The sequence below is a fragment of the Actinomyces sp. S4-C9 genome, assembly GCF_000758775.1.
Classification (GTDB): domain Bacteria; phylum Actinomycetota; class Actinomycetes; order Actinomycetales; family Actinomycetaceae; genus Gleimia; species Gleimia europaea.
Map to the genome: position 1 here is coordinate 57,672 of NZ_JRMU01000006.1, position 115,343 is coordinate 173,014.

Genomic DNA, 115,343 nt, shown 5'->3' on the forward strand with positions numbered 1-115,343 from the left:
CGGGTGAAGCTCGCAGGGCGAAGAATGAATGGTTTCGTCCTTGAAGTCGGCGAAGATTCTGACTTTAAGGGCAAACTTGCGCCTGTAGAGCGCGTGGTTTCCGCAATACCGCTAGTGGATCAGCAGATGATTACACTTGCTCAAGACCTCGCAAAACGCAATGCTACTGCTGTCTCTAAGGTTCTGACAGCCATGGTGCCAAGCAGGCACGCGGGGGCGGAGAAGGCGTTTATTTCCGGCTGGAGCAATGAAGTAGCTGATGTCAGTGAGCCCACGGGAGGCGAGTTTTCCTCGTCGTGGAGCTACTATGCGGGAGGCCATGCGTTTCTTGAGCATATTGGCAAGGGCGAATCTCCACGCGCTGTGTGGCTTACGTTGCCGAGGGTGTTCCCTGCGCGAATGGAGCATCACCCGCTGTTAGATCTTGTGGAGGCAACCGCGAGGTCTGGGCGGCGCACGCTGATTGTGGTGCCTACGGCTCGGGACGTGGATGCGATGGAAGCCGTTTTTGCGCAGACGCACTGGAGGGTTGTCTACCAGCGGGCATCTGATTCACAGTATAAGAAGTACCGTTCCTATCTGGAGATTAGAGCGGGCGAGGCCGACGTGGTGATCGGCACGAGGTCCACCGTTTATGCGCCCGTGCCTAATCTGGGTTTGATTAGTGTATGGGACGCGGGCGATGACAGGCTGACTGACCAACAGGCGCCGTACTTGTCGGCTCTCGAGATCGCGATGCGCAGAGCGCACTTGCAAGGATGCGCCCTGGTGAGTGCAGGTCCGTCGATTTCTGTACCAGAAGCACAACTGGTGCGCTCCGGTTGGGCAGCTCCGCTAGTTGCAGACCGAGAAGTTACCCGCTCTAAAACGGCAATCATTGAGGTACCAGACGAGTTTGATATGGAACGAGAAGGTCCTGCCGGCCACTCGCGGATTCCTCCCTCGGTACAAAGTTTCATTCGCACCTCATTGGACGTAGGTCCCGTGCTGGTGCACGTTCCAACCGGCGGATACGTGTCGGTCATCGCCTGTAGCCGTTGCGATCAAAGCGCACGGTGTAATGCTTGCCATGGGCCGCTACGGGCGTTCGCAAACGGGGGACTGTCCTGCATGTGGTGTAACCGTCCGCAGGTGGGTTGGAGATGCGTCAAGTGCGGTAGCTCAAGTTGGCGATCGGCCCGGGTGGGATCAGTGCGAACTGCCGAGGAATTCGGGCGTGCTTTCCCTCGGACCATTATCGAAATGTCCAGTGCAGATACGCCCGTTACCGAGTTTGCGAAGCCGAGCGGAATAGTAATCGCCACACCGGGCATGGAGCCCGTTACGCCCGGAGGGTATGCGGCCGTGGTTGCGCTAGACGCTTGGGCAATCCTGGGACGCCCGGAACTTTGGGCCCCCGCTGAAGCGATGCGCAGGTGGATGAACATTCATTCACTGGCTAGGCCAGGTGGCAAAATGATCGTGGTGGGCGTTCGTGATCCGATGATTCGTGGCTCGCTCGTGCGCCGCGATCCTCTTGGATTCGCAATGCAGTTGCTGGATGAACGTGAACTGCTCGGTTTTTTCCCCGCTGTATGCATGGTTGCAATCGATGGAGACAGGAAGAACGTTGCTTCTTTTATTGAGGAAGTAAACGTGCCCGGTAGGTGCCAGCTCGTTGGAGTGGCGGCCAGGGAGGGACGTGACCTGCAAAAAACATACGGCCGCGATCAAAGCCGCGCCATTTACAGGTGCCCGTGGGATGCAACGCCAACCTTCATTGAGTCGGTGAAAGCTACTCAAGTTGCAAGAAGCATGGGCCGTAAAGGCGCGGTAAGCGTTCATGTGAACCCCGCGAGCCTTCTTTAATATGCGCCAGACAGATTCAAAGACCAATCAAGATAGACTATTAGAGTGAAGATCCTTTTTGCTGGCACTCCAGAAGTTGCAATCCCAACGCTTGCGGCCTTGACCAAGTCCAATCATGAGGTTGTGGGTGTACTAACTCGTTCGCCCGCTCGGCGAGGTCGTGGCCGAACTCTCTACCCGTCAGAAGTGGGAGAGTGGGCCAGTGAGAATGGCCTCCACGTCATTGAGGCGGATTCGTTCAAAGACCCGCAGGTTTTGGAGCAAGTGCAAAAAACCGGAGCTCAGCTCGGCGTTGTTGTGGCCTACGGAGCGATTATTCCCAAAACCGCTTTGGAAGGCCTCGACCACGGTTGGATTAACCTGCACTTTTCGGCTTTGCCACGCTGGCGTGGGGCCGCGCCGGTTCAACGCGCTATCGAGGCGGGCGATACGGTTACTGCCGTTGACGTCTTCCAGCTGGAAGAAGGGCTGGATACCGGACCGGTGTACTCAACTCGACCGGTAGAAATTGACCCCGATATTAGTGGCGGCGAGCTACTTGCCGAACTAGCCCAGATTGGGGCTAAAGACGTTGTGGACGTGGTTGATTCCATCGAAATGGGCGTTGCGAACCCGCGGCTGCAAAACGAGAGCGGAGAAACCTACGCCCACCGTATTACCCGTGACGATTTGCCAATCGACTTCACTAAGCCTGCACTGCAGGTACACAATCAGGTGCGCGCATTCGCGCCCGCTCCCGGTGCCTACGCGATGCTTCCTGACGGGAAGCGACTAAAAATTCTAGCAACGAAAGTGACGGATCAGCCAGGTGGAAAACCAGGCGAGCTACGTATAGAAAAGAACGCTGTATTTGTCGCCGCGGCAGATGTATGGCTGGAACTGATTGCCGTGGCGCCGGCTGGTAAATCGCACATGGCAGCAGCTGATTGGGCCAGGGGAGCCAGGTTAGAGCCAGCCGCGATCTTGAAGGGCAAGGAGAACTGATGGAATATCGCCGAGACAACAGACCTCCTCGGGCGCGTCGCCCCCGCGGCGTAGAAGATTCGCGCCGAGTTGCCTACGAGGCGCTGCTCAAAATTGAAACTGAAGGTGCTTACGCAAACCTGGTGTTGCCGCCCATGCTCACCAAAGCTCGGCTATCGCCGCGTGACGCGGGTATGACAACCGAGCTGGTTTACGGCACGCTTCGATACCGTGATCGCATTGACTGGGTGCTAAGCCAATGTATGAACCGCAAGATCGCGGATGTTGATCCAGAGGTCCGCGCTATTTTGCGGATGACAGCCCACCAGATCCTACATATGCGCGTACCTGACCACGCTTCGGTTGCCCAGGCGGTAGAACTTGCAAAACAGGTAAGCGAGAGGGGCAGCGAGAAGTTTGTAAACGGTGTGGCGCGCTCCGTGGCGGAACATTCACCAGCCGAGTGGGAGAAGCGGATGCAGCGCATCGAGAACGACGCCGAGCGCCTCTCTATCATCTACTCGCACCCCCAGTGGATTATTCGCGCCCTGGCCAGTGCTTTGCAAGCGCACGGACGCGACCCGCGTGAACTCGAAGACCTACTGGCGGTAGATAACGTGAATCCTTCCGTCACGCTGTGTGCCCGCCCGGGCTTGATTCTGCCGATCGATCTGGCCGAGGACGTGGAATATTTCTTAAAGACCAGCGCGCGCCCGGGTGACTACTCCGAATGGGCGGTGGTCATTGGGGGAGGGGACCCGGGGCGTCTGCCAGAGATTCGCGATGGGCGCGCAGCGGTGCAGGACGAGGGCTCACAGCTTGTGGCTACGGCTTTCGCCGAAACCGAGGTGCAAAACGACGACGTGCGATGGCTCGACATGTGTGCTGGCCCCGGAGGGAAGGCAGGCCTAGTTGGCGCAATCGCGGATGCCAGGGGAGCACACCTTGTAGCCAACGAGGTGTCAGAACATCGCGCGAAGCTTGTTGAAGCTACAACGCGTCAGCTCACTGGGATTACTGTACAGGTGGGCGACGGGCGAGACCTGGGCGGTGAGAAGTTTGATCGCATTATCTTGGACGCTCCGTGCACGGGCCTGGGCGCTCTTCGCCGGCGTGCAGAATCGCGTTGGCGCAAGCAGATTACCGACGTTGCAGACCTCGTTAAACTTCAGGCCGAGCTAATCGATTCTGGTCTTGACGCGTTGAATGTTGGCGGCGTGCTCGCATATATCACCTGCTCGCCTCACAAACAAGAAACTATTGACCAGATGGAACGCATTAAAGGCCGAGACGAGTTTGAATTCCTTTCCGCTGCCTCGGCAATTGACCAAATCTCAATGACTGAAATTGAACTAACCCCCGTGAAAATGGGTGAGGGAGACGTCGTGCAGCTATGGCCGCACGTGCATGGCACGGACGCCATGTTCCTTGCCCTTATCAAGAGAATTAGGTGAGAAGAATGAAACCAACTATCAGCCCCTCGATCCTTAACTGCGATATTGCAGACCTTGCCGGAGAGTTGCACAAGATTCGCAACGCAGACTTCGCGCACGTGGACATCATGGACAACCACTTCGTGCCAAACCTTACGTGGGGTCTGCCCGTTGTGGAGGCCGTGATTGCTAAGGACATCATGCCGGTGGACTGCCACCTGATGATTGAAGACCCGGACCGTTGGGCGCCCGCATATGCCGAGGCAGGTGCGGCCTCAGTGACCTTCCACGCCGAAGCCGCCAAAGCACCGCTGCGCCTGGCAAATGAGATCCACAAGCAGGGTGCCAAAGTCGGATTGGGTTTAAAACCAACCACGGACATCCACGACTACGTGGATCTCTTGCCTTCATTCGACATGATTCTAGTTATGACGGTAGAGCCTGGTTTCGGCGGGCAACCGTTCTTGCATTCGCAGATGAAGAAGATCGGCCGTGTACGCGAAGCTGCGAAGCAGGCTGGCGTAGAAATCGCGATCCAGGTGGACGGCGGCGTGAACCGCGAGACCATTCAGATTGCCGCCGAGGCTGGAGCTGACGTTTTCGTTGCAGGCTCGGCAGTATTCCGCGCGGAAGATGCGTACCAGGAGGTCGAGCAGCTTCGCCGGATTGCGTCCGAGGCTATGCACGCTCACTGAGAAAATGTGCTGGGCAAGTATTTTTTGTGCTTGCCGTGTAGTATTGGGGTGTGCTCCGGGGTCGGTGTAATTCCGAGCCGGCGGTTAAAGTCCGCGAGCCGCTTCGGCGGTTGAGCTGGTGAAACTCCAGCACCGACGGTTAAAGTCCGGATGGGAGGAGCTCGCTTATTTTAAGCTGGCTTGTGCCTTGTCTGCCCGGACGAGTTAATCAAGGAACGGACAAGATAGCGTGTCAACCCGGCCAGCCCGCAGACGCCCAGCGGTGCTCACTTTTGGAGCTCCCCTGGTGTTTGGGCTCTTCTTGCTCCTTTGCTGGTGGCTGATCACCATTCAAGAGGGCACCCCGAGCTGGATGCTTCCCAGCCCGGCCGAGTTCGCTACGCGTCTTATCTCATCACTGTCTAGCACCGCCTTGTGGCAGGCGCTTTGGGTCACGTTGAAAGAAGCCGCACTCGGCTCATTTTTCGGCGCCCTCATTGCGCTTCCCATGGCTTACCTGATTTACAGGTCCCAGGTGTTTTCAGCTGCGGTGGAACCATTCCTCGGCGCTACGCAGGCGATCCCCGCGATCGCGCTAGCTCCGCTACTCGTCCTCTGGGTCGGTTACGGCACGAGCGCCATCGTTGCACTGTGCACGCTGATGGTTTTCTTCCCCATTTTGGTCTCGACCACGGTCGGACTGCGCCACCTTGACGTGGAAGTCATGGAGGCCGCCAGACTTGACGGAGCATCCGGGCTTACTCTACTGCTCTACATGGAAATCCCCCTCGCCCTACCTTCAATCCTGGCTGGTCTGCGCAATGGTTTCACCCTGTCGGTGACCGGCGCTGTCGTTGGAGAGATGGTTATGGGAGGGGCCGGACTTGGAACGGTCCTCACCGTGCAACGTAACAGTTTAGATACCAGCGGAATGTTTGTGACTATCTCACTTCTGTGCGTAATGGCGATGACGGTTTATTCCTTGATTTACACGGTGGAGCGCAAATCGAAGCTCGTTAATACATCTCGTCGATAGTCTTGGAGAGGAAAATAATGTTTTTGAAGCGGCTTGCACTACCAGCGTTGGCACTTAGTGCGCTCGTTCTTGCCGGGTGTTCGTCGCCCGCTGAAGGTCCGGCGCAGGCTCCAATTGAGGGCAGTGAGAATACCGCCAGCCCCGTCACGTTGGGCCTTACCTACATCCCAAACGTCCAATTCGCTCCCGCATACGTAGGCGTTGAAGAAGGATATTTTGCCGGCGAGGGCGCCGATGTGACGATCCGCCACCACGGATCTGACGAGGGCTTGTTCACCGCCCTCTTTGCAGGTGAAGAGGACATGGTAGTGGCCACTGGTGATGAGATGGCTATTGCGAGGTCACAGGGTATGGACCTGGTATCTGTGGGCCAGTATTACGCGAAGTACCCGGTTGTAGTGATCGTCAAGGAAGACTCGGATATTAAGACCTTCGAGGACCTGCGCGGGCGTAAGGTTGGCCTGCCGGGAGAGTTCGGTTCCAACTGGTACGGCCTGCTGTCTGCCCTGGCCGCGCACAACATGAGTGTGAACGATATTGAGCTGACCTCGATTGGTTTCACCCAGCTCGCTGCTCTCCAGGCAGGAGAGGTAGAGGCTGTTGTGGGCTTCACTAATAACGATACGGTCCAGTTTGGGCTTGCGAATGTGGGTGTGCGTGAGCTTGAGATGTCGCCAGAAGGCGGGCTACCGCTTATCGGTGCGAACGTTGTCACGACCTCGAAGTTTGCTAGTGAGAATCCCGACTTAGTGAAGGCGGTTCTGGAAGGCCTTCGCCACGCTAAGCAGCTGTGTGTTGATGATCCGGATAAAGCTGTTGAAGTGACCAAGGGGTACGATCCGAATCTGTCTGCTCCCGGTGCAACGGACGCAGCGAAGGCAACCCTCGTCGCTACCAATAAGTTGTTCGAAAAGGACGGCGAAGTGACGATGCGTCAGGATCTGGACACGTGGGCGGCCATGCTGGACTTCTTGGCAACGCAGGATGGCTTGCTAGCATCTGACGTTAAACTCGATGAAACGGTGACTAACGACTTCGTTAAGTAATTGGCTCAGTGTTCTACTGGTGGGCGCGGACTCGTTCCGCGCCCACTTTTCGTTATCATCAATTTCATGAAGACATTTGAGGAACTTTTCAACGAACTATCAACCAAAGCGGTAACGAGGCCGGAAGGCTCGGGAACGGTTGCGGAGCTTGATGCGGGTGTCCATGCGATCGGGAAGAAGATAGTTGAGGAGGCAGCCGAGGTGTGGATGGCCTGCGAGTACGAGTCGGATGACGACGCCGCGCTTGAGATTTCGCAACTGCTCTACCACACGCAGGTGATGATGGTTAAAAAAGGTATTTCCCTAGAAGATATTTATAGGAAGCTCTAATGCTAAGAATTGCTGTTCCCAATAAGGGCTCACTTCACGAAGCGGCAGTAGAGATGCTGCGCGAATCTGGCTACAAGGTAAATCGCAGAGGCAAGGAACTGGTGCTCGTTGATAATCTCAACGACGTCGAACTGTTCCTGCTACGTCCGCGTGATATTGCTGTTTACGTGGGTAAAGGCACGATTCAGGTTGGTATTACCGGACGTGACCTCCTGCTTGACTCCGGTGCGCCTGCAGTCGAGTTCCAACAGCTTGGTTTTGCCAAGTCAAAGTTCCGTTTTGCGGCTCCTGCGGGCAAAATGAGCGAGCTGCGTGACATCGAGGGTAAACGCGTGGCGTCCTCGTATGACCATCTTGTGAAGCGGTTCTTGGAAAAAGAGGGCGTTGACGCCGAGGTCGTGCACTTAGATGGAGCAGTAGAATCCTCCATTCAGCTGGGCGTTGCGGACGTGATTGCCGATGTTGTAGAAACGGGCTCAACGCTGAGAGCCGCGGGATTGGAAGTGTTTGGTCCAATCCTGCTGCAGTCCGAGGCCATCTTGATCGGGCGTGAGGAATACCGCGACGATGCGCAGGTAAAGGTCCTTCAGCGCCGCCTGGATGGCGTGATGCGTGCCCACGCAAACGTGCTGGTCGATTACAACGTGCATGAGCGGGACATGGCTGCGGCAGTTGCGGTGGCGCCAGGTTTTGAATCGCCTACGATCTCGCCACTTGCTAACTCGAGCTGGTTGGCGGTTCGCGTGGTGGTTCCACGCGGCGACATTAACCGCGTGATGGATGAGCTCTATGATGCGGGTGCCCGCGGCATCCTGGTTACAGAGCTTTCGGCCTCGCGGCTGTAAGGGTAGCGAACCTAGTTGTCCCGGTTGCCGCGCAGAGTAGCCGCGTAGATTCCGGCGGCGCTGGCTGCCGCGAATGCGAGCGCGTCCTCGCTCAGTCCTCGACCCATCGTTCGAAGTGGAACAGTTGCGTGTTTGAGACAGGCGAGGGCGCTCTTGCTGCTCACGCGGTGCACGGTGTGACGCTGCGCGAGCGCTAGGGCCCCATTCTCGAGTGCGGTTTTCGCGGCCTCGGCTAGACTTAGAGAGTTGCTATCCACGATGGGCACGTCAAGTTGAATGAGCACGAGCTGGTTCAGTACTGAGAGCGTGTGGTGGGAGATACCCAGGTGTTTTGGGCGCGGATCTGCCTGCGAGGCGCGCACAACGGGAATGGGTTTGCCGCCAAGAGCGTGAGCCACGTGGAGGGCTTGGGCGGTGGCCGTGCCAGAAAAGCCCCAGCGGGTCGCAGTGCCGAGATTGCCGGGGCCTTGCGCCACCACTATGTAGTCGGCCTTCGCGACGTGGCGGGCGGCTAGGAGTGCCGATGGCATGGAGGCAGCCTCTAGGTCGCCTCCAAAGCTTTGGCCGCTGGTGATAGTGCAGTCTAGGTCTGCGCATTCCCTCATTTTTGCGATGCTCATGGAGAAAGCGAGGGGGAGAGCGGCTGTGTCATCCCAGACGTATGCGATGCGCGCGGTAGGATCTTGGCTGCGAATTCCAGCCACTACGGCAGGAACAGCCGAATGCAGGTCCGCTACAAGTACCGCAGCTCCTTCAAGGCAGGTGGCCTCAGCCATGATCTGGTGGTGCGGGGAGTCCGGTTCTTCAACACTTTGCACGACGTGTTGGTGGGGCATGTAGCGGGCCTTCACGATGTGACCGGCCGCCGGCAAGGAGTCAGCGGGCAGCCGAGAGCCAGATAAGACAGTGGCATAGCCTCCCGTGCCAAGGTTCTTTGCCAGTGCGGAGCAGTCGATCCGAATGTTATCGCCTACACCGATTTGTCCAACCAGCTCAGTAAGGGCGATGGCGCGGACGGTTTTGCCAGGCATAAAGCATGTAGCGCCTTCGGGCGCAGCCGTGATTCGTGCGTCGAGTTCGGTTGCGCGGCCCCAGGATCGCGCGAGTTTCAAGACCTTGGCATTTCGTTGCAACACACGCCTAGCATAGCGGTTAGGGTGAGAGCATGATTGTTGATACGTCGCGAGGACAGCGCCTTTTGGGCTTAGTTTTGGCTTTGGCTAAGCGTGAGCTCGGGCTGACCGCAACCCAGATTTTCGATCTCGTTCCGGGCTATGAGGTGCAGGGCCCGGCTCGTGAACGCCGGTTTACTCGTGACAAGGCTGATTTGAAGGATATGGGTTTCAACCTCAAAACCGTTGTGAATCACGAGGGTGATGAGATCTATATTCTTGAAAAGGGCACGGGTATAGAAGCTGATTTGACGCCTGCAGAAGAGCTTCTGGTCCACGCAGCCGGGGGACTTTGGTCAAAAGATAGAGAGCCAGACTTCTACGCTCGGCTGCACGCGATCTTGAATAATCCGGGAACCATGCCGCAAACCAGTTTAAGTGGACTGCGGGCTGTGGCTGCCTTCGCGCGGGCAGTGACCGAGGGAAAACCGGTGGTTTTCACCTACAACAAGGCATATAGCGAGTCGCTAAGACGAACGGTTGAGCCGTGGTACTTGTTCCTCCAGGACGGCAACCTGTACATGTGCGGATTTGATCGCGAGCGGCAGGAAAAGCGCACTTTTAGGCTCTCTCGTGTCGACGAGGAAAACATTGAGATTCTGGATGAACCCATCACTACTGCCCCTTCACCAGATGACGACCGCGGCCTGTTCCTTATTACGCCACAACTTGCGATTAAAGAGGGGGAGGCTTTACTGACTAGGCAGCACACTAGTCTTACCGATGTGCAGGCTCCGCAGGGCTGGGAGATTCATGAGGGCAGAGCCGGTTCCCTCGGGGTCTGGTTAGAGCGTCTATTGGGCGAGATCGACAATATCGTGGTGCTTGGGCCGCCAGCATTGGTGAGCGCCGTGGACTGCAGGATCGACGCATTGGGGGAGTAATGGCTAATCCAAACAAAGACACGCTCATATTTACGATCCTTGCCTGGTTACAAGAGGTCGGTGGCGCAGAGGTAAGTGAAATTGCGGCTCGCTTTGGAGTGAGCGAAAGTTCAGTCCGCGCTGCGGTAGTGACCCTGGGAGAGGCCTGGTTTGGCGATGGAGCGCCGGATCAAGACCTCGGCTTGGATTGGTTTATGTTTGAAGAGAACAACTACGTCACTTTCCAAGACATGAACCGGGTGAGTGAAAAAATTGGGCTGTCCGATGATGAAACAATTGGTTTGGTAACCGGCCTCATTTTCTTGTCTTATTTGCTTCCCGTGGACATGCGAGAGACTGCGTTTAGTGCAGCGCTTAAGCTTTTGGCCCCGCGCGGCCTTAAACTGGACTTTTCTAAGCTTGTTTCGTTTGAGGACGAGCAGGTTGCGCAGCATCGTCAGGTGGTCCAGTTCGCGATTGGGCAAAACACTTCAGTGCAGTTTAAGTATGTGAGCAACGCTAATCATGTTAGTGAGCGCAGTGTTTACCCGCTGGGTTTGCGCCAGGCTGGGCCTCACTGGATTGTGGAAGCTATCGATTTAGATAAGGGAGAAAAGCGGGCGTTTCGCTTAGACCGGATGGAAAACATTCGGACGGGCACGAAGGTAGCTCCTGCAGATGCGGGCGGGCAGGATCGGGGTAAGAAGGTTTGGATGTTCATCGAGCCGCGGGGCAAGTCTGCTGTAGAGGCGAATGCGACGATTAAGCGTTACAACCGGTTGATGCGCGCAGTGTTCGAAGTGTTTGACGAGCAGTGGATGGCAACTCAGATGCTGATGGCGGGCCCGTGGATACAAGATACGAACCGTCCTGACATTTTGGAGGCGGCGAAAGAGCGGGCTCGAAAGGCGCGGGCGAACCGGGACTTCTTTCGCGGTGAATGGAATCAGTAAAGTAGAATGAAATTGGTATTTCGCATTTTGGAGGAAACATGGGCGCATTTAAACCCTCGCACATCATTGTGCTCCTGATTATTTTGATCATCGTTTTTGGTGCGTCAAAGCTACCGGAGATTGCAAAGAACCTCGGTAAGTCCGCGAAGGTTTTGAAGAAGGAAATGAAAGAGCTCACGGACGAAGAGCAACCTTCAACAAAGCCTTCCGACTCGGATGAAGAAGGCAAATAGCACTACAGGTTATGGCCAAGCTGATGAAACGTGATCCCGAGGGGCGAATGCCCCTCGTTGATCATTTAAGGGAAGCTCGGCGCCGCCTTATATACATCCTTCTGGGTATTTCGGTGGGGGCGGTGGCCGGCTGGTTCCTCTACCCCTACATTTTTGACTATATGTCGCAGCCCTTGCGTGATCTGCGTGCCCGTGGTGTGAGCGCGGATCTCAACTTCGAGACGGTCTCGGCCGCTTTTGATTTGAAGCTGAAAATATCGCTGTTTGCGGGCTTCGTACTCACAACGCCGTGGTGGGTTTACCAGATCTGGGCCTACATCGCACCCGCATTGAAGAGACGGGAAAAGATTTACGCGGTGATATTCACGATCGCGGGCGCCATCCTGTTCGCTGCGGGCGCAGGTTTTGGCATCTGGATCATGCCGCATGCGGTTAATATCCTCACATCGTTTGCGCCAAACTCTGCGGTTATGCTTATGCGCTCCTCGATGTATTTCAGCTTCTACATGCGGCTCGTGATTGTGTTCGGCATATCGTTCCTGGTGCCCCTTGCGATGGTTGGTTTGAACCAGATGAACGTGCTACGTGCCTCTTCAATGTTGAAGGCATGGCGCTGGGCGGTAGTGTCTGCATTCGTGTTTACCGCGCTTGCTAACCCGCTACCGGACCCGTGGAACATGACGTTCCAGGCGCTGGCCATGCTGGCTCTGTACTTTGTAGCTGTGGGTATCTCCTATATTCATGATCGGCGCCATGATAGGAAGATGGCGAAGGAAGAGGCTGAACTTGATGCCGCTCTGGCGCGGCTAGGCGCGAAGGATGATAGCGCGGAATGAATCAGGAACCCTCCGCTGCCGAACGCTATCGGGCGGCGAAAAAACGAAACGAGTATGCGCGAACTGCGCGCGCCCAGTTTGCCAGTCAGTTTGATTTTGAGTTGGACGATTTTCAACGCGCCGCTCTAGAAGTTGTAGAGGAGGGGCGTAGCGTTCTTGTTGCGGCTCCAACGGGTTCAGGCAAGACCGTGGTGGGGGAGTTCGCCCTGCACATGGCACTGCGGCGGCAACAGCGCGCGTTCTACACAACGCCTATTAAGGCTCTGTCTAACCAGAAGTATCTCGAGTTGGTGGCCGAGCTTGGCAGTGAAAATGTTGGATTACTAACTGGCGACACTTCGCTTAATGCAGATGCTCCCGTGGTGGTTATGACCACCGAGGTTGCGCGCAACATGATCTATTCGGGCACAGACCTGACCGATCTTGGTGCGGTAGTGCTCGATGAGGTCCACTATCTGGCTGATCGTTTCCGCGGACCGGTGTGGGAAGAAGTAATCATTCATATGCCGAGCCATGTCCAAATCGTCGCTCTTTCGGCAACCGTGTCGAATGCGGAGGAGTTTGGCGCGTGGATAGATCAGGTGCGCGGTGGTTGTAGTGTGATCGTGTCTGAGGTGCGCCCCGTCCCGCTATACCAGCACATGATGGTAGAGCGTAAGCTTTACGACTTGTATCAGCCCACCCGTGAAGGTGGGCATGCGTTGCGCGGCAAGATCAACCCGCAATTACGTCACGCCATCGCAAGGTCGCAGGGCATTCAGTCGCGTTCACCACATGAGGCTGCCCGTGGCCTCGCTGGCGGGCGGCGAATGCGTAGAGCCGGTCGCAGAGCCAGCCGCGTTTCCAAGCCACAGATCGTGATTTCTCTTGAGCAGGCCCATCTGCTTCCCGCGATTTTCTTTATTTTTTCGCGCGCGGGATGCGAAGACGCTCTGGACGCGGTTTACAGCGCTGGGGTTAGTTTGACCAGCCGGCAGGAGGCGCAGGAAATCGCGGCAGTGGTGGATGAGGCTGTTTCCTCACTGTCGGCTGAGGACCTCGGCGTTTTGGGTATTGCGCGATGGTCTGCCGCGCTGGAGGCGGGTATTGCTGCCCATCATGCTGGAATGCTTCCCGTGATGAAGGAAACGGTTGAAAAACTATTTGCCGCTGGTCTGATAAAGGTTGTTTTTGCAACGGAAACGTTGGCGTTGGGCATAAACATGCCGGCGCGAACCGTGGTTCTTGATTCGCTCCGTAAGTTCAACGGCATTGCACACGTAGATCTTTCGCCGGGGGAGTACACGCAACTGACTGGCCGTGCGGGTAGGCGAGGTATCGATGTTGAGGGCCACGCGGTGGTGGTGTACGGCTCCGATATTGTGCCCGAGGAGGTCGCATCCCTTTCATCTAAGCGCTCGTTCCCTCTGATTTCTGCCTTCCGTCCCACTTACAACATGGTGGTTAACCTGGCGGCTGCGGGGACTTTGGTGCAGGCTCGCGAAGTTATGGACGAATCCTTCGCGCAATTCCAAGCGGACCGCAAACTGGTTGGGGTAGCACGTGACACGCGCCTAGCAAAAGAACGCATGAAAGAGCTTGACCATGGATTTGAGTGCGAGCTGGGCGATGCGCACTCCTACTTTATTGCGCGCGATGATCTGACCCGGTTGCAGAAGGACTCGGCGAAACTGCGGGTGGCAAACCAGTCGGCCGACACGGCTCGCGCAATCGCAAAACTGCGCGTGGGTGAAGTGGTAGCGCTACCGGGGCGCAAGCGAAATATTGACGCAATCGTTGTGCATGACCCGCGGCCCGGACGAAACGGGCCGTCCGTACAGGTCATCGGCGCGGATGGGCGCGTTCAGATCGTGACTGCGGATTCTTTTCCGCATGGCGTGTCGGTCCTTGGCCACATGCGGATTAAGAAGAATCATATTCGCCGGCCTTCACGTTTCAAGGCGGCAATTTCTTCCGAGCTTAGGGCCATGCGTAAAGCGGGCCGTCTCGCCGAGCCCAAACGTAAGAAGATGCCTATCCCGCGAGCGGTGCAAGCTGAGATTGACCGCCTGGAGAGTAAAGTGCGCAACCATCCGGTGCACTCTTGCCCGGATCGTGATGAACATGCCCGCGTAGCGAGGGCTTGGCTGAGCGCGCGCCGAGATTACCTGCGTCTGGCAGACAAGATCGAGGCAGATACCTCCTCACTGTCGGATAGGTTTGATCGGATCGTGGATGTTCTGGATCGAGTAGGCGCATTGCACGGGGAAGAGATTACTGAAGCTGGGCAGATTCTGCGTGGTATTTATGGCGAACACGATCTGGTTACGGCTTTGGCGATTCGCGCCGGGATATGGGATGAGCTAACTCCGGCGGAGTTGGCCGCAGCTGTCTCAACGTGCGTTTTTGAGCCGCGGAAAGACCACGATCCGGAGTCGGATATTCCCGGTGGCCCGTCCAGCGCTTTGGCCCGGGCGCTACGCGACTTGGAGCGGATTTTGAAAGATGTGAACAGGGCGGAAAACGACGCGCACGCGCCCACCACGGGACCGCTGGAGTACGGCATCATGCCGGCAATCTACTGGTGGGTGATGGGGGATGACCTCGCATCTGCTGTGCGCAGCGCGGATTTGCCGCCCGGGGACTGGGTGCGCTGGTGCCGCCAGGTGATCGATGCGCTTGGGCAGATTGCTTCGAGTGCTAGCGAACCATTGCGAACTAATGCGCATACGGCCGCCGACTCCATCCGGCGTTCGGTAGTTGCGTTGGCTGAGGGCTCTGCATGAGCGGATATCTTCCCAAACGTCGCCGCTTCCTCGACTACACACAAATCGTGGCCGCGGCTGGACTAATGTGGGCGGCATTTCCAGATCTTTCGTATTGGTTCTTGGTATTCCCGTCCATAATTCTCCTAGTTTCGGCGCTGGATAGGTCGAGGGCAGGCCGAGCCGCCTGGTACGGCTTTGTGTTTGGGCTGGGATTTTTCTTACCCCATATTTGGTGGGCTACGGTCTCGGTAGGAAGCTATTTGCCTTGGTTTGCTCTGGCAACAGTGCAGGCTCTGTTTCTGGCCGTATTCGGTCTCGCGGTGGCGTGTATACGTCAGATTAGCGTGTTGCAACGATCTGCCCTGCTGTATGCACTAGGCGTAGGCGTGCTCTGGGTGGCAGTCGAACAGTTACGTGGCCGTGTGCCATTTGGCGGTTTCCCCTGGGGCTACCTCGCGTATTCGCAGGTTGATGGGCCTATGCAAACGCTTGCCCCTTGGGGCTCGGAGGTCACAATCGGTCTCGTTATAGTGACCTCGTCAGTGTTGATTCGTCGCTCCATCTCTTTGGTGCCGGCACTAGACGCCAGGCCGCTTCAACGCGTGGGCGCGATAATTGTTGCTGCGTTGCTACTGGCATCACCCTTTGCGCTCTCCCTTGATGGAAGTGCGGAGGCGGGTACTCTGCGTGCAGGCGTGATCCAAGGCAATATTGAGTTGCCCGTGGATGCTACATTCAAGCAGTATTTGAAGGTCACGAAGAATCACGTGCAGACCACCGAGGAGGCTCTGTCTTCCGGTATGAATACGGACGTGATCTTGTGGGGCGAGAACTCGATGGACCGCGACCCGCGCAGCGATGCTAAAGCGAAGGCGATGCTGGACCGGCTGGCAAAGCGTGCCGGCGTACCCCTCGTTGTTGGTGTGGTGCGCTATGAAGACGAGGCTCGCTGGAACGAAGCCATGGTTTGGTATCCCGATGGTTCTGTAGGCGACATTTATACAAAGCAGCTGCCCGTACCTTTTGGGGAATACATTCCGATGCGCGAATACCTGTCGATCTTGTCAAAGGAGACCGCGAAGGTATCTACCGACATGCTCCCGGGCACGGACCCAGGCATCATGAACGTTGATTTGGCGGACCGCCAGCTCACGATGGGCGTTGGAATATGTTTCGAGGCCGCTTATGAACGCATTTTCAGTGAGGCCACGCAGCTCGGCGCGCAGCTGCTGTTTGTTCCTACAAACAACTCATCTTTTGGTTATACCCCAGAGTCCACGCAACAACTCCAGATGGTTAGATTGCGTGCTATGTCCATGTCCCGCACCGCCATGCAGGTTTCCACTAACGGAGTATCGGCTATCGTGCGACCCAACGGAACCGTGCTCAAAGTTACTGACCTTTACCACGCCGATTGGATTGCCCAGGACGTGCCCCTACGTACCAGCCTCACATTCAGTGCAAGGTGGGGCGAGTACCTGAATTATGCGGTTATGACACTGGGTGGACTCTTGATAATTGCGGGGTTTGTGCGAACTGTTTCCAGACGTGGGGAAATAAGGTACGCTCGTTAAGTTCAACAAATCGTAACCCGCTTGCAGTTGCGGTGTAACTCTGGCGCCATGTTTACTTAGGCCAACGGAGCAATCATGATGATCTAGTACGCCTGAAACTAAGGGGGAGTCGCAATATGGCTGAGCAACATCCATTCTTCGCGGACTCCACGGTGCTTGCACGGATCGAACAAATCGAAAGTTCACCAGAGAAACAAGCCGTGTTGAATGAGATCAAGGCGGGCATGGTTTCCAGCGTGTCAGAGCAGTACAAGATGCTGTGGATCGGGATTCCTACGCTGGTTATTCTGGTGTTCTGGCTCCGAAATGAAACCGTCATAATGGTGGCACTTGCAGCCCTCATCTATTTTTGGAATAAGCAGCGCACGGCAACCCGAAATAAAACTACGGCGTCGTATGTGGAAAACTTTTTACTCCCAGTGCTTCACGAGGTTATTCCAAACGCGGAAGTTGATTACAACGGCGGCATTGAGAAGCGTATTTTGAAAGTAGTTACTCCAAGAGCGGAGAGCTACTCGCCAAACTGCCACATTATGTTCAATGATGAAAAGCGCACGGAGTTTTGTAATCTGTGGGCCTATCACACGTACGAGGACTCCGACGGTAACACGCGTACCGTGGAGGACTTTAATGGGCAGGTGCTGACCGCCGAGTATCCCACGGGACTGCGCGGCCACATCCGCATCGTACCCACAACTCGCGGACTGTTTGGCAGAGAAAAACAAAAAGGCTATGCCAAAGCCCAGGACGGCGAACTGAAGATCGAGACGGAAGACATTCGGTTCAATGAGACCTTCAATGTCTATTGCACTGACGAGGTCTCCAGCCGCATGCTCTTGAATCCATACCTGCTTAGAACTCTTGTGGAGTATAGGGAAGGCTGCCCAGTTACCGTGACTATGGATGGGCAACGGGTTGCAGTCTCGTTCTACACGAATTCCCATATTCTGAAGCGTCCCTCTAACCGAAAAGAGATTGAAAGCCTTTCTCTTAGCGGTGAATACAAGAAGGTCCAAAATCAACTTGGCCAGTTTTACACGTTGTTAGACAAAGTTAATTCGCAGTTGTGAATGGAGAATCAATGAATTCTGACTTGTATATTTGGATCGCTGTTGCGGTCCTCTTAATGCTGATCGTCTTTTGGTTTATTGCAAAAAGTAACCAGATGTCGCGCTACATAGTCATTATCGAAGAATCGAAGAAGAACGTCGATATTGCTCTCGCTAAGCGGTATGACACGATCTTGGAGATGCTGAAGGTAGCGAAGTCTTACGCGCAGCATGAAGAGAAACTCTTTGTGAACCTTGTGAAACTGCGCCGCGGTGCGTCGGTTGCAGAGATGAACGATGCAATGGCTTCTCAAGACAATGCGCTAAGAAATATTTTTGCAGTGGGGGAGAGCTACCCGCAGATGCTCTCTTCGCAGCAGTTCCTGAATCTCCAAAGTGAGATTGCAAAGGAAAACGACCAGCTCGCTGCTTCGAAACGGATCGTGAACTCGAACATCAGTTTGCTGAACCAGATGGTGGTTACCTTCCCAATCTCGATCGTGGCAGCAATTCGAGGAATCAAGCAGATGGACTTCCTTCGCGAGGACGACGTGGCCTCGAAGAAAGATATCAGCGGCTTCGACTACTCCGTGTAAACAAACCCGAAGTGCAAGCAAAACCCCGCGATCCTATATGATCGCGGGGGAGGAGTGGGCAAGATCAAATCTGCGCGTTTTGGGGTCAAGAGGGGCTCTGTGAGGCGCCCCGTTGCTTGGCCACAAAGCCTGATATGCGCTTTACTTAATCTTTACCTTCGCTTAGCGCCTGTAGGCCACGCCGTTGCGTAACTCGCCGCGGCGAAGCACCTCAAGTTGTTCCTGCAGCAACACTTCGAGTTCTTCTTCAGTGCGACGCTCAAGAAGCATGTCCCAGTGCGTGCGCTGTGGCTTTGCTGGCTTTTCTTCTTCAGGTTCCGCATCGCCAAGGTATTCGGCGGGAGAACCGCAGCGGCATTCCCAGTTTGCTGGCGGCTCAGAATCGATCGACATCGTCACCGCAAAAACGTGCCCATTTTCGCACTGGTAGCGACGCTGCTGGCGATCAGCAAAAACGATGCCATCTTCGGTCTCTAGCGACTTAGCGCCAATCTGCATTCCGCGTAGTGCGCGATCTGCCATCTGTCTTCCTTTCTTCAAACTTGCTCGTAGTCTAAACGCATAAACGCCACCGCTTTGGTAAATATTTCAACTGCGTGCGCGAATCGAGCGGCGTTAGGGCAAAAGACCCTCGACCGTAAAGGTCTCAATCTAATACACTAATCCGATAATGTACATTATGTCATTATTAAATATCGTTTTACGAACCTGAATAAGGTACCTCTACCCCTTTGGTTCTCGCGTAGTGCGAGCGCGTGGAGCTTGCCTTGACCCGTGCCCACTACGAAACCACTTCGCGGTGGCGCTCGGAGCATTCTAGGTCTTCAAGCGTGGCGAATAAATAATAGAATCGAAGAAACAACGTATCGCGTGTTTAGGAACCATAGTGTCATCGATTCTGTTTCGGCTAGCCACCTCCACGGTTAAGCATGCAAAAACGGTGCTTCTTGCCTGGATATTGATCCTGGCCGCGGTTATAGCTGCGATGTTCGGTTTGGGCGGTAAGCTAACGAACGACTTCACTATCCCCGGCACCGAGGGGCAAGATGGCCTGAATGTAATGGCTGAGCGTTTCCCAGAACTGTCTGGAACCGCAGGCCAGGTCATTTTCGGGGCTCCGGAGGGCGGTAACATCTGGGATTATCGGGATGAGATTACCGCTGTGCTCAACCAGGCAAAGAGCATTAAGTACGCGACCGCTGTAGCGGACCCGTTCGATGACTCAATAATGGCTCCCTTGGTGTCAGATGATAATCGTTATGCGATGTCGCAGGTACAGTTCTCATTTGGCCTCGACTCGATTGATGATAACTCCGTATCCGAGCTGGTGAGCATCGCGAAACAGGCAGAGCAAGCCGGGTTGAGTGTGCACGTTGGCGGCCAGATTATGTCGCTCACTGAGATCCCCCTCTCCCCTCTTGAAGCAGTGGGTGTAGCCCTGGCCCTTATGGTTTTATCGGTGGCATTCCGTTCGTTTAAGACGGGTATGGTGCCGATCATTACAGCTCTTTTCGGCGTTGGTATTTCCATGGGAATCACGATGATAGTGGCCGCCTTTGTGCCAATCTCTACCACTACCCCAACGCTTGCTATCATGCTGGGTTTGGCTGTGGGAATCGATTACGCCCTATTTATTGTCTCGCGACATTTAGATCAGCTGGCTGAGGGCTACACCGTCGAAGAGTCGATTCCGCGTGCCATCGCCACCTCGGGTGCCGCCGTGCTTTTTGCGGGGATGACAGTGGTTATTGCGCTGACGGCGCTGTTTGTAGCGGGCATTCCCTTCCTCACAATTATGGGTCTAGCAGCGGCCCTGGCTGTTGCTATCGCGGCGGTGATGGCAGTAACTGGCCTGCCCGCGCTCCTTGCCGTACTTGGAGATCGCCTACGACCTAAGCGGCGAAAGCTAAAGAATGGCGAGGACGAGGCCGATTCGGGGCGTAAACGACACCTGTCTGCATGGTGGGTGAAAACCGTAACCTCGCACCCCTGGCTCACCATTTTGAGCGTTACTGCCTTGGTTGCAGTCATGACTATTCCCGCGCTAAATCTGCGCCTAGCTCTGCCAGATAATGGCGTTGAAGATGAATCCACGATGGCCAGGCAAACTTTTGACCTCGTAGCCGAGGAGTTTGGGCCGGGAGCTAACGGGCCGCTGGTTGTGATTGGTGACATCGTTACTTCGAGGGATCCGCTGGGCCTAATGGCGAGCATGAAGTCCGAAATCGAGCAGATGCCCGGCGTTGATCAGGTACAGCTTTCTACACCTAACCGCAGCGCTGATTTGGGTGTTGTTGTGGTGATCCCCAAGACCGGAGCAGATAGCGTAGAAACCGAACAGCTAGTGCATGCTCTTAGGGATGCAGCGCCTGATTGGGAAGCTAAATACGACATCTCTAACGTGATGGTCACCGGTTCTGCGGCCGTAGCGATCGATGTATCAGAGAAGCTGTACTCTGCGCTACTGCCATTTGGAGCAGTCGTTGTGGGGCTCTCCCTCATCATTTTGCTGATTGTGTTCCGCTCGATTTGGGTGCCGATCAAAGCCACGCTTGGATACGTGTTCTCTGTGGCCGCGGCATTTGGCATGACCACGTGGGTATTCATCGATGGAGTTGGTAACGACCTGCTGCGAATAGGCCAGGTAGGCCCTGTCATTTCCTTCATGCCAATCATGCTCATGGGTGTCCTTTTTGGCTTGGCAATGGACTACGAGCTGTTCTTGGTCTCGCGAATGGCGGAAGACTACGCGCACAGTGGTAACGCGCGAGAGTCCATTCGCACGGGATTCGTGGGCTCGTCCCCGGTGGTTGTGGCCGCAGCCCTCATCATGATGTCTGTGTTCTCCGGCTTTATCCCCGACGGGTCATTCTACGTGCAACCAATCGCATTCGGCCTGTTGGTTGGCGTTGGCGTGGATGCATTCCTGGTACGAATGACGCTGGTGCCCGCCGTCCTTCAACTTCTGGGTGACAAGGCGTGGTACTTGCCGAAGTGGCTGGATCGGATGCTCCCCCATCTCGATGTTGAAGGAACCGGCATGGACCTGCACTTCAAACACGTGGACTGGCAACGCCAATACGGCGAGGTTGTCGCCAGAGCTGAGAATGTGAGCATTGGAGACCGGCGTGGTGACCTTGTAAGCGGCGTAGAACTAGCCGTGCGCCCGGGCGACATTATCCGCTTCACCGGCGATCCGGCGGCTTGTACTGCGATGCTTGCCGCATTTGGAGCCAGGCTCCTCCCCCACACCGGATCGATCTACGTGTTCGATATTTCAAGCCGCGACGAGGCCAGCCGAGTTATTGCACGCAGCGTTTTCCTTGATGACCTGGCTACCCAGATCCCGCAGGTTTCTAAACCCATGTTGTTCCTTGTCAACAGGCCTCTTCGCGAGGTGGAGAAGGCCAGGGTCCAAGAGATCCTCGAGGCGGGCGGCGCTTTGCTGCTCGGGCCGGAAAACACGGATGAATTCGCAAATGAAGACTCATATGAAGTACGCGTTAAGTTGGAGGTGAATGGGTAATGAAACTTACCGGACGAGATATACGGGCCCTCGTGGCCGTAGTGCTACTGCCCATCCTGGCAACGGCGCTTACTCTTTGGTCGCTTCCAGACCGCCCGAACAACTTCAACAAGATTCCCGCCGCGATCGTCAACTTGGACGAGGGCGCCAAAATGGTGGTTGATGGCGAATGGATTACGGTGCCCATCGGGCGCGAGCTGGCCGGGGGCCTCATGTATCCCGATGAGCCGGTCGATCTTAACCTTGATTGGCAACTTGTCACGGAAGAAACTGCGAGAAGCGGGCTTGAATCTGGGCAGTACCAAGCGGTCATCACCATCCCAAAAAACTTTTCAAAGAACGTTACGTCCATTGGGACTACCGCAGCTACTCCCGCACTTATTACCGTGACGTCTAATGACGCGTCATCTGAGCTCATGGGACGCATCTCTGCCCAGATTGCGGCAGTCGCTGCCACCACAATGGGGCACACCCTAACCGAGACGATGCTGGATGAGATCTTCCTTGGCTTTGGCGACATGAAGGATCAATTAGGCCAGGCCGCAGACGGTGCCAAACAGCTAGATGATGGTGTAAACAAGCTTGGCGAGGGAGCCGGCCAGCTCTCCTCGGGCGCGCGCGAACTTGCCGATGGAACCGCACAGCTGGCGGCCGGATTGAACCAGCTGTACGGCGGCGCGAACGAGCTTGCAGGCGGGGTAAGCGAACTGCGCGGCGGTGTGGGTCAGCTTGCCGATGGCGCTGATCAACTGGCTTCGGGCACGAAACAGCTGCGGGATGGGTTCGTGGGGACGAACGCAACTCCCGGGCTGAAATCCGGTATCGACCAGTTGGAGCGAAGCGTCAACGAGCCAGGCGGGCTTGCCGAAGGAACCAGGCAACTCGCCGACGGATCCAAAGAGCTAAGCGAAGGCATAGATCAGCTGGTAGATGGTCTAAACCAGGTGCTCGAACCCCTCGCGCGGATCGAGAACGCGATTCCGGATGGAACCTTGGATAACCTGCCTTCATCCGCAGAGATTACCGCTGAGGTGGAAAAGATCCGTGACGTCATCAAAGACTCACAGAACCTGCTCGATTACGTACGCGGCCTCATCTACGGTACGGACCAGAATATAGGCGCTCTCCCCCGCCTTAGGCAGCTGGCTGCCCAATGCGATGCCACGCAAACTGCGGAGTATTGCGCAGCGCTTAACCAGACTGTGAGTGACCTCGAGCAGGCCCTTGCAAATCTTCCTCAGAACGATCCCAACTTGGATCAGGCGCTTGCCCAGCTGAATGAGCTACTCACCCGGTCCGGAATTAATGAGCTCGTCGATCAGATCGTACAGATCAGTACTCGCATAGAAGAGTTAGTGAAACAACTCCAAGATGCCGGAGGTTTTGCTGGCATTAGCGCAGATCTGGAGAGGCTACGCGAAGGTTCGAGCCAGCTTGCTGCAGGTATTGCCCAGCTGCGCGACGGGGTGAACGGTACGCCCGGTAGCCTCGGAATGTCGCAGGCGCTTAGTCAGCTCTCCGATGGCGCGGCAAAACTTCAAAGTGGCCTCGATGGAACGCCAGGCCAGCTCGGCCTCGTGGATGGTGCCAGCCAGCTTGCCGCCGGCCTGAGGCTCTTAAATCCCGGCCTTATTCAGCTCGAAGACGGAACGTGGCAACTGGCGCGGGGCGCGGGGCAAAGCTCAAGCGGAGCGGGCCAGCTGGCAGGAGGAACCGATCAACTTGCCGGGGGCACTAGCGAGCTTTACGCAGGTATCGGGCAGCTGATAGAGGGTACCTCGCGCTTCGCCACCGAGCTTGAGGGCGGCGTCAATCAGGTACCTAGCTACACAGATGCTGAGCGCACGCGCATTGTGAATGTGGGGGCGATTCCGATCCGGTCTGAAAATGCTGCCCTTTACAAGACGAGTGAAGCCAACACGCTATTCCCATGGGACGCAGCGATAGTGTTGTGGTTGGGAGCGTTTGCTACGTATTTAGCAATGCCCGGTTTGCGCCGTCGGGAACTAGCTTCTTCAGTCGCGCCCGTGCGGGTGGCCTGGAATTCGCTTCGCCCGGCGTTAGTGTTCGCATTGGTACAAGCCATTGGTGTTGCGATTATTGCTGGTTTGTTCGGTGTTTCTCCAAAGAGCTTCGCTTTAACCTCAATCATTATGGCCATTGGAGTAGTTTCTTTCACCGCAATCAATCAGGCACTCCTCGCTGTTTTTGGAGCGCGCGTGGGGCGCATAGTGGCGTTACTGTTCCTAGTGGTACAGGTGGTCTCGCTTGGAGGACTCATTCCGATCCAGACCGCACCTAGTGCGTTCCAAATGATTTCTGGATTGCTGCCGCTATCCGCCCTCATGAACGGTCTAACCCACACCGTAGTTGGCGGTAACCTAACCAGTATCGTGGCAACGGCCATCCCCCTCCTGCTCTGGGGCCTGGTGTCATTCCTGTTTAGCGCGATTGCTGCTAGGAAGGCGCGCAGGCTAGACGTAGCCCAACTGCGCCGGCAGTATGCAGAAGCTTAGCCGGCACAGAATAAAGTTTTGGGGTGGAACAGTTTGATCTGTTCCACCCCAAAACTTCGAAGATATTTTAAGAAGCGTTACGGCGAGCGCGCCTTGCCTTGGCAAGCTCATCTTCAACCGGAAGAACCGGCTCGGCCTCCTCACTAGGAAGCTCAGCTAGCGAGCCCTCGATCTCGCGCCAAACGTGACCAACTGCGATACCAAACACGCCCTGACCGCCCTCGATTAGGTCAATCATCTCGTCACGTGAGCGGCACTCGTAAACCGAAGCCCCATCGCTCATAAGAGTGATTGAAGCGAGGTCGTCCACCCCTCTGTCTTTCAAGTGCGTTACAGCAGTACGAATCTGCTGCAGCGAGACGCCGGTGTCCAAAAGGCGCTTCACCACTTTCAGCACGAGGATGTCGCGGAACGAATAAAGCCTTTGTGAACCCGAGCCCTGTGCCGTGCGAATAGACGGTTCCACAAGGCCAGTGCGCGCCCAGTAATCCAACTGGCGGTAAGTTATGCCAGCCGCCTGACAGGCGATGCGACCGCGGTATCCGGTTTCGGGCGTGAGGTGCGCGAGGACGTCGCCAAACAGCATGCCCTGCCGGGCCGTAGCGGCTCCATTATCTGGTACCAACTGAATATCTCCTCGCGACTATTAGGTTGATGGTCAAACTGAGATCAACGCTAGAACGGAATAAGCGCGGCGTCAATAAAACGCGCGGCGCGCCTTACCTTCAAGTTTAACTTGAGACTATTTTGTTATCGAATTCGTCTAACTATCTGAAAGTTTATCGATTGCCATGCGCAAAAACTCGCGATGCAGATCGGCTGTCAGTTCTGCAATCTCAGCACTCCTGGCTCGTGCCCGTTCAATATCTGAGGCGCGACCTCGTGCTCGAAGTGGCTGCACCGTAGTGTCGATGATATCCGCATGTCTCTCGGCAGCTTGGCGCACCGTGCGAAGGTTGCGCGGGCTGATCCCCTCGTTGCGGATCTGCAGCAGAAGTTCAACTACCTTTACAGATTTTGCGCGGAAGTACCCACTCAGGTCCGGAGAGAGCAAGCCAAGCGTGGTGAATTCCTCGATCTCTGCCTTTGAGGCGCCCGTAAGGTCACAAAGTTCACGAACCGAAACATGCTCGCGCGAGGGTACCTTAGTTACGCCCTTGTCGGACACAACCCTTGCGGTAGGCATCCGGTCGATCTCGTGACCCGCGTCGAGCGCGGCAAGTTGCTCGCGTATAACGCGAAGCGGGCGGTAAGAGTCACGTTGCTCCGTCAGAATGAAACGCAGCCGTTTTATGTCTGCGCTGGAGTATTTCCGGTACCCGGAATCAGTACGTTCAGGCTCAAGCAGGCCTTCCGATTCTAGATACCGGATTTTAGACACCGTGAGTGCAGGAAACTCGGGCTTAACCTGTTCGGTTACCTGACCAATAGAAAACCTTGCCTCATGAGAAACATCACGAGGCCAAGATATTGGTGTCTCATTTTCTAAACGGAGTCGTTTTGCGCTCATGAAGCTTTGTTCGATGGGTGGTACGTAAGGCGGTACTTGCCAACTTGTACTTCGTCGCCCGTGTGTAACTCGGCACTCTCAGTGCGTTCGCGGTTAACATAGGTGCCGTTCAAAGAGCCGGAATCGCGCACAAAGAAGCCCTCGTCAACGGCGCGGAATTCACAGTGACGGCGCGAGACGGTGACGTCGTCAAGGAAAATATCAGCCTTTGGGCTTCGTCCTGCAGTAGTTACCTCTTTGTCGAGGAGGAAACGAGCACCGGAGTTTGGACCACGTTGAACGATGAGGAGAGCCGAACCGTACGGTAGCGCGTCTACCGCGGCTTGATCGGCTGCCGAAAGCGGACGGCGAGTAAACGGTTCTGTGGGTTCACTTGGCGTGTCCAATGCGCCAAAAATGGCGGTTTCATTGGGATCTGGCGTGTTGTTTAGGGACATCGCCTTCTCCTTCGTCGACGGGGATCGAATATCTATCCTTCAAGTTTAGTTCCGTTGGAACAAGTTATCCACCACACGGCAGCGCTACTCGACGGGCTTAGCGTAGCGGTATGTCTTGGGGGCAACCGTCGAATCTATCTCGATGTCATCTACACGCGTGATTTCTACGGTTGCATCTGACGCGCGAAGTTGCGAGGTGGCGCCGCGGGCGATGTCTAGGGCCGGCTGTATAGTGTCCGCATCGCCAATCACCCTCCACGTGTATGGAGCCTTCAGCTCAGTCCCAGAAAGACTCAAGACGCCGTCATCGTCCGACGTAATGAAGGATGTGGCCACAATCCGATTCCCGTTCAATTCGATAGCTTCCGCCCCCGAGTTGCGAAGTTCGCCCAGCATAGTGACGAACTTTTGGGCAGGAATCGGACTGCTCCCCTGGTTCACAACGATCTCGAGCCCGGGCCCGTGCACGGGTGTGGTTCCGCCAAGGATGCGAGCAAGTTCACGCTCCTTCTCGGCGGCTTCCACGGCTGCTTGTCCTTGGGAATGGGCCGATTGTAACTTGTAGATTTGGTCGGTCAACTCAGCCTTTTCGTCGCGTAGCTGGCTTTCGGCAGCGGTTAGTTGGTCAAGCAGTAACACCAGCTCGTCTTCATTCAGGCCGTCAAGTGGATCCGATCGTTGGATCTTAATTTGTGCCACAAACGCAAATCCCAAACTGAACAGTAGCAAGCCGATAAGCAGGTGAATGGGACGAAACCTCACTGTTAGGAGGTCGCGTAGGCGGCGCTTTGATAAGTCTCTTTCTCTCACGGTTAAGCCCCAAAAATGTGGCGACGTATCGCAGCTGCGTTAGAGAAAATTCGGATACCTAGAACAACCACGATTGCCGTTGTCATTGCGGCTCCCACACCCAGTTGCGCGCCTACCAGCACCAGCAGGGCGGCGATGAGCACGTTCCAAAAGAACGAGGTGATGAACACGCGATCAGAGAACTTGCCCTCAAACCAGGCGCGCGCACCGCCGAGGAGCGCGTCCATCGCTGCCACGACGGCGATGGGAAGGTACGGTTGGAGCGCGTACGGAATGGTCGGGTCAAGAAGAATACCAAGGATAATTCCGAGGACTAGGCCAAGTATTGCGATCATTGCTGCTCCTGTTGAACGATCTCGGTAAGGCTCGCGCCCCGAACGCTAGCTGGGCGCAAGGCGATTTTTTCCTCCGCCTGAATTGATGTTTTAATGCCGTATTTTGAGTCCAGTGTAGACAGATAGGCCGCTACCCCACCGGATTTTAGCTGGAGTTCAAGTGCCTCACGGTCTCCGATGGCGCGAATACTGTATGGCGCCACTACGGGTTGGAAATTAACCAAGATGGCGCCACCCGCGGTGCGCACAGCAGTGGTCGGTCCCACTCGAACCCCATTTATCTCCACGCCTTCTGCGCCACCTGCCCAAAGGGCGTTGATGATGTAGCGCAGGTCGGTATCCAAAACTCTCTCGACAGATTCTGCCCCCTCGCGTTCACTAACCGTGACTTGGATGCCACTGCCTTCGATCTCTTCCAGCTGTGCGCTTTGTGCCGCTGGTTGATCTGCAGTAACCGTGTCCTTTAAGTCAGCGGATAAGAGAGCTATTCGAGCCGCGTCCTCCGCGTTGGCAACCTCTAGTTGATTGACAATGTCTTGCTGGCGAGCAACCTGCTCACTGAGGTTGCTGCGCGTTTTCTCCTGTGTAGTTTTATGGCCGATTAGGTTCTTCACCGCGATGGTCACGCAGAAGGCAAGCACCATTGCGAGCAAGAGGGCGATGACCGTCTCAAATGGGCGGCGCGGCGTTTTGCGAGACTCAGATGATCCGCCCACGCCATAGTTGAGCGGGTCAAAAAGGAGGCCGCCTAGCTGGGACGACGGCTGCGTTAATGCCCGATTATCCTCGGCCGCGTGATCTACGGATTCTACTTCGTCAGCCATTTGGTTTGGATCCTGAAACTGCGTTCCAAATTATCGGCTGCCTCGCGCATGAGACGCACAAGAGCTACCGGCGCGTTCTCGTTTGCGCTCACCCACCACGAAGCCATGTACCGTAGCGCTGCCGCCTCCTCGGGACTGCCCGCATCGATCACGGAAGGGTAAGCACCCGCAATGAAGCGCCTTCCCATACCGATCGTGTGAGAGTCCCAATAATGCGCTGCAAGATCAAAAAAGTCGCCTGCGAAACCGGTTGCACCGTGACCTAGCGATCCTGCATTTAGACCGGCCAGCATAGCGCTCATCTTTTCGTTGGCGAGATCTTCTTCAAGAATCCGCGTCCAGGTCTTCTGGCGCTCGATGCGACCCGGAAGCGCTGAGATTGCTTGTAGCGCAAACACTTCAGCTTCACCGGAAGGATCAGTTTTCAGATACGCCTTCACATCTTCTCTAGTAATTGCCCCTAGAGCAGCGAGGGTAATTCGGGCCCGCCACGCAAGATTTGGACCAACTGTTAGGAGGGGTGAATTAGCGGCCGCAAGGTCATGCAAGAACTGCATCTGATCCTCACCCGGCGAACCGGCGATATTCAAAGCACGAGTTGCGGCAAGTGCCCATTCGCGCTTGCGATCTTCGGCGTCCGACCGTCCAATAGCGTTGATCGCGTAGTTGGCAAAACTATTTGCCTCCAGTTTTCGCTCTGGCGTGGCCATGTAGTACAGGAGAGCTTCGAGAGCGTTGCCGATTAGGTCACCGGCAACCGCGTCATCTTCTTCGAACGGCACCTGACTCGCCACCGCATTCACGTAGTCGCGTGGATTTATCTTTGCTGCCCGCACGCCCGCCCACAGCGCTGACCAAAGCACTGCGCGTGAGGTTGGATTTGCAATCGTAGAGACGAAGCGAAGCGCGGTTGTTACCTCGTTCTCATCCAGTTCAACAAGCGCGTACGTTAGATCATCATCATTTGCGAGGACGAGGTCATAGTTCCCGGCAGTTTCGAGCGGGAGGGATGATCCAGTGAGCGTGACCTCCTCGATCCCCACGCGCACCAAATTATCGCCCGTCAGCTCATAGAAGCCGACATTTACCCGGTGAGGGCGCAGCGCCTCCTGCCCAGTGATCGCGTCCATGGAATGCTGCTCCAGTATGAAACCGTCTTTACCTCGGCGAATACGCAGAGTTGAAGGGCCGGTGGTCTCTAGCCATGCCTTTGCCCAACCCTGGAGATTATCGCGACCGGAGGCTTCCTCGAGCGCCTCTAAAAAGTCTTGCATCCGGGTTGCTCCGAACGCGTGTTTCTTAAAGTATTCACGGGCGCCGGTAAAGAAAGCTTCTTTCCCTACATAGGCAACCAGCTGTTTAAGCACAGCCGCACCCTTAGCGTAGGTAATTCCATCGAAGTTGTTCTTTGCCGCTTCAACGTCAGGAATGTCGGCTGCGATTGGGTGGGTGGTGGGTAGCTGATCCTGCTTGTATGCCCATTCTTTCCGGCCGGAAGCGAATGTGGCCCACTCGGTGTCGAACTGGGTATTCTCTGTTAATCCCATTGACCCCTGGTTGTCCGCAAAGGACTCCTTCAGCCATAGATCATCCCACCACCTTGGGGTTACGAGGTCTCCAAACCACATGTGGCACATCTCGTGGAAAATGACGTTGGCGCGAGATTGGCGTGCGGCTCTCGTGGGCGTGTCGCGAGAAATCATCTTCTCGTTGAAGGTCACACAACCCGGGTTCTCCATAGCCCCAAGATTATATTCGGGTACAAAAACCTGGTCGTACTTGCCCCACGGATATGTGAAGCCGTAATGCTCGTGATAGAAATCAAGACCCTGGCGCGTCACAGTCAAGACGTCTTCGGCATCCAAGTACTGCGCAAGAGACGCACGGCAGTAAACACCCAAACTAATGTTGGCGTGGCCACCGTCGGCGGCTCCCCCACTCCAGGTGCCTCCATCAACGCGAGCGTATGGGCCGGCAACCACCGCAGTGATGTAGGACGAGAGCGGTGGCGTGCGTTTGAACGTTACCTCCGCCAGCTCGCCAACCGCATTACGGGACTGTTCGGGCTGGTTAGATAGAATTATCCAATCCGAGGGAGCCTTAACACTGAACTGCCAGCGGAGCTTCAGATCGGGTTGGTCAAAGCAGGCCCATGCGCGGCGCGCATCCGTGGGCTCAAACTGCGTGTAGAGGTAGGTAGCGCCATCCTCTGGATCGATGTAGCGATGCAGGCCTTCCCCGGTTGTCGAGTAGTAGCAATGCGACTCAATTTCTAAACTCACTGGGCTATCCGTTGGAAGGTCTTTCACCAAGACCCGCGTATCCGTCACCTCGTAGTTTGCAGGCGCACCATTAACGCGCACTTCCTCAACACTCTTCGCAACAAGATCGACAAAAACGGATGAGGATTTCGTCTCAAATCGAATCGTTGATTTCGAGAAAAATGCCTCTTCACCAGATTTTGCATTTGAAAGGTCGATGTAAACATCAATCTCGTCCGGTATTACGTTGGCGCTTCGTTCCAGCGCTTCTTCACGGGTCAAAGTCTCCACTGCCTCAGTGTATCGAAGGCGGCCACCAAACCGTTACTGGCATGAATCGACATCCCAGTAAAACATGCGTGGGACTGACAATGTGGGGAGTAGCCCACATCCGCCTGGCCGATTAGGCATGTGAGTAATCATTCGGTTAGAATCGTTGTTGCTGAAAAGCACGGGCTGTGGCGCAGCTTGGTAGCGCACTTGACTGGGGGTCAAGGGGTCGTGGGTTCAAATCCCGCCAGCCCGACGATGTAAATCCCGCGACAATGCAGTAATGTCTCGGGGTTTTTAATACCTATCCCCTCCCACAGCGTCCTTTTAGATTGGTGTTAAATGGCTGGTCGCGGCGTAGTAGTTTCGCTTCTCTCCTCGGTCATGTTTGCAGCTATCCATTTGTGGCTGGACAACTACCAGCTTTGTCAGGCACACAGGTATGGGCCTGGCGCATAGTGTTCACGGTTCCAGGAATTCTCTTCTTACTTGCGGTAAGCGGCCGTTGGTTTTGGTTTTCTGGCGAGCTCAAGCGCGTAATCTCGGCCCCCAAAAAACTACTGGCATACGCATTTAATGCGCCAATGTTGGCATCCCAAATGTTCCTTTTCGGATGGGCACCCCAAACCGGTAACACGTTAGCTCTATCAATGGGCTACTTCTTGATGCCCCTGGTAGTGGTTCTGTTTGGCAGAGTGATTTTTAAAGAACGCCTCTCTCCCATCACGTTTATTGCAACCCTCGTCGCGTGCGCCGCGGTGGTGTTCGAAGTGATCCGAGGAGGCGGATTAGGCTGGGTCACGGTTTATGTTGCGGTGGGATACCCAATCTACTTTGTGCTTCGCCGTATTTTTGAAACTGATGGCGTGGGCGCCCTCACCTGGGAAATGGCACTGGCGATGCCCCTCGCGATTTATGCAGCATCACGACAAAACGGCGTGAGCGTTGCATTTTCGCACCTTCCTGCCGCAATCCTACTTTTGACACTGGGCGGATTATCCGTATTTGCCCTCATCTCTTAGGTGATGGCCGCAAAACTTTTGCCGTACGCGGTATTCGGTTTACTGTCTTACGTTGAACCGATCTTGGTCACCGTCGTTGCAACCCTGCTGGGCGAGCGCATTGAGGGCCTCGAATGGGTTACCTACATCGGGATTTGGCTCGCTGTGGTAATCCTTGGCCTAGATGGCGTGCGCGCCATTATACGCAGGAAATCCTGGGCTGTGCCCGCGGCGCGGCCATGGCGACGCCGGCGGCCTCGAAAATCCAAGAATGAGGCGCATTCTTGGCGCAGGTTCCGCAAAACTTCAGCGAACACGCTGGTGGATCCGGGCGCGCCTGATGCAACCGCCATTCCCATTCCGAATGAGTGGAACGAGAATGGCGCGGCCCAAACAGACTAGCTGGAGCCCTACCGGCGCTTCTTTTCGCGCACCCGCACACTGATTTTGATTGGGGTGCCCTCGAAGCCAAAGGTTTCACGCAGACGGCGTTCAATGAAGCGGCGGTAGCCAGGATCAAGGAACCCGGTTGTGAAGATCACGAACCTGGGCGGACGGGCAGATACCTGCGTTGCAAATAGGATGCGCGGCTGCTTTCCACCGCGCACCGGGTGGGGCGTGGCCGCAACGAGCTCTCCCAGGAACGAGTTCAGCTTTGCCGTAGAAATGCGCATGTCCCAAGAGCGTAGCGACGTGTCCAGTGCCCGCACGATTCGGTTCGTGTGCCATCCGGTGAGCGCGGACAGATTTATGCGCGGAGCCCACGCAACGTGTGCAAGGTCGCGTTCTTGCTCATGTTGAAGGTCAAGCCGGCGATCCTCATCAACCAAATCCCACTTGTTGTTAACGATTACGAGGGCGCGACCCGAATCAAGCGCTGCTTGCACGATTCGCACGTCCTGCTCGGATAGCGGCTCGGTGGCATCCAGTAGAACCATGGCTACCTCGGCCTTTTCAATCGCGGCCTGGGTACGAATGGAGGCGTAGTAGTCAGCGCCCGACGTGCGGTGCATCTTGCGACGGATGCCAGCAGTGTCAACAAACCACCATTGGCGTCCGGCCATCTCGATAAGTTCGTCAACCGGGTCTCTGGTTGTGCCTGCGGTGTTATCAACAACCACGCGGTTTTCCCCGGCCAACTGGTTCAACAAAGAAGATTTACCCACATTTGGGCGCCCAATTAGTGCCACGCGGCGCGGGCCACCTTCGGGTAGTTTTTGCGCGACAGCGGATTCTTCGGGAAGAATCTTCATAACTGCATCGAGCACGTCACCGGCTCCCCGGCCATGCAACGCTGATACAGGGAAAGGTTCGCCGAGCCCAAGGTTCCAAAGTGCGTAGGCATCCGGCTCTTGTGCAGCCGAATCAACCTTATTGGCAGCGAGTACCACGGGTTTGCCAGAACGACGAAGGATCTTCACGATCCGCTCGTCCGTATCCGTGATGCCAACATTTGCGTCTACAACAAACAGCACCGCGTCCGACATCTCGATTGCGATTTCAGCCTGCTGCGCAACGGAACGATCCAGGCCGCGCACGTCAATTTCCCAGCCGCCGGTGTCCACCAGTGTAAAGTCGCGTCCGTTCCAGTTTGCGGGGTAAGAAACACGGTCACGCGTGACTCCAGGAGTGTCTTGAACAACCGCAGCACGGCGTTGCAAAATCCGGTTCACAAGTGTTGATTTACCAACATTTGGGCGTCCCACAATGGCTAAAACAGGATTGCCGGAGGTCGAGGTTTCTAACTCTTCAAAGGGAAGCTCACCTTCCAGCACATTCTGGTCTTCGTCGTAAAGCTCATAGTTTGAGAGGGCAACGCGCATAGCGCGAACGCGGGCATTGTCAGCTTCAGCTTGCTCGGCTCGTTGCGCAAGATTCTGCCCCACGTAGTCAAGCACAAGCTGAAGAGTCTGCTGGGCATCAAGAGCGGACGAATCAACCAGGATCTGGCCTTCAGTGGCCTCCTGAAAGTTTACCACCGTAGAATCTTTAGCGTCTCGTCCAACAACCTCGGTGCGCATGGATTCAATGGCGGCCTCGTCCACACCCTCACCTAGCAACTGCACTGCGCGACGTTTCATCCGGGCCTCAGCCGAAGCAGTAAGTAGCAGGCGCACATCCGCATCGGGTGCCACCACAGTGGTGATATCCCGGCCTTCGGTAACCATGCCATTGCCGGATTGGCGGGCCGCATTGATAATTTCGCGCTGCTGGCGCACAAGCGACTCACGCACGTCCAGATTTGTGGCAGCTTTTGAGACTTCCTTGGAAATACGGGACTCGCGGATTTGTTCCGTGACGTCAGTATCCCCCACGGTTACACGGAAATCATCGGGCGAGGTGGTGATGGACAAGGGGAACGAGTCTGCCGCACCAGCTACAGCGGCGCGATCGTCCAGGGGTAGACCGGCGTCCAGACAGTACCACGTGAGCGCACGGTACATCGCTCCGGTATCGAGGTAACCAATGCCAAGCGCGCGCGCCAATGCACGAGCAACGGTTGATTTGCCCGATCCGGAGGGTCCATCGATAGCAACAGACAGCCCAAACTCGCTAATCAGCGCCTTCATTTGCTCTACGCTCATGTTTGCTGTTTCCTCCACGTTTCCTCCCAGCTCACTGGTTAACGATGCGCCAGCCGCGCATTTCAAGTTCTTTTTCGGCTTCTTTAGCTACAGTCGGGTTTACAAAAATTTGGGCCAGACCAACGCGCTGGTGTGCGGAATGATCCATGGTGAGGTCTTCAATGTTGATTCCGGCCGCACCCAGTTCGGTGAAAAGTCGGCCGAGCTCACCCGGCTTGTCAGGAATAAGTACTTCCACGATAGCCCAGCGCCGCTGCACTCCCCCGTGCTTTCCAGGAATTCGCGAAACGCCCTCGTTACCCTGCGATATGGCAGTGTTTATAGCGGCAACGGATCCGGTAGCGCCAAAGCCTGCGGCAGCACCCGATTCAAGTCCGCGAACGAGGTCATCTAGTTCCCGCTGGTACTCGCGCAATACATCCACCACGGGGCCGCAGTTACCTGACACGATCGACGTCCACAGACGCGGCTCGGAAGCCGCGATGCGAGTGGTATCACGCAGGCCCTGGCCAACTAGGCTGAGCTCATCCTCTGTGGCATTGCGAAGCCGGGAGGCGAGTAAGGACGAGACTAGCTGTGGCACGTGCGAAACAATAGCCACTCCCCGATCATGCTCTTGCGCGTTCATTTCCAACACGGTGGCGCCAAGGTCCACCGCAAGGTTGCGGACAACTACGCGCGCCTGAGGAGAGCAGGTTGGGTGGTGAATCACTGCCCACGGACGCCCCACAAACAGGTCCCGGTCCGCAGCTGCAACGCCGGATCTTTCCCGACCTGCCATGGGGTGCGATGGGACGTAACGCGATGCATCAACACCAGCGGCTTCAACTTCCTCCAAAATAATCGACTTCACCGAAGCCACGTCAGTCACTACCGCATCTGGGTGTGTCTTCAGTGCCTTCACAACACAATCTGCAGTTACATCGGGGGGTACTGCAACAATAACCAGTGCAGGTTGTGGGCTAGATGGCGTGTATTCCTCGCCTGCACCAATATCGCGGGCCAAGGCTAGTGACACGGGAGAAATATCTTGGAGGAATACTTGTACACCCGCAGCTTTTAGAGCCAGCGCTGCGGATCCTCCCAGCAGGCCGGAGCCAATCACAAGCACCGGCCCCGTCGTTTGGATGGGCCGGCCGTCCGGGTTGGTTGAAATCTGCACGGTGATTCCTACAGGTTTACGGCTTTGTACAGCTCTTGAAGCACGGCGCCATCAACCTTGCGAGTGACGCCTGGGTGTAGTCGCCCGATCTTAACCGGCCCGAACTGCGTGCGAACCAGTTCAACCACGGGGAAACCCACACTCTCGAGCAGCCGGCGGACAATGCGATTGCGCCCCTCGTGCAACGTCAGCTCCACTAGGGTGAGGTCGCCATACTGGTCTTTGATGCGAAAATCTTGAACCTGAACGGGTCCGTCCTCAAGTTCGATACCGCGTAGCATTTTCTTGCGCAGGCCGCGCGGCACCTCGCCTGGAACGGTGGCGACGTATGTTTTTGGAATTTCAAACGAGGGGTGCATGAGTCGGTGTGCAAGCTCCCCGTCATTAGTCAGTAGGATCAGACCAGCCGTGTCGGTATCAAGACGTCCCACATGGAATAGGCGCTGGTTGTAGTCCTGGGTGTAGTCCGCTAGGCACGCACGTCCTTCTGGATCGTCCATTGTGGACACAACACCAACAGGTTTGTTGAGGGCAATGGTTAGAGACTCGGTATCTAATAGAAGGCGTTCGCCGTCGACGTGGACCACTTGCCGGCTGGGGTCAACCCTGGTGCCGAGCTTCCGCACCACTTTGTCGTCCACGCGAACGCGACCCGAGGTGATGAGGATTTCCGCGTGACGGCGAGATGCCACGCCGGCTTGCGAGATAACTTTTTGCAGGCGGATTCCCGAATCTACGTGAGGATCGTTCTTCATTATTTCTCCAAAGATTGCGCTAGTTCAGAAAGTTCGTCTCGGTGCGGAAGGTGGGGTGCAAGAGGACTTAACTCATCGAGTGAGCGTAGCCCCATTCGTTCAAGGAACTCAGTTGTAGTTTGAAAGAGTGTCGCTCCACTTGCGGTTTCACCAGCACTTTCAATGAGGCCTCGGGCTTGCAGGGAGCGGACAACTGAATCCACGTTGACTCCCCGAATGGAACTGACTTTTTGCCGGGTGACAGGCTGGCGATAAGCAATGACGGCAAGAGTTTCTAGGGCGGCTTGGGAAAGCTTTTGCATGCGGCTACCACTGACAAACTGAGACACGAAGGGGTCATATGCAGAACGCGAATAGTAGCGCCATCCCCCACCGACTTCGCGGAGTTCAAATCCGCGTTCGTCACGGTCATACTCGGCGCGAAGTTGAGTAAGTGCTGCCTCCACCTGGTCGTCCGCGATATTAAGTGCATTCGCAATGTCTACCGATGCTACAGGTTCGGGCACAACCATGAGGATTGCTTCGATTATTTTGGCTAGTTCTTTATCGCTAAAGATTTGGGGTATTGCCTCTTGCATGTCGACCTCCCGTCAATACTGAAGTCATTGTACCTAAAGTGGTGCTACCACTGTGCCTTCCTCGTCTTCCATTCGCATGTCGGCGACGTTGGTGTCCGAACCCGTCCAATGGATTGAGAGCTTCGCGAGGGGTGCTTCTTGTTTGAATGACACTGCGCCTTCACGGTACAGATCCAAGATGGCGAGGAAACGAGAAACTATTGTGTTGACATCCGGCGCGTCTGCACAGAGCTGCTCAAAGCTAGCGTCGCCAAGCACTTTCAGTTGTTTCAAAATGTATTCAGCTTGCGGGCGTACGGGCACCAGCGGGTCATGCAAATGGGTGGTTGTAACTTCCGGCGGCGCGGCAAAGATTACCTCTGCCGCGATCTTGGCCAGGTCAAGCGGGGTTGTGGACCAGCGTAGTTGCGGCAAAAGAGCAGCGAACTTGGGTTCCATCTCCGCTTGCCTTGGATGCGCGCCGCTGTTTACCTCCCACAACTGGCCAAAAATATTCGCCACCTGCTTGAAGGCGCGGTATTGCAAAAGCCGGGAGAATAGGAGGTCGCGAGCCTCTAGATATTCGAGGTCTGCTTCAAGCTGTTCATCCTCGACGGGCAGGAGGGAACGGGCTTTCATGTCCAGCAAGGTTGCCGCTACAACCAGGAACTCAGAGGTGCGCGAAAGATCGGGGTCTACGCGCATGTAGGCGATGAACTCGTCTGTCACAGCGGCGAGGGCAACCTCAGTAATGTCCATTTCTCGCTTAGAGATAAGGCCGAGCAAAAGGTCGAACGGCCCTTCGAAGTTCTCTAACGAAACGGTGAACCCGCCGCCCTCGGTTGTGGTCACTACGCTACGTCTCCGCGAGAGATCACTTCGCGCGCTAGACGGCGGTAAGCCTGCGCTCCCTTGTGAGAGGGCGCATAGGTAGTGATGGGTTCGGTGGCAACGGAAGCGTCCGGGAACTTCACGGTACGCCTGATGATCGTGTCGTAAACCTTGTCCCCAAAGGCTTCTTGAAGGCGCTCGAGGACTTCACGCGCATGCAACGTGCGCAGGTCAACCATCGTGACCAAGATGCCATCAATCTTTAGGCGGGGGTTTAGCCTGTCGTGCACCATGTCGATCGTGTCAATGAGGAGGGCAACACCGCGCAACGCAAAAAACTCGGCCTCCAGGGGAACCATAACTCCATGGGCTGCCGTCAGAGCGTTGACGGTAAGAAGTCCTAGCGAGGGCTGGCAGTCGATGAGGATAACGTCGTACTCATCAATGACGGGGCGCAAGGCCCTGGTCAATGCTTGCTCGCGCGCGACCTCATTTACCAACTGGACTTCAGCTGCTGACAGGTCGATGTTGGCCGGCACTAGGTCTAGGTTTTCGATCTTGGTGTGCTCGATGGCGTCTCGGATAGAGACCTTGGAGGACATCAGCAGGTTGTAGATTGTGAAGTCAAGGTCTTGCGAGTTGATGCCAAGTCCTGCAGATGCGGCGCCTTGCGGGTCGAAATCCACGATGAGAACCCGCCTGCCGTATTCCGCCAACGCTGCGGCCAGGTTGATGGTGGTGGTAGTTTTACCAACTCCACCCTTCTGGTTACACATGGCAATAACGCGGGCAGGGCCGTGCGATGATAGCGGGGGCGGTACGGGGAAGTCGTTGTCGCGTCCGCCTTCTGGGGGTACGGGAACTAATCCTGGTTGCATCTCACTCACTCCCCTAGAATATGTCATCTGGCCTGCTCTTGCGCCGCCGGGCCAAAATAGCGCCCCCCGACGCTAGTCAGAGGTGGCTCGTGGGTGCGTGGTTGCATGAACCTCACGCAGCGTTGAGATCGAAACCTTCGTGTAAATCTGGGTGGTTACCACCGATGAGTGCCCGAGGAGCTCTTGGACATCGCGGATCGAAGCGCCACCTTCTAACAGGTGGGTGGCAAATGAGTGGCGAAGAGTGTGGGGAGAGACATCCTCAATCTCTGCCTTCTTTGCCGCACTCTTGATGATTTCCCACGCTGACTGACGCGATAGCGCTCCCCCGCGCGTATTCAAGAACAGGTGCTTGTCGTTGCCTTTCTTAGCTGCGAGTTCGGGACGGCCCTGCCTCATATACTTCATTACCGCATCGCGGGCGTAACTGCCCAGGGGAACGAGGCGCTCTTTACGGCCCTTGCCAAAAAGGCGAACCACAGGCACATCCCCATCCAGCAAAAGGTCTTCCGGATACAGGCCGGTTATTTCAGAAATGCGAGCCCCTGTTCCATAAAGCATCTCCATCACGGCGGTATCGCGCAGGCCGATTGGGCCAGGCGTTTCAGATACGGCGTCGAGTAGTTGCTTGACCTGGTCGAGCGTGAGCGCCTTCGGCAGTCGCATAGGCGTCCCCATCGACTCGACGTCGTCCATGTGATCAGTTGCAATCACGTCGCGATCGATCAAGAACTTTATGAAGCCCGAGATTGAGGAACGAGCGCGCGCAATCGAGGACCGTGCAAAAGCTCGTCCAAGCTCCCCCGTTGAAAGTTTAGTTAGGTGGTCGTTAATGACCTTGGCGTTTAGTTCATTGGCCGACTCTAGGTGCGTGTCATCGAGAAACCTGGAGATATCTGAACGGTATGCCGAGATGGTGTGCTTTGACGCGCCGCTATCAACACTCAAGTAGTCTAAAAAATCGACCAGATACTGCTGTAAAACACTGTTGCGTGAAGGTATCATAATCTTAAATGTTCTCTCTTTTCGTGTTAAAATAAACACGGAACGCGTTAAAACGACCAAACAGATACAATTGTGACCGATTTCTAAATTAACGACAAGGGAAGGCTATTTTCATGACATTTTCATGGAACGAACTTGACGATCGCGCGGTTAAAACAGCAAAGATGCTTGCCGCAGACGCCGTCGAAAACGCTGGATCCGGCCACCCGGGCACCGCGATTTCTCTCGCACCGCTCGCGTACCTAATCTTCCAGAAGCACCTAAAGATGGACCCGCAAGATAGCCTGTGGCTTGGTCGGGACCGGTTTGTGATGTCTGCGGGTCACTCGTCGTTGACCCAGTACATTTCTCTGTACCTGGCTGACGCCGGCCTTGACCTTGAGGATCTGAAGAAGTTCCGTAGCCTGAAGTCAAAGACGCCCGGCCACCCCGAGTACAAGCACACTGACTTTGTTGAGATCACCACGGGCCCACTTGGCTCTGGCCTTTCGTCCGCTGTGGGCATGGCAATGGCGCAGCGCCGTGTTCGTGGCATGTTCGACCCGGATGCCGCTCCTGGCGAGTCTCCGTTCGATCACAATATCTGGGTAATCGCGGGCGATGGCTGCTTGCAGGAAGGCATTTCTTCCGAGGCTTCCTCGCTGGCTGGCACGCAAAAGCTTGGCAACTTGATTGTGTTCTGGGATGACAACCACATCTCCATTGAAGATGACACGTCGATTGCGTTCACTGAAGATGTAATGAAGCGCTACGAGTCTTACGGCTGGCACACCCAGCACGTGGATTGGACCAAGGGCGGCGAATACAAGGAAGACGTTGAGGCCGTTGAAGAGGCGATCCAGAACGCGCTGGCTGAGACCGACCGCCCGTCGATCATCGGACTGCGCACCATCATCGGCTGGCCTACCCCGGGCAAGCAGAACACGGGCGCTATACATGGCTCGAAGCTTGGCTCCGATGCTCTTGCAGGCCTGAAGGAAGCACTTGGCCTTGATCCACAGAAGATGTTTGATGTGGATGAGGAGGCCGTTGCACACGCACAGGCGAATATGAAGCAGCGCGGCCAGGCCGCCCGCTCCGAATGGGACGCGAAGTTCGCTAAGTGGCGCGAGGCTAACCCCGAACTTGCAAAACTTTACGATCGTCTTGCAAAGCGCGAGCTACCCGAGGGCTGGGAGGATGCGCTACCGAAGTTCGAAGAGGGCAAGGCCGTTGCTACCCGCGCCGCGTCGGGCAAGGTGCTGAATGCTCTGGCTCCGGCTCTTCCTGAGCTTTGGGGTGGTTCGGCTGACCTCGCTGGCTCGAACAACACCTTCATGGACAGCGAGCCCTCCTTCCTTCCGGAAGAGCGCAGCTCTGCAATGTTCTCGGGCAACAAGTACGGTCGCAACCTCCACTTTGGTGTTCGTGAACACGCGATGGGTGCCATCATGAACGGTATCGCACTTGAGGGACTCACCCGCGTTTACGGTGGCACGTTCTTCGTGTTCGCTGACTACATGCGTGGCGCAGTGCGTCTGGCCTCTCTGATGGGGTTGCCTACGACCTTCGTGTGGACCCACGATTCGATTGGTGTTGGCGAGGATGGCCCCACGCACCAGCCTGTGGAGCACCTGACCGCTTACCGCGCTATTCCAAACCTCTCGATCGTCCGCCCGGCGGATGCCGCTGAGACGGCGGAGGCATGGAAGGAAATCTTGAAGCGTGACGCCACGGCCGGCCTGATTCTTTCCCGTCAGAACCTGCCTAACCCGAAGCGTGGAGGCGACCTGGCTCCCGCAAGCGGCCTGGCCCGCGGAGCCTACGTGCTACGTGACACGGAGGGCACGCCGGACATTATTCTGATGGCTTCCGGTTCGGAGGTCCAGCATGCGCTTGGCGCCGCGGAGGTCCTCGCGGGTGAGGGCGTGAAGGCGCGCGTTGTGTCCGTTCCTTGTATGGAGTGGTTTGACGAGCAGTCTGAGGAGTACAAGGAATCGGTACTCCCCTCGGCCGTTACCGCACGTGTTAGTGTCGAGGCCGGTTTGGCTGCACCGTGGTACAAGTACCTCGGTATTAAGGGCCGCGCGGTTTCGCTGGAGCGTTTCGGTGAGGTTGGCTCGGGCGATGATCTCATGGAGATGTTCGGATTCACCACGGAAAACGTGGCTAAGGTTGCCCGTGAGGTCCTAACCTAACGTTCAACTAATCTGGAGGTCAGCTAAGCTGGCCTCCAGATTTTTTTACCCCTAATCTCGTAAACTGAGCACAGTCGATTGCAAGGCGGAGCAATGCTTGAAACAGATTTGAAAGTTCACCGAACGGTAGAGGAACTCCACGCGAAGGTGGCGCTCTCCCTGGTTCGCAAGATCACTGAGCTTTCACAGCAGCGCAGCCGGATCCACGTAGGCATTGCCAGTGATATCAGCACCACGCTTTTACAGAAGATTGCCGACATCATGCGCCACCACCCTGATCTTGTGGAGCAGTGGTCACCCGTTCATATTTGGATGGCTGACGAGTGCTACGTGGAATATGAAGATGCAGACCGCGCCGACACGCATGTTGATGAGGCGCTCTCATCCCAGTTCCCTATTTTTCAGCTCCACCGGCCGCCCACCCCCTCGAATAGCAAGAGTTTGGAGGCGGCGGCACGCCGGTATGAGGAAGAAATGGTGTCGGTATATTCGTTGCACGCCCTGCTGGATCCTCGTTCAATAGCTCTTGATATGAGTATTTTAGGAATTGGCCAGGACGGCCACTTTGCGTCCCTGTTTCCCTCTCACCAAACCTTGGATGCGGCTGGCTTGTATGTTGCAGAACCGCAGTCCCCCAAGCTTCCAGCGCAGCGAATCTCAATGACTATTCCTCTATTGCGGCGTTCACGGGCGTCCTGGTTTGTGGTTGCGGGTAAAGAAAAGGCTACGGTTTTTGCGCAGGCGCTGCAGGGCGCGAATTTTAGAGAGGTACCCGCAGGCGCAATGAACCAGGTGGGAACGCAGTGGTGGGTGGACAAAGCTGCAGCCAGCAGGATCGACAGGATCTTCTAGTGCTCGCCTTCTCGTAGACGCCTGAGTGCATCTTCGAGGATCGCGTCTCTCTCAGCGGAGCTTCGCCGCGCCTCGACCTCTGCCAAGTGTCTAGTTGTAAGCGAGGATTCCTGGCGTTGCGACGCCGCACTTTCCCCTACTCGGGGGCGATTACGGCAGGCATCCTCATGGCACGTTTGACAAGGATACGAATTTGGAACGTCAAACAATGCGGTTGCAGAAAAAGAAACGCGCGTGACATGGCCACGCGCGCAGAAGTATTCTATGTTTGCTATCGCATCCAAGCTAGGCGAACTTCGTCAAAATACCGATCAGGACGATTACGGTTACCCACACAACTAGGGTGCCAATCGTGATGCGATTTAGGTTGCGCTCGGCAACACCAGACGAGCCTGCAGTGGACGAGAATCCTCCACCGAACATGTCCGATAGGCCGCCGCCGCGACCCTTGTGCATCAAAATGGTGAGGATGAGGAACAGGCTCGAGATCACGAGCAACACGTCCAGGATGATTTTTACAGCTGTCACGCTAATCCTTTTCCTTCACGCCTCGGCGCTTAAACAGACTTTCTGACCTATTAGATTCTAGCGTGGCATCGCGAAAGTTCATAGCCGGGCGCGCAAGCATGGTGGCTTTCACTAAAAATGTGCCTCCACCGGAGTTTGTTCCGGTGGAGGCACAAAAAGAGGTTAGGCGTTGAAGCGCGCGATCTTCGCGAACTCGTCAGCCTTCAGCGAAGCGCCGCCAACGAGAGCGCCATCGACGTCCTCCTTAGCCATGATGTCCGCAACGTTCGAGGACTTCACGGAGCCGCCGTAGAGGATACGGACAGCATCAGCGGTCTCGGCGTCGTACAGTTCACTTACGCGAACGCGGATTGCGCCGCATACTTCCTGCGCATCTTCAGGGGTTGCGACCTCGCCGGTGCCAATGGCCCAGATGGGCTCGTACGCAATAACGCTCTTCTTGACATCATCAGCGGACATGCCCTTCAGAGCGCCATCGATCTGCGCTAGTACGTGCGAAACTTGGTTTCCAGCCTTGCGAACGTCAAGACCTTCACCACAGCAGATGATTGGCGTCATTCCAGCAGCGAGGGCAACGCGTGCCTTCTCGCCCACCAGCGCGTCACTCTCGCCGTGGTATTCACGACGCTCGGAGTGGCCCACAACGATGAAGCTGCAACCAAGCTTGGACAGCATAGAAGCAGAAATCTCGCCGGTGTACGCACCGTTCTCGTGGGTGGAAACATCCTGAGCGCCATACTTGATCTTCATCTCGTCGCCCTCAACAACCGTCTGAACCGAACGGATGTCGGTAAACGGCGGAATGACAGCAACCTCAACAGCCGAGAAATCGAAGTTAGCGTCGGTCAGTTCTTGGTTTAGGCCCTGGACCAGGTGGATCGCCTCAAGGTGATCCATGTTCATCTTCCAGTTGCCGGCCATAAGTGGCGTACGTGCCATGTAAATCAGTCCTCCAAAACTGCGATACCCGGAAGCGTCTTACCCTCAAGAAGTTCGAGGGAGGCACCGCCGCCGGTGGAAATGTGAGAGAAAGTGGATTCATCGAAGCCGAGCAGACGCACAGCAGCCGCAGAGTCGCCGCCGCCAACTACCGAGAAGCAGTCGCCTTCGGATAGTGCGCGAGCAACGGCCTTCGTGCCACCAGCAAAGTTCTCAAACTCGAATACGCCCATCGGGCCATTCCAAGCAACGGTCTTCGCCGAAGCGATCTTCGAAGCGTAAAGTTCTTGCGACTTCGGACCGATATCGAGGCCCATCTGGTCGGCAGGAATCGCGTCCGCGTCAACTACGGATGGGGTTGCGTCCTTTGCAAACTCGGGAGCAACCACAATGTCTACAGGAAGGACGAGGTCAACGCCGCGCTCCTTTGCCTCATCGATGTAGCCCTTAACCGTTGCAAGTTGCTCTTCTTCTAGCAGCGACTTGCCAACCTCGTGGCCCTTTGCCTTCAAGAATGTGAAGGCCATGCCTCCACCAATGAGGAGCATGTCGGCCTTCTTCAGCAAGTTAGCGATAACGCCAAGCTTGTCCGAAACCTTGGAACCGCCAAGTACAACCGCGTAGGGGCGTTCCGGATTGTCGGTAGCCCTCGACAGCGATTCGATCTCCTTCAACACGAGGAGGCCCGCAGCGGACGGAAGCTTCTTTGCAATGTCGTAAACCGAAGCCTGCTTGCGGTGTACAACGCCGAAGCCGTCCGAGACAAAAGCATCAGCAAGTTCCGCCAGTTCAGAAGCGAACTCTTCACGCTCGGCATCAACCTTTGAGGTTTCACGCGGATCGAAGCGAACATTCTCGAGCAGAAGAATATCGCCATCGTTTAGCTTTCCGGCCTCTTCCTTAGCAGATTCGCCGGTGATGTCCTTGGCAAGCGATACGTTGGCGTCAACCAGTTCGCCAAGACGCTTTGCAACCGGTGCAAGGCTGAACTCTGGCTTGAACTCGCCCTTCGGACGGCCAAGGTGTGCCATGACGATAACCTTGGCTCCGCTTTCTACAAGCTTGTTCAAAGTGGGTAGTGCCGCGCGGATACGGCCGTCGTCGGTGATCGTCTGGCCATCTAGTGGCACGTTGAAGTCCGAACGAACCAGGACGCGCTTTCCTTTGAGATCACCTAGACTTTCGATCGTTCTCATAAAATCTTCCTCTCGAAGTTCAATAGTTCGGGCCTAAAGAAGACGCCCGCGCACGCGTCAGCATGTGCGGGCGTCCAACTTTTACGCTCGACTCCTAATTAGAGACGCTCACCAACGTACTTGGTCAGGTCTACGAGGCGGTTCGAGTAGCCCCACTCGTTGTCGTACCAGGAAACAACCTTCACCTGGTCGCCAATAACCTTGGTTAGCGGCGCGTCGAAAATCGACGAGTGCAGGTCGGTTACGATGTCGGTCGAAACGAGGTAGCCATCGGAGTATGCCAGGACACCCTTGAGCGGGCCCTCAGCAGCTGCCTTCATGGCGGCGTTGACGGACTCGATCGAAACCTCGGACTTCGTGGTGAAGGTAAGGTCGGTGACCGAACCGGTGATTACCGGAACACGAAGTGCGTAGCCGTCCAGCTTGCCCTTGAGCTGCGGGAGCACGAGAGCAACAGCGCGAGCAGCACCGGTGGTGGTCGGAACAATGTTGACCGCAGCGGCGCGTGCACGGCGAAGATCCTTGTGCGGAGCGTCGTGGATGCGCTGGTCGCCAGTGTAAGCGTGGATCGTGGTCATAAGGCCGCGCTCGATGCCGAAGGCCTCGTCAAGGACCTTAGCCATCGGGGCGAGGCAGTTAGTGGTGCACGATGCGTTCGAAATGATGTTGTGCTTAGCCGGATCGTAGTCGGTGTGGTTTACACCAACAACGAAGGTAGCGTCTTCATTCTTAGCCGGTGCGGAGATGATGACCTTCTTAGCACCACCATCGATGTGTGCCTTCGCCTTGGTTGCATCCGTGAAGAAGCCCGTGGACTCAATCACGATGTCAACACCGAGGTCGCCCCACGGAATGTTGGCGGGGTCGCGCTCAGCGAAAGCTGCGATGCGGTGGCCACCAACGGTGATGGACTCGTCATCGTAGGTTACGTCTGCGTCAAGCTTGCCAAGAATGGAATCCCACTCGAGCAAGTGTGCGAGGGTCTCGTTGTCAGTTAGGTCGTTGACGGCAACAATCTCAAAGTCCGCACCCTGCTCACGAGCTGCACGGAAGAAGTTACGGCCAATACGACCAAAGCCGTTAATACCGACGCGGAAAGTCACAATGTCCTCCTGTAATGCGCTACGGCGCATTTTCGTCTGATGAAACTGAATGCCCAGAAACGCGGGCACGCAGTCCGCAGTTTTCTGCGGTTCCAGCACTTCTAAATTTACACCGTTTCGATAGATTTAGCATGCTCGAAGGCGGCATTTACGTTATTACTAGGAAAATTCCAGGTTTTGGAAAGGTTTTTAGAGGTAAAAGCTAAGCAAATATGGCGTCGGTGCTAGCTATCAACCCGCTATTTTCTTTAACCTTCGAGTAAATCGGCGCTGAGACTTGCCTCAGTGTCGGGAAGCCCGTCCTCGTGGGCGCGCTTATCAGCCATGGCAAGAAGGCGGCGAATACGCCCCGCAATCGCATCCTTCGTCAGTTGCGGGTTAGCGAGCTTGCCGAGTTCTTCAAGCGAGGCTTGAGGGTGACTAACGCGAAGTTCACCTGCCTCACGCAGGTGCTCGGGAACTTCGTCTCCCAAGATGTCGAACGCACGCTTTACCCGCGCGCTTGCAACTACTGCGGCCCGCGCGGACCGGCGTAGATTAGCGTCGTCAAAGTTAGCCAATCGGTTAGCACTGCCTCGGGCGACGCGGCGCTTGCGGCGCGCCTGCCACACCTGCAGGGTCTCAGGAGTTTCCAGGGCCTGCAGAATCGAGGCGATCCCATCAGCTTCGCGCACCACAACCCGCTGCGCACTGCGAATCTCACGCACCTTCGCCTGGGCACCCATTCGGCGCGCAAAACCAGCCATTGCAAGCGCGGCCTCCGGACCGGGAGCAGTGATTTCCATTGCAGAGGACCGGCCGGGCTCCATCAGTGAGCCACGCGCTAGGAACGCCCCGCGCCACGCCGCGATGGCCTCGGCGTCGCCCGAAGCAACGATCCGGGTGGGAAGACCTCGCACCGGACGGCCCTGCGCATCAATTAGTCCCGTCATGCGAGCCAGGTGATCGGCGCGTTCCACCACGCGCACAACGTAGCGGTCTCCCTTCTTTAGCGCTCCCCCAGAGACGATAACCACCGAAGAGTTCACCTTAAACAGCTTCGCCATGAACGTGCGCAGGCGGGCAGCCGTGGCCGGCAGATCAACTTCGGCCTCAATAATCACGCGGCCTGAAACCAGGTGCAAACCACCTGCGAAACGGAGCATTGAGCCTACCTCCGCCACCATTTCAGATGGGGTGGCAACGGGTTTCTTAACCAGTTCCTCTTTCAGAGCGAGCGTCAGCGACATCAAATTTTCTCCACAATCTAAGCGAGCCAGGCCTCGCGCCGTCCCACTTCACCCAAGAAGCCATCAAATGCGTCGCGTAGCGCTGCCGCCAGACGCAACGGGTCGTGCAAGGGCTGAGCTCCACCGATCGACACCTGTCGAAGCAGTAGTCTAGCGCCTACCTCGCGAGCAGCGTTCTCCAAGTCCTCAATATCGTCAACCGTAGAGGGCTGGGCAATCACCACATCAAGCGCAAAATCAGGCGCATGCTGAGCCAGAACGCGAACGTGATCACCAGCAGAGAGCATTTCTGTTTCGCCCTCTTGTTCCGCGAGGTTCAACACGAGGGCTCGCCGTGCCTTCGTTGAAACGAGCGCATCGTGCAGTTTTGGCACCAGCAGGTGCGGGAGCACGGACGTGTACCACGAGCCTGGGCCCAGCACTACCCACTCGGCCTCGGCAATCGCATCTAGAACTTCGGGGGCAACCGGTGGGTCAGCAGGATTTAGACGGACCGCGCGGGTTTGCCCTTCGGCAGTGGCTACGGCGCATTGACCTCGCACTACCCGTGTTATGCCATCGGGGCCCTCCACGTCGGCTTCGATCTCTAGTGGGGTTTGTGCCATTGGCAGAACGCGGCCATGAGCGCCCAGCAACCGAGCAATCCAGTCCAGGCCGTCGACCTGGTCATCCAAAAGTTGCCACAGGGATACGATCAGAAGATTTCCGAGGGCGTGGTCATTCAACGGCCCATCAGTGTTGAAACGGTGTTGCATCACGTCACGCCACGTTAGGCCCCATTCGGAGTCATCACACAGCGAAGCGAGCGCCATCCGCAGGTCTCCCGGAGGTAGCACGTCCATTTCCTCGCGTAGCCGACCCGAGGAACCACCGTCATCAGCAACGGTTACCACTGCCGTGAGCTGGTGCGTTATGTGTTTGAGGGCCCGCAGGGTTGCAGAAAGACCGTGGCCGCCGCCAAAAGCAACCACACGCGTGCCGGCCTCTCCCCTGCGCGGCCAGCCGTTTGCATCCAGTAGACCTGCCATGGTTACTCCCTACCCAAGTCCCTGTGAAGCACTCGAACAGGGAAGCCTTCATCACGCAGCGTGGCCGCGATCAGTTCAGTCATGGCAACCGACCTGTGTTTACCACCGGTGCATCCTACCGCGATAGTGGTGAAGGGTTTTAGTTCATTCACATAACCGCGGATCATGGGCGCAAGCAGTTTCGCGTAATTAATAGCAAAATCGCGAGCTCCGGGTTGCTCCAGCACGTACTTCGCAACCGGCTCATCGCGGCCAGTTAGGTGGCGAAGTTCGCTAACCCAGTAGGGGTTCGCCAAGAAACGCACGTCCAACACGTGGTCGGCGTCAAGCGGCAGGCCATATTTAAAGCCGAAAGACATGACGGTGAGTTTTAATTGCTTGTCTGCTTCACCTGCAACGATGTCCCGCATGTGCCGGGTGAGGTCATGTACCGACATTTTTGAGGTGTCGATGATCTCATCCGCGCGGGCGCGAAGCGGAGCGAGCATCTGTTTCTCTTTACGAATCCCGTCGAGGATTCGCCCGTCGCCCTGGAGAGGGTGCGGACGCCGGTTAGACTCGTAGCGGCGCACAAGCGTGGTCTCGTCTGCCTCGAGGAAAATAATCCTGTAAGTAACCGCGTCTTCATTGAGTTTGGCGAGGACGTCCTGGAGGTCGTGAAAGAACTCGCGGCTGCGAACGTCTACCACTGCGCCCAGGCGGTGCACGCCCGAGCCGTCCACGGTCATCATGCCGGCCAACGCCGGCAGAAGCGTCGGCGGAAGGTTGTCTACCACGTACCAGTCCAGGTCTTCCAATGCCATTGACGCGCGCGTACGTCCAGCTCCAGACATTCCAGAGATGATGATCAGCTCGGGTTCGCTCGCTTTAGGAAGCCGCGCCATTTCATCAAGTAGCGGGATGCCCGCGGGCACAGTTGGCGGGTTGTTCTCGGTCACCGACTTCGTGTCTTCACTCATGTGTCTAGTTTGCCAGCCTTTTGGCCGCTCGTCTCGCTTTCTTTGTTACCGGGCTCGTTCGCCTGGGCGTGGAAGAAGTCAACAATGGTTTGTGCCAACATGGGCCCCACACCTGGAGTCGTTTGGAGTTCTTCCACACTAGCCTCGCGAATCTTCTTTACGGATTTGAACTTCTTCAGTAGTTCAGCCTGTCGGGTGGCGCCAAGGCCGGGCACTTGATCAAGCACCGATCGTCTCATCGCTTTAGAACGCCTTTGACGGTGGTGGGTGATAGCGAAACGGTGCGATTCATCCCGCAAATGTTGAAGCAGATACAGGCCGGGTGAGGTGCGTGGCAAAATGACCGGGAAGTCGTCACCGGGAATCCATACTTCCTCCAGACGTTTTGCTAGCCCCACTACGGGTACGGTAATGCCGAGTTCTTCTAGCGTTGCCGAGGCAGCGTTTACTTGTGGCAGGCCCCCATCAACCACCACCAGGTCGGGCCGGTAGGAAAATCTGCGAGGAAGGCCGGTTTGTGGATCTACCGGGCCGGAGGCGAGTTCGATGCCGTCCTCGTCGTAGCCGGACTCCCCCGCTTCCTCGGCCAAGAGCCTCTTAAAGCGGCGAGTTAGGGTTTCACGCATGGCAGCTGTGTCGTCCAGTACGCCTTCACCGTCCTCACCTCGGATAGTGAAATGACGGTAGTCGGTTTTGCGGGGTGCTCCGTCTTCAAACACGACCATAGACGCCACCTGGTTTGTGCCCATCGTGTGGGACACGTCGTAGCATTCGATGCGTAGCGGTGCGGACGAGAGGTCAAGGTAGTCGCGCAGTTCTTCGAGGGCTTGGCTACGCTGCGTGAGGTCGCCAGCGCGTTTGGTCTTGTGTAGGCGCAGGGCGTGCTCGGCGTTAGCTTGAACGGTGTCCATGAGGGCGCGCTTCTCACCGCGTTGAGGAATACGTAGGTCTACGTTGGCGCCACGAATCTGGGTCAGCCACGCGGCAACGGCATCGGCGTCGGTGGGAAGGACTGATACGAGTACTTCACGTGGAACAGCGGACGTTGGGGCATGTTCCACATCGTCAACGGAGACTGCGGCAACGCGTTCGTGCACGTCTTCGCGGGTAGCTTCGGCGTAAACTTGTTGGAGCAGGCGCTGCATGAGTTCGGCTTCGCTGGTGTTGTCCGGGCGGTCTACTACCCAACCACGCACGCCGCGGATACGGCCTCCGCGCACGTGGAACACTTGGACTGCGGCTTCGAGTTCGTCAACAACTTGGGCGAATACGTCTGAGTCTGTGCCGTCGCCGAGTACAACAGCGTTTTGTTCGAGGACTTTTTCAAGTGCGGCCAGAGAATCACGTAGACGCGCGGCGCGCTCGAAGTCGAGCTCCGCGGCGGCTTGCTTCATTTGGGTTTTGAGGTCGCGGATGTAGGGGCCCACTTTGCCGGACATGAATTGGCATAGTTGTTCGGCTAGTTCGTAGTGGTCTTGTTGGGAGATTTTTCCTACGCAGGGTGCGCTGCATCGTTCGATGTAGCCGAGTAGGCAAGGCCTTCCGGCGCGTTCTGCGCGGCGGTAAACACCCTTGGAGCAGGTGCGAATGGGAAACACTCGTTGGAGCTGGTCAACGGTTTCGCGGATGGCCCACACTTGCGAGTAGGGCCCAAAGTAGCGCGTGTTTTTACGCCGGGCTCCTCGCATGATCTGCATGCGGGGGACCTCCTCCCCCATCGATACTGCGAGGTAGGGGTAGGATTTGTCGTCGCGGTACATGACGTTGAAGCGAGGGTCGTACTGCTTGATCCACGAGTATTCGAGGGTGAGGGCTTCAACCTCTGTGGCGACAACGGTCCACTGCACTGATGCTGCAGAGAACACCATTTGCTGGGTGCGCGGATGCAGGCCCGCTGGGTCCTGAAAATAATTGGTGAGGCGGTTGCGCAAGTTCTTGGCTTTGCCCACGTAAATGACGCGCCCCTCAGCATCACGAAAACGATACACCCCAGGTTCAGTTGGGATCTCAGACGTCTTCGGACGATAAGTTACGGGGTCAGCCACGCCTCGATTCTACGAACTTTAAACACTGGGGGCGAGTGCACATGAGCGCTACTATCTGAAGCTTTCGACAGGTTTCCCGACATGATCTGGAGGTTTGGACGCGGTAACTGCATCAATTATTGATAAAACCGATACCTCATCAGTTAACGATCCAAATAGGGTTCAAAGGTCAGAAACCTGCGGATAGCCTTCTTCTACATACCCGAAAACAAGTCCGGCTCTTGCGTGTCCAGCCCTCGGACGCGAGCCACGCGGTACTCCAGCTGCAAAAGCTTGCGTTTGCGCTCCACGCCACCCGCGTAACCCGACAGCGTGCCATCCGACGCGATTACCCGGTGACACGGCACAACAATCGACAACGGATTATGTCCCACAGCTGTGCCCACCGCCCGATACGAGCGCGGCCTCCCCACGGCCTGCGCAACTTCCTTATAAGTCGAAACAGCGCCGTAAGGGATCCTTTGCAAGCATCGCCAAACTTCCGTGTAAAAACCCGAATCCGGTAACCGGAGCGGCACAGAAAACTCCAGCCGCTCCCCTGCCAAATACTCGTGTATCTGATCCGCAGCCGCGCTCAGCACACTATCTGCCGGTGACACCCATACACCCACATCCTGCACGCCCGGCGCCGGATGATGATCCGGGAAATACACGCCCACCAAAAATTCGCCCTGCGCAACCAGGCTCAGCTCACCAACGGGAGTTACCGTCAAAGTGTGTCGCAAAACCACTCCGGTTCCCCTCCCGCCTCCAAATGAAAACTCATCAGCATGTGCCAAACGGATTACCGACGCAAGCAAACACGCCGGCCGTCATATGGTTTCTTAAACATACAATTGTGTATTCGACGCCTACAAAACCTATTGGAATCATTAACGAAACCAAAAGTTTCCAAAGGAGCGCCGATGACTCGCCTAATGACGCAATCCCGCACCACAAAGGCGGAATACACAATCGACCAAAACGAAACGATCCTCACCGCGCTGCGTGAACGCGCAAGACGCCGACCAAACGAAGTTGTCATGGAACGCCGTCGCGAAGTAGGCGGATGGTACGCGGTATCAGCAAAACGCTTCGTCGCAGAAATTGACGATATAGCTCGCGGCCTGCTGGGCCTAGGGCTAAAACAGGGCGATACGCTAGCAATCATGTCATCCACGAGGCCGGAATGGACCCTTATCGACCTCGCAGCCCTCTCCATTGGCGTGATCGTGGTTCCCATCTACGAGTCCGACTCGGTAAGCCAAATCGAATGGATCTGCAAGGACTCCAACGTGCGCATCGCTATCTGTGATACCCATGCGCGCGCTCAACTAATCGAACACGCAAACACGCCAACCGTTGGACGAATCATGACGTTCGAATCCGGCGCTGTCCGAACCATCCTGGAGGCAGCCACCTCCATTAACGAGGACACGCTACACGCAGTGCAGGCAGAAGTCGACGTAGATTCCATTGCAACGGTCATCTACACCTCCGGCACCACGGGCGTTCCCAAGGGCGTAATCCTCACCCACCGAAACTTCGTGGGCACCACCAAAGCCATCGCGCAAGTGGTTCCACACATTCTTTACTCCACTCAGACGCGCTTCCTGCTATTCCTTCCCCTTGCCCATGTTTTGGCCCGCTTTGTTCAGCTTGCAGTACTTTCTGGGCGCGGCGTGTTCAGTCACTCCCCGGACACTAAGAATCTGCTCGCCGACATCGAAAGCTTCCAGCCTTCACTGCTGCTTCTCGTGCCGCGAGTACTCGAGAAGATCTACAACGCCGCCGAAGCTAAGGCCGGCAAGGGAACCAAACGCAAACTGTTCCGTTGGGCAGCTCAGGCCGCAATCGACTACTCCAAAGCGATGGAAACTACATTTGGTCCAACCGTTGCGCAACGTCGCAAACGAACGTGGGCAGACCGGATTGTGCTCAGCAAGATCCGCCGCCTGCTGGGCCCTAACATAAAGTACGTGGTCTCCGGTGGAGCGCCCCTGTCCCCCACACTCGGACACTTCTTCCGCGGCATGGGCCTTACAGTCTACGAAGGGTGGGGCCTATCCGAAAGCACCGGCCCGATCAGCTTGTCCGACCCACGCAACCCGATCATGGGATCCGTCGGCCAAGTTCTGCTCGGCAATACCATCACGCTTAACGACGAAGGCGAGATCCTCGTCAAAGGTGTCTCCATCACCCCCGGTTACATGAATAACCCAGAAGCCAGCGCCGAAGCATTCGACGAGGACGGCTGGTTCCACACCGGCGACATCGGCCACATCGACCGGCGCGGAAACCTCTACATCACGGGCCGCAAGAAAGACATCATCGTCACCGCAGGCGGCAAAAACGTAGCGCCTGCGGGCCTCGAGGAATCATTGGTTACTCACCCGCTCGTCTCCCACGTGATCGTGGTTGGCGATCAAAAGCCCTTCATCGGCGCGCTCATCACCCTTGACCGCGAAATGCTTGCTACCTGGCTGGCCAACCACGGTCTTGAAAACATGGATGTCACGCAGGCTGCCCAGCATCCGCGCGTCATCGCGTCCCTAGATAAAGCAATCGCTCGGGCTAACAAGTCCGTCTCGAAAGCAGAATCGATCCGTAAGTTCCGCATCATTAACGCGGAGTTCACCGTTGATAACGGCTACCTAACGCCCTCTATGAAACTGAAGCGAGCCGACGTCGCGCGAGACTTCGCCGATGAGATCGAAGCTCTCTATGCCAAGTAGAGCCCGGCCGCGGACGATCCTCTAGGCTGGAGATATGAGTAGAAAAACCGTACTTGTAACCGGTGGAAGCCGTGGGATTGGCCGCGCCATTTGTGAAGACCTATCCAAGGATTGGCATGTTCTTGTGGGAGGACGTGGCGACGCCGCCGGGAGCGTCGCTTCCACCCTCGAATCGGCACAACCCTGGGTGGTTGATATTACCGATGAGGAGGCCGTGCGCGAAGCATGCGCCAAGATCGACAAGCTCGATGCACTGGTGCTGAGCGCCGGCATATCCATGGGTAAGACTATTGCCGAAGCTACGCGTGAAGACTGGGAAACAATCCTAAACGTGAACGTGATAGCCCAGGCGAGCCTAGTCAAGCACCTGCTTCCCGCGCTACGCAGAGCGCGCGGCCAGGTGGTTGCCATCAACTCTGGCTCCGGCTTCAATTCGAAGGCGGGTGGCGGCCTGTACTCCGCCTCCAAATTCGCGCTTCGAGCCATGACGGACGCGCTCCGCGAAGAAGAGCGCGGCATAGTGCGCGTCAGTTCTGTGCATCCGGGCCGGGTAGATACCGACATGCAGGTGGAGATTCAAGAGCAGGCCGGCCGTGACTACAATCCGGGCGATCACGTGCGCCCCGAGTCGATTGCAAAAGCCGTGCGCCTAGCCCTCGAAGCAACAGAGGACGCCACAGTTGAAGTCATCTCTGTGCGACCGGTTCACCAAATCTAAGCACCACCGATTGCTGGCATCGCTGGGCAAAGCGGTATCAGACCAGAAGACGCGGTATTTGGCGAAGAGAAACGCTACTTTGCGAGGATCTTCGCCAAATACTGGCCGGTGAAAGAACCTTTAACCTCAGAGACCTGCTCCGGGGTTCCCTGTGCAATCACCTTGCCGCCACCAGAGCCTCCCTCGGGCCCCATATCGATAACCCAATCAGCAGACTTAATCACGTCCAGATTGTGCTCAATGACAATCACCGTATTGCCTTTATCAACCAGGCCCTGCAATACCAGTAGTAGCTTGCGGATGTCCTCGCTGTGAAGACCCGTGGTGGGCTCATCCAAGACGTACACCGTGCGGCCACGCGAACGCTTCTGCAGCTCCGCAGCCAACTTAACGCGCTGCGCCTCGCCGCCCGAGAGTGTGGTTGCGGACTGGCCCAGGCGCACGTACCCCAGACCTACCTCAACTAGCGTGTTCAAATGCCGCGCTATTCGCGGGATATGCTCAAAAAACTTCGCTCCCTCTGAAATGGGCATGTCCAAAATGTCTGAAACGTTCTTGCCCTTGTATTCGATTTCCAAAGTCTCGCGGTTATAGCGTTTACCTCCGCAAACCTCGCAGGGCACGTATACGTCGGGAAGGAAGTTCATCTCAATCTTGATGGTGCCATCGCCCTTACAGGACTCACAGCGCCCTCCCTTAACGTTAAAAGAGAAGCGGCCCGGCTTGTAGCCACGCACCTTCGACTCCTGCGTCTCCGCAAAGAGCGTCCGCACGTGATCCCAGACGCCCGTGTACGTGGCCGGGTTTGAACGCGGCGTTCGCCCAATTGGCGATTGATCTACGTGCACGACCTTATCGAGCTCCTCCACACCCGAAATAGTGCGGTGACGGCCCGGCACAATCTGAGCGCGGTTCAGTTTCGAGGCTAGGGAACGGTACAAAATCGTATTGACCAAAGTGGACTTACCCGAGCCCGAAACGCCCGTTACCGCCACAAAAAGCCCGAGAGGAAAATCAACCGTCAGGTTTTGGAGGTTGTTCTCCACCGCTCCTCGCACCGTCAACATGCGTTGCGGATCAACAGCGCGTCGTTCTTTCGGCGTAGCGATCGACTTACGCCCCGAAAGATAGTCTCCCGTAATTGACTTCTTGTTCGCCTTCAGTTCCTTCAAAGTGCCAGAGTGAACGATCTGGCCACCGTACTCGCCGGCGCCTGGCCCGATATCAACAATCCAATCAGCGGCCTCCATTGTTTCTTCATCATGCTCGACAACAATCAGAGTATTTCCGAGGTCGCGCAGGCGAATCAACGTGTCAATAAGGCGCCTATTGTCGCGCTGGTGCAAGCCAATGGAGGGCTCATCAAGCACGTACAGTACGCCTACCAGGCCCGAGCCGATCTGCGTGGCCAGCCTGATGCGCTGCGCCTCACCACCCGAGAGCGTGCCCGCCGAGCGTGAGAGCGTCAAATAGTTCAGACCCACATCCACCAAGAAGTTTAGGCGCACCAAAATCTCGGTCAGCACCGGGGCTGCAATCTGCTTAGCCCTGCCCTGTAGGTGTACATTCTTCAAGAAGTCGCGAGCTTCCAAGATCGACAGATTTGAAAGCGCAGCGATCGAAAGATCACCAATCGTGACAGCCAGAACCTCAGGCTTAAGACGTGCCCCTTCACAAACCGGGCAGGGCACCTCCCTCATAAATGAATCCAGGCGCTCCAGCTGGTTCTCTGACTCCGTTTCTGAACGCTTGCGCTCAATGTAGTTAACTGCGCCTTCAAACCCAGTTGTGTAAGAACGCTGTCTTCCCCACCGGTTCTTGTACCGAACGTGCACCTCGTAGTCATTGCCGTATAAAACCGCCTTTTGGATCTTCTTCGGCAAATCCTTCCACGGCGTAGTCATCGAAAAATCGAGTTGCTTAGCCAAGGCTTTCAGCAGGTTCGCGTGGTACTTGTTGTTAGCCGTCCAGACGGCAATCGCGCCATCTTTTAGCGAAACGTCCTCATCTGGCACCAGCAGATCCGGATCTACTTCCAGCTTCGAACCAATACCAGAGCACTCCGGGCACGCACCGTAAGGAGCGTTAAATGAGAAGGTGCGTGGCTCAATCTCCTCGAGCATCAACGGGTGACCATTCGGGCACGCCCGGGCCTCTGAATAACGGCGCGAGCGGTGCGGGTCGTCATCGTTCAAATCGATTCGCTCGATCACCACGATGCCGTTTGCCAGCTCCAGGGCGGTCTCAACCGAATCCGTGAGGCGCTGGCGGAGCCCATCTTTAATCACCAGACGGTCCACTACAACGTCGATGGTGTGCTTCAGATTCTTATCCAGCTGGATATCTTGATCAAGGCGAAGCTGCTCACCATCTACGCGAACGCGCGCAAAGCCTTTTTGGCGCATCTCATCAAACAGATCCTGATATTCGCCCTTCCGTCCCCTAACCAGCGGAGCGAGGACCAGAAACCGCGTGCGCTCGGGAAGCTCCAATACCGAGTCCACGATCTGCTGCGGAGTTTGGGCTGTAATCTCAGCCATACACTGTGGGCAATGTTGCACACCCGCTCGGGCGTACAACAGACGCAAATAGTCGTGAATCTCCGTGATCGTACCAACCGTTGAACGCGGGTTGCGCGACGTTGACTTCTGATCAATCGAAACCGCGGGAGACAGGCCCTCAATGAAATCTACGTCCGGCTTATCCATCTGGCCCAGAAACTGGCGCGCGTACGAAGACAGCGACTCCACATAGCGGCGCTGGCCCTCCGCGAAAATCGTGTCGAAAGCCAGCGATGACTTACCCGAACCTGACAAGCCCGTAAAAACGATCATCGAGCCCCTGGGCAGATCTAGGTAAACACTTTTCAAATTATGCTGGCGCGCACCGCGGACAATTAGCGAATCATTCACACCTCTACCCTAAATACCCCAGACTAAAAGCGCACATTTGTTCGATTACAGCAAAACTAACCGACTGCTTACACCTCCGGCGGGCGCGCTCCCGCTTCCATCATTCAAAAATGTGACATTTGCGGCTTGTCCAGCTGAAAAAGTCTCGACAACGAGAGATAATGTAGCCATGCACACATACGCCGTAATTTATGAATATGAGCCGCAACTCCTCGCTCTGATCGACAACTGGCGCGCTGCGCACCGCGAATACCTTCGCAAGTTGCACAGGCAGGGCAAGCTATTCACCTCTGGCCACCTACGCGAGGCCAGCCACGCAGGCGCACTTCTAATCATGCGTACTGAAACCGCCCAAGAGGCTCGCGACCTTCTCGAAAAAGACCCGTTCTTTGAGCACGGCCTCGTAACTAACATCATCGTTCGAGAGTGGAAGCCAACCATTGGTGATCTGGCTGAACGCTTCTCTAACGTCTCAGACTTCCCCATCTCAAATCCGTAGAGACCAACGTGAAGTGCGGGGTTGGTTGTCACCGCACCCCGCACTTCTTATTGTCCTAAGGCCTTGTAGCCGCGCGTTAGGCGTACTTATTCAAATGCGCGAGGACGGATTGCAATACCTGCTCGGGCTGTTCTACAGCCGCCAGATGAGCCGCGCCCTCAACGCAGGCCAAGTTCACCTGCTCGTTACCTCCCCCACGGAGCGAAGCAACCAGATCAAGCGCGGCGTCCTTTGGTAGCGTCCCATCAAACTCTGCGCGCACAACCGTAATCGGCTGTTCCAACCCACCAAGGCCAGAGCGATTATCCATATTCGCAATTACCTCACAACACTGGGCATACCCCTCATCGGCGCAATCCAAGAAGGTCTTCCGGGTTCGCTGCACGCCCGGCCCATTCTCCTCGTAGAACGAGGATGTGAACCAGCGCTGGAGCGTAGCCTCCACCAGAGCCTTCGTCCCCTGCTCGCGAACCACGCCAGCACGCTCTGTCCAAGCGTTAGAAGGTAGCAGGACCGGGCCAGAGCACATCATGATCACGCTCTGGATCCGCTGGGGATGATTAATCGCCATCCAAAGCGACATCATGCCGCCTAGCGAAAGTCCCGCAATGTGGAAGCCATCCAAGTGGAGCTCGTCTGCAACCTCCAGGATCCAATCCCCCAGTATTGCGGGAGTCAACTCCCCCTGAATCTGCGGTACTTGAGAGCGGCCATGGCCGGGGAAATCGAAGCGAACCACACGGTACTCGCCAAGGCCGGGCACAACCTCATTCCACATGTTGCGGTCTGATCCCAGTGAAGATCCGAGGAAAATGACCGGCGCGTCGGCCGGTCCAGAAACGTCATAGCTAAGTGTCGTCATATTCCCACGATACTGCGAATGCGGTCCAATGGCGTACCATCATTGCGTGAAGGTCTTACTGCGCTACATTGATCCGTTTATCGTCAGCATCCTTGCCATCCTGGTTATCGGCATCCTCGTTCCGATTCCCGCGCAATGGATTGATGTCCTCACCATTATGGGCACCGTAGCCGTCATGATCCTATTCCTCGTCTACGGCATGCGGCTCCGTACTAGTGAGATCATTGAAGGCCTAAAGAACCTGAAGCTACAAGCCAGTGTGCTTGCCTCCACCTTCCTTGTCTTCCCGATTCTAGGAGCTTTAACCGAACCCCTATTTCGGCCCTGGCTTGGCGCCACCTTTGCCCTTGGCCTGCTTTATCTAACGCTCCTGCCCTCAACCGTGCAAAGCTCAATCTCGTTTACCTCCATCGCCGGAGGCAACGTAGCCGGTGCCGTCTGTGCCGCAACTATCTCCAACATCCTCGGCATGGCAATCACTCCCCTCCTCGTCATGATCATCATGGGCGCATCCACCGGGGTTGGCTGGGGATCAATCGTAGATGTCCTCGTCAAACTACTCATCCCATTCATCATCGGGCAGCTACTTCAACCCAAACTCGGCGGCGTTGTACGAGCCAACAAGTGGCTCACAAAAACCGTTGACCGTGGCACCATCCTCATCGTCGTTGCCTCCTCCGTCGCCGGCGCCACAGCTCGAGGCCTGTGGAGCACGCTCACCTGGGGTGATGCCATTGGCCTCGTCATTGCATCTGGCATTTTGCTGGCCATCATGATGACGGCCTCATGGAAGGCTGGTCACCTGCTCAAGATGAACCGCGGCGATAACATCGCCCTGCTCATGTGCGGATCGAAAAAATCCCTGGCAACCGGCCTGCCCATGGCTGCAATCATCTTTCCGCCCCACATTGTGGCGGCCGTGACCGTTCCCGTCATCGTCTTCCACCAGCTCCAGCTCATGGCCGCCGCGGTAATTGCGAAGCGCCTGGCTGCAAGCACCGAGCAGACGGGCGAGAACACCTGGTAACGTGCGAACACGGCTCGCTTATTACTCGTCTATGTCGCCGACAATGCGCGTAAGATCGCCGAATTTGCGTGAGTAGTTCCGAAATACCAACTCAATCAAGAATGAGCACACCGCCGCTAACACCAGGACACCCAACCACTGGGTTGGCGTGGGCCATGTGAGGGCAAAGAACGTACGCACCGGTTCAATAAGTACTATTGCCACACCTGCGCCAAGCATTGCGAACAGGATAACCGCTCTGTACGCAACTATCGGACGGGACATCACAGACAGCAAGTAGAGCGCTGCCATGAGCACGGCCAACGTGGCTACAGTAGACCCAACCTCTAGTGACTGCGCTGCATAGAACCTCTGCGCTACCAGCGCTGTAACTGCCAAAACTATGCCCGAGGGTATCGCGATATGAAGCGTGCGCTCCAGGAAGCCGGGCCGATACCTGCGGTAATTCGGCGTTAATGACAGGAAGAACGCGGGAATGCCTATTGTTAAACTCGAAATGATAGTTAAGTGACGAGGTAAGAACGGGTACCGCCATGCAAAAATCGCAACCAGTACCGCGAGCAAGGCCGACATCGCCGTTTTGGTGAGGAACAGGGCAGAGACACGCTCCATGTTCGCAATGATGCGGCGACCTTCAGCGACAACGCGAGGCAACTTCGAGAATTTACCGTCCACGAGGACAAGCTTTGCTACTGCTCTCGTTGCGGGCGTTCCTGAACCCATCGCAATGCCGAGGTCCGCATCCTTTAACGCGAGGACATCGTTCACCCCGTCACCCGTCATCGCAACCGTATGTCCACGTGATTGCAATGCTTTTACCATCTTGCGTTTAGTTTCTGGAGTCACGCGTCCAAACACGTCAAACTCGTTGACTGCCTCGACAAAGTCCTCCTCGGCCTGCGGCAAATCGCGCGCGTCCAAGACCTTAACCGGCTCGCCGCGTCTTACACCCACGCGGTTAGCAATCGCAGCTACCGTGCTGGGATTGTCACCCGAAATCACCTTGATCTGAACACCTTGGCGTAAGAAATAAGAGATTGTGTCCGCAGCATCCCCTCTAATCTGCTCTGCCAGAACTACGATCAAAACAGCCTGCAACCGCTTAGGCAGGCTGGGATTATCCTCATCAATATGATCCAAAGGGGAATGGGCTAGGCAAACAACGCGGGCACCCTGCTTTGCGAAGGTCGAAACCTGCTCTAAAGTCTGAGCCGCATTCACCGCGTGGCTTGCCACAATATCGGGCGCACCAAAATACCAAGAACCCGAGTCGGTGACTGCCGCCGACCATTTGCGTGACGAATCAAACGGGACATCCTGCAGTAGCTTCGCCGGTTCAACACCGCTGAGGCCGGCCATAGTGGCTTTCGCGGTCTGGTTCTCCCCGCCCGCAACCATTGCCGCAAGAGCGCTTTGGGCGTCCTCTTCTATCGACTCATCCAGACAAATCACCTGCTGCGGCGCGATTTCTCCCGTAGTGATCGTCCCAGTCTTATCGAGGCAAAGCCGATCCACGCGGGCTAAAACCTCAACCGCACCAAGTTCTTGAATCAGGACGTTACGCTTTGCCAAACCCGCCCCGGCAAGCGCAAAGTTAAGAGACGTGAGCAGTACCAATCCTTGCGGGATCATGCCCACCACACCCGCAACGGCGAGCACCACCGCGTGTTGCCAGGTAGTACCCTCGTCGGAACGCAACTGCGAGGCCACCAGCAGTAGCACAACCGGAAGGATCACCCACGAAATCCACTTCAAAATCGTGTTGATGCTCTGCCCGATCTCAGACTTAACCTTCTTGAACTGCTTAGCCTCTTTAGTGAGCCGATTCGCGTAGGAATCCTCACCTACCTTCGCGGTCTCAAACAAACCCTCGCCCGCAACCACAGCTGTACCTGAAAGTACTGAATCACCATCGCGCTTACGTACGGGCACCGACTCTCCCGTCAGCATTGACTCATCCACACGCAAGCCGTAGCTTTCCAAAACCGTACCGTCAGTTGGCACCTGATCACCGGAGCTCAGTAGCACCAGGTCACCCAAAATCAGCTCGGCCGATGGCACCTGTACCCGCGCACCATCGCGGATCACCCACGACCTCGGGGACTCCAAGATCGCTAAACTATCCAGCACGTACTTTGCGCGGATCTCGGAGTAAATTCCAATCACCGCGTTGGTTACCATCACAATGCCAAACACCGCGTCACGCCAGTTGCCAACCAGTAACACGACCACTACGGCCGTTGTTAAAATCGCGTTGAACAGCGTAAAAAGGTTAGACCGAATGATGACCTTGATGGACCGGGAAGTAGTGTTCTCAACCCAGTTGGTTTTGCCTAGTTGCTTAGCCCGGGCAACATCTTGCGCACTAACTCCCACATGGCCCAAGTAGCGGTCTTTGGTCGCGCCTGTTTCACTCACGGTTAAATCCTAATGGCGAACCCTGATTATTGCCTCGACATTGGTTTTAGGGTGCGAGTTAAGAGTCCGCACGATTATCCGCACGCGTCTTCAACATAGATGCCACCACCGTTATTAGCAGGGTGCCGCCAATAAATCCGAGCGAGGCGGGAATACCGATCTCTGGCACGTTAAACGGCATACCCGAGTTGATGAACGGCAGATTGTTCTCGTGCAGAGCGTGCAAAACCAGCTTCACGCCAATGAATCCCAAAATCGCAGCGAGACCAAAGTGCAGGTAAACCAGACGCTCAAGCAGGCCATCGATCAAGAAGTACAGCTGACGCAATCCTAGTAGCGAGAATGCGTTCGCTGCGAAAACTAGGTACGGCTCTTTAGTAAGACCAAAGATAGCGGGAATCGAGTCGAACGCGAACATGATGTCCGTAGACCCAAGAGCAATGATGACCAGAAGCATCGGCGTCAGATAAGTGCGTCCCGCGTGGCGGTGAAGCATCTTATCCGAAAGGAACCCATCGGTAACTGGGAACACCTTGCGCACCAAACGCACGAATCCAGGCTCCTTGTACTCGTCCTCTTCCTCGTCCCCCTGGACTCCTTCGCGCACCTGCGAGTAGGCCGTGTACAACAACCAAATACCAAAGATGTAGAAGATCCACGCAAACTTTTCGATGATCGCAGCGCCGATCAATATGAATACCAGGCGCAAGACCAGTGCCATCACAATGCCGTAAAGCAGGACCTTTTGCTGATACTTGCGCGGCACTCGAAATGCCGAAATGATCAGCACAAACACGAACAGGTTGTCCAAAGACAGCGACTTTTCAGTGATGTAACCGGCCCAATACTCGCCGGCATACTGCAAATCCCAGAAGAACCAGACTACAAACCCAAAAACTACGCCAAGAAGGACGTAGGCAACCGACCAGACCGCCGCTTCTTTAAGTGTGGGCTCATGCGGGGTGCGGACGTGCCCGACAATATCGACGATAATCAGGGCAAGGATAATAATGGCCAGCATGATCCAGCCAAGAGCATGAACGTGCAATTGAAAACTTTCGGTAGTCCAAACAGGGCTTATCCGAAGGTCTTCTCCACCACCTTAGTGGCCACAACACCGGGTTTTCACCGTGCTGACGATGCTGTGATTGTGGGAGTACTCCCCCTCGACAAGCCCATTCTATCCAAAATCGCTCGCCGCGCCGAGATGCCCGCAGTGGTTCTTCTCACCGCTAGTTTGCATCGCGCATATGGCGAAGCTCCTGCTTAAGTTCCTTCAGTTCATCGCGCAGCCGGGCAGCAACCTCAAACTGGAGATCCTCAGCAGCCAGGTGCATCTGCTTAGTCAGCTCATCAATCAGACCGGCCAGATCGTCCTCTGCGGCAGCCGCCAAACGAGCTCTTGCCGACAGATTCACCTCGCCTGCTCGACGTGAATCCGCAACCGCCTTCCGGTAGCCGCCCTCCAATAGTTCTTCGGTATCAATGTCCTCACGCGCAAGCATATCGGTGACATCCTGGATCTTTTTGCGCAGTGGCTGCGGATCAATGTCGTGTTCCTGGTTGTAAGCAATCTGCTTCTCGCGACGTCGTTCCGTCTCATCAATCGCACGCTTCATCGAATCTGTAATGTTGTCGGCGTACATGTGGACCTCACCGGCAACGTTTCGGGCAGCACGCCCAATCGTTTGGATGAGCGAGGTAGTGGAGCGTAAGAATCCTTCCTTGTCTGCATCCAAAATCGCAACCAGTGAAACCTCGGGCAAATCCAAGCCCTCGCGCAAGAGGTTAATACCGACCAGCACGTCAAACTTGCCTTGGCGTAGTTCGCGCAAAAGCTCTACCCGGCGAAGCGTATCCACATCCGAATGTAGGTATTCCACGCGTACACCGCGAACCGACATGTAATCCGTCAGGTCTTCAGCCATCCGCTTGGTCAAAGTTGTAACAAGCACGCGCTCGCCCCGATCGATGCGCATATTGACCTCTCCAAGCAGGTCATCAATCTGCCCCTCCGTTGGTTTAATAACGATCTTCGGATCCACGAGGCCGGTGGGGCGAATGATCTGCTCAACAACACCCGAAGCTTGGGAGAGCTCATACGGGCCGGGGGTTGCGGACATGTACACGGTTTGGCCGATCCGCTCGAGAAACTCATCCCACTTGAGCGGCCGGTTATCCATTGCCGAGGGCAGACGGAAGCCGTGATCAACAAGCGTGCGCTTGCGGGACATATCCCCCTCGTACATGGCACCAATCTGCGGCACAGTCACATGCGACTCGTCGATAATCAGCACAAAATCATCCGGAAAATAATCCAGCAGCGTATGCGGCGGCGTGCCCGGCCCGCGTCCATCAATGTGACGCGAGTAGTTCTCAATGCCCGCGCACGTGCCAATCTCGCGCATCATTTCCAGGTCGTACGTTGTGCGCATACGCAACCTTTGAGCCTCAAGAAGCTTGTTCTGTCCCTCAAACCACTGAACGCGCTCATCAAGTTCCTCTTCAATGGTTTTAAGGGCGCGCTTCATGCGTTCCTCACCAGCAACGTAGTGTGAGGCTGGGAATAGGTACACGTGATCCGTTTCGCGAATAAGATCACCGGTAAGCGGGTGCAGGTACGCTAGCGCGTCGATCTCGTCCCCAAACATCTCTATACGAATCGCAAGCTCTTCATAAACGGGAATGATCTCAATAGTGTCACCCCGCACGCGAAAAGTGCCGCGCGTAAACGACATGTCATTGCGCGAATACTGCATGTTCACAAATGCGCGCAAAAGGTCATCTCGCGAGACCTCCATGCCAACGCTCAGTTCCACCATGCGTGCAACATATTCTTCAGGCGTACCCAAGCCATATATGCATGAAACCGATGCTACGACAACCGTGTCGCGCCGAGTAAGCAAAGAGTTCGTTGCTGAATGACGCAGCCGCTCGACCTCATCATTAATAGATGAGTCTTTTTCGATGTACGTGTCGGTTTGGGGCACGTACGCTTCCGGCTGGTAGTAGTCGTAGTAGGACACGAAGTACTCAACCGCATTGTTGGGCAGCAAACTACGTAGTTCTGCGGCGAGTTGCGCGGCGAGCGTCTTGTTTGGTGCCATCACCAGCGTGGGGCGCTGGATCTGCTCAATCAGCCACGCGGCTGTAGCCGACTTACCGGTACCCGTGGCGCCGAGCAAGACGATGTCTTTTTCACCAGCGTTGATCCGTTCGGCCAGCTCCTTGATAGCCGTCGGCTGGTCACCCGACGGAGAGAACTCAGAGACAACCTCGAAAGGCGCTTCTTGGCGAACAGCAGTCTGGTTTTCCATATCCTCTAGTCTAAGCTTCACGACCTGCAGTAAGCATTTGGTAGAGTTCGCGGGCCACGAAATCGAGATCTGCCAATGACCCCTCGTTTTCGATGATGATGCTGGCATGTTCGCGCCGCTGCGCATCGCTCATCTGGTTCGCAATCCGTCGTCTGGCGTCCTGCTCGTCCATTCCTCGCATACCCGTCAAACGCGCTACACGGTCCTGCTCATCAGCCACAACGACTGCAACTGCATCAACCATGTGCGTCATATTTGCCTCTATCAAAACAGCTGCGTCATACACCGCAAGGCCGTCTCTTGGCGCCGCCTCTAGGATCTCTAATGCGCACGCGCGGATGAGCGGGTGGGTTATCTCATTCAGATCTGCAAGGGCCTTCTCATCGTGAAAAACAATGCTGGCTAGACTTGCCCGGTTTAACACGCCGTCCGGAGCAACCTCGGATCCGAAACGCTGAATGATGTGCGCTAGACCTTCCGTGCCCGGCCCGGCGATCTCGCGAGCAATCACATCGCCATCAGCAATCGTTGCGCCCATCTCGCGCCAAACGTTCGTGACCGCAGACTTACCCGCCCCAATACCACCCGTAAGTCCGATCCAAAGCGGGCGCGCTTCGTGTGGTTCAGCGCTAGGGACCGAAACAGATTTCATTAACGGCAGTTTGACAAGAGCGCGCGCTCCCCCGCGTTGGATCTCATCCCAAGCCACATAGACCTCCCAGTTCCGAACAGCTTTACACGCCAAACAGGATTGAGCAGTTCGACTATAGCGAGCAATAAGGAGGTGGCCGAGTGGTTTCCCACTCGGCCACCTCCTGAACGTCTAGTTCAAGCGCCTAACGGCAACAAGACTATTAGTTGTTCGTTAGCTTCTCGCGAAGCGCTGCGAGTGCCTCATCAGAAGCAAGGGTGCCTTCCGACTCAACCGGGGTCGAGTAGGATGCCTGATCCTCAATCTTCGGAGCAGCCTCGGCGTCCTCTTCCATCGCACGAGCAACCTGAGCCTTGTGGGACTCCCAACGAGCGTGAGCTTCAGCGTACTGGGACTCCCAAGCAACGCGCTGCTCGTCGTAGCCTTCCATCCACTCCTGGGTCTCCGGATCGAAGCCCTCAGGGTACTTGTAGTTGCCGTTCTCATCGTACTCAGCGGCCATACCGTACAGCGACGGATCGAAGTCCGAAGAGTTCGGATCCACGCCTTCGTTAGCCTGCTTCAGCGACAGCGAGATGCGGCGGCGCTCAAGATCAATGTCGATGATCTTAACGAAGACCTCATCGCCCACCTTCGCGACCTGCTCCGGAGCGTCGATGTGACGCTGCGCGAGCTCGGAAATGTGAACGAGGCCCTCGATACCATCCTCAACGCGAACAAACGCGCCGAACGGAACGAGCTTGGTGACCTTGCCCGGCACAACCTGACCGATAGCGTGGATGCGGGCAAATGCCTGCCACGGATCTTCCTGGGTGGCTTTGAGCGAAAGCGAAACACGCTCGCGGTTCATATCGACGTCGAGAACCTCAACGGTGACCTCGTCGCCAACCTCAACAACCTCAGACGGGTGATCAATGTGCTTCCAAGACAGCTCAGAAACGTGGACGAGACCGTCTACACCGCCAAGATCAACGAACGCACCGAAGTTAACGATCGAGGAAACAACGCCGGAACGAACCTGGCCCTTCTGGAGGGTGTTGAGGAAGTTGGTGCGAACCTCAGACTGGGTCTGCTCTAGCCAAGCGCGGCGGGAAAGAACAACGTTGTTTCGGTTCTTGTCCAGCTCAATGATCTTAGCTTCAAGTTCGCGACCAATGTACGGCTGCAGGTCGCGAACGCGACGCATCTCCACGAGGGAGGCCGGTAGGAAGCCACGCAAACCGATGTCGAGGATGAGGCCGCCCTTGACGACCTCGATGACGGTACCGTTTACAACGCCATCTTCTTCCTTGACCTTCTCGATCGTGCCCCAGGCACGCTCGTACTGGGCACGCTTCTTCGACAGAAGCAAACGGCCTTCCTTGTCTTCCATCTGAAGAACAAGAGCCTCAATCTTGTCGCCAACCTCTACAACGTCGTCAGGATCGACGTCGTGCTTGATCGACAATTCGCGCGAAAGAATAACGCCCTCGGTCTTGTAACCGATATCTAGCAGGACTTCATCGCGGTCAACCTTGACGACAGAGCCTTCGACAATGTCGCCTTCCTTGAAGTACTTGATGGTCTCGTCGATAGCGGCGAGTAGATCCTGTTCGGATCCAATATCGTTGACTGCAACCTGCTCGGGCTGCGGGGTTGAGTTGGTCATAAAGTTTAAATCCCCGAATACGGATAAATAGTAGTGAATACGGACAATTTGGCGCTTATGCGCACAGTTTCAAACTGTAACCACGAAGAGCACCAAAGGCAATGATATCAGTGAAGCTCTGGCCCACACGTAATAAATTCGAGACTATGGGCGTGAGAGTTTGGTCGCATTTTGGGTCAAACACTCATTCGCCCCACATTTTTGGGACTAATGGCCGGCACTGCGCCAGTTATCGCCAATACCCATAGACACGTCCAGGGGCACATCCAAGGCAACCGCGTTAGACATCGCATGCTTCACGAGCTTTTGAATCTCGTCCTTCTCACTGCTCTTAATCTCAAGCACAAGTTCGTCATGCACCTGTAGTAGCACGCGCGAACTCAAACCCGATTCGGCTAGGGCACTATCAAGATGAATCATCGCAACCTTGATGATGTCAGCTGCAGATCCTTGAATTGGTGCGTTGAGCGCAGCGCGCTCGGCCATCTCTCTTCTTTGGCGGTTGGTTGAAGTGAGGTCCGGCAGATAGCGGCGCCTCCCAAACAGAGTGGTGGTATACCCAACCTTGCGAGCGTTCTCCACCAACCCTGCGAGGAAATCCTGTACTCCCCCAAAACGTTCGAAGTACTTATCGCGTAGCTCTCCTGCCTCGGCAACGCTGATACCGAGTTGCTGGGACAGACCATAGGAGGACAGGCCATAAGCTAAGCCGTAGGAAGTTGCCTTGATTCGGCTACGCAGATTCGAATCGACCTCGTCAACAGGCACGTGGAACACCATGGCGGCCATGGTCTTGTGCAGATCCTCACCCGAGTTGAAAGCCTCGATCAATGCCGCGTCTGCAGACATGTGCGCCATGATGCGCATCTCAATCTGTGAATAATCTGCAGTGAGAAGGGCGTCGAAACCATCCGCCGGAACAAATGCCTCGCGAATCCGCAGTCCCTCTTCCGTACGGGCCGGAATGTTTTGCAAGTTCGGCTGGGTTGAGGACAGACGGCCCGTGGCGGCCTTCGTCTGCTCGAATGTGGTGTGAATGCGCCCATCGGACCTCACCGAACCGATCAGGCCGTCAACCGTTTGGCGCAGCTTAATCTTGTCGCGATGCTCAAGCAAGTGTGCAAGGAAGGGATGCTCCGTTTGCAAGAACAGCTTTTCAAGAGCATCCGCGTTTGTGGTGTATCCCGTTTTAGTCTTCTTGGTCTTGGGCATATCCAACTCGTCAAACAGCACCGTCTGCAGCTGCTTGGGACTGGAAAGATTAACCTCGTGTCCGATCACCTCATAAGCGGCATCGGCGGCGCGGCCCACCATGCTGTCAAGCTCATCTGACATCGCCCGCAAAGTGTCCATGTCCGCGCCAATGCCCACGTGCTCCATCTTCCACAACACGTTTTGCACCGGTAGCTCCATTTGCTGGAATAGCTCCCACGCGTCCTGCTTGTTCAACTCGGCCCGCATTGGCTGTTCCAAATCGTACAGAGCTTGCGCAAGGATCACTTTCTGCGAATGATCGGTGAGCAAATACAACTGGCCGTCAGACTCTTCGGCCGCAACAGTGCGGTCCAAATATCGTCGCGCTAGAGCCGGCAGCTCATAGCCTCGCTGGTCGGGGTGCAAAAGATAGGCGGCTAGCTCAGCCTCAAACCAAATATTTCCAAAGTCAATACCTCGCTGGCCAAACAGGTGACGCCACTTTTTTGCCTCGTGAGTGATCACGCGTGCCTTGCTAAACAAAGCTTGGAGTTCATTCGCAGCGGCCTCATCAAGATCAACTGGATCTACAACCAACGCCCTTCCAGGGGTGTACAGCACAAACACTTCGATATCGCTACCAGCCAGGGCCGGCAGCACCGCCAAGAGGTCACCCTCCTCTACCGGTTGTGCCCACGCTTCGATTCCAACCTGCGGATACGTTGATGTTTCAACCTGCACGGCCTCACTTGCCGATGGTGTGGGAGCCTCGTCCTGATCAGCTACATCTACAGCAAAAACTCGGGAGCGAAGCGTTGCGAACTCAAGGGAATCGAAGAGCTCCTCAACCCCATTGCGGTCAAACGGCTTACGTTCTAAATCCGAAAGCTCCACTGCCAAATCGACGTCACGAAGCAGTGCATTTAGGCGGCGATTACGACGCACATCTTCTAAGTGCTCGCGTAGCGCCTCGCCGCGCTTACCGCCGACCTTGTCCGCATTCTTGATCAGCTGATCAAGGCCGCCGAACTTGTTCAACCACTGTGCTGCCGTCTTATCACCCACACCGGGAACGCCCGGCAGGTTGTCAGCCGACTCCCCCACCAGCGCGGCAATCTCCGGATACTGCGCCGGCACTACGCCGTACCGATCCGTCACCGCCTGCGGATCCATCAATCTCAAATCAGACATTGAACGTCCCGGATAAATCACGAACGTAGAATCGGTGACCAACTGGAAGGTATCGCGGTCTCCAGATGCCAAATACGTCTCCATGCCCGCTTCTTCTGCCATTGAAGAAACCGATGCGAGGACGTCATCGGCTTCTACGCCCTCTTTCACAACCACGGGGATGTCTAGCTTCTTAAGCACCTCTTGAATGAGCGGAACCTGGCTCTTAAACTCATCCGGCGTCTTCGCACGCCCCGCCTTATATTCGGGATATTCATCGGAACGGAAAGACTTCTCAGCGGCATCAAAAGCTGCCAACACGTGCGTTGGTTCGTAGTCGGCAAGCATCTTCACAAGCATCGAAACGAAACCGTAAACCGCGTTAGTGTGCTGCCCCGTGCTCGTAATGAAAGATTCCACGGGAAGCGCGTAGAACGCACGAAACGCCATCGAATGGCCATCTAGTACTAGAAGTCGTTTTTCACTCACGCCTTCAAGCCTAGAGCAGAGGGGCACAATTCACAGCACCTACGCTGTTGGCAAGACACAACCGAACGCCTATTACACCCCTCGCTACACGTGCAAGCCAGGAGGAACGTAAGGTGAGAACTAGTTATCTACGAAAGGAACAACGGTGCCTCACTTCGATAAGCAGACCCTCATGGCTCGCACCGAGATGGAAGTTATCAAGCTCTCGTCTACAAACTGCGTGATTCGCATGCCGGTAGATGGCAACAGGCAAACAGCGGGTGTACTGCACGGGGGCGCGAGTGCTGCCTTAGCAGAAACTGCAGGCTCCTTAGCTTCACGTGAACATGCCCGCACTATTGGCGATGATTTCATTGCCGTTGGCGTGGAACTATCCATCCAACATATTCGACCCGCTAAAGCCGGCTACGTTACCGCCGTGGCCACTGCGATCCATTTAGGGCGCACCCGCTGTGTACACCGGGTGGATATAACGGATGAGGGCGGCAGACTAATATCCACCGCCCTGATCTCAAACCAGATCATTAAGAAACCGTGAGGGCTACTCTCCCACCTGATCTACAACCGCGTCAGCAACTTCGCGCATAGAAAGACGCCTATCCATAGACGTCTTTTGAATCCAGCGGAATGCCTCCGGCTCCGTCATCCCTATGCGCTCCATGAGCAATCCCTTAGCGCGGTCAACAACCTTACGCGTTTCAAAACGCTCGGTCAGATCGGCAATCTCATCTTCCATGGCGAGCATCTCAGCCTGCCTCGAAACGGCGATCTCCACAGCAGGAAGCAGGTCCGTAGGCGAGAACGGTTTAACAACGTATGCCATCGCTCCAGCATCACGTGCACGCTCAACTAGCTCGGCCTGCGAAAATGCGGTTAGCATAACCACGGCGCAAGAAAGCTCCTTCAAAATACGCTCAGCTGCGGTAATGCCATCCATCTTCGGCATCTTCACATCAAACACGCAAAGATCCGGTTCCAGCTCAAGTGCCTTCGCAACCGCATCTTCGCCATTATCTGCCTCAGCAACTACGTCGTAGCCAGCACCTTTAAGGGTTTCAACAATATCCAAGCGGATTAGAGCTTCGTCTTCAGCGACAACAACCCTACGCGATTTACGTTCAGTGTCACTCATAATATTCCTAAATTTTGGTCCAACTTAAAACTATGGCTATTCTAGACCTTGGTTCCGTTCAAACGGTAACAATGCCCCGGTGGCCCAACTGGCAGAGGCGGTCGACTCAAAATCGGCATGTTGTGGGTTCGAATCCCACCCGGGGTACTTTTTAATTTCTGATTCTCATGAGGCACGCATTCGTATAGAGAAAATGGGAGCCAGATAGCCACACCTTGTGATCTATCAAGCTCCCGTGAAAACACCTACAGAACCAAATGTTCTAATAGGCGCTGTCTTCCCTCATGCAACCTGGACAAGACTGATGCCAAGGTAATCAGCTGCCTGCTTACGCGTTGCCGGTACGGCCAACGCGTCAATAGCGCGCCTTACCTGCATCGAATCGACATCCTTAAACCATGGGCGCACAGCCTCTGCAATGTTCATCTCGCTAAGGTTGCGGGCCTGACGGCTTGTATGCATGTCGTAAATGCTAAACATCTGCATAGCTATCTCCTTCCTACTATCGGGCCGGATATGCGCAACGGCAGCGCAGGTAATCCAGCCCCACAAAACTGAAATGCTTCATCCGCTAGGCGCCTGGGAAACCGGAGAAACCGGCCTGTAGCAAGTGCGCTACAACGCTTTAGCCATTTGCGGCGAATAATATAGTAAATCATATTAATGCCGGGGATGCAAGTAGCGACCCCGGCATTAATATACGAATCCGAACTGGACTAGATTCCGCCACCAATCGAATAATCGACGTCATCGCCAATCGTATGGATACGAAGCGAGTTAGTAGAACCCGGGGTGCCCGGCGGCATACCAGCCACGATCACCAGCACGTCGCCCACGTCAGCCAACTGCGAAAGCCGCAGGACCTGGTCGACCTGCCACACCATGTCATCCGTATGCTTCACTTCCGGTACTCGATAAGTTTGAATACCCCAGGACAGGGCCAACTGGTTACGCGTGGTTTCAAGCGGGGTGAACGCCAGCATCGGGATCGGCGAACGCAAACGCGACATCTGCCGCGCTGTTGAACCCGACTGGGTGAAGTTCACGAGGAACTTAACATCCAAACGCTCACCAATCTGCGCAGCTGCCTGGGTCAAGACCGAAGAGTTCGCAACGTTAAACGCGCCGATCGGAGCAATACGCTCACCGCCGTTCTCCTCAACGTTTTCAATAATGCGGTCCATTGTGCGAACGGCCTCAATCGGGTAGGCGCCAATCGACGTCTCACCAGAAAGCATTACCGCGTCAGCCCCGTCCAAAATCGCGTTAGCACAGTCAGATGCCTCAGCACGCGTTGGCCTCGGATTCTTAATCATCGAATCCATCACCTGGGTTGCAACAATAGCCGGCTTCGCGCGACGGCGAGCAAGCTCAATCGCACGCTTTTGTACCAGCGGGACCGTCTCGAGCGGCACCTCAACGCCCAAGTCACCACGGGCGACCATGATGCCGTCAAATGCTTCCACGATCTCAAGCAGATGCTCAACGGCCTGCGGCTTCTCAATCTTGGCAATTACCGGGCGGTAAATACCAACCTCTTCCATGACCGCGTGAACATCGTTAATGTCCTTGGCGTCACGCACAAACGACAGGGCAATAAAATCGGCACCAATGTTAAGCGCCCAGCGAAGATCTTCCTCATCCTTTTCCGTCAGTGCGGGCACCGAAACAGCCACACCCGGAAGGTTAATGCCCTTGTTGTTCGAAACATTACCGGGAACCTCAACGCGAGTCTTCACGTCAGTATCAGTTACCTCAATAACACGAACCGCCACGTTGCCGTCGTCGATCAACAGACGATCACCGGGGCGACAGTCACCTGGAAGCCCTGCAAACGTGGTTGACACCAATTCCTTTGTTCCCGGCACGTCGCGAGTGGTGATAGTGAAAGTATCACCCACGTTCAAGTAGTGCGGGCCATCCTCAAAACGCCCCAAGCGGATCTTCGGGCCCTGCAAGTCAACCAGAACGGCGATTGCGCGGCCTGAAGCCCGCGCAGCCTTCCTCACATGCTTAATAACTGCTTCGTGGCCCTCTACGTCGCCATGGCTCCTGTTAATACGAGCCACATCCATGCCGGCATCCACCAAGGCTTGAATCTGATCAGGACTCTCTGTTGCCGGGCCAATAGTGCAAACAATCTTAGCTCTACGCATATAACTACTCTACGTTCTCCTCAGTGCGTTCGGGAGCTTCCACGCGAGTCGATGCTCCCCGTTTACCCGCTATTAAGAATCCAACAATCCCAATAATAATGATTGCGAGTGCCGACCAGGCATTCAAACGCATACCTAAGAAAATCTTCGCGGGATCAATCCGAAGATTCTCAATCCAGAATCTGCCAATCGCGTACAGACTCATATACAGGAAGATCAGCTGACCGCCCTTAAACTTAACCCTCTTATCAAGGGCAATAATGATGAAGGCCATCGAGAGGTTCCAGATAACCTCGTACAAGAACGTCGGGTGGAACAACGTACCAGACGCATACCCAGCGGGCAGATGCCGATCATCAATCTCCAAACCCCACGGGAGCGTCGTAGCCTTGCCAAATAGCTCCTGGTTAAACCAGTTACCAAACCGCCCCATTGCCTGTGCAATAAGTAACGTAGGCGCCACCGCATCCGCAAACGGTCCCATACGCTGGCCGGCGCGATGAAGAGCAATTGCAGAACCGATTACGCCGCCAATAACGGCGCCCATGATCGCTATTCCGCCTTCCCAAATCCGGAAAATCTCCAACCACTGCCCATTCGGACCAAAATACTTGTACGGCGAAGTAATCACGTGATATAGCCGAGCACCCACAATCCCAAACGGGATTGCCCACAGGGCCACGTCGTAAACCAGTTCTGGATTCCCACCGCGTTCCTCGTAACGCTTCTTGGTTAGCAAAACCGCTACCACCATCGCGCAGGCGATAATAATTCCATACGCGCGAAGAGGAACCGGCCCCAAATACCAAACGCCCTGAGGCGGTGATGGTATTGAAACCGGGAGCAGGGAAATAACACTCATGGATACAAGTTTATCCAGAACCTACTGCGATACGTAGTTGAGAAACTCAGTGCGCTTGGTAAAGCAGGGCCTGACGCTCGTGAATCCCCTGCTGAATGCGCTTTTTGCGATCTGCAAGTAGCGCCGGGTGTTGAGCTGCCGAAACCATTTCGGCCACCAAAGCGCGCGGGTCACTAGCTGAAACTAAAGACTTTCCAACCAGGACCGAATCTGCTCCTGCCCTCGCATACACGAACACATCCCGCGGATCACGAACGCCAGACTGAGCAACCGCTATCACATCGGAGGGGATCACATCAACGATCTCATCAAAATTCGAGCGGTCAATCTTCAGATTATGCAGATTGCGCGCATTCACTCCAATCGCCTTCGCACCCGCATCCAGGGCCCGTACCGCCTCAACCCGCGAATCTACTTCCACCAGGGCAGACATTCCCAAAGACTCGATGCGCTCTATGAATCCTCGCAAATGAGGCTGATCCAATAGGGCCGCGAAAAGGAGCACCATGTCGGCACCGTAGGCCCGAGACTCGTGAATCTGATACGGCGAAATAATGTAATCTTTGCGCAGTATCGGCAGGTCAATCGCGCGCCTTACAGCCTGCAAATCTGCCAACGAACCATCGAAATGACGGTTCTCTGTGACGCAAGCAACCATGGTTGCTCCCCCATCAACATACTGGCGCGCCAATGCACCAGCATCCGGGATCGGAGCAATATAACCATCGCGTAAATTACGACGCTTGATCTCCGCCATAATCGTTACCGCGCCAGGACCTCTGAGGGCACCAAGAGCATCACGTGGCGATGGGGCTTTCAACGCGCGCCGCTTCATCTCATCCAAACTGACGCGCTGCTCGCGATGGGCAAGCTCTGCCCGCACATCCGCAAGCACAGAGTTCAGGACGCTCATGGTCTCCTCCTTCCCATCAAGAGTGTCGCAAACCGTGGCGCCGATCACCAAATCCGTTTACTTAGGCAGACACCGACTTGACTACAAAAGCGGACAGGACCGAAGCCCTGTCCGCTTTTGCTTAAACGTGAGTTCTAACCCTGGATGGCCGGTAAGGTGCCTCCCTCAAGGAAGCATGATCGCTTACCCGTATGGCACGCGGCGCCCACTTGATCGACCTCCACCAAGAGGGCGTCACCATCGCAATCAATACTCACGCGCTTTACAAACTGCAAATGCCCAGAGGTGTCTCCCTTGCGCCAGTACTCGCCCCTAGAGCGCGACCAGAACGTAACCCGCCCCTCCGTCAATGTACGGTGCAAAGCCTCGTCGTTCATCCACCCGACCATGAGGACTTCCCGGGTATCAAACTGCTGAATAACCGCGGCAAATAAACCGTTCTCGTCTCGTTTCAATCTTGCTTTGATAGCAGGATCGAGCTGCGATTGCGATGGTGCCTTCACTTGTCTCTAGAACTTTCCTGAAACTTTGAAACCGGCATCGGCCAAGGCGCTCTTTACCTGCGCGATCGAGACCTTGCCGAAGTGGAACACCGACGCTGCAAGCACCGCGTTAGCGCCTGCGCGTGCAGCCTCCACGAAGTGCTCCACTTCGCCTGCACCACCGGAAGCGGTGATCGGCACGTCCACGGCCTGGCGAATCGCGCGTAGCAAATCCAGATCAAACCCGGTCTGTACCCCGTCTGCATCCATTGAAGTCAGAAGAATCTCCCCAACACCACGAGCTGCGGCATCCTTCGCCCAACCCACAGCATCGATTCCGGTGGACTTTGAACCACCGTGCGTAGTTACCTCATAACCAGACGGGGTAGAAACACCGTCTGCGCAGCGGCGCGCATCCAAAGCCATAATGACCTTCTCGGTGCCAAAACGCTGAGCCAGCTCATCCAATACATCCGGACGATCAATCGCTGCAGAATTGACCGAAACCTTATCTACTCCCGCATTGAACAGACGCTGAGCGTCCTCCACATTGCGAATACCCCCACCCACAGCGAATGGGATTGAAACAAGACCCGCAACTTTGGCAACTAAATCGACCATAGTGTCACGGCCCTCAGTTGTAGCCGAAATGTCAAGGAACGTAAGCTCATCGGCGCCCGCATCAACATACGCGGACGCAAGCTGCGCGGGGTCACCAGCGTCCTTCAGATGAACGAAGTTAACGCCCTTCACCACGCGCCCGTTCTTAACATCCAGACAAGGAATAACTTTAATGAAGTCGTTCATGAGGTGACCTCCTCTGATTCGGTAGTTGACGGCGTCAGTGTACCGCCTTCACGCTGCGCCGCGATAATGTCGACGACCATAGTTACAGCACCGTCACCCAACGCCATCTCGGATGGAATCGTCAGAGCAAGACGCGAGCCCACCCGCTGATCGGTTAGTGCGACCCGCACCCCGGGCATGGCTTCGGCTAAATTAATGGCTTTTGGGATGCCTTTCCACCAGGTTGAATCTTGAACCACAGAATCGGTCCAGTTAGCACGCACAAATTGAACCAAAACACTGTCCGTATTTTTAACCTGAATTCCGTCGCCGCGTACCAGCATTTGGACATTCAAATCATCCGGCGGATCACCCGGATCGTGTGAGATGTTCGGACCGGTATCGGTCATTGTCACCTTGAGAGGACCGCCCTGTTCCTCCACCGCTTCACCGGACGCGGCCGAATGGAGCACATCCACCACATTCACTTCCGTTCCCAGCTCACCGCCGCGTGAAACGGGCCGGACAAAAAGTACTCGTGAGCCCTCGGGCTTGCCCAAAACGCCAGCCAAGAGTGCCTCGTCGAAAGAATCTGGCGAAGCCAGTCCAACCTGGACCGATGGGTGGCTCGATTCATCCACCGCTCTTCCCGTTGCACCATCAAATGACCAGATCGCGACGATAAGCGGTGAATCAGCAGTGATTTCCCGTCCCGATCCCTGTTCCAACAGCTCTACCTTTTCCGAAGAGACCGATACTGAACCGGATATAGAAAGAGTTGGGATGCGCCCAACCGTTCCCGACACCTGAATCTTGTCGCGCCACGTCTGTGCGGGCTGAGAGTCTTCATCGGTCCGGTAATGCTGCACGATGAAAATGGTTAACGCGATCACTAGCAGAACAAAAACGCCCAGTGCCTCACGCCAATAACGCAAGATGCGCCGATGTAGCTTATTGCGCTGCTGCATACGGGACGGTAGATGCTTCGAAGGTTTTGCTTTTTCAGCTTGGTCTTTACTCATGCGAAACTCGCTAACCCGGTGTCCTGCTCGGCGATCAACTCCAAAATCCTATCCGCGTCCCTATCGGCAACCGCGAACGGATCGGATAAAACCACGTGAGGTGCGCGGTGGTCATCCAAGCGCAAGTGAAGCCAGTCCGCCCCAAGCTGTCGTTTAGCGTCCTCGGCGGCCGCAATCACCCGGCCGCGAATGTGTGCGCGTGTAGTTTTGGGAGCAACCGACATCGCTTTTCGCACTTCGCTGGGATCGGTAAGACGAACCATCTGACCCGATTCCTCCAACCGCCTGCGAAAATCCGCTGTGATGTCGTGGTAAGCAAGCTCTAGCCGAGCCACTCGTAGATCATCCAGGCCACAGTTGGAACGCTCAACAAACCTGGTGAATAGGCGCTCCTTTATGGCCCAATCCAGTTCCGTTGCTACGCTGCTGTGATCGCCTGACTCCACTGCATCGAGCGCGCGATCCCACAGGTCCAGCATTCGCAAAGTAAGCGGGGAGGCATCCGCCGTATCAACCACCGCAAGGGCCCTGCGCTTCAGTTCCCGCTGAAGCCGGGCCACACTCATCCTTGTTCCGTCAACCAGCTCCACCTCAATATTCGAGCCCAGCTGGAAGTCAATCTGACTGATCACCTTCATCGGATCTTTGAGCGCTAAATCGGCGATACGCGCGCCCGCCTCAACCGCGGACAAAATGAGGTGGGTCATCACTACTTTTACCGCGGTTGAACACTCCGCAACATTCGTATCACCCACGATCACGTGCATTCTGCGGTATTCGCCGGGGTTAGCAAGTGGCTCGTCTCGCGTATTAATAATCGGGCGAGAATTAGTAGTAGCTGCAGAAACCGGGTCATCCATAAACCGCGCACGCGGTGAATACCCTAGCCGCGGCACTCCATCTCGATGCGCGTGACCCGCACCCGTCACAATCTGCCTCGTCACAAAAAACGACACCAATGCATCGGCCACATCCCTAAAGTTGCGATTACGGCGAAGCAGATAATTCTCATGGCATCCAAACGAGTTGCCAGCGGCGTCCTCATTCGTGGAAAACAAATGAATGCGTCCACCCCTCCCCCGCTGCTCAAGAACCCCGTTTGCTACATCGGCAAACTCGGCGAACAGGGATTCACCCGCGCGCACCTGCAAAAGTAGGTCTTCAACCCGGTCGCACTCCGCCGTGGCGAACTCCGGATGCGCGCCCACATCCAAATACAGCCTGCCTCCATTGCGCCAAAACACATTTGTTGACCGCCCCGCCTTAATCAGCGGTTCAAACAGGAGATGCGCGGCCTCCTCGGCAGACAGCGGAGCATCACCGCTTCCCGTTGGAGCGCAGGTAATACCGTATTCGGTTTCGATCCCAAAAATTCTACGATTCAAAACAGCTCCAGCCGACCCGGCCTACTCGCCACCTTTTTGTACAAAACCCTGCACGAACTTCTGCGCATCCGTTTCCAAAACCGAATCGATCTCATCCAAAAGGTCATCAATGCTAGTGCCCCGAGCCTGCACCTGACCAGCCTCCTGAATCTCATCCTCATTATTGCCGCCCGCTGGCGCGAACTTCTGTGCCATGATTACTCCTTCCCACCATCAAATAAACTAATAAAAGCCCGCGCGCCCTCATGTAACGCACGGATAAAATCCTCACCGCCAGCCTGATTTGGATCTGGCAACGGGATCCGTACCAAACGATCCTGGCCTGCCTGATCTACCACCAGTGACGTCCACGAAGCCTTCACAACCTCTGGAATCAAACTAATCGCTTTGCCGCGAACCCAAGCGCGCGTATTACACGGAGGCTCAACCAAAGCACGCGCTACGTCATGAGGGGAAAATAGCCGTCGTACGCGGCCCGCCCGATCCAAAGCAGCCACCAGCGACCTTCCCGGCCGCAAATCCGCCCACTGTAAATCCATCGCGCGAAGGCGCGGATCGTCCCACGTGGTGCCTAAGCGTTCCATCTGTCGTTCAAACAAGAGGTACTTCGCAACCCACTCAACGTCAGTAGCTACACTTTCCAAATCCGTTTCCAGGCCATCCAGAACGCGTTCCCATTCCCTGCAAATGGCCTCGTCGCCCTCATCTAGCTGAAGATGAGAGCGCACGAAATCTAAATACTTGCGTTGCAACTGTGGCGCAGTCACCGCCTCGCCCGACTTCAAACGAATCAACCGGGTCATCGAAACATCGTGAGAAACATCCCACGCTGTCTGCACGTCATCTTGATCCAGTGCAAGCGAATCGATGGTGAGGTCAAGATCGCCCTCGAGTGCGCGCAAAACCAACGACGTAGTGCCCAGGCGCAAATACGTTGAAACGTCGAACTGATTCGCGTCTCCATTAATGACGTGGAAACGACGGAACTCGTGATGATCTGCGTGCGGCTCATCGCGAGTATTCACAATCGGACGGTTGAACGTGGTCTCAAGACCAACCGAATTCTCAACAAAATCTGCACGGGCAGAAATCTGGAAACCAGGCTTTTGTGAATGCTGGCCCAGGCCCACGCGTCCCGCTCCGCAAATCACCGGGCGCGTCACCAAGAAAGGAATCATGGCGCGCGTAATGTCATCAAAATCGACATCGCGGCTCACCTGATAGTTCTCATGAGTGCCGTATGCCGCGCCCTTGCCATCCGTGTTGTTCTTATACAAAACCAGGTCCGTACCCGCCTGCGCGCACACCTCCATCACGCGAATTGCCAGTAGGTCACCCGCCCTGTCATACAGCACCGCATCCAACGCAGAGGCAGTTTCTGGACTCGAATACTCCGGGTGCGCATGATCCACATAAAACCGCGCGCCGTTTGAGAGCACCACGGAAGTTGCACGCTGCATAAAGCGTTCATACTCGCCCGGACGATCCTCAAAGCTCACGCCTGCCGGCGGCGCTAACCGGTAGGGATCGTCCGTAAGCATCGAAGGGTGCGCCGCCGCCCTCTCCAATCGGTATCCGCGCGCATCATTTAGCGGATCCTCACCGGAATAATCCCAACGCACCACCTCGCCAATAGATATCGAAGCGGCGTATTCCTCAACAGCAGTAGCTGAAAGCACCACCGGATTAGCGCCCGGATCATTCGCATCCGTTATCCCAAACTCGGTTTCTGTACCTAAAACCCGGTTAGTCATTCGCTACCTCCCTCGCTTGAAGCGAACGCACCGCAACCACGTCATCACCACGCAAGCCTGTAATTCTCGCCCACTCTCGCGGCGTGGTCGTTGCCGCCAAATCCGTGGTCTCCATCAGCTCTTCCGCGAATGCTCGCTGCAGGTGCTCTGGCGTGAGCCCCGGGCGTCCGTGTATCGCGTCCTTAACGGCAAACTTTTTTGCGCGCTCAACTACAGATGCAATCATCGCGCCAGATACCAGATCTGAAGCGTAAACGACCCTTGACTCCCCATTAGCAAGGGAAAGCTTAAACAGAGCCGTCTGTCCACTATTCTCATAGAGCGCATCTACCAGTTGTTCCGTCAAATGCTGAGTTGTCTCTTCTCTCGAACCGAACCGGCTGAGCGTGGACTTTGAATAAGGCAGATCCGGAACCAAATACTTTGCAAACACGTCGAGCGCTCCGGCGCGATTGGGACGATCAATCCGGATGCGAACATCCAACCTACCGGGACGCAACACCGCGGGATCAATCATGTCCTCACGGTTCGACGCGCCAATAACAATGACGTTATCGAGTGCCTCCAAGCCATCCATCTCCGCCAAGAGTTGCGGCACAATCATCGTCTCAACATCGGATGATACTCCCGAGCCACGCGTGCGGAACAGCGCCTCCATCTCGTCAAAGAAAATCACCACCGGAACATCCTCAGAAGCGAGCTGGCGGGCCCGACCAAAAATCGCACGAATATGGCGTTCGGTTTCACCCACGTACTTGTTTAGAACCTCGGGACCCTTAATCGAGAGGAAGTACGGCTGGCCACCAGCCCCTGCTAAGGAGCTTGCCACTGCCTTCGCAATCAGCGTTTTACCGCATCCGGGAGGGCCGTACAAAAGAACACCTTTGGGGGCGCGCAGACCGTATTCGCGATACAAATCCGGATTTTTAAACGGCAATTCGACGGCGTCACGAACTTTCAAGATCTGTTCATCAAGGCCGCCGATATCGTCGTAGGTAACGCCCGGAATCTCGGGTTGCAACAACTGCTCCACATCGGAGCGCACAACCTTTTCCAACGCCATGTGAGCCTTCGTATCAACGAGTAACGAATCACCTGGCCGGACTCCCCCGTGTCGCAAAGAACCGGCAAGCAACACCATCTGAAGTACGCCCGCATCGGCGCTGACCAGCGCCCTATCCGCCCCCACTAGCTGTACCACCGAAGTCATCTGCCCTACCCGAGCGGTGGACAGCGGCGCGGACACGATCATGTTCTCACTCACCCGAACGCTCTGCCCCACCCGCAGACCAAGTAGATCGACAGAGCTTGCAACCGACAACCACATTATTCTGCCGCCGAGGGAGACTTCGGCCTCGCGCGCCTGAGAATCGATCGACAACACTGTGCCCACCTGCGCAGGTGGTTTACTAACCGCCTCGATCTGGGCGCGCATCGAAGCAATCTCTTCGCGCGCAACCATGAGAGTGCCCTTGAGTCGTTCATTAGCGCTGCGCAGCTCGGTGATTTCGACCTTCAAATCCTCAGGTGAATACGACACTAAACGTTTTCTCCATCCTCATCGTGAGCCAGCCAAACCCTCGTTTTCCCCGCCACATCTCGAATAGAGCGACGCACCTTTTTTGGCGAAACAACGGGGTTTAACTCGCCGTTTTCTTCCCACGCAGTCTCTTCGTCCCACTGTCCCGCCAGACCCTCGGCAGCCTTAGCCGGGCGTCCAGCGCGGCGCTGCGGAACTGAAGCACGTTCCACCTTACGGGTGGTCATCAAGAACCCGGTGTGTGCCACCATGCGATGTTCTGGCCGCACCGCCAACCCATCCAAATGCCAATCACGGATTGCAGACTCCCACGCCTGCGGCCTGGTAAACCTTCCAAAAGTATTTAAATCCTCGCGCATTCGAGACAATTGCGTCACCGTAGCCACATACACGGTCAATACGCCACCAGGAGCCAGAACGTGTTCCACCGCCTCAATGCATTCCCACGGGGCCAACATGTCAAGCACCACGCGATCCGTTGACTCCGCGGGTAAACTCATCGCAACATCAGCGAAATCACCAACCGAAACCTGCCACGCAGGATGGCGTCCGCCGAACCAAAGATCCACATTGCCCTGCGCTATCTTCGCGAAATCCTCCCGCCGTTCAATCGAATGCAACGAGCCTGTAGATCCCACCGCTTGAAGCAGCGACATTGAAAGAGCACCAGATCCAACTCCTGCCTCCAGCACGCGAGCACCGGGGAAGATATCGCCAAACGCAACGATCTGCGCCGCGTCTTTGGGGTACACAATGGCTGCGCCGCGAGGCATGGACATTACGTAGTCGGCCAGAAGAGGGCGCACGACCTGGAACTCACGATCCCCGTCATACATGGTCACAGCTTCCGGTTGACCAATGATGTCGTCGTGGTGCAACGAACCGCGTGAGGTCTGGAAATAGCCGCCAGGGGTCAGCATCACCGTATGCAACCGACCCTTTGGGTCTGTAATCTGAACAAATTCGCCCGCCTGTAGCGGACCACGGCGAGACGCCATGCCCATCGGGTGGGTCACTTGGCTTGGAATCGGATACTCAAGGGAAGAAGTCACATGGACAGTCTAGTTGGCGCAGGCGACCATCTTCGAGTTCACTCCCTTTTGCTCCGCCCCCTGGCGACACCACAAACATTGTCTTCCCATCGCGATACGGTAGACACATGAGTGAGACAAGCAAACGCCGCAAAGCCCTATCTGCAACCTCCACAAAAACGTGGTTGCAATGTCCTATGAAATTTAGGCTCACGCAAGTCGATGGTTTCAAAGAACCACCCTCACCAGCCACCACTCGGGGGACGCTTGTGCACGCCGTGCTTGAAGACCTCTTCGATCTGCCTGCGCAGCAGCGCACGGCCGAAACCGCAAGTGAAATGGTTGAGCCACTGTATGAGAAAACCATGGCTCAGGACGAGCACTTCTTATCCTTATTCGAAGACGACGTTCTACTGGATAAATGGAAAGAAGAAGTCCGCGCGCTCGTGCGTCAGTACTTCGCCATGGAAAATCCCACGCGCCTGGAGCCTTATGCACGCGAAAGGTTTGTTCGCGTAGAAATTACCGATCAGATTGCCATTCACGGTTTTATTGACCGCATTGATAAGGCGCCCAATGGAGCTATCCGTGTCGTAGATTACAAAACCGGCAAATCGCCACAAAAGCGCTTTGAAGAAGACATGCTTTTCCAAATGCGGTTCTACTCGCTACTTCTGCGAAATACCGACTTAGGTCTACCTGCCCGCACCCAACTTGTCTTCCTCGGGGACGGACGCACCCTCACGCTAGACCCAACTCCACAATCAATAGAAGCGTTTGAACACCAGCTCGTTAGCATCTGGCAAGACATCGAAACCGCGGCTCACCGAAAACTATTTCCACCCAAAAAACAGGTCCTTTGTAACTGGTGTGGCGTGCAAAATCTCTGTCCTCTCTATTCATCTAATCCACCTGAGATATCGGAAGAAGGACTGGAAAGACTACTCGAAATTAAGGGGTAAAAACACCCGCCTGCATTAACTCTTCAGCTGTCATGACCTAATAGGTTGTGGCCAGGTGATTCCTCACCTGGCCACAACACTAGAACCCAACAGCGCGTCAAGGTTCTGGGAATTAACCCGTCACATCACGGCCGTACCCATCGGGCTCAAAATACCTCCCGCAAGCAAAAGACCAATCACGATCGCAATCACAATGCGGTAAATGACGAACGGCTGATAAGACTTAGTTGAAACGAGCTTCAAGAACCAAACGATAACTGCGTAACCAACACCGAACGCAATCAGCGTAGCAACAATAGTTGGCCCCACATCTACGCTATTACCGCCAACAGCTACCCGGTAAACCTTGTACAACCCGGACGCGAACACGGCCGGCATTGCAAGCAGAAACGAGTAGCGAGCGGCTGCCTCGCGCGTGTACCCCAGCAAACGACCCATCGTGATTGTTCCACCCGAACGCGATACGCCCGGAATCAGCGCCAGTGCCTGCGCGAAACCATACAGAATTGCATCCGACCACCGCATCTTGTCAAGCGTCATTCGCTGTGGCATCCACTTATCGGCCCCGCCAAGGAACAGGGCAAACACGGCGAGCATCGTCACCGTGATCCACAGGTTTCGAAATGATGTATCAATCCAGTCTTCCAAAACCAGGCCAAGAAGCGCGATGGGGATTGAACCGACAATGATCATCCAGCCTAAACGCACATCCGAGTCTCCCGCGGATATTCGGCGCTGCGCACCAACCCAGGGCATCGAGCCAAACCACTTCTTGATGATGCGGACAATGTCCTTCCAAAAGAAAATCAGTACGGCTGTTTCAGTGCCGAGCTGTGTGATTGCAGTGAAGGCTGCTCCTGGATCATCCATGCCAAGTAACTCGCCCACAATACGCAAATGTGCCGATGAAGAGACCGGCAAGAACTCCGTAAGCCCCTGCACCAGTCCTAAAATTATTGCTTCAAGCCAGTTCATAGTTTCAAACACTATCTTTTAATAACGTGCGCTACTGTATGAGACATGCAACATCGACTAGGTAACACCGGCCTGAAAGTATCCCCCGTTGGAATCGGTACACTCACCTGGGGGCGCGACACCACAGTCACTGAAGCTGAAAACATCTGGAATACCGCGGTTGAAGCAGGCATAAACCTAATCGACACCTCACCAACATATGGCGAAGGAGGCGCGGAATCCACAGTTGGAACGGTACTTGAAGCCACCGGTACCGCGCGTGACGACATAGTCATTGTTACCAAAGGCGGCTACATCCCCTCCGAAACTCGCTTTCGCTACTCCGCCTCGAAGAGCGCAATTCTTAGTTCTATCGACCGCTCGCTTGAGGCACTGAAAACCGACTATATCGACGTTTATCTCATTGCCCGCCCCGACTCTGAGACACCATTCGAGGAAAGCCTCGAAGCGCTGAGTATGGCGCTGCGCTCCGGAGCAATCCGCTACATCGGAGTATCCAACTTCAGCGCGTGGGACACGGCCAAAGCGCACTTTCTTGCCAAGGAGTTTGGCACAAAACTAGCTACCGTCAGCGCAGAATACTCCCTGCTACAACGCGGCGTAGAACGAGAACTCCTACCCGGCCTGCGCAGAGATACCATCGGATTCATTGCCTGGTCAGCGCTGGCGCGCGGCGTCCTCACCGGAAAATACCGCCACACTACTCCACCAGATTCCCGTGCGGCCTCGCCAATTCTTTCCGGATTCGTGCAGCCCTACCTCAGCAATGAATACAGCGCGATAACCGAAGCTGTCCTGGCCGCAGCCTCCGGACTCGACGTATCTGCAACCACCGTGGCGCTCGCATGGCTCACCAGCCAACCCGGTGTCACCACAGCTCTAGTAGGCCCGCGTAGCGAACTTCAAGCTAAACAAATAGCTGAGGGAATGCAGTTCGCACTCCCCCAGCCAATAATTGATGCACTTAACGAAGTATCCACGCTCAGGCGCGGCTACCCCGAAACGGAAGGGATCTAATCGTCCTCGTCATCTAGATCAACAAAATCTAGATCATCCTCATCAGACGCATCGTCTTCGTCATCGTAATAGTCGTCGAAATCGTCATCGTCGTCATCAAAATCTGAATCGACAATGTCAAACGGCAAATCGACCCCGTAGTTGTTGAACAACACGTCGTCATACGTGAAGAAAGCATCGCGCAGGCGCGCCTCAGCGGCCTCAACGATGCTCGAGTCGGCCATGTCGGCCGCACGCGCAGCCTGAGCGTGCGCTTCGAACGTTGCGATAAGACGATTCAGTGCGTCTGTCGGATTCATACCCATGCTTATACTCTACAGGCCTCGACGAGAAACAATAGCCTTAGCCGATGCTTCGTGACCGATCAATTCCCAAAATGATTCGCGCGGATCACGCGAGGAGCCACGCGACAAGATCGCGTTCGTAATCTGGCGGCCCGCCTGGCGGTTCAAACCTCCGTCGCCGTCAATGGCGGCCACGGTACGGAACCAGTTCTCACACTCAGCAACCAGGGCCTCCGCCCACATGTACGAGTAGTAGCCAGCGTCGTATCCCACCGTGAATGCGTGCGGGAAATAGGTAGAACGATAGCGCGGCGGAATCAGATCAGAAGCAACACCAGCCTTTTCAAGTGCCTCGGCCTCAAACTGAGCAACGTCCTCATCTTCGCTAATTTCGGAGGAATACCAGGCCTGATCCAGTAGCGCTGAGGCGCAGAACTCTACGGTTGCGTGAGCCTGCCCGAAAGTCTTTGAATCACGAAGCTGGGCGCGCATCTGCTCTGGCATGACCTCGCCCGTCTCGAAGTGACGCGCGAAGTTCTCGATAACCGTCGGGTTGTAAGCCCACATCTCATTCAACTGGCTGGGGAGCTCCACAAAGTCACGCGGCACAGCCGTGCCCGCAGTCGAAGCGTAGCGAGTCTTCGACAAGAAACCGTGCAGGGCATGGCCGAACTCGTGGAACAGGGTCTCAACCTCATCCCACACCAGGAACTTCGGACCATCCCCCACCGGCTCAAAATTCGCGCAGTTGATAATAATCGACTCGTAGTCGGTTGCTAAGTAGCCCTGCACCAGCGAATCCATCCAGGCTCCGCCGCTCTTACCTGCACGGGTAAACGGATCGATCAAGAAGATACCGAGCGACTTGCCAGCTTCATCCTCAATCTCATAGACACGCATCGACGGATCCCAACCGGATAAGTCAGTGCGGCGCTTTGCACTCACACCGTAAATCTTATTGGCCGCGAAGAACACGCCGTTTTCCAGCACATTCCACATCTCCAGATAAGGCTTTAACGCCTGCGAGGACAGACCGAGAACGTCGGCCTTCTGCTTCTCCTGGTAGTAGAGCCAATCCGAAGCCGTGAAACGCTCCAAGCCGTCGGCCTGCGCGCGGCGGGTAAGCTCCTCTTCATTGCCCTTGGAGGCCTCCACAGCCGCCTTTGATACGTCGGAGAGCAGCTGGTAAACCGCGTTGGTGGAGGGAGCCATTTCTGTCTCCAGGACAACCTCGGCATGGTTGTTGAAACCTAGAAGCTTAGCTCGCGCATTACGCTGCCTCGCCATCTCGGTCACAATACCCCGAGTGTCAAACTCGCCGCCAAAGCCGCGCTCCATCGACTTTGCCAACAGCTGGGCGCGGGCAGTCGGATCATCCAACTGGGCAAGCGCAAGCTGGTTCGTGAAGTTGTTCAGCGTATATTCTCTGCCGGCAACACTCACGGACGTTGCCAGCATCTTCGAGACAATCTGGCCGTACCTTGTTGCAAGCTGTGAGATCTTCAGATCAGCTTCTTCAAGCGCCTTGCGTCCATTCGCGTCAAGGTCAATACCGCCAAGCCTGAACTCCTTAATCTGCTCACTGACCATATAAGCCGACTCTTCGTCCAGGTTCTGCTTCGAAAGCTCTACGAACTTCGCGTACAGCGCCTCATTGGTCATCATCCACGTCTGGAGCTTGGTCAGCGGCTCATCAAGCTTTTCTTCCAAAGCGTCAAAGTCGGGACCTCCAACCGCACTGATAAGCGTGTACACAGGGCCAATAGCACAGTCGAACTCAAATTCCGCCTCGTCAAATGGGATTAGAAAGTCTTCGATCGAAGCGGGCGCCTCCTCCAACGCGGTTATCGTAGCGCGATACGTGTCGATAGCTTCAAACGCTACACGTTCACACTCCGCGGCGTTGTACTTACTGAAATCAGGAAGCACCTTTTCGATTTTGCTCATTTATCATCTTCGCTTTCTAGCCCGAGAACGCGGGCAATATTCGGATTGAAGAAGCCGGGGCCCTTCAAGACCTTTCCATCTTCACGGTAAATCGGTTTACCATCAGCGCCTAATTTGGACATATTCGAGGCCTGAACTTCACGCAACACCTCATCAAGGTCAATGCCGCACTCCAACGCCATACCGTAGGCAACATACACGAGGTCAGCCAAGGCATCCGCAACCTCAATCGTGTCGCGAGTCCCGTCATCCGCCTCACGCGCGGCGGTTACGGCTCGTCCAATGATCTGGCCTGCCTCACCTCCGTAGAGGGCGGTCGTTAGTTCCGTGAACTCTTCGGACACGAGGCTCATGCGCATATGTACGCGCTCCGTGTCAGCAGTCGGCTTCTCGCCAAGCTTGACGGGTAAGCCGTAAACCTCATGGAACTGACGCACCAGAGCCTGCGGCCGTCGCGGGTCATACGGGCGCTTGGCGACAGGCTGATCGCAATGATCCGAAAGATCAAAGTAGTGCGGCAGGTTGGGATCACAAGCTGGTTCCATAGATTCGCCGCGCAGAAGGCTCGCCGCCCACATATCGACCACACGACCATTTCGTTCCCTTACGCGTCGCTCAACACCCTCAAAAATGAAACCGAGCTTCCACGCTAGTCTCCATGAAGCATCATTACCCACGTGTGCATGCCACACGATCTTATCGACGTGGGATCCTTCAAATACGTGTTGGATTGCTAACCGCGCTGCCTCGGAAATATAACCCTTCCCACGAGCGGCCTCACTAGCCCAATACCCAAGCTTCAGTGAGCGTTGCGCCTCATTGTAATCTTCGAGTCCAACACAACCCACCAGGTCAGAATCGGCCCACACCAGCCACGTCGCATTAGGTTCCTCAAGTTGCCTGGAAGTATTAATCCACCACTTTGCATCCTCTAGCGAATATGGTTGGGGAACCGTGGTGTACTTTGCGATAAGAGGGTCATCTAAAACCTCTGCCAGCTGCTGCGCGTCAGTAGCGTGGGGCCTGCGCAGCACAACCTTTTTACCTTCTAAAACGTTCATCTCTACTCTCCCACCGGGCTATCTAGGTTCGCGTGATTCCATGCGGTGTTCAAAGCGTTTTCAAACGCGATACGCGGCTGGGCTCCCTCCATCATCAACGCCTTATCGAAAATGAATACCGGCACGGCGCCGATGCCCATCTGTACACCAATCTGGAAATCAGAAAATACCTCTCCCGCGCTATCTTGCGATTCAAGTGTGGCGAGCACGCGGTCTCCAGGAATATCGAAATCACGAGCGATTGCGATCAAAGACTCCGGATTAGACACGTCCATGCCGAGCTGGAAGCGGGCCCGCTGCAGCGCCTCATGCACCTTCAGCTCCAATGTGTCACTACCCACCGTCGTGTCACGTTCCATGTCAATCTCACGGGCCAGACCAACCAAACGATGCGCTGACGTTGTGGGAGCGACCTTCACGCCCTCCCAATCAATATCAATGCCGTCCTTGCGGGCAAGTTCCGTAAGTGAAGACAGCACCTGATCCACTTCCGCCCGGGACATTCCTTTTGTGCGCGCTAAATAATCGGGCTCAGACTCGTTCAGCGTCTGATCCAGCTCGGGCTGCAATAGGTAGGCATGCAGGCGTACAGAGACTTCCTCTTTGCGCTCGAAAGTAGAAAGAGCCTGCCGCAAATGCCGCACCCCTAGGTAACACCAGGGGCATGCAATATCTGTCCAAACGTCGATATGCATACACAAAACCCTTTCTATAGATTCAGAGCTACCCTCCTGCCTTATTGCGCGGGTTAATGCCGCAAAGGCACCGCGTGAGACAGCAGAAAGAAAACGCCTGTCAAGCACCACCAATAATACCCGGGCAGACCGTGCCCGCGAGATACAAGTGGGCTCCCCGAAAGCTGGGCACTGCACGAACCTAACTTTCGGGGAGCGTTAGCATTTAAGGCTAGTCTTCTACCAGCACAATCCGAAGATTGCGAGGGCCGTGCACGCCATCGACACGCACGAGCTCAATATCTGAAGTCGCCGAGGGGCCAGCAATCCACGTGGTAGGGCGCGTTGGATTCTTGGCCAGCACAGCCACAGCCTCGGGTAGCGTGGCCTTAATCGCATCACTGCGAAGCACGATCACGTGCGTATCCGGCACGAGGGTGATAGCGCGGCGCCCCTGATCTGCGGTGCCATCCAAAATAATGGTTCCCGAGTTAGCCACCGCCACTCGGGAGGCAGTTACAACTGCATCGGTCTTATCCAGTTCCTCATTTGTGAGGGCCGGATCATCCACCTTCACTTCACGACCATCTCGGCCAGCTGCTTCCACCCATTCCTCGGGCAGACCAGCAGGAACCACAACGCTGTGCGTATCAGCCAAGAACTGCTCAATCGCGTCCTCAATGCCATCTTCGTTTACACGCTTAACCTGCGCCGTGTAATCGACGAGAGCATCAACCATCTCATCAACCACCTCAGAACGCGGGGCGTCACTACCGAAACGGTAATCGCGCGGGATTTGCGGAGCGTCAATGCTACCTGCGGCGCGGATACGCCTAAAGATTTCACTTTTTGCGCTCACTTGCCTTCTCCTTCATTCTTGCCTTCGGCTTCCCACCAGTCTCTAAATGACTGTGCTGGTGGTGCGGGCACGTCACGGGTACGAGTCCAATCCTTCACCACCGGGAACGGCAGGAAGCCAATCTTGCGATCAGGTCCGGCTACAACGCGACCAGCGTTAGCGGCCTTTCCACCCATCTCCATGCCCTTACCAGAAGACATGACCTTCGAGCTCACCTTCATAGCCACATCCCACTTGTCAGGTATGCCGCCCCTATTAGCTTCGGTGTACTTGTGGCGCAAATGCACCAAAATGTCGGGAATGTTGATCTTCACGGGGCACACATCGAAGCATGCGCCGCACAATGATGATGCAAACGGCAAAGATGCAGCCGGATCCCTGCGGTCCTTCGCATTGAGCAGCTGCGGCGTCAAGATCGCACCAATCGGACCTGGATATACCGAGTTGTAAGCATGTCCACCAGCGACCCGGTACACGGGGCAAATATTCATGCACGCCGCGCAACGAATGCATTTGAGGGCTTCACGACCAACCTCGTCTTGAAGCACATTAGTGCGGCCGTTATCCATCAAGATAATGTGGAATTCCTGCGGGCCATCGCCTTCGGTTACACCGGTCCAGAATGAGGTGTACGGATTCATTCGCTCACCGGTAGCCGAACGCGGAAGCAACTGGGAGATCACCTCAATGTCTTGGTAGGTGGGAACCAGCTTCTCAATACCCATAACTGTCACCAATGTCTCCGGCAGGGTGAGGCACATGCGGCCGTTGCCCTCGGATTCATAGATTGCAACCGTGCCGGTCTCCGCAACACCAAGATTCGCACCGGAGATAGCGACCTTGGCCGAAAGGAACTTCTTACGCAGATGTGCACGAGCAGCCATTGCGAGCACACGCGGCTCATGTGTCAGGTTGTCTGGCACGTCCTCCATCCGCTTTTCGAAGATAGCCTTCACTTCAGCACGGTTGCGGTGAATAGCAGGCACGACAACGTGAGACGGCATGTCTTCAGACAGCTGCACGATCATTTCTGCCAGGTCCGTCTCCCACGCCTGAATACCTATTTCGCCCAGGTACTCATTCAGGTTGATCTCCTGAGTTGCCATGGACTTCACCTTGACAACCTCATCAACCTGCTTCGACTTAACGATCTCGTACACAATCCGATTCGCTTCAGCAGCGTCACGGGCCCAGTGCACGATACCTCCGCGCGCCGTTACGTTCTTTTCAAACTCTTCGAGCAGATCCGTCCAGTTTGCCGCCACGTTGCGTTTGATATTCGAGGCCGACTCACGCAAGTCCTCCCAATCAGGCATCTCCGAAACGCGCACATTTCGCTTGGCGCGGATCTTTCCTGTTGCGTAACCAAGATTGCGACGCATTTGCGTATTGCGTAGCGTCTCTTTTGAGCCGTCAGTAAAGCTCTTCCCCCAGCGCAACGGATCCTGCGGTAGCGGGTGTCCCGGTACCCAGCCCAGCTCCTGCTCTTCAACATCATTCTTAGACCATTCAGCCGGGTTCAGACCCAACTTCGACCCAAGCTGTTCAATCTTGTCAAACATCTAGGCACCTACCTTCGTGTTCGTAGCGGGAGCAATCCACGGATCTTCCTGACTACCAGCCAAAACTTCCGCAAGATGCATGGCGCGAATACCTGAACGAGTTCGAGAAAGTCCGCCGGCGATATTCATCAGGCACGAATAGTCTCCAGCAACGAGAATCTCTGCGCCGGTGGATTTGATGTTGCTCATCTTGTCTGCAAGCATCGCGGACGAAACCTCCGGGTTCTTTACCGAGAAAGTTCCGCCAAAGCCGCAGCAGACATCGGCTTCTGGTAGTGGAATGTACTCGATGCCCTCAACTGCCTTGAGTAGCTGGAGCGGGCGATCCCCCACCTTGGTAATCCGCAGCGAGTGGCACGTTGAATGATAGGTGACGCGGTGCGGGAAATACGCGCCTACATCAGTGGTGCCCAGCACGTCTACGAGGAGCTCAGTCAGGTCATACGTGCGTTCAGCAATCTGTTCAGCCTTGCGCGCCAAATCTTCATGGCCCAGCTCGCGCGCCACCATTGCCTGTTGGTGACGAATGGAACCAGTGCAAGACGAAGATGGAACAACTATCGCATCCCACGTCCCGTCAAGAACGGGCGCGAACGTACGAACGTGGTTCTCAATAAGAGGCAACGCCTCCGGGTAGTAGCCCGTATTGATATGCATTTGTCCACAGCACGCCTGGTTCTTCGGGAAGACCACCTGATGCCCAAGACGCCTGAGCAAATGAACTGTTGCCTGCGCGGCCTGCGGGAACATCGCGTCATTGATGCAGGTTGCGAAGATCGCGACTTTCATTAAGGATTCCTTTCTTTAACTTGCGATAAGGAATCCGAGGATTCCATTGGAAGCGAGAACAGTAATGAGACCTAGGAGTACCAGCAGGCCCAACGAGTAAGGAGCGGCTTTTCTCAAAATCTCAGACTCGGAGCCCTCCGACTTCACCGCACCGGCGGCGATAGCAAGGTTTTGTGGTGAAACAATCTTGCCGATGCCGCCGCCTACCTCGTTTACGCCCAGGAGAAGACGAGCGGGGAGGTCAGCGGTTTGCGCGGCGGTTGCCTGCAAGTTGCCAAACAGTGCACCAGCCGAGGTAGCCGAGCCGGTAACAGCCGTACCGATACCGCCCAGGAACGGAGATAGGAACGCGAAAGCCGCACCTGTGGTTGCAAGCCATGCACCGATTGCTACGGTCTGGCCCGAGAAATTCATTACGTAGGCCAAAGCCATCACCAGACAGATGGTCAATATAGCGATGCGCAGGTTGTGGACCGTGGATAGCAACGTCCTCATTCCCTGTTTGAAGGGCAGGTTGAAACGCCCTTCCGATGACCTACGCGAGTACACAATTGCAACTACCACTCCGGTAAGCAGCAACATTGTGCCCGGCGAGGAAAGCCATGGGAGGGTGAACGTTACAGATGCATTCGGCTGACCGTCCATCCCTAACACGCCAGACAAACCTGGCCAGGTGAACTTAATATCGGTTGCGCGCAGCGCTGCTGGAATGTTCACGCCGAACTTCCACAGCTTTGCGACCGCAAAAACGATTACGACCAGCCAGTACGGCAGCAGGCCAAGTGCGACTCGGGAACCAGACAGCGCTTCAGCCGGCTGAGGCGAGCGGAACTCTTCCGGCGTTGCTGGCGTCCAGAAGCGAAGCAGTAGCGCCAATAGCGCGAATGAAAGTAGCGAGCCCACAACGGCAGCCAACTCGTAGGACAGGAAGTTGGACGTCAGATACACGCCCGTTCCCATACCGACCCAGGCGACCAGAGCGGCCAACCATCCCTCTTTTATTCCGCGCCAGCCATCAAGGATGAACAGCATCAGGAATGGAACTACGCTGAGCAGAATAGGAGTAATACGCCCCATCGTGGCGCCCACCAAGGCGGCATCGTCGCCACCCAGCTTGGCAACCGTTGTCACCGGAATGGCCATGGCCCCAAAACCGACGTTGAGGGCGTTGCCCACCATCACAGCAATTGCCGCGCGGATGGGATGCAGCCCCAGTGCCCACATCATCGTGCATGCGATCGCCACCGGAGCGCCGAATCCCGCTAGCCCCTCAAGCAGGCCACAAAATGCGTATCCGATGAGTAGGCCTTGGATACGCATGTCTCCCTTGCCAACGGCAGAAAAGACCGCTTGCACGTCCTTTGCGCGGCCCGAGCGATCCGTCAGGTTGTACAGCCACACTGCCATCACAACGATATAGATGATTGGAATGAGGCCAAACGCTGCGCCTTCAACAGCTGACATGCCCGCCATAGAAAGCGGCATGTTGAACCCAACGATACTTACTAGCAGCGCGATTATTAGCGCACCAGCGGCACACCAGTGGGTAGGTAGCGAAAAAGCTCCTAGCGCAACAAAGAAAAAGATAAGTGGGAGGAGGCTGACCAGGGCAGTCATCGTCAGTGACCCACCGATCGCAGTGATAGACGGGATAAAAGTTCCCGCCAGCGGCATAAGCATGGAGCAAAACCTCGTTGTTGATCAAAGTTGCATCTCAACTTATCTGACATCGGAGTTTTCTCAGAAACCGCCTCGTAGGACCGGCGACAATGCGCTGTAAGTCAATGAAAGCAGCATTAGTTACCAGCGCAGCCGTGGGGGCGATTTTCAAACCGATGGCGTTCCCAAATGCCGGTTTGCACTAACGACACCTCTAACGGGCCCGCTCATACGCTTACTTTTACCGGTGTTGCCGAGGAGCGCGAACTCACCAATTCATTCGGATAGCACGACTGCAACCACTTGCCAGGTAATACCCCTCGGGGTATGTTCTTCTTGAGCATAACTTTCGTTCATTTCTACAAAACAAGAGGAGATAGCATGTGCCGTCCAGTTGAATGCAAGGTCTGCCACAAAACCACGTGGGCTGGTTGTGGACAACACGTTGCGCAGGTCAAGGCTTCAGTGCCCGCAGGCCAGTGGTGCAACGGCAAACACAGCGCTGAAGAAATTGCTGCGGCAAAATCCAACCGCCGCGGCTTCTTCTCTCGCCTTTTCAAGTAAAGACTTCATGCAAGGCTCCCTCACTGCTGTGGTGAGGGAGTTTTTAATGGGCAAGAAATATAAAAAGTGAGGCAACCTTTCGGCTGCCTCACTATCTGTGCGCGAAGCGGGACTTGAACCCGCACTCCCGAATAAGTGGGAACTAGCACCTCAAGCTAGCGCGTCTACCAATTCCGCCACCCGCGCATCGGGGCTCTTTAGAGCAACGAGGAAAACTCTAGCATGAGATCCACATGCGGTGTCAAATCACCTCCTTGCACGCCAAATAAAGCCTTTTCACGCCGCGCGTTAGCGTACTAAACAAACCCCTGCGCTTAGATAGGGTTAAGGCATGAACACTAACATCGTGCTTTTTGACTTTGATGGAACGATCGTGGACTCCGCCCCGATCATCATGCAAGCAGTAGTAGACACCCTGGACGAGCTGGGGCTACCGCCACAGTCAAATGAACAACTGCGCGCCTGGGTTGGCCCTCCCCTATTTCATTCCTTCCGTGACTTCGCGAAAGTAGACCCCGCCCATATTGACGACGCCATCGCCACCTACCGCCGTTACTATCGCCAAACGATGTACGACGCCCCGTTCTTTCCCGGCGTTCTAGAATCCATTCAAGAGCTTCACAAACTTGGTTTCCCCCTGGCCATTGCAACTTCAAAAACCGAAACCATGGCAAAACCGATAGCTACCCATGCCGGACTCGACCCCTACTTCAAATACGTTGTCGGTTCTACCAACGACTCCGCCCACCAATCCAAAGCGGCAGTCATCGCAGATGCGCTAAGCCTCCTAGAAGCCGACGGCCACAATCGTGAAGGCGCCATCATGATTGGCGATCGAATCCACGATGTTGAAGGTGCGCACGCCAACAATCTCGACGTAATCGGCGTCCTATGGGGAGGCACCGACCAGCGCGAATTCGAAACAGCGACCGCAGCGGTTGCCACACCGGCAGAGCTAGTTGAAACAATCATCGAGCGAGCAAAGAAATAATCACCAAAACGAACTAGGCTGAAACCGTGAGTAAAGACGAAGACAGCGGCAAAATCAGGCGACTAGCATCCCGAGCAGGGGCAACCGCTCGCTCAATCATGTCGCGCAACACTACTGCAAAACACGTTGGAATACCGGCGGATACACCGCGGCCCCTCTCCCAAGAGGTCCTGCCGCGACAGCACCGCAGAAACCAAATGCGCGGATCGTCGAGGGGCATTCCCCCACGATTCTCCAAAGCCCACGCTCGTGGAAACTCAGACGACATTCCCACCTGGCTACGCAAGGCCGGCACCTCCGCGTGGATGATCCTCGGCATCCTCGTCATCGTAGCGCTCATCGTGTGGAGCCTAGCCGAAGTGGCCGCCGTCGTAGTTGCAATCTTCGTTGCACTCGTAGTCACCTCGATCCTGAATCCCATCGTCACTTGGCTCGAGCGCTACATGCCAAGATGGCTAGGCGAAATATTGGCCCTACTGGGTAGCACAGCAGTTTTTGGTGGCCTCATCTTCTACGTCATCACATCCGTTGCCGGACAGTGGAACTCACTTAGCAAACAGTTTGGCAATGGTATCGACCAGATCATCGAGTTTGTAAGAACCGGGCCGTGGGCCGTAGACCTCACCTCCGACGAGATCTACAACTGGATCAATCAGACCATCGAACAAGCACGCAACTACATCGAAACCAACGCGGGCCGAATACTCCAAGGAGCACTTTCAAACCTTGGGTCCATAGCAATCGGATTCACGATCATGGCGCTCGCGCTGTTCGCCACAATCTTCTTCCTCTACTCCGGCAAAAGCATGTGGATCTGGTTCCTTAACCGGCTACCCGCAAGGCACCGCGAATCCACACACAAAGCCGTAGCCGCCGGGTGGTACACGTTCTCTGGATACGCTCGCGGCATCATGATGGTTGCACTAACCAACGGCATATTCGCGTTCGTATACCTAACGGTTCTCGGAATTCCACTTTCCGCACCGCTCGGAGTACTGGTATTCATCGGGTCATTCATTCCCCTCATCGGCGCACCCACCGCCATGGGCATAGCCATGATCGTGGCTCTTGCGTCTAAGGGTGTTTGGATGATGATCGCCGTTGGCATTGGAATCGCCCTCATCGGACAGTTTGAAGGCCACGTCCTCCAACCACTCATCATGGGCGCACAGGTTTCGCTCCACCCAGTGGTTGTGGGCATCGGCGTCACCGCGGGAACCCTACTCGCCGGCATCTTCGGTGCTGTGCTTTCCATTCCGCTAATCGCTTCGGCCTGGGCTATCTACCAACAGCTCCACGAAGAAGACCCACCCCTTGAAGGGGATCTTCCAAGCCCGAAAGAAATCGTTGAAGGACCCTCTGCAGGCTAACCGGATTTAACACCCGCGGCACTACCTGAAATCGCGGGACCTGCCCGCCACCGGAACAGGTAGCGCCTCAAGCTTGTCCGCCACCAAAGCGGACGCGCCACCCGGCGCGCGCTCAACAACCCCACGCACCACCAGTGCGGCCTCAGTCAAACCAACTTTGCGGAACCTCTTCCAAAGCCCCGGCGCGCAAACCACATTCACATAACCCGTTTCGTCCTCCAACGACAAGAAAATCGTCCCCCTAGCCGTGTGGGGACGCTGCCGATGTGTCACCAATCCCCCAATGCGAATGCGCCGCCCTGCCTCCACGCCCGCAATTTCTTCGCACGACAACACGCCAGCTGAGTCCAGATTCTGGCGGACTAACTCCATCGGATGACAATCCACACTCACGCCACTAGCCTGATAGTCCGCAACCACTGCCTCCGCCGATGTCAGTGGTTTGAAATCTGGCACGCTTCCCCACTCCAGCGGCAACGTAGGCTGGTGAGCTTGCTGCCCCACAAACGGTGCCACCCACATGGTCTGCCTGCGCGAATCCGCAATCCTCCCAAGCGCGCCAGCCTTTGCGAGCCTCTCCACTTCCTTCGAACTGAGCGTAGCCCGCCTTGCCAAATCCTCCACCGACGCGAACTCACCCTGCTCGCGGGCGCTAACAATCCGATCAATGCTTGCATCAGACATGCCGCTAATAGTTGCAAGCCCCAGACGAATGCGTTTGCCCTCCTGGGGAGTAACCGGAAGGATCCTCCGGGCCGAATTTGTGCCCTCGAATCTCTCTACACCGGTATCTCGTAGCGAATAGTTGACATCTGCGCGCTCCACCAACACGCCGTGCCTGCGCGCGTCTTCCACCAGCGAAGAAGTCGAATAAAAGCCCATTGGTTGCGACGAGATTATCGCAGCGTAAAACTCCTCTGGGAAATGCACCTTTATCCACGCCGACGCGTACACGATATAAGCAAACGAAAACGAGTGAGATTCGGGAAAACCAAACTCTGCGAAACCTTGGAACGAGTCAAAAATCTGATCTGCAACTTCCCCCGCAATCCCGTTCTTCGCAAACCCCTCGTATAAGGCCGGCCGCAGGCGCGCCATCATCTCAGCGCTACGCTTAGACCCCATCGCTTTGCGCAATTGATCGGCCTCGTAAGGTTTGAACCCAGCAGCGTCTATCGCTATTTGCATGAGTTGCTCTTGAAAAATTGGAACCCCCAGCGTCCTCTCCAACGCCGGCCTAAGAAGTGTGTGCCAATAAGTAACCGGTTCGAGGCCCCGCCTGCGCCGTAGATACGGATTCACTGCCTGACCCTGGATTGGCCCCGGGCGAACCAAGGACACCTCAATCACAATGTCGTAAAAACAGCGCGGTTGCATTCGCGGGAGCGTACCCATTTGGGCGTGAGATTCAACCTGGAACACTCCAACCGTATCCGCGTTGCACAGCAGGTCATACACCAACGGGTCCTCGCTCGGCAGGTTGTACAGGTTGAAAGGTTTCCCATCAGTTCCCACGTGTCCTGCATCGCGAAGTGAATCAAACATTTTTCTAAGCGCCGTGAGCATCCCCAGACCGAGCAGATCAAACTTCACGAGCCCAGCTTCCCCGCAGTCATCCTTATCCCACTGAAGCACGGTTCGCCCCTCTTTATTGGCCCAGGCCACGGGACAGATTCTTGAAACCGGCTCACGAGTAAGCACCATCCCTCCAGGATGAATACCCATATGACGGGGCAGCTTTGACATCTGCGTCGCAATACCTACCACCTTTGGATCCGGCTTAACCCCCTCTAAATTCTTCACCCAAACAGCTGCCACCTCACCCGGATACCCAAACGCTTTTGCCGCATCTCGAAGCGCTGAGCGAGGCTTATAAGAGATCACATTCGCCACCTGAGCTGCATACCGACGCCCGTAACGCTCATAAATATGTTGAATCACTACCTCGCGCCTACCCGCCTCAATATCGATATCAATATCGGGAGGTCCACTACGCCCCTCTGATAAGAATCGCTCGAACAACATCTTGTGCTTAACCGCATCCACAGCCGTAATGCCGAGCGCAAAACAGACAGCTGAATTAGCTGCCGAACCGCGACCTTGACACAAAATATTTTCAGTTCTACAAAAATCAACGATCTCTTTAACTATCAAGAAATAGCCTGAAAACCCCAGTTTTGTGATCAAAGAGAGTTCGGAATCAATCTTCTGCCACGCCTGCGGATTGCGTGCCCTACTTCCGTATCTTTCTTTCGCACCTTCATACGTTAAGTGGCGCAACCAGCTGTCATCATCAAACCCTTCGCGAACGTTTGCGCGCGGCAGGTGCGGAGCAACTAGCCGCAGATCAAAAGCAAGCTCTTGCGCTAGCTCGGCCGCATTCTCTACCGCCTGCGGATGGTGCCTGTGAATTCGCAGCATGTCGCTAGCTGAACGAAGAACCGGAGGGAAAGCCTCTAGGTAAGGCTGCGCCTGCTCTAACGTGGCTCCAAGTCGTATCGAGCGCAACACGTGAGCAAGTTTCAAAGAACTAACGTCCGCGACTCGAGCTCCTGTTGTTGCCACCAACCGCAGTCCCATGCGCTCAGCAATACGCGCCAGATAATGGGCTTCGCGTTCTTCTTCATCCGAAGTTGAAAGAGCTGACTCTATGACCACGTTCCCAAATAAATCACAAAGCCTACCTGCCAGCATGGCTGCTTCATCTATACCGCGGCTGTTCAAAGCTTGACGGATTGGACCTCGCGCAGTTCCTGTAAGGATCGTCCAGTTTCCCGAAGAAAACTCTGCGAGCTCATCAAGGGTTAAGACCGTGTCCGTGCGCCCTGCTTTAGACAGTTGGAATGCCGATATGGCATCACAAAGCTCGTGATATCCCTCTACGTTGTTAGCGAGGATTGGCAGATGATATCCGCCTCCAATCCTGATTTCTGTTCCCTGTACGCTCGCGATCCTGTTTTCTCTGGCGGCAACACTAGTTTGTACTGCCGAAAACATGCCGTCATAATCAAGGATTCCAATGGCATCCAAACCCAGTTGCGCTGCACGCTCAACCATCACTTCAGGCAGATTTGCCCCGTGAAGGAACGAAAATGCGCTATGCGCGTGAAGTTCTGCGTAGGATGCCACCCACCAATCATATCGAACAAATGTTCGACACTCGCATCTTGCCTCACCTAATGATCGGAAGAGAGGCGCCCCCTCGACTCTTCCAAATAGCAGTTTCCACACAACGACTCGTAAGTAACCGCTACCCCATCAATCGCTACCTGGTCTCCGTCGAAAACGAATTGGTCATCCACTTTGCGACCGTTAAATACTGCTTTTTTACCGCAGCGACAAATAGTTTTAAGTTCTTCCACCGAGTGCGCGATCTCCAGCAAACGCCGAGCCCCTGGGAACGCTATGGTTTGGAAGTCAGTTCGAATGCCGTACGCAAGAACTGGAACGTTATCCAGCACCGCGATGCGAAACATATCGTCAACCTGTTTTGGTGTGAAAAACTGAGCCTCATCAACAAGTAGTGCCGACACGGGCTTGGCTGCCAAATTCTGCACCAGAGCGTCAGGATCAACCCCTGAGGCTACATTCAAGAAAACGTGGCGCAGATTCTCATCTTTCCCAACCAGCATGTCTACTTCGCGCGTAACACCTAGCCGAGAAACGATCTGTGCATCCCCCTTGGTGTCAACCGACGGCTTAGCAAGTACTACCCTTTGTCCGCGCTCTTCATAGTTATAGGCGGCCTGCAGCAACGCGGTTGACTTCCCGGAGTTCATCGCCCCATACCTGAAATAAAGCTTAGCCACAGCACGCACCTTCCTCTTTCTTCTACTGAACTAATACCACAATGCAGCGAGCATCCACTCACCCGATCCCCATTTAATAAGCACACGCGGTGCCCCTAGGGGCACCGCCACGAGCCACGCCCTAGGTGCAGATACCTCATCCTGCCCATCCCACCACCTACCAAGGATGGGCCATGGGCCGCGCACGTCAGAGAGAATGACCTCCTCTGCCGCGTACAACCCAACATCTAATTCCGCTACTTCCTTAGCATTAATAACCATGCTTCGAGGCGTGGCGTTCAGCGTTCCATCCGGCCGCAGCTTGACCGCTCTTCCACCTTCATCAAACAGACGCGCAGGCAGAGGTTTTTCAAGCACCGTAGCGGGAGACTCTTCTTTCAAACCCCCGACCCACGCATCTTGGAACGAAGCGTGATTCTGCCATTTTTGAGGCACACTCCACTGCTCCCACGCAGCTGTTTCCAGGGCGGCGCCCCACTCGGTTTGCGCCACCCTGCTAAGAGGATCAAATCCTGGCCGCACTCGCGGCTGTAGCACCCCGTCCAAACCAACTAACGCCTGAAGCCTGAAGGCCACCGCACCAGCGCGAACATCGCCCTCACTACGGTCTGACCACAACTGCTTCGCAAGATGATCTATTGGAACCAGATCTCGGGCGGTCAGAACAATTTTTTCAACCCCAAATCGTTCTTGCGAATACTCACCCTCCATGGATGCTCCAGATCTAGCCAGCTCATCAATCCAAGATTGGACTTGCCAACGAGTTCGATCAACCAAATCGCGCGGCGCCGGGAAATCCACTATTGCCCAACGCCTGGTTCTCTCAACTCTTCCCGTAGCCCCCAAAATAGTTGCGGTGATATCTACCTCATTTGTAGCTACCTGCTTTGCTACCAGTTTTTCAACCAGACTTGCGGATTGCTCCAACAAATACCCCAAAGCCACCCCCAAATCTGCCACCGGGGTCGGAAACACAACAGTTTGCTCGACAAATTCTTCGGGTGCACGATCAGCTTTATGAAGCGCGTCAGTCTGCCACAGCAACCTGTACAAGCTCTGTCCGACCTCGCCAAAACGAGCCAGAACATGTCCCGCGTCAAGGGCTCGCAAATCACCAACCGTCCTAACCCCCAGGGCAGCGAGAGAATCCAACGCTTGATCCAGACTGATTTCCTTTTGGGACATAAGTGGCTTTAAGTGTCTTAGCGACAAATCGCTCACGCTAGATTCACCAGGATCTACAACGCCGTGCAGAGCCCCCACCCAGGCCTGCAACAGCCCTTCACCAATCCCCACATAGCATTCACTTTCTGTCTGCTCCGCGATCACGTCAACCACTCGTTCACACAGCGCCTCCTCACTACCAAAAGTGCGCGACGCAGAAGCGGGAATCCAAGCTATTCCGGGCTTCACCATGCAAACGGTTGCCGACACTTCTCCCAAAGCATCAAGCACGACGTTGAATGCCCGTAGCGAACGCCCCGGATCACTTGGCATAACTAAAAGCCCGTCACACAAATGCTCTGCAAGGACTCTTCGCATTCCCACCGCTACGCCCATCGCACGAGCTTCGCGAGTCACGTGAGTTACCCGCCCCGCGGCAGACACCAAAGCAGCCGGCGCCCCCGGAGGACAATCGATTGCCAGCGCACCCGTTTCCCAATCTGGGAAAAACACCACAGCTAAACGAGTCATACTGCCCTCCTGACCAAACCGAGAGAGCCACCGGACTCGCCATTTCTCGACTGCACGTACCAGGGTTTAGAAACCGAAAGCCAAGGCACGGTAGTCAAAACAGACGACCTTCTTGACCTAGCACGCCCAGCAAGTGCTCTTTGATTTTGGGCTGACAACGGAAGCGGCCCTGCAACCACCAGATCAACCCCATCGATCAAAGCCGCCAACACTTTAAGAGGCTTCTCTTTTGCCCGCGGAACAAAAATAACCTTTTCGAGCGGGACTCCCTTCTCTAAAGCCGCGCACCAACCAACGTTTTTAATACCAACAATGCCTATCCACTGATCGCCCTTGCGAAGGCTTAGCATCGCTTCAAATAAGGCCTCATTTCCACCACGCACATGCCACACGTTGCCCGCGCGCAAAGGCGCAGGCGAAACGCCCACCGCAGTTTCCGCCTTAACAAGACTCAATCGCGCTTTTTCTAAACGCTGCTTCCGCTCAAGTGTTTGAGCCTCCACCGTTTGCTCGCTTCCTCCCCCAAGAGTTTTCGAACATCTGTTCGATAGTGTATTGCAGGGGTGGGACAAGAAAAGTGGAGATACTTCATTTCGGTTTCGACAAACTTCAAAATTGACGCAACAACCCGCATTTATCGCGCAAATACAGTCGTAGGGATAAATTGAAAGTGACCTTGGCAACAACAGTAGGAGCTCCAAATGGACCTTGATTCACGCCCAATAGCACCCCATCCCGACGAGGCCCTGCCAAAACTTCCAACTTTCACGCTCAAGTCCAACGCTGCGAACGACATGCAGGTTATGCCCGCGGCCCAAACCGCCCCGGGAGGGTCCGTATCACCCCATCTTTCCTGGAGCGGATTTCCTGCCCAAACCCAGTCTTTCTTCCTCTATTGTTTTGACCCCGACGCGCCTACTCCGGCCGGATATTGGCATTGGGGAATTGTTGATATTCCCGCCGAGATCACCGAGCTAAATGAGGGCGCGGGAGAATCCGATCTGCATCTAGAGGGGCCGGCTTTCCACCTGCTAAATGACGCAGGGCAAGCCAGCTATTACGGAGCCAACCCTCCCAAAGGTGACCGCGAGCACCGATACGTATTCACCGTATATGCGCTCGATACCCCCTCTCTAGGACTGGACGACGACGCCACTATTACCACGGCGTCGTTTAACGCCCTATTCCACGCGCTTGCAAAAGCATCATTGACTTTGACTTTCAAGCAGTAAGCTTCCCCGGCTTTCCTATCGTGGAGCACGCACCTAAAATGATGGGCGTGCTCCACGTAATATTTTTTGAACCCAGAATCCCGGGAAACTCTGGCGCCGCAATACGTCTGTCTGCGTGTACCGGATCCATGCTTCACCTAGTTGATCCGCTGTTCGACATGGACGACACGAAGCTTAAGCGCGCTGGACTTGACTATCACGATCTGGCTCACGTTCGCGTGTACGAAACTATTGATGAAGCCTTGGAGCACGTGCCCGGCTCGATCTACGCTTTCACGGGGCATGCCACCACGCATTACAACGACGTCCAATACCGCGATGGGGACGGCCTGCTGTTTGGCCCCGAACCAACGGGCCTGCCAGAAGAGATCATGGATCACCCGCGCGTAACTGAACGCGTGCGCATTCAAATGACGCCGGGAACCAGATCACTAAACCTTGCAAACTCGGCTGCTATCGGACTCTATGAAGCTTGGCGCCAGCTCGACTTTCCAGGGGGAATGTAACCTCCGCACCTCTGCACGTGGATAGAATTTCAGTCCCTATCGGATAGGAGCTCCCTACTTGCGGTCAAAACTCTCCGCGATCTCCACGATCCTGCGCGGATTCGTGAACCAGATCCATACGAGTCCGACCACGGGAAGGATCAGTGGCGCGTAATAATAGCCGGCACCAAAGTTAGCCCACATGTTTCGAATAGCGCCGATGTCAGCAACGCCCAGGCTGATGATGCCAGTGGACAGAACTCCGGCTAGCTCAACTAACAAAGCAGTCCAACCGATGATGCGCATTCGCCTGCCATTATGGGTAATCGCAATAGCTATCAGCACGTAGCCGAGCGCAGCAATAAGAGATAGCACGCGCGGGCCGATTGGCTGATTTGAAAAGGTAACGAAATCAACGAAAGACGTGTAGGTAAAGTAGGCCGCGAACACCCAAAATACGGCCATAATAACTCGTCCACCCCCGTAGGAAGTGCTTCGGTTATCCGTTGCTGGCCGCGGCCCCGTTTCTGACGCCCGCACATTATTATGCATCCATACACCTCATCTTTCGGGGCTATTTTAGCGAAAACGGAGTTCTTGCGTCGATTTACCTTGCGGATACGATAGAGGCATGACAAATATCGATTTCATTTTTGATAACGCAACAGACGTTGAAGCTGATCTACTGGTTGCCTACTACTTTGAAGATGGGGCCAACGTTGAGGTTCCCGGCCTTAACGAGGCGGCCAAGGCCGTAGATGCAAAGTCTTCTACCGGAGCAAAGACCATACTTCCAGGCAGTGGAACCAAGGCGCGCAAGATCGCCCTTGTAGGTGCTAAAGCCGACGAGCTTCACTCACGGCGCAACTCCGACTTCTCCAATGGCATAGAGCTTGAAGGCACCGGCATTCACCGCCACCTCGCCGCCATTGGAGCCCGCGGCGAAAACGTAAAAAACGTGGTTCTAGCCGGAAAATATGAAAATGAGGACGATGTCATCCAGGCGGGCATCGGCGCACTACTAGGCAGCTACACCATTCAAAAGTACGGGGCTGACAAGGTAAGCGGACTCGAGCAACTCACAATCCTGGCGCCCAAAGGTCTTGACACCCACGCCGCAGCAAAGCGCATCAAAGTTCTTGCTTCTTCCATGATTATGATCATGAACCTGGTCAATCGCGCCCCCAACGATCTCTACCCCGCAAAGTTTGCTACTTACGCACAAGACGCCGTTGCAGACCTGCCCATCGAGGTTGAGATTTGGGACGAAAATAAACTTGCCGAAGAAGGCTGCGGCGGCATCCTCGCGGTTGGCCTGGGCTCTGATCGCGGTTCCCGACTGGTCAAACTCAGCTACGCGCCCAAGAACGCAAGCAAGAAGATCTCCTTGATTGGCAAAGGCATCACGTTCGATTCCGGCGGTATTTCCATCAAACCTGCCAAGGGCATGGAAGCCATGAAGTCTGATATGACTGGCGCGGCTACAGTACTCGCAACCACCGTTGCTGCCGCGGTTTTGGGTCTGAACATTAAGATCGACACCTACCTCGCCCTCGCAGAAAATATGCCCGGTGGTCGCGCCCAGCGTCCTTCCGATGTCATCACTATGCGCGGCGGAAAGACCGTTGAAGTGATCAACACTGACGCCGAAGGCCGTCTGGTGATGGGCGATGCCCTCGCGCTCGCGGCAGAGACGGACACCGACGCAATCGTTGACGTCGCTACCCTAACCGGAGCGCAGATCGTAGGCCTAGGTGAACGCACCGCCGGCGTCATGGGTAGCGCCAACGTGCGCGAGGCGATCGTATCCAGCGCCGCCAAGGTGGGTGAAGCCATGTGGAGCGCTCCACTTCCGTCTTATCTGCTCGACTCATTGAAGTCGGACGTAGCTGACATTGCGAACTCGGGGACAAGAGCAGGCGGAATGATGGTTGCGGGCATATTCCTGCAGGAGTTCGTAGCCGACAAGCCATGGGCTCACATCGACATTGCTGGTCCGTCCTACAACGACGACAGCCCGTGGGGCGCCAACAACAAGGGCGCAACTGGAATGAGCATGCTCACTCTCATCAACTGGGCTGAGTCACTCGCCTAAGGTAACGGCCCTAAAATTCCACCTCGCCCAATCTAGATTAACTTCTTTTTAATCGCGATTGGGCGAGGTTTTTACGTGTCTATACCCCGCTCCGTTCTTGTTGCATAAGGCACAAAACAAGGGCCGAAAATTTGATCACAAAAGAGGTAATCGTAGACGATCAGTGCGAGAATGAGCGGTAAGTAATGACTCTAGGTCAAAACTCGCATAAGGGGAGAATCACGTGAGTGAAGAAATGTACGATTTGGTCATCCTCGGCGCCGGCTCCGGCGGCTACGCAGCCGCCTTGCGCGCTAGCCAGCTTGGGCTAAAAGTAGCTCTAATCGAAGGCGACAAGCTTGGCGGCACCTGCCTGCACCGCGGTTGCATTCCGACAAAGGCATACCTGCACGCAGCAGAAGTTGCCGACACAGTTAAGGAATCCGCCTACTTTGGCGTGAATTCTAGCTTCGACGGAATCGACATGAACCGCGTCGCAGAATACCGTGACCAGACCATTAACCAGCTCCACAAGGGTCTGCAGGGCCTCATTAAGATGCGCAAGGTCGACTACGTGCAGGGTTGGGGCAGGCTCACGGGAAAGAACACCGTTACCGTAGATGGCAAGGAATACCGCGGCAAGAACATTGTCCTGGCCTCCGGCTCCTACTCCAAGACCATTCCCGGCCTCGAAATCGAAGGTAACGTGATTACTTCCGAGCAGGCCCTGCAGATGACCTGGGTTCCGTCTAAGGCAATCGTGCTTGGCGGCGGTGTCATTGGCGTTGAGTTCGCGTCCGTATGGGCATCCTTCGGCGCTGAAGTAACCATCATTGAGGGGTTGGACCGCCTCGTTCCTGCTGAAGATGAGGCCATCTCGAAGAACCTTGAGCGTCAGTTCCGCAAGCGTGGCATTGACTTCAAGACCAAGACCATGTTCGAATCCGTCACTCAAGATGAGTCCGGCGTTCACGTCAAGACGAATGACGGTAACACCTACGACGGAGACATTCTGCTGGTAGCCATCGGGCGCGGCCCGGCCACCGCAAACCTCGGTTACGAGGAGCAGGGCATCAACATGGAGCGCGGCTTCGTGATCACAGATGAACGCCTGCGCACCAACGTTGAAGGTATCTACGCAGTTGGTGACATCGTCCCCGGCCTGCAACTGGCACACCGCGGCTTCCTACAGGGCATCTTCGTAGCCGAAGAGATCGCCGGTTTGAACCCCGAACCAATCGTCGAATCAGGTATTCCTCGAGTAACTTTCTGCGAGCCTGAAATTGCCTCCGTTGGCCTGACCGAAAAACAGGCTAAGGAGCAGTACGGCGCAGACAAGATTGCCACGCAAGAGTTCAACCTTGCCGGCAATGGTAAGTCCCAGATCCTGAATACCGCTGGCCTGGTAAAGCTCGTTGCACTCAAAGACGGCCCTATCGTTGGCTTCCACGCCATTGGCGCCCGCATGGGCGAGCAGATTGGCGAAGGCCAGTTGATTGTAAACTGGGAAGCGTACGCTGAGGACGTGGCCAGCATTATCCATGCGCACCCAACTCAGAACGAGTCCATTGGAGAGGCGGCTCTGGCACTTGCTGGCAAGCCGTTGCACTCAGCCTAAGACCCACTACTTAAGGAGATACGTAAAGTGGCACAAGAGATTAAGATGCCAGCTCTCGGCGAGTCCGTCACCGAAGGCACTGTAACCGAATGGCTTAAGCAGGTGGGCGACACCGTTGAGGTAGACGAGCCCATCGTCGAAGTTTCTACCGACAAGGTGGACTCCGAAGTTCCCTCCCCCTACGCGGGCAAGATCGTCAAGATTTTGGTTGAAGAGGACGAAACTGTTGAAGTTGGCTCCGTCATCGCCCTAATCGGTGACGAGGGTGAAGCAGAGGCTCCCGCACAAGAGCCGGCTCCGGCCGAAGAAGCACCGGCTGAAGAGGCCCCGGTAGCTGAGCCGGCACCGGCCGCACCAGCTGCGCAGGAGTCCCCGGCCCCGTCTCCAGATGGCGAACTTATCGAAGTTAAGATGCCGGCCCTTGGCGAATCGGTAACCGAAGGCACCGTTTCTGCGTGGCTAAAGGCAGTTGGCGACAAGGTTGAGGCCGACGAGCCCCTACTGGAAGTTTCTACCGACAAGGTCGATTCCGAGGTTCCCTCCCCCGTCTCTGGTTTCCTCGCTGAAATCAAGGTGGACGAGGATGAGACAGTGGACGTTGATACCGTTGTTGCGGTCATCTCCACCGGCTCCCCTGTGGCGGAAGATGCGGAAAGTAAACCCGAGCCCAAGGCTGAGCCTGCTCCGGCACCGGCCCCAGAACCCAAGCCAGAACCTGCACCTGCTCCTCCGGCTCCGGCTCCGGCACCTGCTCCTCCGGCTCCGGCTCCGGCACCTGCTCCTGCAGCACGGCCTGCACCAGCCGCTGAGAAAAAGCCCGAACCAGCCCAGCCTGCTCGCGCTGACATTTCCGCCTCCGGCAAATACGTCACCCCGATTGTGCGTAAGCTTGCAAAGGACCTCGGTGTTGATCTAGCTGATGTAACAGGTCAAGGCATTGGCGGCCGTATCCGCAAGGAAGATGTCTATGCTGCCAAGGAAGCGGCAGACAAGCGCGCTGGCGCCGCCGCTGCGCCAGCACCTGCTACTGCGAAGAGCAAGGTGGCTGAAGACACCACGCTACGCGGCACCACGCAGAAGATGACTCGCATGCGTCAGGTTATTGCCGATCGTATGATGAGCTCACTGCAGGGATCGGCTCAGCTAACCACCGTCGTAGAGGTTGACGTGACCCGCATCGCGGCGCTACGCAAGCGTGCGAAGGCATCGTTTGAGGCTCGCGAAGGCACCTCGCTGTCGTTCCTACCGTTCTTTATCAAGGCGACCACGGAAGCACTCAAGATGTACCCGAAGGTCAACGCCGAGATTAAGGGCAAGGAAGTTGAGTACTTCAACTACGAGCACATCGGAATGGCAGTTGACACCGAACGCGGCCTAATGGTTCCAGTTATCAAGGATGCTGGCGACTTGACGCTCTCGGGCATTGCCCGCGCGATCAACGACCTCGCTGCTCGCTCGCGTGACGGCCAGATCAAGCCGGAAGAGCTCTCTGGCGCAACCTTCACCGTTACGAACACCGGTGCGATCGGCGCGCTGTTTGACACGCCGGTACTCAACGCGCCGCAGGTCGGCATTCTTGGCGTTGGCCGGATCGTCAAGCGTCCGATGGTCATCAAGGATGCGGACGGCAACGAAACCATTGGAATTCGCTCCATGGTCTACCTTGCCCTCACCTACGATCACCGCCTCATCGACGGCGCTGACGCAGGCCGCTTCCTCACCGCGATCAAGAACCGCCTCGAAGAAGCAGAGTTTGAGGCCGAGCTTGGTCTCTAACCTCAACTAGCTATGGGGCAGTCCGATTATCATCGGGCTGCCCCATTTTTATGCTAGAACTAGTTTGTGTTGATTGCGCCAAAGCGCATTTGAGAAGCCTCCCCCTCAGCACTTAGAGCTGTTCAGGATCCATTGAGGTAACATCACTTACACGCCAAGGCGGGCCGGTGAACGTGAGCTTCAACCGACTAGCTGGCTGGACCTCAACCACCTCGCAGATATCTTCCTGACACCGCTCATGTTCGTTTTGGGTAAAAGTTGCCAGCACTTCTAACGGGGAGCATTCCACGACCTTCACATCTGTTACCGCAGTTGCTAGGTTTCGGATCTCTATTCCCGACTGCTCGATGCTCTCAATCAGCTCAGCATCTTTTTCAAAAACCTTGCTGCCGGTATCGACCACGGTCTCTAGTAGTGCTCTATCAGATGTCACTATCGCCCTATTTCGTTTTGTAGTCAGATCCGAGACGACCGACTGCGCCTCACCAGACGAAGGGCAATGGACCGCGGAGGTCTCCGCTTCCTCAACCGATGAGGCCACGGGCACTGGCGCCACCGGCCGGAGCCACCAAAAACCAAGCGTGGCCATACCTACAATCACAAGCGTTGAAGCAACCGCGATTCGCGCCCGCCCCTTTCTTCGTGCCCGCACATGCCGCCCTCCCGGACGCTCATTTAGAACCGTTTGCGCCATAGAGGTCTCTTGGCGTAGCAGCTCTCCCGCGTCCAGCATGGAAGCATCGGACTCCACCGCAAGCACAGCGCCTCCGTCGTATCCCTTAAGGTCTGGCGATTCCAAAACCTGTTCTATCGAGAGCCGAGTAGCGGGATTTGCGTCCAACGCCCTCTTCACAACCTCTCCAGAAAATCCCAGTTCGCGAGCTAGAGCTCCCCACGCCCAGACATCGGCTGCCAACGGGTTTGTACCCGGCTGACCCTTCAGCTTCTCCGGCGCAGCAAACCCGGGCGTGAAACCGGTACCCAGCAGGTGGTCAACCAGCACAGCCCCTGCGGTTCCCACAACCACGTTCGCACTTGAAACATCACCGTGAGCCAATCCCGCCTCGTGCAAATCCTTCAATCCTGAAGCGACGCTACGCAGCAGTGTGCGCACCCGATTCTTTGTATTAGCTCCAGGCAGTTGCATCCACTGGTTGAGTGGCACGCCCTCCACCAGCGAGGTGACAAGCCCAACTCGCGCCCCGTCGGGGACAACATCAATCAATCGCGCAACAAATGGACTTTCCAAGCGCGAGAGAGTCTCCAGACGTTCAGCAAGAGAGTCCGCCTCATCCCGTGCAACAAAACGGATCAGGCAGGCTTCACCGGTTTTTGTAGTTGCCTGCCATATCGTGCCCGAGGACGACACGGTGAACGGCTGAATAATTTCATAGCCCTTGATGCTCATGAGATAACTCAACCACATTACGCCAATCCCCTCACGCACAGGGGCGCGCCTGTGGATTACTTGCGGTAAGCTTGGAAAGCTCACGCGAAAGCGTGACGCCCATCTGCTTTTTACTCAATGGGGACCCCACTGTTTTTAGTGAGTGCCGCTTTGGCCGGTTGGATGAGTAAAAACCCGGGTGGGTAAGCAACTTCGAAATTTAGAACAATGCATTCATCCCCTTTTAGAGCGCTCGGACATTACCGGGTACTCCCCCAGCTAACGGGCTGGAAAACACTCGTAATCGCTTTTGCAGCAAGAGCCCCTTACGCAATGCTTCCCCTGGGTGTCATGACCGCAGTCACGGCCAGCACCGGATCCGTTGCACAAGGCGGCGCCGCCACGGCATCCACCGCAATCTCCACCGCAATCGCGGGACCTTTGATCGGTAAATGGGCTGACCGTAAAGGTCAGTTTTTGCCGCTACGGATACTCACTCCGATTAATGCTGCGGCGCTTCTACTTCTATTTCTTGCGGTACAAACCGCTACCGCTGGGCTTCCCCTGTTCCTTGCCTGCATGGCAGTAGGATTCACGTCTCTTCCCATCGGATCTTTCACCCGATCCCGCTGGATCCATCAGACCAACACGCCACGAGAACTCGGTGCGGCCCTATCGTATGAATCCATGGCGGATGAGCTCGTATTCGTACTTGGCCCCGCCCTCGTTGGTATTGCAGCCACAGCCGCATTCGAGTCCGCACCGCTATTCCTCGCATTCCTGCTGGTTGCAACCGCAGGAATCGCCTTCGCGCTCCTTGCTCCAAAAACAAAGCCGGCCGCGCAGGCCGCGGACAAACAGGGCCCTGGAGTTGGCAGAGTAATACTTGCCGTCACTCCCGCCATCATTGCCATGACCGGTATTGGAATGCTGTTTGGCACCACCCAAGCCGCAACCACGGTTCGGGCCGAACTGCTGGGACACCAAGGGATCGCTGGCCTCGTATACGCAGCAATGGGAGTCGGCTCTGCCCTCATGGCCATCTTGACCGTTGCCATCCCTGAACGTATAAACCTGCCCACTCGCCTGCTTATAGGTGGCCTGGGCATTGCGGCAGCGATGAGTCTGGTGGCACTAGCGGGCGACCTTGTATCGACTGCATTTCTACTAACTCTTGCAGGCTTCTTTATTGGCCCGGCGATGGTTACCGCATTCACCTTGGCGGAATCACTTGCTCCCCGAGGGGGCATAGCGATAGCGATGACGTCGATGCAATCATCAGTAGTAATTGGCGTCTCCATCGGGTCCAGCCTAGGAGGCATTATCGCCCAAAACTTCCATGACAAACCGACATTCTTAGCCTCGGCTGGAGCGGGAATCTTGGTTGCGTTGGTAGGCTTTATCCTGAACATTCGTCAGCTGTCCAAAAGAGGGTAAACTGGGGCCATCATGGCTAAAAAAGAAAACGAATCACGCACACCTGTTGCGGAGAGTAAACCGAAAAAGCGCCGGTGGTATCACAACCTCTACGACGCTTACAAGATCACCAAACGCACGTTCCCGTGGGTAAGCTGGCTGATCCTCGGAGCAACCATTGGTGTAATTGCCCTATTCGTGGTCTTGGGCATTTGGACGAAGATGAATATTTATATTCTCATCTTCTTGGCCGCCACGCTCGTCGCATTCGTGCCAATGGCTATCCTTGCGACACTCGTGAAGAAGGCAATGTACCGGCAGGTCTCCGGCACGATTGGTTCCGTTTATGCGGTGCTCTCGCAGATACGCAGAGGTTGGATAGTTACGCAAGAACCCATCGCCGCCAACCGAAACCAAGATATCGTTTGGCGTCTGGTTGGACGGCCCGGTGTTGTCCTCATTACCGAGGGACCAAACGCACGTGTTCGCGATCTTGTTGAGCGTGAGCGCAAACGGGCCCAAAGGGTTGTAACCAACGTTCCGGTACATGTCATTCACGTAGGCGAGGGCGAGAACCAAGTGAAGCTCGAGAAGCTTGAGGCTGAGCTGCGCAAGCTCCCCAAATCGCTACACCGTAAGGAAGTTCCCGAGGTTGCTAACCGCATTCAAGCCGTCTCCTCTATTGCCAAACAGGGAGGCATGCCTCACGGCGTAGATCCGACGAAGGTAAAAATGTCTCGGCGCGCACTGCGCGGGAAGTAATCTTTTTGGTAACTGAATATTTTTTATCTGCCGCCGAGAATCTCGGCGGCAGATAACTTTTCTGATGCGTATTACAAGTCACATCTAAATAAACATTCACCAGCTTGCATATTCATTCACCAATGGCGATACTTATACACGTTGAAAGCTTTACATATAGGAGTTTTGCCGTGAA

The 115,343-nt window shown here is 55.7% G+C and carries 102 protein-coding genes, 3 tRNA genes and 1 riboswitch (2 of these 106 cut by a window edge); of the genes, 42 read left to right on the top strand and 63 right to left on the bottom strand.

Annotated elements, in window-relative coordinates:
- The 8 genes from HMPREF1628_RS02990 to hisG form a co-directional block, all read left to right on the top strand.
- On the top strand, nt 1–1,848 hold the 3' portion of the coding sequence (locus HMPREF1628_RS02990; RefSeq protein WP_156956853.1) for a primosomal protein N'. Its footprint begins 132 nt before the window's first position; 1,848 of the gene's 1,980 nt are visible here — the last part of the coding sequence; the start codon falls outside the window, past its left edge; its stop codon occupies nt 1,846–1,848.
- 45 nt (nt 1,849–1,893) lie between these two features.
- Complete coding sequence (gene fmt, locus HMPREF1628_RS02995; RefSeq protein WP_034507690.1) at nt 1,894–2,832, top strand: methionyl-tRNA formyltransferase; 939 nt, start codon at nt 1,894–1,896, stop codon at nt 2,830–2,832.
- Nucleotides 2,832–4,265, top strand: coding sequence for a transcription antitermination factor NusB (locus tag HMPREF1628_RS03000; RefSeq protein ID WP_034507692.1), 1,434 nt, complete (start codon nt 2,832–2,834; stop codon nt 4,263–4,265). Before fmt ends, HMPREF1628_RS03000 begins: the two co-directional genes overlap by 1 nt.
- Nucleotides 4,266–4,270: 5 nt before the next feature.
- Entirely contained in the window at nt 4,271–4,939 is a 669-nt protein-coding gene (rpe, locus tag HMPREF1628_RS03005; RefSeq protein WP_034507694.1) for a ribulose-phosphate 3-epimerase, read from the top strand.
- Nucleotides 4,940–4,986: 47 nt separating this feature from the next.
- Nucleotides 4,987–5,105, top strand: a riboswitch (FMN riboswitch).
- A gap of 63 nt (nt 5,106–5,168) precedes the next feature.
- Nucleotides 5,169–5,954: an ABC transporter permease gene (locus HMPREF1628_RS03010; RefSeq protein WP_034507696.1), complete on the top strand. Its 786-nt coding sequence runs from the start codon at nt 5,169–5,171 to the stop codon at nt 5,952–5,954.
- Nucleotides 5,955–5,971: 17 nt separating this feature from the next.
- A complete protein-coding gene (locus HMPREF1628_RS03015; protein ID WP_034507699.1) occupies nt 5,972–7,000 on the top strand; it encodes an ABC transporter substrate-binding protein in 1,029 nt (342 codons plus the stop codon).
- A gap of 66 nt (nt 7,001–7,066) precedes the next feature.
- A complete protein-coding gene (locus HMPREF1628_RS03020) occupies nt 7,067–7,330 on the top strand; it encodes a phosphoribosyl-ATP diphosphatase (protein ID WP_034507902.1) in 264 nt (87 codons plus the stop codon).
- The gene (hisG, locus tag HMPREF1628_RS03025) at nt 7,330–8,175 is read left to right on the top strand and encodes an ATP phosphoribosyltransferase (RefSeq protein ID WP_034507701.1); all 846 of its coding nucleotides are present in this window, start codon (nt 7,330–7,332) and stop codon (nt 8,173–8,175) included. Before HMPREF1628_RS03020 ends, hisG begins: the two co-directional genes overlap by 1 nt.
- Before the next feature lie 11 nt (nt 8,176–8,186).
- Here the strand turns inward: hisG and HMPREF1628_RS03030 are convergent, their stop codons facing one another.
- A complete protein-coding gene (locus HMPREF1628_RS03030; protein WP_034507703.1) occupies nt 8,187–9,311 on the bottom strand; it encodes a DUF3866 family protein in 1,125 nt (374 codons plus the stop codon).
- A gap of 29 nt (nt 9,312–9,340) precedes the next feature.
- On the opposite strand from HMPREF1628_RS03030, the gene HMPREF1628_RS03035 reads away from it, so the two are divergent.
- The 8 genes from HMPREF1628_RS03035 to HMPREF1628_RS03070 all read left to right on the top strand — a co-directional run bounded on the left by HMPREF1628_RS03035 (nt 9,341) and on the right by HMPREF1628_RS03070 (nt 18,198).
- Nucleotides 9,341–10,231, top strand: coding sequence for a helix-turn-helix transcriptional regulator (locus HMPREF1628_RS03035; RefSeq protein WP_034507706.1), 891 nt, complete (start codon nt 9,341–9,343; stop codon nt 10,229–10,231).
- Nucleotides 10,231–11,163 carry a helix-turn-helix transcriptional regulator gene (locus tag HMPREF1628_RS03040; protein ID WP_034507709.1) on the top strand — a complete coding sequence of 311 codons (933 nt, stop codon included), beginning with the start codon at nt 10,231–10,233 and terminating at the stop codon, nt 11,161–11,163. The genes HMPREF1628_RS03035 and HMPREF1628_RS03040 overlap by 1 nt, the downstream gene beginning before the upstream one ends.
- A 38-nt stretch (nt 11,164–11,201) precedes the next feature.
- Complete coding sequence (gene tatA / locus HMPREF1628_RS03045) at nt 11,202–11,396, top strand: twin-arginine translocase TatA/TatE family subunit (protein WP_034507711.1); 195 nt, start codon at nt 11,202–11,204, stop codon at nt 11,394–11,396.
- A 23-nt stretch (nt 11,397–11,419) separates the two neighbouring features.
- Nucleotides 11,420–12,232 carry a twin-arginine translocase subunit TatC gene (gene tatC / locus HMPREF1628_RS03050; RefSeq protein ID WP_232219364.1) on the top strand — a complete coding sequence of 271 codons (813 nt, stop codon included), beginning with the start codon at nt 11,420–11,422 and terminating at the stop codon, nt 12,230–12,232.
- Nucleotides 12,229–14,997, top strand: coding sequence for a DEAD/DEAH box helicase (locus HMPREF1628_RS03055; protein ID WP_034507716.1), 2,769 nt, complete (start codon nt 12,229–12,231; stop codon nt 14,995–14,997). Before tatC ends, HMPREF1628_RS03055 begins: the two co-directional genes overlap by 4 nt.
- Nucleotides 14,994–16,553: an apolipoprotein N-acyltransferase gene (gene lnt, locus HMPREF1628_RS03060; protein WP_084703179.1), complete on the top strand. Its 1,560-nt coding sequence runs from the start codon at nt 14,994–14,996 to the stop codon at nt 16,551–16,553. The genes HMPREF1628_RS03055 and lnt overlap by 4 nt, the downstream gene beginning before the upstream one ends.
- Nucleotides 16,554–16,669: 116 nt before the next feature.
- A complete protein-coding gene (locus HMPREF1628_RS03065) occupies nt 16,670–17,623 on the top strand; it encodes a DUF3137 domain-containing protein (RefSeq protein ID WP_034507718.1) in 954 nt (317 codons plus the stop codon).
- Nucleotides 17,624–17,634: 11 nt separating this feature from the next.
- Entirely contained in the window at nt 17,635–18,198 is a 564-nt protein-coding gene (locus HMPREF1628_RS03070; protein WP_034507720.1) for a LemA family protein, read from the top strand.
- 162 nt (nt 18,199–18,360) lie between these two features.
- Here the strand turns inward: HMPREF1628_RS03070 and HMPREF1628_RS03075 are convergent, their stop codons facing one another.
- Nucleotides 18,361–18,720, bottom strand: a complete 360-nt coding sequence (locus HMPREF1628_RS03075; RefSeq protein WP_034507723.1) for an RNA polymerase-binding protein RbpA — start codon at nt 18,718–18,720, stop codon at nt 18,361–18,363.
- A 364-nt stretch (nt 18,721–19,084) separates the two neighbouring features.
- Between HMPREF1628_RS03075 and HMPREF1628_RS03080 the strand changes: the two genes are divergently transcribed.
- Nucleotides 19,085–21,724: an MMPL family transporter gene (locus HMPREF1628_RS03080; RefSeq protein ID WP_052038820.1), complete on the top strand. Its 2,640-nt coding sequence runs from the start codon at nt 19,085–19,087 to the stop codon at nt 21,722–21,724.
- The gene (locus HMPREF1628_RS03085) at nt 21,724–24,240 is read left to right on the top strand and encodes a YhgE/Pip domain-containing protein (protein WP_034507726.1); all 2,517 of its coding nucleotides are present in this window, start codon (nt 21,724–21,726) and stop codon (nt 24,238–24,240) included. Before HMPREF1628_RS03080 ends, HMPREF1628_RS03085 begins: the two co-directional genes overlap by 1 nt.
- 67 nt (nt 24,241–24,307) lie before the next feature.
- Here the strand turns inward: HMPREF1628_RS03085 and HMPREF1628_RS03090 are convergent, their stop codons facing one another.
- From HMPREF1628_RS03090 to pepN, 7 genes are all read right to left on the bottom strand, one after another.
- The gene (locus tag HMPREF1628_RS03090; RefSeq protein ID WP_034507728.1) at nt 24,308–24,826 is read right to left on the bottom strand and encodes a MerR family transcriptional regulator; all 519 of its coding nucleotides are present in this window, start codon (nt 24,824–24,826) and stop codon (nt 24,308–24,310) included.
- A 177-nt stretch (nt 24,827–25,003) separates the two neighbouring features.
- Entirely contained in the window at nt 25,004–25,750 is a 747-nt protein-coding gene (ftsR, locus tag HMPREF1628_RS09245; RefSeq protein WP_052038821.1) for a transcriptional regulator FtsR, read from the bottom strand.
- Nucleotides 25,747–26,187, bottom strand: a complete 441-nt coding sequence (locus HMPREF1628_RS03100) for an FHA domain-containing protein (RefSeq protein WP_034507730.1) — start codon at nt 26,185–26,187, stop codon at nt 25,747–25,749. The genes ftsR and HMPREF1628_RS03100 overlap by 4 nt, the downstream gene beginning before the upstream one ends.
- 84 nt (nt 26,188–26,271) lie before the next feature.
- The gene (locus tag HMPREF1628_RS03105) at nt 26,272–26,886 is read right to left on the bottom strand and encodes a DUF881 domain-containing protein (RefSeq protein ID WP_232219365.1); all 615 of its coding nucleotides are present in this window, start codon (nt 26,884–26,886) and stop codon (nt 26,272–26,274) included.
- A gap of 113 nt (nt 26,887–26,999) precedes the next feature.
- Nucleotides 27,000–27,332 carry a small basic family protein gene (locus HMPREF1628_RS03110; RefSeq protein ID WP_034507735.1) on the bottom strand — a complete coding sequence of 111 codons (333 nt, stop codon included), beginning with the start codon at nt 27,330–27,332 and terminating at the stop codon, nt 27,000–27,002.
- Nucleotides 27,329–28,156, bottom strand: coding sequence for a DUF881 domain-containing protein (locus tag HMPREF1628_RS08610; RefSeq protein ID WP_052038822.1), 828 nt, complete (start codon nt 28,154–28,156; stop codon nt 27,329–27,331). The genes HMPREF1628_RS03110 and HMPREF1628_RS08610 overlap by 4 nt, the downstream gene beginning before the upstream one ends.
- Nucleotides 28,141–30,708, bottom strand: a complete 2,568-nt coding sequence (pepN, locus tag HMPREF1628_RS03120; protein WP_034507737.1) for an aminopeptidase N — start codon at nt 30,706–30,708, stop codon at nt 28,141–28,143. The genes HMPREF1628_RS08610 and pepN overlap by 16 nt, the downstream gene beginning before the upstream one ends.
- A gap of 161 nt (nt 30,709–30,869) precedes the next feature.
- Here pepN and HMPREF1628_RS03125 point away from each other — a divergent pair.
- The 3 genes from HMPREF1628_RS03125 (at nt 30,870) to HMPREF1628_RS09080 (ending at nt 32,090) form a co-directional block, all read left to right on the top strand.
- A tRNA-Pro gene (locus HMPREF1628_RS03125) sits at nt 30,870–30,943 on the top strand.
- Between the two features lie 148 nt (nt 30,944–31,091).
- Complete coding sequence (locus tag HMPREF1628_RS09075; RefSeq protein ID WP_232219366.1) at nt 31,092–31,709, top strand: EamA family transporter; 618 nt, start codon at nt 31,092–31,094, stop codon at nt 31,707–31,709.
- Entirely contained in the window at nt 31,710–32,090 is a 381-nt protein-coding gene (locus tag HMPREF1628_RS09080) for a hypothetical protein (RefSeq protein ID WP_052040791.1), read from the top strand. It abuts the gene before it with no gap.
- A gap of 8 nt (nt 32,091–32,098) precedes the next feature.
- On the opposite strand, the gene der is transcribed toward HMPREF1628_RS09080, so the two are convergent.
- Genes der through HMPREF1628_RS03165 form a run of 7 tightly spaced genes read right to left on the bottom strand, consistent with a single transcriptional unit; the run spans nt 32,099 to nt 39,461 of the window.
- Nucleotides 32,099–34,273, bottom strand: a complete 2,175-nt coding sequence (gene der / locus HMPREF1628_RS03135; RefSeq protein WP_084703191.1) for a bifunctional cytidylate kinase/GTPase Der — start codon at nt 34,271–34,273, stop codon at nt 32,099–32,101.
- Between the two features lie 31 nt (nt 34,274–34,304).
- Nucleotides 34,305–35,435, bottom strand: a complete 1,131-nt coding sequence (locus HMPREF1628_RS03140; RefSeq protein ID WP_034507740.1) for a prephenate dehydrogenase — start codon at nt 35,433–35,435, stop codon at nt 34,305–34,307.
- An 8-nt stretch (nt 35,436–35,443) separates the two neighbouring features.
- Nucleotides 35,444–36,190, bottom strand: coding sequence for a pseudouridine synthase (locus HMPREF1628_RS03145; protein ID WP_034507742.1), 747 nt, complete (start codon nt 36,188–36,190; stop codon nt 35,444–35,446).
- The gene (gene scpB / locus HMPREF1628_RS03150; RefSeq protein WP_034507745.1) at nt 36,190–36,768 is read right to left on the bottom strand and encodes an SMC-Scp complex subunit ScpB; all 579 of its coding nucleotides are present in this window, start codon (nt 36,766–36,768) and stop codon (nt 36,190–36,192) included. Before scpB ends, HMPREF1628_RS03145 begins: the two co-directional genes overlap by 1 nt.
- Nucleotides 36,769–36,801: 33 nt before the next feature.
- The gene (locus HMPREF1628_RS03155) at nt 36,802–37,599 is read right to left on the bottom strand and encodes a segregation and condensation protein A (RefSeq protein ID WP_034507747.1); all 798 of its coding nucleotides are present in this window, start codon (nt 37,597–37,599) and stop codon (nt 36,802–36,804) included.
- A complete protein-coding gene (locus tag HMPREF1628_RS03160; RefSeq protein ID WP_034507750.1) occupies nt 37,599–38,483 on the bottom strand; it encodes a ParA family protein in 885 nt (294 codons plus the stop codon). The genes HMPREF1628_RS03155 and HMPREF1628_RS03160 overlap by 1 nt, the downstream gene beginning before the upstream one ends.
- Before the next feature lie 45 nt (nt 38,484–38,528).
- On the bottom strand, nt 38,529–39,461 hold the full coding sequence (locus tag HMPREF1628_RS03165) for a site-specific tyrosine recombinase XerD (protein WP_034507753.1): 933 nt from the start codon (nt 39,459–39,461) through the stop codon (nt 38,529–38,531).
- A 113-nt stretch (nt 39,462–39,574) separates the two neighbouring features.
- On the opposite strand from HMPREF1628_RS03165, the gene tkt reads away from it, so the two are divergent.
- On the top strand, nt 39,575–41,638 hold the full coding sequence (gene tkt / locus HMPREF1628_RS03170) for a transketolase (RefSeq protein WP_034507756.1): 2,064 nt from the start codon (nt 39,575–39,577) through the stop codon (nt 41,636–41,638).
- Nucleotides 41,639–41,731: 93 nt separating this feature from the next.
- On the top strand, nt 41,732–42,490 hold the full coding sequence (pgl, locus tag HMPREF1628_RS08615; protein ID WP_052038825.1) for a 6-phosphogluconolactonase: 759 nt from the start codon (nt 41,732–41,734) through the stop codon (nt 42,488–42,490).
- Here the strand turns inward: pgl and HMPREF1628_RS09275 are convergent.
- The 10 genes from HMPREF1628_RS09275 to HMPREF1628_RS03220 form a co-directional block, all read right to left on the bottom strand.
- Nucleotides 42,487–42,774, bottom strand: a complete 288-nt coding sequence (locus HMPREF1628_RS09275) for an RNA polymerase-binding protein RbpA (protein WP_084703181.1) — start codon at nt 42,772–42,774, stop codon at nt 42,487–42,489. The two genes, pgl and HMPREF1628_RS09275, sit on opposite strands and share 4 nt — an antisense overlap.
- A 1-nt stretch (nt 42,775) precedes the next feature.
- Nucleotides 42,776–43,018: a preprotein translocase subunit SecG gene (secG, locus tag HMPREF1628_RS03180; RefSeq protein WP_016443616.1), complete on the bottom strand. Its 243-nt coding sequence runs from the start codon at nt 43,016–43,018 to the stop codon at nt 42,776–42,778.
- Nucleotides 43,019–43,180: 162 nt separating this feature from the next.
- Nucleotides 43,181–43,957, bottom strand: a complete 777-nt coding sequence (tpiA, locus tag HMPREF1628_RS03185) for a triose-phosphate isomerase (protein ID WP_034507759.1) — start codon at nt 43,955–43,957, stop codon at nt 43,181–43,183.
- A gap of 5 nt (nt 43,958–43,962) precedes the next feature.
- Nucleotides 43,963–45,153: a phosphoglycerate kinase gene (locus HMPREF1628_RS03190; protein WP_034507761.1), complete on the bottom strand. Its 1,191-nt coding sequence runs from the start codon at nt 45,151–45,153 to the stop codon at nt 43,963–43,965.
- Between the two features lie 98 nt (nt 45,154–45,251).
- Entirely contained in the window at nt 45,252–46,256 is a 1,005-nt protein-coding gene (gene gap / locus HMPREF1628_RS03195) for a type I glyceraldehyde-3-phosphate dehydrogenase (protein WP_034507917.1), read from the bottom strand.
- 248 nt (nt 46,257–46,504) lie between these two features.
- Nucleotides 46,505–47,485 (bottom strand): DNA-binding protein WhiA, encoded by a 981-nt coding sequence (whiA, locus tag HMPREF1628_RS03200; RefSeq protein WP_034507763.1) that lies wholly within the window; start codon nt 47,483–47,485, stop codon nt 46,505–46,507.
- A gap of 17 nt (nt 47,486–47,502) precedes the next feature.
- Nucleotides 47,503–48,513 carry a gluconeogenesis factor YvcK family protein gene (locus tag HMPREF1628_RS03205; protein WP_034507765.1) on the bottom strand — a complete coding sequence of 337 codons (1,011 nt, stop codon included), beginning with the start codon at nt 48,511–48,513 and terminating at the stop codon, nt 47,503–47,505.
- 2 nt (nt 48,514–48,515) lie between these two features.
- Nucleotides 48,516–49,472 carry an RNase adapter RapZ gene (rapZ, locus tag HMPREF1628_RS03210; RefSeq protein WP_034507768.1) on the bottom strand — a complete coding sequence of 319 codons (957 nt, stop codon included), beginning with the start codon at nt 49,470–49,472 and terminating at the stop codon, nt 48,516–48,518.
- Nucleotides 49,469–51,517, bottom strand: coding sequence for an excinuclease ABC subunit UvrC (gene uvrC, locus HMPREF1628_RS03215; RefSeq protein WP_034507771.1), 2,049 nt, complete (start codon nt 51,515–51,517; stop codon nt 49,469–49,471). Before uvrC ends, rapZ begins: the two co-directional genes overlap by 4 nt.
- Nucleotides 51,518–51,711: 194 nt before the next feature.
- On the bottom strand, nt 51,712–52,242 hold the full coding sequence (locus HMPREF1628_RS03220; protein WP_232219367.1) for a methylated-DNA--[protein]-cysteine S-methyltransferase: 531 nt from the start codon (nt 52,240–52,242) through the stop codon (nt 51,712–51,714).
- Between the two features lie 180 nt (nt 52,243–52,422).
- Here HMPREF1628_RS03220 and HMPREF1628_RS03225 point away from each other — a divergent pair, with 180 nt between their 5' ends.
- Together HMPREF1628_RS03225 and HMPREF1628_RS03230 are read left to right on the top strand one after the other, a co-directional pair.
- Complete coding sequence (locus tag HMPREF1628_RS03225; protein ID WP_034507773.1) at nt 52,423–54,231, top strand: AMP-dependent synthetase/ligase; 1,809 nt, start codon at nt 52,423–52,425, stop codon at nt 54,229–54,231.
- Between the two features lie 34 nt (nt 54,232–54,265).
- Nucleotides 54,266–54,949, top strand: coding sequence for an SDR family oxidoreductase (locus HMPREF1628_RS03230; protein WP_034507776.1), 684 nt, complete (start codon nt 54,266–54,268; stop codon nt 54,947–54,949).
- A gap of 74 nt (nt 54,950–55,023) precedes the next feature.
- On the opposite strand, the gene uvrA is transcribed toward HMPREF1628_RS03230, so the two are convergent.
- The gene (gene uvrA, locus HMPREF1628_RS03235) at nt 55,024–57,861 is read right to left on the bottom strand and encodes an excinuclease ABC subunit UvrA (RefSeq protein WP_034507778.1); all 2,838 of its coding nucleotides are present in this window, start codon (nt 57,859–57,861) and stop codon (nt 55,024–55,026) included.
- Between the two features lie 169 nt (nt 57,862–58,030).
- On the opposite strand from uvrA, the gene HMPREF1628_RS03240 reads away from it, so the two are divergent.
- Entirely contained in the window at nt 58,031–58,360 is a 330-nt protein-coding gene (locus tag HMPREF1628_RS03240; protein WP_052038826.1) for a YciI family protein, read from the top strand.
- 76 nt (nt 58,361–58,436) lie between these two features.
- Here HMPREF1628_RS03240 and HMPREF1628_RS03245 read toward each other — a convergent pair whose 3' ends face one another.
- The gene (locus HMPREF1628_RS03245) at nt 58,437–59,222 is read right to left on the bottom strand and encodes an alpha/beta fold hydrolase (RefSeq protein WP_034507781.1); all 786 of its coding nucleotides are present in this window, start codon (nt 59,220–59,222) and stop codon (nt 58,437–58,439) included.
- A 46-nt stretch (nt 59,223–59,268) separates the two neighbouring features.
- On the opposite strand from HMPREF1628_RS03245, the gene HMPREF1628_RS03250 reads away from it, so the two are divergent.
- A complete protein-coding gene (locus HMPREF1628_RS03250; protein WP_034507926.1) occupies nt 59,269–60,249 on the top strand; it encodes a bile acid:sodium symporter family protein in 981 nt (326 codons plus the stop codon).
- A gap of 21 nt (nt 60,250–60,270) precedes the next feature.
- Here HMPREF1628_RS03250 and HMPREF1628_RS03255 read toward each other — a convergent pair whose 3' ends face one another.
- The 6 genes from HMPREF1628_RS03255 to polA form a co-directional block, all read right to left on the bottom strand.
- The gene (locus tag HMPREF1628_RS03255; RefSeq protein WP_052038828.1) at nt 60,271–62,667 is read right to left on the bottom strand and encodes a cation-translocating P-type ATPase; all 2,397 of its coding nucleotides are present in this window, start codon (nt 62,665–62,667) and stop codon (nt 60,271–60,273) included.
- A 58-nt stretch (nt 62,668–62,725) separates the two neighbouring features.
- Nucleotides 62,726–63,715 carry a TerC family protein gene (locus tag HMPREF1628_RS03260; RefSeq protein WP_034507784.1) on the bottom strand — a complete coding sequence of 330 codons (990 nt, stop codon included), beginning with the start codon at nt 63,713–63,715 and terminating at the stop codon, nt 62,726–62,728.
- A 184-nt stretch (nt 63,716–63,899) separates the two neighbouring features.
- Entirely contained in the window at nt 63,900–65,984 is a 2,085-nt protein-coding gene (uvrB, locus tag HMPREF1628_RS03265) for an excinuclease ABC subunit UvrB (protein WP_034507787.1), read from the bottom strand.
- Nucleotides 65,985–65,994: 10 nt separating this feature from the next.
- Nucleotides 65,995–66,693, bottom strand: coding sequence for a dephospho-CoA kinase (coaE, locus tag HMPREF1628_RS03270; protein ID WP_232219368.1), 699 nt, complete (start codon nt 66,691–66,693; stop codon nt 65,995–65,997).
- A 145-nt stretch (nt 66,694–66,838) separates the two neighbouring features.
- Nucleotides 66,839–68,284: a 30S ribosomal protein S1 gene (gene rpsA, locus HMPREF1628_RS03275; RefSeq protein WP_034507790.1), complete on the bottom strand. Its 1,446-nt coding sequence runs from the start codon at nt 68,282–68,284 to the stop codon at nt 66,839–66,841.
- Nucleotides 68,285–68,491: 207 nt separating this feature from the next.
- On the bottom strand, nt 68,492–71,137 hold the full coding sequence (gene polA / locus HMPREF1628_RS03280; protein ID WP_034507793.1) for a DNA polymerase I: 2,646 nt from the start codon (nt 71,135–71,137) through the stop codon (nt 68,492–68,494).
- A gap of 145 nt (nt 71,138–71,282) precedes the next feature.
- On the opposite strand from polA, the gene HMPREF1628_RS03285 reads away from it, so the two are divergent.
- Complete coding sequence (locus tag HMPREF1628_RS03285; RefSeq protein ID WP_084703185.1) at nt 71,283–71,675, top strand: PaaI family thioesterase; 393 nt, start codon at nt 71,283–71,285, stop codon at nt 71,673–71,675.
- Between the two features lie 3 nt (nt 71,676–71,678).
- On the opposite strand, the gene HMPREF1628_RS03290 is transcribed toward HMPREF1628_RS03285, so the two are convergent.
- The gene (locus tag HMPREF1628_RS03290) at nt 71,679–72,269 is read right to left on the bottom strand and encodes an ANTAR domain-containing response regulator (RefSeq protein ID WP_034507795.1); all 591 of its coding nucleotides are present in this window, start codon (nt 72,267–72,269) and stop codon (nt 71,679–71,681) included.
- Between the two features lie 73 nt (nt 72,270–72,342).
- Here HMPREF1628_RS03290 and HMPREF1628_RS03295 point away from each other — a divergent pair.
- Nucleotides 72,343–72,416 (top strand) — tRNA-Leu (locus tag HMPREF1628_RS03295).
- 135 nt (nt 72,417–72,551) lie between these two features.
- On the opposite strand, the gene HMPREF1628_RS03300 is transcribed toward HMPREF1628_RS03295, so the two are convergent.
- The 12 genes from HMPREF1628_RS03300 to HMPREF1628_RS03355 all read right to left on the bottom strand — a co-directional run bounded on the left by HMPREF1628_RS03300 (nt 72,552) and on the right by HMPREF1628_RS03355 (nt 84,173).
- Nucleotides 72,552–72,755 carry a hypothetical protein gene (locus HMPREF1628_RS03300; protein ID WP_034507798.1) on the bottom strand — a complete coding sequence of 68 codons (204 nt, stop codon included), beginning with the start codon at nt 72,753–72,755 and terminating at the stop codon, nt 72,552–72,554.
- Nucleotides 72,756–72,985: 230 nt separating this feature from the next.
- Nucleotides 72,986–74,425, bottom strand: a complete 1,440-nt coding sequence (gene pyk / locus HMPREF1628_RS03305) for a pyruvate kinase (RefSeq protein ID WP_034507801.1) — start codon at nt 74,423–74,425, stop codon at nt 72,986–72,988.
- Between the two features lie 4 nt (nt 74,426–74,429).
- Nucleotides 74,430–75,287, bottom strand: coding sequence for a prolipoprotein diacylglyceryl transferase (gene lgt, locus HMPREF1628_RS03310; protein ID WP_034507803.1), 858 nt, complete (start codon nt 75,285–75,287; stop codon nt 74,430–74,432).
- Nucleotides 75,288–75,333: 46 nt separating this feature from the next.
- The gene (trpC, locus tag HMPREF1628_RS03315) at nt 75,334–76,200 is read right to left on the bottom strand and encodes an indole-3-glycerol phosphate synthase TrpC (RefSeq protein ID WP_034507806.1); all 867 of its coding nucleotides are present in this window, start codon (nt 76,198–76,200) and stop codon (nt 75,334–75,336) included.
- A gap of 134 nt (nt 76,201–76,334) precedes the next feature.
- A complete protein-coding gene (hisI, locus tag HMPREF1628_RS03320; RefSeq protein WP_034507808.1) occupies nt 76,335–76,703 on the bottom strand; it encodes a phosphoribosyl-AMP cyclohydrolase in 369 nt (122 codons plus the stop codon).
- A gap of 6 nt (nt 76,704–76,709) precedes the next feature.
- A complete protein-coding gene (gene hisF / locus HMPREF1628_RS03325) occupies nt 76,710–77,489 on the bottom strand; it encodes an imidazole glycerol phosphate synthase subunit HisF (protein WP_034507810.1) in 780 nt (259 codons plus the stop codon).
- Nucleotides 77,486–78,490 carry an FKBP-type peptidyl-prolyl cis-trans isomerase gene (locus HMPREF1628_RS03330; RefSeq protein WP_052038830.1) on the bottom strand — a complete coding sequence of 335 codons (1,005 nt, stop codon included), beginning with the start codon at nt 78,488–78,490 and terminating at the stop codon, nt 77,486–77,488. The genes hisF and HMPREF1628_RS03330 overlap by 4 nt, the downstream gene beginning before the upstream one ends.
- The gene (locus HMPREF1628_RS03335; RefSeq protein WP_034507813.1) at nt 78,487–79,875 is read right to left on the bottom strand and encodes a proteasome accessory factor PafA2 family protein; all 1,389 of its coding nucleotides are present in this window, start codon (nt 79,873–79,875) and stop codon (nt 78,487–78,489) included. Before HMPREF1628_RS03335 ends, HMPREF1628_RS03330 begins: the two co-directional genes overlap by 4 nt.
- A gap of 21 nt (nt 79,876–79,896) precedes the next feature.
- Nucleotides 79,897–80,070 carry a ubiquitin-like protein Pup gene (locus tag HMPREF1628_RS03340; protein WP_034507815.1) on the bottom strand — a complete coding sequence of 58 codons (174 nt, stop codon included), beginning with the start codon at nt 80,068–80,070 and terminating at the stop codon, nt 79,897–79,899.
- Between the two features lie 2 nt (nt 80,071–80,072).
- The gene (gene dop / locus HMPREF1628_RS03345; RefSeq protein WP_034507817.1) at nt 80,073–81,629 is read right to left on the bottom strand and encodes a depupylase/deamidase Dop; all 1,557 of its coding nucleotides are present in this window, start codon (nt 81,627–81,629) and stop codon (nt 80,073–80,075) included.
- Nucleotides 81,622–83,169: a proteasome ATPase gene (gene arc, locus HMPREF1628_RS03350; protein WP_052038831.1), complete on the bottom strand. Its 1,548-nt coding sequence runs from the start codon at nt 83,167–83,169 to the stop codon at nt 81,622–81,624. Before arc ends, dop begins: the two co-directional genes overlap by 8 nt.
- On the bottom strand, nt 83,169–84,173 hold the full coding sequence (locus HMPREF1628_RS03355) for a tRNA (adenine-N1)-methyltransferase (RefSeq protein ID WP_034507820.1): 1,005 nt from the start codon (nt 84,171–84,173) through the stop codon (nt 83,169–83,171). The genes arc and HMPREF1628_RS03355 overlap by 1 nt, the downstream gene beginning before the upstream one ends.
- A gap of 155 nt (nt 84,174–84,328) precedes the next feature.
- On the opposite strand from HMPREF1628_RS03355, the gene HMPREF1628_RS03360 reads away from it, so the two are divergent.
- Nucleotides 84,329–85,162: a RecB family exonuclease gene (locus HMPREF1628_RS03360; RefSeq protein ID WP_084703187.1), complete on the top strand. Its 834-nt coding sequence runs from the start codon at nt 84,329–84,331 to the stop codon at nt 85,160–85,162.
- Nucleotides 85,163–85,282: 120 nt separating this feature from the next.
- On the opposite strand, the gene HMPREF1628_RS03365 is transcribed toward HMPREF1628_RS03360, so the two are convergent.
- Entirely contained in the window at nt 85,283–86,137 is an 855-nt protein-coding gene (locus HMPREF1628_RS03365; RefSeq protein WP_034507824.1) for an undecaprenyl-diphosphate phosphatase, read from the bottom strand.
- 45 nt (nt 86,138–86,182) lie between these two features.
- Between HMPREF1628_RS03365 and HMPREF1628_RS03370 the strand changes: the two genes are divergently transcribed.
- Nucleotides 86,183–87,154 (top strand): aldo/keto reductase, encoded by a 972-nt coding sequence (locus tag HMPREF1628_RS03370; RefSeq protein WP_034507826.1) that lies wholly within the window; start codon nt 86,183–86,185, stop codon nt 87,152–87,154.
- Here HMPREF1628_RS03370 and HMPREF1628_RS03375 read toward each other — a convergent pair.
- From HMPREF1628_RS03375 to HMPREF1628_RS03410, 8 genes are all read right to left on the bottom strand, one after another.
- Complete coding sequence (locus tag HMPREF1628_RS03375) at nt 87,151–87,459, bottom strand: hypothetical protein (RefSeq protein ID WP_034507828.1); 309 nt, start codon at nt 87,457–87,459, stop codon at nt 87,151–87,153. The genes HMPREF1628_RS03370 and HMPREF1628_RS03375 overlap by 4 nt on opposite strands.
- 9 nt (nt 87,460–87,468) lie before the next feature.
- Nucleotides 87,469–89,385 (bottom strand): M3 family metallopeptidase, encoded by a 1,917-nt coding sequence (locus tag HMPREF1628_RS03380; RefSeq protein ID WP_034507830.1) that lies wholly within the window; start codon nt 89,383–89,385, stop codon nt 87,469–87,471.
- Nucleotides 89,382–90,446: a GNAT family N-acetyltransferase gene (locus tag HMPREF1628_RS03385; protein WP_034507833.1), complete on the bottom strand. Its 1,065-nt coding sequence runs from the start codon at nt 90,444–90,446 to the stop codon at nt 89,382–89,384. The genes HMPREF1628_RS03380 and HMPREF1628_RS03385 overlap by 4 nt, the downstream gene beginning before the upstream one ends.
- A gap of 2 nt (nt 90,447–90,448) precedes the next feature.
- Nucleotides 90,449–91,141: a DsbA family oxidoreductase gene (locus HMPREF1628_RS03390; protein WP_034507835.1), complete on the bottom strand. Its 693-nt coding sequence runs from the start codon at nt 91,139–91,141 to the stop codon at nt 90,449–90,451.
- A 211-nt stretch (nt 91,142–91,352) separates the two neighbouring features.
- Nucleotides 91,353–91,979 (bottom strand): LutC/YkgG family protein, encoded by a 627-nt coding sequence (locus HMPREF1628_RS03395; RefSeq protein ID WP_034507837.1) that lies wholly within the window; start codon nt 91,977–91,979, stop codon nt 91,353–91,355.
- Nucleotides 91,976–93,541: a LutB/LldF family L-lactate oxidation iron-sulfur protein gene (locus HMPREF1628_RS03400; protein ID WP_034507839.1), complete on the bottom strand. Its 1,566-nt coding sequence runs from the start codon at nt 93,539–93,541 to the stop codon at nt 91,976–91,978. Before HMPREF1628_RS03400 ends, HMPREF1628_RS03395 begins: the two co-directional genes overlap by 4 nt.
- Nucleotides 93,542–94,330 carry a (Fe-S)-binding protein gene (locus tag HMPREF1628_RS03405; RefSeq protein ID WP_034507841.1) on the bottom strand — a complete coding sequence of 263 codons (789 nt, stop codon included), beginning with the start codon at nt 94,328–94,330 and terminating at the stop codon, nt 93,542–93,544. It lies immediately after the preceding gene.
- 15 nt (nt 94,331–94,345) lie between these two features.
- Complete coding sequence (locus HMPREF1628_RS03410; protein WP_442853075.1) at nt 94,346–96,004, bottom strand: L-lactate permease; 1,659 nt, start codon at nt 96,002–96,004, stop codon at nt 94,346–94,348.
- Nucleotides 96,005–96,422: 418 nt separating this feature from the next.
- On the opposite strand from HMPREF1628_RS03410, the gene HMPREF1628_RS03415 reads away from it, so the two are divergent.
- Complete coding sequence (locus tag HMPREF1628_RS03415) at nt 96,423–96,623, top strand: hypothetical protein (RefSeq protein ID WP_156956855.1); 201 nt, start codon at nt 96,423–96,425, stop codon at nt 96,621–96,623.
- A 28-nt stretch (nt 96,624–96,651) separates the two neighbouring features.
- Here the strand turns inward: HMPREF1628_RS03415 and HMPREF1628_RS03420 are convergent.
- Nucleotides 96,652–96,739, bottom strand: a tRNA-Leu gene (locus tag HMPREF1628_RS03420).
- Between the two features lie 145 nt (nt 96,740–96,884).
- On the opposite strand from HMPREF1628_RS03420, the gene HMPREF1628_RS03425 reads away from it, so the two are divergent.
- The gene (locus HMPREF1628_RS03425; RefSeq protein WP_034507845.1) at nt 96,885–97,544 is read left to right on the top strand and encodes an HAD hydrolase-like protein; all 660 of its coding nucleotides are present in this window, start codon (nt 96,885–96,887) and stop codon (nt 97,542–97,544) included.
- A gap of 26 nt (nt 97,545–97,570) precedes the next feature.
- On the top strand, nt 97,571–98,914 hold the full coding sequence (locus HMPREF1628_RS03430) for an AI-2E family transporter (RefSeq protein WP_034507850.1): 1,344 nt from the start codon (nt 97,571–97,573) through the stop codon (nt 98,912–98,914).
- A 21-nt stretch (nt 98,915–98,935) separates the two neighbouring features.
- Here HMPREF1628_RS03430 and HMPREF1628_RS03435 read toward each other — a convergent pair whose 3' ends face one another.
- Genes HMPREF1628_RS03435 through HMPREF1628_RS08620 form a run of 4 tightly spaced genes read right to left on the bottom strand, consistent with a single transcriptional unit; the run spans nt 98,936 to nt 104,873 of the window.
- Nucleotides 98,936–102,043, bottom strand: a complete 3,108-nt coding sequence (locus HMPREF1628_RS03435; protein WP_034507855.1) for an error-prone DNA polymerase — start codon at nt 102,041–102,043, stop codon at nt 98,936–98,938.
- Nucleotides 102,044–102,090: 47 nt separating this feature from the next.
- A complete protein-coding gene (locus tag HMPREF1628_RS03440) occupies nt 102,091–102,723 on the bottom strand; it encodes a thymidine kinase (protein ID WP_034507937.1) in 633 nt (210 codons plus the stop codon).
- A 30-nt stretch (nt 102,724–102,753) separates the two neighbouring features.
- The gene (locus HMPREF1628_RS03445; RefSeq protein WP_034507862.1) at nt 102,754–104,418 is read right to left on the bottom strand and encodes a Y-family DNA polymerase; all 1,665 of its coding nucleotides are present in this window, start codon (nt 104,416–104,418) and stop codon (nt 102,754–102,756) included.
- Entirely contained in the window at nt 104,415–104,873 is a 459-nt protein-coding gene (locus HMPREF1628_RS08620; RefSeq protein WP_156956857.1) for a hypothetical protein, read from the bottom strand. The genes HMPREF1628_RS03445 and HMPREF1628_RS08620 overlap by 4 nt, the downstream gene beginning before the upstream one ends.
- A gap of 246 nt (nt 104,874–105,119) precedes the next feature.
- Between HMPREF1628_RS08620 and HMPREF1628_RS03455 the strand changes: the two genes are divergently transcribed.
- Nucleotides 105,120–105,650: a YbhB/YbcL family Raf kinase inhibitor-like protein gene (locus HMPREF1628_RS03455; protein ID WP_034507865.1), complete on the top strand. Its 531-nt coding sequence runs from the start codon at nt 105,120–105,122 to the stop codon at nt 105,648–105,650.
- Between the two features lie 47 nt (nt 105,651–105,697).
- A complete protein-coding gene (locus HMPREF1628_RS03460; protein WP_034507941.1) occupies nt 105,698–106,156 on the top strand; it encodes a tRNA (cytidine(34)-2'-O)-methyltransferase in 459 nt (152 codons plus the stop codon).
- A 54-nt stretch (nt 106,157–106,210) separates the two neighbouring features.
- Here the strand turns inward: HMPREF1628_RS03460 and HMPREF1628_RS03465 are convergent, their stop codons facing one another.
- Entirely contained in the window at nt 106,211–106,687 is a 477-nt protein-coding gene (locus HMPREF1628_RS03465) for a hypothetical protein (protein ID WP_034507867.1), read from the bottom strand.
- Between the two features lie 79 nt (nt 106,688–106,766).
- Between HMPREF1628_RS03465 and HMPREF1628_RS03470 the strand changes: the two genes are divergently transcribed.
- The 3 genes from HMPREF1628_RS03470 (at nt 106,767) to sucB (ending at nt 111,603) form a co-directional block, all read left to right on the top strand.
- On the top strand, nt 106,767–108,230 hold the full coding sequence (locus HMPREF1628_RS03470) for a leucyl aminopeptidase (RefSeq protein ID WP_034507869.1): 1,464 nt from the start codon (nt 106,767–106,769) through the stop codon (nt 108,228–108,230).
- Between the two features lie 223 nt (nt 108,231–108,453).
- Complete coding sequence (gene lpdA / locus HMPREF1628_RS03475) at nt 108,454–109,827, top strand: dihydrolipoyl dehydrogenase (RefSeq protein WP_198030392.1); 1,374 nt, start codon at nt 108,454–108,456, stop codon at nt 109,825–109,827.
- 27 nt (nt 109,828–109,854) lie between these two features.
- On the top strand, nt 109,855–111,603 hold the full coding sequence (gene sucB / locus HMPREF1628_RS03480; RefSeq protein ID WP_034507871.1) for a 2-oxoglutarate dehydrogenase, E2 component, dihydrolipoamide succinyltransferase: 1,749 nt from the start codon (nt 109,855–109,857) through the stop codon (nt 111,601–111,603).
- A gap of 112 nt (nt 111,604–111,715) precedes the next feature.
- Here the strand turns inward: sucB and HMPREF1628_RS03485 are convergent, their stop codons facing one another.
- Nucleotides 111,716–113,029 (bottom strand): protein kinase family protein, encoded by a 1,314-nt coding sequence (locus tag HMPREF1628_RS03485; RefSeq protein WP_156956858.1) that lies wholly within the window; start codon nt 113,027–113,029, stop codon nt 111,716–111,718.
- A 189-nt stretch (nt 113,030–113,218) separates the two neighbouring features.
- On the opposite strand from HMPREF1628_RS03485, the gene HMPREF1628_RS03490 reads away from it, so the two are divergent.
- The 3 genes from HMPREF1628_RS03490 to HMPREF1628_RS03500 form a co-directional block, all read left to right on the top strand.
- On the top strand, nt 113,219–114,427 hold the full coding sequence (locus tag HMPREF1628_RS03490) for an MFS transporter (protein ID WP_034507876.1): 1,209 nt from the start codon (nt 113,219–113,221) through the stop codon (nt 114,425–114,427).
- A gap of 12 nt (nt 114,428–114,439) precedes the next feature.
- Nucleotides 114,440–115,168, top strand: a complete 729-nt coding sequence (locus HMPREF1628_RS03495) for a DUF4191 domain-containing protein (protein ID WP_034507877.1) — start codon at nt 114,440–114,442, stop codon at nt 115,166–115,168.
- A gap of 170 nt (nt 115,169–115,338) precedes the next feature.
- Nucleotides 115,339–115,343: the 5' portion of an ABC transporter substrate-binding protein gene (locus HMPREF1628_RS03500; RefSeq protein WP_442853074.1), read on the top strand. Its footprint extends 922 nt past the window's final position; 5 of the gene's 927 nt are visible here — the first part of the coding sequence; the start codon lies at nt 115,339–115,341; its stop codon lies off the right edge, out of view.

Bases quoted from the DNA above. Each gene is read 5' to 3' on its own strand.
- HMPREF1628_RS03000 (WP_034507692.1), top strand. From the start codon at position 2,832: ATGGAATATCGCCGAGACAACAGACCTCCTCGGGCGCGTCGCCCCCGC.
- rpe (WP_034507694.1), top strand. From the start codon at position 4,271: ATGAAACCAACTATCAGCCCCTCGATCCTTAACTGCGATATTGCAGAC.
- HMPREF1628_RS03015 (WP_034507699.1), top strand. From the start codon at position 5,972: ATGTTTTTGAAGCGGCTTGCACTACCAGCGTTGGCACTTAGTGCGCTC.
- HMPREF1628_RS03020 (WP_034507902.1), top strand. From the start codon at position 7,067: ATGAAGACATTTGAGGAACTTTTCAACGAACTATCAACCAAAGCGGTA.
- hisG (WP_034507701.1), top strand. From the start codon at position 7,330: ATGCTAAGAATTGCTGTTCCCAATAAGGGCTCACTTCACGAAGCGGCA.
- HMPREF1628_RS03035 (WP_034507706.1), top strand. From the start codon at position 9,341: ATGATTGTTGATACGTCGCGAGGACAGCGCCTTTTGGGCTTAGTTTTG.
- HMPREF1628_RS03040 (WP_034507709.1), top strand. From the start codon at position 10,231: ATGGCTAATCCAAACAAAGACACGCTCATATTTACGATCCTTGCCTGG.
- tatA (WP_034507711.1), top strand. From the start codon at position 11,202: ATGGGCGCATTTAAACCCTCGCACATCATTGTGCTCCTGATTATTTTG.
- tatC (WP_232219364.1), top strand. From the start codon at position 11,420: ATGAAACGTGATCCCGAGGGGCGAATGCCCCTCGTTGATCATTTAAGG.
- HMPREF1628_RS03055 (WP_034507716.1), top strand. From the start codon at position 12,229: ATGAATCAGGAACCCTCCGCTGCCGAACGCTATCGGGCGGCGAAAAAA.
- lnt (WP_084703179.1), top strand. From the start codon at position 14,994: ATGAGCGGATATCTTCCCAAACGTCGCCGCTTCCTCGACTACACACAA.
- HMPREF1628_RS03065 (WP_034507718.1), top strand. From the start codon at position 16,670: ATGGCTGAGCAACATCCATTCTTCGCGGACTCCACGGTGCTTGCACGG.
- HMPREF1628_RS03070 (WP_034507720.1), top strand. From the start codon at position 17,635: ATGAATTCTGACTTGTATATTTGGATCGCTGTTGCGGTCCTCTTAATG.
- HMPREF1628_RS03075 (WP_034507723.1), bottom strand. From the start codon at position 18,720: ATGGCAGATCGCGCACTACGCGGAATGCAGATTGGCGCTAAGTCGCTA.
- HMPREF1628_RS03085 (WP_034507726.1), top strand. From the start codon at position 21,724: ATGAAACTTACCGGACGAGATATACGGGCCCTCGTGGCCGTAGTGCTA.
- HMPREF1628_RS03090 (WP_034507728.1), bottom strand. From the start codon at position 24,826: ATGCTGTTTGGCGACGTCCTCGCGCACCTCACGCCCGAAACCGGATAC.
- ftsR (WP_052038821.1), bottom strand. From the start codon at position 25,750: ATGAGCGCAAAACGACTCCGTTTAGAAAATGAGACACCAATATCTTGG.
- HMPREF1628_RS03100 (WP_034507730.1), bottom strand. From the start codon at position 26,187: ATGTCCCTAAACAACACGCCAGATCCCAATGAAACCGCCATTTTTGGC.
- HMPREF1628_RS03110 (WP_034507735.1), bottom strand. From the start codon at position 27,332: ATGATCGCAATACTTGGCCTAGTCCTCGGAATTATCCTTGGTATTCTT.
- HMPREF1628_RS08610 (WP_052038822.1), bottom strand. From the start codon at position 28,156: ATGGCTGACGAAGTAGAATCCGTAGATCACGCGGCCGAGGATAATCGG.
- der (WP_084703191.1), bottom strand. From the start codon at position 34,273: ATGAGCGTAGAGCAAATGAAGGCGCTGATTAGCGAGTTTGGGCTGTCT.
- HMPREF1628_RS03145 (WP_034507742.1), bottom strand. From the start codon at position 36,190: ATGAAGAACGATCCTCACGTAGATTCGGGAATCCGCCTGCAAAAAGTT.
- scpB (WP_034507745.1), bottom strand. From the start codon at position 36,768: ATGCAAGAGGCAATACCCCAAATCTTTAGCGATAAAGAACTAGCCAAA.
- HMPREF1628_RS03160 (WP_034507750.1), bottom strand. From the start codon at position 38,483: ATGACATATTCTAGGGGAGTGAGTGAGATGCAACCAGGATTAGTTCCC.
- HMPREF1628_RS03165 (WP_034507753.1), bottom strand. From the start codon at position 39,461: ATGATACCTTCACGCAACAGTGTTTTACAGCAGTATCTGGTCGATTTT.
- tkt (WP_034507756.1), top strand. From the start codon at position 39,575: ATGACATTTTCATGGAACGAACTTGACGATCGCGCGGTTAAAACAGCA.
- pgl (WP_052038825.1), top strand. From the start codon at position 41,732: ATGCTTGAAACAGATTTGAAAGTTCACCGAACGGTAGAGGAACTCCAC.
- tpiA (WP_034507759.1), bottom strand. From the start codon at position 43,957: ATGGCACGTACGCCACTTATGGCCGGCAACTGGAAGATGAACATGGAT.
- HMPREF1628_RS03190 (WP_034507761.1), bottom strand. From the start codon at position 45,153: ATGAGAACGATCGAAAGTCTAGGTGATCTCAAAGGAAAGCGCGTCCTG.
- whiA (WP_034507763.1), bottom strand. From the start codon at position 47,485: ATGTCGCTGACGCTCGCTCTGAAAGAGGAACTGGTTAAGAAACCCGTT.
- HMPREF1628_RS03205 (WP_034507765.1), bottom strand. From the start codon at position 48,513: ATGGCAGGTCTACTGGATGCAAACGGCTGGCCGCGCAGGGGAGAGGCC.
- rapZ (WP_034507768.1), bottom strand. From the start codon at position 49,472: ATGAGTGAAGACACGAAGTCGGTGACCGAGAACAACCCGCCAACTGTG.
- HMPREF1628_RS03225 (WP_034507773.1), top strand. From the start codon at position 52,423: ATGACTCGCCTAATGACGCAATCCCGCACCACAAAGGCGGAATACACA.
- HMPREF1628_RS03230 (WP_034507776.1), top strand. From the start codon at position 54,266: ATGAGTAGAAAAACCGTACTTGTAACCGGTGGAAGCCGTGGGATTGGC.
- HMPREF1628_RS03240 (WP_052038826.1), top strand. From the start codon at position 58,031: ATGCACACATACGCCGTAATTTATGAATATGAGCCGCAACTCCTCGCT.
- HMPREF1628_RS03245 (WP_034507781.1), bottom strand. From the start codon at position 59,222: ATGACGACACTTAGCTATGACGTTTCTGGACCGGCCGACGCGCCGGTC.
- uvrB (WP_034507787.1), bottom strand. From the start codon at position 65,984: ATGGAAAACCAGACTGCTGTTCGCCAAGAAGCGCCTTTCGAGGTTGTC.
- rpsA (WP_034507790.1), bottom strand. From the start codon at position 68,284: ATGACCAACTCAACCCCGCAGCCCGAGCAGGTTGCAGTCAACGATATT.
- HMPREF1628_RS03290 (WP_034507795.1), bottom strand. From the start codon at position 72,269: ATGAGTGACACTGAACGTAAATCGCGTAGGGTTGTTGTCGCTGAAGAC.
- HMPREF1628_RS03300 (WP_034507798.1), bottom strand. From the start codon at position 72,755: ATGCAGATGTTTAGCATTTACGACATGCATACAAGCCGTCAGGCCCGC.
- pyk (WP_034507801.1), bottom strand. From the start codon at position 74,425: ATGCGTAGAGCTAAGATTGTTTGCACTATTGGCCCGGCAACAGAGAGT.
- lgt (WP_034507803.1), bottom strand. From the start codon at position 75,287: ATGAGTGTTATTTCCCTGCTCCCGGTTTCAATACCATCACCGCCTCAG.
- trpC (WP_034507806.1), bottom strand. From the start codon at position 76,200: ATGAGCGTCCTGAACTCTGTGCTTGCGGATGTGCGGGCAGAGCTTGCC.
- hisF (WP_034507810.1), bottom strand. From the start codon at position 77,489: ATGAACGACTTCATTAAAGTTATTCCTTGTCTGGATGTTAAGAACGGG.
- HMPREF1628_RS03330 (WP_052038830.1), bottom strand. From the start codon at position 78,490: ATGAGTAAAGACCAAGCTGAAAAAGCAAAACCTTCGAAGCATCTACCG.
- HMPREF1628_RS03340 (WP_034507815.1), bottom strand. From the start codon at position 80,070: ATGGCACAGAAGTTCGCGCCAGCGGGCGGCAATAATGAGGATGAGATT.
- dop (WP_034507817.1), bottom strand. From the start codon at position 81,629: ATGACTAACCGGGTTTTAGGTACAGAAACCGAGTTTGGGATAACGGAT.
- HMPREF1628_RS03355 (WP_034507820.1), bottom strand. From the start codon at position 84,173: ATGGGCATGGCGTCTCGCCGTGGTCCGCTACAGGCGGGCGAATTTGTT.
- HMPREF1628_RS03360 (WP_084703187.1), top strand. From the start codon at position 84,329: ATGAGTGAGACAAGCAAACGCCGCAAAGCCCTATCTGCAACCTCCACA.
- HMPREF1628_RS03365 (WP_034507824.1), bottom strand. From the start codon at position 86,137: ATGAACTGGCTTGAAGCAATAATTTTAGGACTGGTGCAGGGGCTTACG.
- HMPREF1628_RS03370 (WP_034507826.1), top strand. From the start codon at position 86,183: ATGCAACATCGACTAGGTAACACCGGCCTGAAAGTATCCCCCGTTGGA.
- HMPREF1628_RS03375 (WP_034507828.1), bottom strand. From the start codon at position 87,459: ATGGGTATGAATCCGACAGACGCACTGAATCGTCTTATCGCAACGTTC.
- HMPREF1628_RS03380 (WP_034507830.1), bottom strand. From the start codon at position 89,385: ATGAGCAAAATCGAAAAGGTGCTTCCTGATTTCAGTAAGTACAACGCC.
- HMPREF1628_RS03385 (WP_034507833.1), bottom strand. From the start codon at position 90,446: ATGAACGTTTTAGAAGGTAAAAAGGTTGTGCTGCGCAGGCCCCACGCT.
- HMPREF1628_RS03390 (WP_034507835.1), bottom strand. From the start codon at position 91,141: ATGCATATCGACGTTTGGACAGATATTGCATGCCCCTGGTGTTACCTA.
- HMPREF1628_RS03400 (WP_034507839.1), bottom strand. From the start codon at position 93,541: ATGTTTGACAAGATTGAACAGCTTGGGTCGAAGTTGGGTCTGAACCCG.
- HMPREF1628_RS03405 (WP_034507841.1), bottom strand. From the start codon at position 94,330: ATGAAAGTCGCGATCTTCGCAACCTGCATCAATGACGCGATGTTCCCG.
- HMPREF1628_RS03410 (WP_442853075.1), bottom strand. From the start codon at position 96,004: ATGCCGCTGGCGGGAACTTTTATCCCGTCTATCACTGCGATCGGTGGG.
- HMPREF1628_RS03425 (WP_034507845.1), top strand. From the start codon at position 96,885: ATGAACACTAACATCGTGCTTTTTGACTTTGATGGAACGATCGTGGAC.
- HMPREF1628_RS03445 (WP_034507862.1), bottom strand. From the start codon at position 104,418: ATGACTCGTTTAGCTGTGGTGTTTTTCCCAGATTGGGAAACGGGTGCG.
- HMPREF1628_RS03455 (WP_034507865.1), top strand. From the start codon at position 105,120: ATGGACCTTGATTCACGCCCAATAGCACCCCATCCCGACGAGGCCCTG.
- HMPREF1628_RS03465 (WP_034507867.1), bottom strand. From the start codon at position 106,687: ATGCATAATAATGTGCGGGCGTCAGAAACGGGGCCGCGGCCAGCAACG.
- HMPREF1628_RS03470 (WP_034507869.1), top strand. From the start codon at position 106,767: ATGACAAATATCGATTTCATTTTTGATAACGCAACAGACGTTGAAGCT.
- HMPREF1628_RS03485 (WP_156956858.1), bottom strand. From the start codon at position 113,029: ATGTGGTTGAGTTATCTCATGAGCATCAAGGGCTATGAAATTATTCAG.
- HMPREF1628_RS03490 (WP_034507876.1), top strand. From the start codon at position 113,219: ATGCATTCATCCCCTTTTAGAGCGCTCGGACATTACCGGGTACTCCCC.
- HMPREF1628_RS03495 (WP_034507877.1), top strand. From the start codon at position 114,440: ATGGCTAAAAAAGAAAACGAATCACGCACACCTGTTGCGGAGAGTAAA.